This window comes from Bizionia argentinensis JUB59 (genome assembly GCF_000224335.1).
Taxonomy (GTDB): domain Bacteria; phylum Bacteroidota; class Bacteroidia; order Flavobacteriales; family Flavobacteriaceae; genus Algorimicrobium; species Algorimicrobium argentinense.
Genome location: NZ_AFXZ01000002.1, coordinates 115,344 through 230,686, shown reverse-complemented (window position 1 = coordinate 230,686; position 115,343 = coordinate 115,344). Strand labels below are relative to the sequence as shown.

Genomic DNA, 115,343 nt, shown 5'->3' with positions numbered 1-115,343 from the left:
GTTTGGCTAAAAACTTTGAGGAAACCATAGCATTGGTTAAAGAAATCATTTTAGAACCTCGTTGGGATGAATCAGAATTTGCTAGACTTAAGCAAGGCTTGGAAACGGGTTTAAAGGACCGTGAATCCAACCCAAACGCTATTGCAAGCATTGCTTACAGCCGATTGTTATATGGGCAAAACCATCCTTTTGCCATTCCTGGAAGTGGTACACTGGAAACAGTTAAGGATATAAGTATGGCCGATTTAAAAGCGTATTACACGAATTTAGTTCCTAAAAACGCTAATTTCCATATAGCAGGTGCTATGTCTAAATCTCAAACTTTAGGCGTTCTAGAAAACTTAAATGCATGGAAAGGAGAAGCACCGCAACTTCCTGAATTTAAATTACCTTTAGAAGTTAAAAAGAATACCGTTTACTTTATTGATGTTCCTGATTCTAAACAATCAGTTTTTAACATTGGTAAATTGGCTTTATCAGCAAAAAATGAAGAGGCTGAAAATTTATATTTTGCCAACGAAATTTTAGGTGGTGGTTCTAGTGGTCGTTTATTCCAAACCTTACGTATTGAAAAAGGTTATACCTATGGTGCTTATTCTAGTATAGGAAATAGTCTAGAAGTTTCACCGTTTACCGTAAGTTCTAGTGTTCGTGCCAATGCAACCTTGAAATCTTTAGAGATTATTAAAGACATGGTAAGCAACTATGCTGATGACTTTACAGAAGAAGACGTAGCGTTAACCAAAAATAAATTATTAAAAGCAAGTACTCGTGCTTACGAAAGTTTGGGAGCCAAATTAGGTATCCTTCGTAACATTAGTAAATATGGCTATTCTAATGATTTTATAGAACAAAATCAAGCTGAATTAATAGCGATGACTTTAGAAGATTATAAAACCATCATCAATAGCTATTTACAGGAGCCAGATATGATTTATGTAATTGTTGGCGATAAAGCGTCACAATGGGGAGAAGTTAAGAAATTAGGCAAACCTGTAGTAGAATTGGATATTTTCGGTAATCCTATGTAAACCTAAAAGTAAAAAATCAATTAAATTTTAAATGCATAGTAGCTCGTTTGCTGCTGTGCATTTTCTATTTTTGCACAAACTGAAAGTAACATGTCTCATTTAAATATTCCCGAGTTTCATAAAACCCCAAAACGTTTAGCTGTTAAACTTAATTCTAATGGCGAACGATCTGTTTTACAAGGGCATCCTTGGATTTTTGAAAACAGTATAGAGAAAATAAATAAAGAAGGACACACGGGCGATGTTGTAGTTATTTTTAATAAACGTGATAATGCTTTTATTGGTGTTGGTTTGTTTGATGCCTCATCACCTATTCGTATTAAAATGTTACATCACGGTGAACCTAAAAATATAAATACCGATTTTTTTAAATCTAAAATTGAGGAAGCTTTTAAAAAGAGAGAATCTTTATTAAAAACAAAAACTACGGGTTATCGTTTAATATTTGGTGAAAACGATGGCTTTCCAGGGTTAATAGCTGATGTCTATGACCATGTTTTAGTTATCAAATTATATTCGGAAATTTGGTTACCATACCTCCATAATATCATTGAAATGCTTATTACTGTTTCTAAAGTAAAAACAGTTGTTATGCGGTTAAGTCGAAACTTACAACAACCCGATTTCGGTTTAACAGATGGTTCCGTAATTTATGGTACTTTAGATAATGAAGTCGTAAAATTTGTTGAACATGGCGTAAATTTTTCGGCTAATGTAATTAAAGGTCATAAAACAGGTTACTTTCTAGATCACAGACATAATAGAAAGCGCGTAGGAGAATTAAGCCAAGATAAAACTGTTTTAGATGTGTTTTCCTATGCAGGTGGTTTTTCAGTTCATGCATTGGCAAATCAAGCGAAAGAAGTAACGAGTTTAGACATTAGTAAACAAGCGTTAGAAATTGCTTTGGAAAATGGCAAACTGAATACCTATTCAGGTAAACATAACATTATTGCTGGCGATGCTTTTACTGAAATGGAACAACTCATCCAATCCGGTGAAACTTTTGATGTCGTCGTGATTGATCCACCGAGTTTTGCCAAGCAACAATCGGAAATAAGTTTAGCTAAAAAGAAATACGCGCAATTAGCACAACTAGGAGAGAGGCTAACAGCAAGAAATGGCATGTTAATCTTGGCTTCCTGTTCGTCTAGAATTGTTGCGGATACATTCTTCGATATCAACAAAGCTACCTTATCGCAATCCAAAAGAAAATTTAAATTGGTTTTAAAAACACAACATGATTCGGATCATCCCATAAGTTTTCCTGAAGGTGCTTATTTAAAGTGTGGTTATTATCAGTTGGATTAATCATGAAAATGCCAGGCTAAAATCCGTGAAATTTTCTGACCTTGTCCCATATCAATAATACGATGTGTAGCTTTAAGCTTATTTAATTGTTTGGTAAGTTTGGGCAGATTTTCTGCTTTAGAAACTAGTGTAGTAAACCAATTTACTTGATTTTCAAACTTTTTACTTTCCTTAATCATCCGTTTAATAAATAAAGCTTCCCCGCCATTGCACCATAATTCGTGAGCTTGGCCACCGAAATTTAAAGTCGATTTTGGTTCTAAATTCAAATTCTTCAATTTGCGCTGCGTACCTTTTAATGCATCTTTTTCCGAAGCATGAAAAGGTGGATTACATATTGTAAAATGATAGTGTTCATCTTCTTTAATAATACCTTCAAATATATGAGCTGGATTCTCTTGAAACCTAATATCAATAAAATCTTTTAGTTGCGGATTTAATTCAATTGTATTCTTTGCAATTTCAACAGATTCCGCGTTTATATCGGTACCAACCATATACCACTGGTAAATTTGCGCTCCTAAAATGGGGTAAATGGCATTGGCGCCAACACCAATATCCAAGCCTTTAATGGGAGTAGGGTCTGAATCTATTAAATCATGAATGTGATGAATGTAGTCGGCACGTCCTGGAATTGGAGGACATAAATAACCAACTGGCAATTGGTAATGGGCTAAACCATAATCTGATAGTAAAAGCGCTTTATTTAATTGAAATACAGCTTCAGCCTGCGCAAAATCTATCGTTTTTGTACCGTATTCATTCCTAAAAACAAAAGTCTTTAAATCTGGATTCGAAATAATTAATCTATCAAAATTATAGGATTTGTTATGGATATTATTGGGATGCATGCATTTTTGCTTAAAATTCTTCAAGAACAAATATAAACTTAATGAACCACTTACCACTTTAGCCTACATATTATATAAATATGCCTAAAATAAATCTACCTTTGCCGCTCAATAATAATTGTTATGAAATCATTTTCCGATTTAGGCCTACGTAAAGAATATATTAAAGCCTTAAAAGAACTCAACATTGTAAATCCTACTGAAATTCAGGCGCAAACGCTACCTATTTTACTGAAAACTGAAACCGATTTAATTGGTTTAGCACAAACAGGAACAGGTAAAACTGCGGCTTACGGCTTACCTATTTTACATCATATAGATCCATCCAAACCTGAAATTCAAGCCCTAATTTTGGCGCCTACGCGTGAGTTAGTGCAGCAAATACAGAAGCAGCTTTTTAGATTCACCAAGTATTGCGATGCTAAAATATTTGCAGAAGGTGTATATGGAGGCGAAAAAATAGATAAACAAATTAAAGCTTTGCAACGTACAACACATATTGTTGTTGCAACGCCTGGACGCTTGTTAGATTTGATTGAACGCGGTGATATTGATATAAAAAACATAAATACTTTAGTGCTCGATGAAGCTGATGAAATGTTAAGCATGGGTTTTAAACAAGATTTAAATCGCATTTTAAAATATACATCTGGTAAACGATTTACGTGGTTATTTTCGGCGACTATGCCAGAGGAAATTCAGAAAATCGTAAAAACATATATGTCACCTAAAGCTGTTCATATTGAAGTAAATAAAAATGCATTAGTTAATGCCAACATTACTCATCAATATATTACGACAGCTATAAAAAATAAAGTTTCCGTATTAGAGAAATTACTGGAAGGCTTTAAAAAACAACGTGGTATTATTTTTTGTAGAACCAAAGCTGGTACCAAAAATTTAGCAGAAGCTTTATTGAATGAAGGTTTTTCAGTTGGTGCTTTAGAAGGTGATATGCAACAAAAGGAGCGTGATAAGGTTATGCGTGCTTTTAAAAATGAATCGGTGCAAATATTAGTTTCTACCGATGTTTCTGCGCGTGGAATTGATGTTAGTGGATTAGCATTTGTTATTCATCATCAGTTGCCAGAGCATATGGAGTACTATACACATCGTAGTGGAAGAACAGCCAGAGCTGGTAAAGCAGGTCGTTCTATTGCATTAATTTTAGATAACGAACGTCAAAGAATTCAAGATATAGAGAAAGCTTTAGGCATACAATTCACAGAATTTCATGTGTAGTTTTTAAAAAGGAAATAAAACCTTATCTTTGCACCCATTGGAGTATAACCTAAAAATAGATTTTAGGCTAGTAATACGATCATTGTTCTTTAAATACATGTAAATATTATTTTATTTCTTCAATTTAACTCTTAAAAATTACTACAAAATAAAAAATGGCAAAATCGCAACAGACATTTAATAAAAGTGAAAAGGAAAAAAAACGCCTAAAAAAACGTGAAGAAAAGCGTAAGAAAATGGAAGCCAGAAAAATGGATAAAGAAGAAGGTGGAAGTGATGGTATCCAATTTGCTTATGTCGATTTTAATGGAAACTTAACAGATACGCCTCCAGATCCTTCTATGCGTGTTAAAGTAGATGCAGAAAGCATTGAAGTAAGTATTCCGAAACGTGATGATAGCGAGATTGAAGAATTCGATCCAGTAAGAAAAGGTAAAGTTTCTTTCTACGATAACTCCAAAGGTTTTGGATTTATAATCGATTCAGAAACTCAAGAAAAACATTTCTGTCACGTTAGTGGATTAATTGACGAGATCGCGGAAAACGACACCGTGTCTTTTGAACTAGAAAAAGGAATGAAAGGCTTAAATGCTGTAAAAGTAACAGTTATTTAATCAGATATTTTTCTCTTTTGATGGTTTAACTTATTTTTGAATCTATTCTTAATTATTTTCCAAAACAAGTTATGCCATTTAAAGCGATTTCTTCTTTTTTGATTATTGTGTTTCAGGTTTTTGCTGTTAATTCATTAATAGCACAAACCGACACCATATCTTCGAAAAAAATACAAGCTGATTACACCAAAAAAGGCTTTGAATTTAGTACACCGGATAGAAAATATGTTTTTCATATAGAATCGCGTTTTCAATTTCGATTTTCTACACCCAACAACCAGAATCCGATTACGTTTGACGATTTTAGTACCGATAATAAAACCGGTTTTAATATTAATAGAGCGCGTTTAAAAATTGGTGGAAATGCTTACCAAACTTGGCTAAAGTATAATGTACAATACGATTTAGCAAAAGGTAGATTATTGGATTTCCGTGTTATGATTGAACGATGGGAATTTTTTAAGATTCAAATCGGTCAGTTTAAAACACATTTTGGTCGCGAACGTTATATTTCTTCTGGAAAGCAGCAAATGATGGATCGTTCCATTATTAATAGACCGTTTACCTTGGATATGCAACAAGGAATTGAATTCTACGGAAGAGTATTTCCTGAAACTTTGGCTGATTTAACTTACCATATGGCTGTACTCACTGGTACAGGACTGGGCGCAAGCACAAATGACGATAATCATTTAATGTATATTGGTCGTTTGCAATGGAATATGTTTGGACGCGAATTAAAAATGAGCGGATCAGATATAGATTTTCATGAAAAACCTACAGGTTTACTGGCTTTTGCCGCATCGACTAATAGAGGTTCTTATACAAGATTTTCATCTTCAGGTGGCGGTCAATTAGAAGGATTCGACAACACAGAATCAAGCCAATTTCGTACAAATCAAGCTCTTTTTGAAACTGCTTTTAAATATCGTGGATTCTCTTGGCAGCAGGAAGCGCATTTTAAAGAAATTAACGATTATGTTAGTAATAGCGCAACCACTATGACAGGTTTTTATTTGCAGGCTGGTTACTTTTTATCTAATATTATAGATTTCGTACCAAAACCTTTAGAGGTAGCAGGTGTTTTTGCCAATTACAATCCCGATGTGAATATTAAAAATAATCTACAAAAAGAGTATGGTTTAGCTTTTAATTGGTTTTTTCCGGAACACCGAAATAAGTTAACTATGGAATTCACCCGTTTTTCTTATGATTATATGGATAATTCAGGTCAAAATGAATGGCGCTTTCGACTTCAATGGGATATTTCATTTTAATACCCATAATTTTAATAAAATTTATATTTAGCAGTACATGGATTCTTTAACACAAATAGTTTTAGGTGCTGCCGTTGGGGAAGCAGTTTTAGGGAAAAAAGTTGGTAATAAAGCTATGTTATATGGCGCTATAGCTGGAACTATTCCAGATTTAGATATTTTTGCTTCCTTTTTTACAGATACGGTTACGGCTTTAGAAATTCATAGAGGTTTTACACATTCTATCGTGTTTTCGGTTATTTTTGCCTTTGTTTTTGGATGGCTTGTTTCACGCTATGAAACCTATAAAGAATTTAAAGGTTGGGCTTGGCTATTTTTTTGGGCATTTGTAACGCATCCAATTCTTGATGCTCATACTACTTGGGGGACACAGTTATTTTGGCCTTTGGACTTACGATTAGCCTTTAAAACCATATTTGTTATAGATCCGCTTTATACCGTACCATTTCTTGTGTTTTTGTTATTGGCTATGTTTCAAAAACGAACGTCTAAAAAGCGACAATTGTACAACCGCATGGGATTAATTTTAAGTACGAGTTATTTAGCCTGCACCATTCTTTTAAAATGGTTAGCGTTTAATCAATTTGAAAAAGCGCTGGAAAGTCAGAATATTTCATATAATAAATTAGATACACGACCATCGCCATTAAATACTATTTTATGGAATGCAAACGTAGAAACCGATGATGCTTTTCTATTAGGAAGCTATTCCTTTTTTGATACACAACCAATTACTTTTGAAACGTACCAAAAAAATCATGATGTAATTGATAAATATCGTAGTCTGGATAAAATGCAGCGTATGATTTATATATCACAGGGATGGTTTACTATAACAGAAAAAGATGACCAAATTTATTTTAATGATTTACGCTTTGGTTTGTTGAATACGGAACCAAATTCAGAAAATTTTGTTTTTAAGTATGAAATTCAAGAAAAACCGAATACAAAGGAAATTTACTTTATAGAAAGTCCCAAAGGTAGTCGCGATGCCAAAAAACTTATGTCAGATCTTTGGGTACGCGTGAAAGGAAATTAATTTATAGTCTAAATAATATGAGTTGATTACCGCTGTAGTTATTTTGCAAAATAGCCTCCTATTCCTTAATATTATTCTAAATCATTTTTAAACACTTAATACGAGATCAATAATTTTTTCTAATTTAATAGATTATGATGGTTTTTAAAGCATTTTGATAGTTATTTATAAATCTGCGTAATCGTGTCTCTCTAATTTTTATTGATTTAATCTAAAACAAAAGTAATTTTTGTTAGAACTTTAATTTTCACATAATTGTTTCACTTCATCTAAAATACGCTGTATCCTAACTTCTGAAATTCCAATATTTTTCATTTTTTCTTTTGCATTTATAAGTTCTTTAACCAAAATAACGTTTTTATCTATAAGCTGATGCTTTTCTTTTTTATTTAAAGTTGTTAATGTGGTCACAGGATACAAAGCCAAGGTATCAATATTTGCTTTTAACCCATTATTTTTGGGGTAATCCCAACTTAATAAAGTTAAGCCAACACATTTACCATAATTTAGTGCATCTTCCGTAAATCTAGTGTTAGTTACTAACCAACCTTGTTTTAAATGTGTTTTATTTTTTGAATTTGAGTTCCATTCTTTTTGAATATCTAAAAATCTCGAATTAATATATAAAGGTATTTTAACGTTACTTGCAGCTCTCTTATCTGAATGAAATTTACATTCAATAGCATATACATTTTTATCTTTTTCTGCCAAGACATCAATTTCATGCGTTACGCATTCACCATTTAAAATAACACTTACTTTTGTTTTAAATCCTTTTTCATTTAATAGAGCGCCAACCAATCTCTCAAATGGATAACCTGTAGGACCCAAATCAAAAATAGCGCGCTTTAAACTGTATCTTGATGCTGCAATGCGATTATGCTTTTTAAGTAGGGCATAAGCTTTTTTATAAATTTCATTAGATGAAATACCATCATAAACCTCCAATTTTAATTTAGTAATGATAGTAGCAATATCGTTTTCATTTGCACCAGAATTACGAAGAGAATTTGTTAATTTTTCAAATGAAAATAGCTCAACTTCATCATTACTTTTTTTAATAAATAACTGTTGATTGTTCATAGTCATATTTTTTAGAATTTTAAAATTTCTGTCATGATACCAAATCGAATAACAGATATTTGGTGTTCAAAATAAATATTGTAGTAATCCATACCATGATAAAACTGAATAAATAACCCAATATCTTCAAGGAACTTGGGATGGTAATAAAAGGTTAGAGCTGCCGTAAACCTATCAAAATCAAATAAATTAAGATTGTTATAAGTATCTAACATGATTGTTGTTTCTACCTTTAAAGAAAAATTAGCTCTATCAGTATTATTAGAGTTGTTAAGTGGAAATTTAAACGAGCTAAAGTCGTTGTGCCACCTTAAACCACTATATGAGCCTTGTAACTCATCTACCATCCAAGATTTAGGATGCATTTCAAAAGAACTTTTCCATGTCTTTATAGCTTTCAGACGCTGGCTGTAGTTTGTTTTTAATATTCCTAATTCTAAAAAATTTGTTGAAAAATTACCTGTTTTTAAGTTTATCGTGCCATCACTATTATAAAAATTTTCATCTTGGCCGTTGGAATGGTGAGCCAATTTTCCAAATAAAACGGTGTAATCAAGCATTTCCCTTTTATTTAAAAGGTAAAACACAGAAATTTGAGGTATATAACTAGGTGTTCTAACAGGATACGAGTCCTCGTTATACATTCTAATAATAATTTGGGCCGTTAATAAGGCCATAAGCCTAGAATCCTTTCGTTTTCTTATTACAAAAGAGGGACTTACGTTAGCTTCAAACAATAAGGGTTCTATATTTCCAATAACTGTTGGGAACGTTATATAACTATCGGTTTGGTTGATTAGAGCTATCTTGTACAAATCAAGACGTGGCAATGTATCAACATCTTTTTGCGAAAAAACAAAATATGATGAACACAAATACAGTAACAAGGTGCAAGTTTTCATTTTCATTGCGTACATTTTCAATATGTTTTTTTGGTACTTTCCAGCCTTTAATCTTTGTCTTTAGAACCACTTATTATTCTTGAAATAATTCCTTTTTGATTTGTGAATTCTGCTATTAATATACCTGCCAAATGGATTACTATAAATGCTATCAAGTAGTAAATACCAAGCACGTGGATTTCTTCCATTGATTTTTTAAATTCTTTTGGTCCTAATACTATAATTAATCCAGTTATAAGTGAAACAATAACACATAGATAAAAAATGATATAAATCCATTTCTGAAATTTCATTTTTGTGGATAGCGTTTTACCAAATGGACTTTGAAACTTCATGTGTCCAAATGCCGGGAGTATAAAACGAATACTAAATAATCCTACCAATACATAGCCCATGTAAATATGCCAATCCCACATAGGTTGTCTTATCTTTTTAGCTAAAGTAATAAGTTGATTTTCAGATAAATTCTGCCCAGTAGTACTCAAATAATCCTGAATAATAGCTGCCACATTATACTTATTCATCCACGTTAATCGCAGAAAAATCGTAATTAGCAATAGCATAAATGAAATAGCTATAGCCCAATGAATAATTCGATATACTTTAGAATACGTTGTATTTTTCATAATATTTGTTTTTTATTCTGATGAATAACTTTGGTTTTATTTATAGATTACTTTTACTATCACAGTTGTGTTTTTACTCAAATTAAAGCTTGCTTTTTTAAAATTTGGTCGGTTGCTTAATCCGAAATCATCATAATTTGAAAATCCAACACCTTCATCTGGTAATGGTACCATAAATTTTGTGTCTATTTTTCCATTTTTATTTTCATCATGTAAAACGGTTACAGTGTATAATCCTTTCGGTAAATTATTAAAAGTTATTTCAGATTTATTATTAACAATAAGCGCATTTTCCTTTTTAAAATAGTTTTTAAATTTTTGATCTGGAATAGAACCGTCTTTATTATATATAGCAAATACTATTGTGCCGTCAGAGTTTTCTAAACCATTAGTTTTTATGGTTAATGAATACGTTTCTGTTTTAATATTGCTTATTAATGTGCTAAACACCAGCAAACTTAATATGAGTGTTTTCTCCATAATGATTTATTAAATTTAATTAAAGCTACAAGCGAAAACGTTAATGTGATTGACATTCTAAAAATCATAGCTCCAATGGTTTTTTCTTCGTGAATTCCACCATTATTAATATGTATTAGCAATGCAGCAAAAGCAATAATTAGTATTATCAAAGCTATTATTAATACCCAAAAAGTCCACTTTGCTCTTTTTATAAATCCATAAGCCGCAAACAGGTATAAAATGCTACAAATAAAATTTGCCCAAACTATAAGCAGAACATAGTTTCCTTCTTTGGCTCTAACACCAAACCAATTAAAAATTACAGAGCTGCTTAAAAATAGAGTAAGCAATGCAAAGAGACCTAAAATAATAGCACTTCCGGTATTGATAATCTTTGTAGCTTTCATTTGATATTTATTTGTTAATTGATTCGCCAAGCCACCATTTTGGTTTGTCGTGTTTTTTAATAAGTCCGAATTTTTTAATGGAATGTGTTTCAATATGCCTAATTAACTCTTCCACAGAATCCGTTACAAATAGTAGTTTCATATCTTCTGGACTAATACTTTCATTTTCTGCCATTACTTCAATATGTTGAATTAATTCCTTATGATATTTTGAATCAAAAATAACAACTGGAAAATCATGAATTATTTTAGTTTGAATAAGTGTTAATGCTTCAAATAACTCATCTAAAGTTCCGATACCGCCAGGCATGACCACAAAAGCATAGGAATATTTTACTAGAATAACTTTGCGTAAAAAGAAATATGGAATATTAATCCATTTGTGTAAATACGGATTTGGCTTTTGCTCAAAAGGCAGAATAATATTACACCCAACCGAGTATCCACCAGCTTCAAAAGCACCTTTATTCGCAGCTTCCATAATGCCTGGACCACCTCCAGTCATTACTGTAAATCCTGTTTTTGCTAAAGCAGAGCCAATTTTTTCTGCATTTTCATAATGTTCAGAATCTGGTGTAAATCTTGCGGAGCCAAAAACCGTTACGCATGGTCCAATAAAATGCATTTTACGAAAGGCATTTATAAAATTGAAAAATACATTAAAAGCAAAACTCAATTCTTTAAAACGCGATAAAGGACCTTTGACAAATAGAGATTCGCCTGTAGATAATTTATTCTTGTTTTGTGTTTTCATGAGCAAACTATTTAAGTTGTTTTCTTATAACTCCATACAGCCAAACCATTCATAATAATAGCATAAATAAGCGTTTTTATGAGTTGTGGTAGAATATCCATAAATCCGGAACCCTTAAGCATAACCATACGCATGACTTCCACAAAGTATTTTATAGGATTGAATTCGGTAATGTTTTGAGCCCATTTTGGCATGCTTTCAATAGGTGTGAATAAACCACTCATTAAAATAAAAATCACGACAAAGAACCATGCTATAAACATGGCTTGTTGTTGCGTATCCGTGAAATTAGAAATGAATAAGCCCATACCAAGAATAACAAGAATAAATATAGATGTGTAACTATACATCAATATTACACTTCCTACCATAGGAACATCAAAAATTAGCCTTGCTAATATTAAGCCAATGGTTAATAAACCCATCCCAATAGCCCAAAATGGGAATAGTTTTCCAATAATAAACTGACTTTTCTTGATTGGCGTGACATTAATCTGCTCCAGAGTTCCAATTTCCTTTTCTCTTACTATGTTCATTCCTGAAAGAAATAACGTAATCATGGTTACCAAAAGCACCAAAATGCCTGGCACCATAAATGTTTTATAATTTAAAGTTTCGTTATACCAAAAAAGCGGAATAGTTTCAATATTAACAGGACGGATTTGCATGTCTGAAAACTGCATCAAATCTGTTTGAATATTCTTGTTATAACTCTGGATTATTTGCGAAATATAAACGTTTGTAACACCTGCGGCAGCACCATCAATGGCGTTTATTGTGATGCCTAACTTTGCTTTTTTTTCTTTTTGTAAATCGCGCTCAAAATGTGCGGGAATGTTTAAAACCACATCTACCTCGCCTTTAAGCATGGCTGAACTGGCCAGAACTTCAGAAGGAAAATCAGTTAAAACATTAAAATAAGTTGATGCTTGAAATTTTTCAATTAAAGCTCTGGATGACATACTGTGATTAGAATCAATATAGGAGAATTTGATGTTTTTGACTTCAAAAGTGGCTGCATTGGAAAGAATTACCAGTTGGAGTAGTGGTAAAACAAATATAATAGGTAGCATACCTTTATTTCTAAAGATTTGCTTGAATTCTTTCTGTATGATAAATAGTATTGTTCTCATAATTTTAAAAGAATAAGGAGAATAAAACAAAGAATATAGATTCTTGTAATAGTCTTTTCTCATTCATCTGTTTTCTGTTTCTATTCTAATCTAATTTTATACATTTTCACACTTAATCCAATAAAAAACACGGTCATTCCGATTAAAATCAATGTCTCTTTCCAAATAAATGCTAAACCAACGCCCTTCAGCATAATGCCTTTTAGAATGATGATAAACCATTTAGCGGGAATAGTATTACTAATAATTTGAAGCGGTAATGGCATGCTAGATATAGGGAAAATAAAACCAGATAATAGAATTACAGGTAGCATAAGTCCCATTAAAGAAATCATCATCGCCGTTTGCTGTGTTTTAGATATGGTTGAAATTAAAATTCCCAATGCTAATGCAGAAATAATAAACAATATACTTTCTAATCCTAATAGGAACAAACTGCCTTGAACTGGCATTTTGAAGATAAAAATGCTCAATAGAACAATGACTGCAGCATTTATTATTGAAAGAAATATGTATGGAAAAACCTTTCCTACAATAACTTGAAAGGGTTTTATAGGCGAGACCAATAAAATTTCCATGGTTCCAAGTTCTTTTTCTCTTGTAATGGAAATAGAAGTCATCATGGCGGAAACGAGCATTAAAATAATAGTCATAACGCCAGGCACAAACATATAAACACTTTTTAGTTCTGGGTTGTATGCCATTCGTGGCTCGGGAATAATTATATATTTAATTTCTATGCCTTTATTTTGATCTTGTTGGTATTTCTGTAGAATAGAGTTTACGAAATTACTAATGGTGTTGGCCGTATTCGGGTCGGTGGCATCTGTAATTATTTGAATTGTTGCCTGATTTTCTTTAATAAGATTTTTACTAAAATCGTTTTCAAAATTTAAAACAGCTTTTACTTTTCCTTTTCTAAAAACAGACTCCAATTCATTTTCCTGCTGAATAATCTGTTTTATATTGAAATATTTGGAGGCTGATATTTTATTGATAATTTCTTGAGTAGTGGCATCTTTTGAATTATCTAGAATAGCTATATCTACATTGTTGATTTCATTGGTAATAGCAAAACCAAAAAGCAGAATTTGGACAATAGGCATTCCGAAAAGTATAAACAAGGAGCGTCTATCTCTGAAAATATGGTAAAACTCTTTTGTAACGAATCCTATAAATCTTTTCATGCCTTCATTCCTGCGAAACCAGGAATCTATTTTTAATTAGTACTATTTTTTCTCCAATAGATTTCAATAGTTATCACAGGTTTATTTATTGTTACGCCGAGTTGCACAGAGAAATCACAGAGATCCACAGCGTTTTAAAACTGTTCTTGCGACAACAAACTGTTTCACCCACGAGCCAATTTTAAAAACACATCATTCATACTTTGCACCCCAAACTGTTCTTTGAGCTTTTTAGGTGTATTTAAAGCTTCAATTTTACCATTCACCATAATAGAAACCCGATCGCAATATTCGGCTTCATCCATATAATGCGTGGTAACAAATATGGTAGTTCCTTGGTGAGATGCGCGATAAATCATTTCCCAAAATTGTCTTCTAGTTATGGGATCTACACCGCCAGTAGGTTCATCTAAAAACACAATTTTCGGTTCGTGAATGAGTGCTACCGAAAACGACAATTTCTGCTTCCAACCCAATGGTAAGGAGCCTACTAACTGATTTGCGACTTCCTCCAAACCTAAATCGGCAATCAACTCTTTGGTTTTTTCTTTAATTCTCACCCGTGATAAACCATATATTCCACCAAAAAAAGTAATATTCTCTTTAACTGTTAAATCATCATATAAAGCGAATTTTTGGCTCATATAACCAATATTTCTCTTAATATCTTCGGCTTGTGTAAACACATCAAAACCGGCTACTTTGGCCGTTCCTGAAGTAGGAGTCGAAATGCCAATTAGCATTTTCATCGCAGTTGTTTTTCCAGCACCATTGGCACCAAGAAATCCAAAGATTTCGCCTTTTTTCACTTCAAATGTAATGGCATTTACAGCTGTAAAATCGCCAAACATTTTGGTTAGGCCTTCGGCTTGTATGACGTTGTTTTTGTTCATATTTACTTCCCACGGAAGTGGGAATCTCATTGTTATATTAATTAAAGAAATTTCAGAATTTATACCTAACAGTGTTTATAATCCTTATTTTGCCAATTCCATAAAGCTATCTTCAATAGTAGCTTCAGTTTTTTCAATCCTAATATTTAATAGGTTTTGTACTTCTAAATACTGTTCTAATTCTTCTGGATTAAATCCTTCTCGCGTATCTGTATAATGTACAAATTCACCAAATGGATACACGCTATGTTGATGTGGATATGCCTTCAAGCTGTTTATTAATAAATACATGTTATTAGCACTAACATTATAAATAGTTTTGGGATATTGATTTACAATGGCTTCGGGTGTATCAATCTGTAAAATTTTTCCATCTTGAATCAATGCAATTCTATCGCATAAAGCAGCTTCATCCATATAAGGTGTGGACACTAAAATGGTAATTCCTTTTTGCTGTAAACGTTTTAGCATTTCCCAAAATTCTTTTCTAGAAACTGGATCTACGCCTGTTGTGGGTTCATCCAGAAATAAAACTTTTGGTTTGTGAATTAACGCACAGCACAAAGCCAGTTTTTGTTTCATACCTCCAGATAATTTCCCTGCTCTACGATCTTTAAAAGGTTCAATTTGAACATAAATGTCTTTTATCAATTCGTAGTTTTCTTCTATCGTTGTTCCGAAAATAGTTGCAAAAAACGTCAGATTTTCTTCAATCGTTAAATCTTGATATAAAGAAAATCTGCCAGGCATATACCCAACATGTTTTCGTATCTCTTTAAAATCTTTTAACACATCTAAATCTGCAACTGTGGCTTGACCTTCATTAGCGATTAATAACGTTGTTAGGATTCTGAAAAGCGTTGTTTTACCGGCGCCATCGGGTCCAATAAGCCCAAACAATTCATTTGGTTTTACATCAAACGATATGTTTTGTAGGGCTTTTACGTCTTTATATGATTTTGATATGTTAGAAACAGTAATACCCATTTTTTATTGAAAATAAGTTTTATATGCGTTTAAATTATCTGTAATACTTTTTAAGATTTCTGAACCTTCTTCCGTTGTTTTTGTCTCTAGTAACGCATCTGTTTTTTCAATTAGTGGATGTAAAAACACATGAAGATTGTCGTGAGATGGTCCTGTCATGGTACATTCTTTAACCAATGTGTTTTTTCTTTCGTTTAGTTTATTGGCTAAACCTAAATAGTCTTCAACTGTTTCTGTTTTGCTTTCAGAAATTAGTTCTAGCATATCATTTACACCATCAGTCGTTTCAATATTGGCCAACCATTTGCTGCCATTATCCATTTGAATTTCATTCATCCAATTGTTATTTAAAGCGCGATGTTCCTGATGTTGTTCATGCTTTTCATGAGAAACAGCGTCAACTTTTTCTTCGGTATTTTGTTCTGCAACAGGTTCTTCCTTTTTGTTGTTATTGCAACTTGAAAAAATAAGTGCCATCATTGCGATTGTAAGAATTGTTTTTTTCATAATATTTAATTTAAAAAATTGATTATAATTATTAGTTACTTTTTTCTTTGGAATTGTTCGCGGAAGAAATCCACATTTCTGCTGGCATACCTATTTTTAAACTGCCATCATTTTTTACCGTTATTTTTACGGCATATACTAAAGCGACGCGTTCTTCTCTTGTTTGGATTATTTTAGGGGTAAATTCAGCTTCCGAAGCAATCCATGTAATGGTTCCAGAATAATCCTTCATTGTATCATGGCTGTCTATTTTAACAGTTACTTCTTCACCAATTTTTATATTAGCTAATTGCGTTTCGCTTATAAAAACTCGTAACTCCATGTTGTTTAAATCTGCAATTTTGTATAGTGGCTTGCCAAAAGCTGTAATTTCATTTGGTTCGGCATATTTAGTTAAAACAGTTCCATTAATAGGATTGATAATTTTGCATTTTTCAATTTGATCGTCGATTTGTTTAATTTGGACATCTATACTTTTTAATTCATTCACAACTGGTGCGTTTTGAATTTCTACACTGCGAATTTGTTGTTTTATTACATCTATTTCACCTTGAACATCGTCCAATTGTTTTTGGGTTCCAGCCTTATCTTTAATCAGATTCTCAACTCTGGTTTTGTTTAAATTACCAGTTTTTAATTGGGCTTGCAATACAGCTATTTGAGACAATACGCCTTTGGATTTGCTACCAATTACATCCTTTGAAACTAAAAGTTGTTCCCGTTTTAAGGATAATGGAATGGTATCTATATAACCTATAAAAGCTTCTTTTTTAAGCTCGTCGCCTTCCTTTAAGCTAAAAGCCATGAGTTTACCATTGTTTTCGGCTGAAACTGTAATTTCTGTCGCTTCAAAATTCCCATATCCGTTGGCTTTACCATTGGAATCGCTACATGAAACCAAACTTACTATGGCCGCAATAATTCCTATTAAAAATGTATTTGTATGCTTCATTTTATTGTCCTTGTGTAATATTATAATTTGCTTTTGCTAATTCTAATTGTATGTTGTGTGTAGCGAAAATATTCTCTGCTTCATACAAATTGGTTAATTCGGTAATATAGGTGGATGTCGTAATTACACCATTTCGCAACTGGGATTCCGTTGCTAATAATACTTCTTTTCGCAGATTGATAATTTCTGAATCTATGAGTATCGTTTCAGATATTTTAGTGATTTCCGACTCGTATTTATTCAATTCAATATTGGTGTTCAGTTGGAAAATTTCTGCTTCATTATCAACAATATCTTTATTAATAATTAAGGATTCGCGCTTCTTTTTGTTAGCATTCCAATCAAATACATTCCAATTTAATTTTGCGCCAACAGTATAAAATGTTTGAAACGAATTGTCCAACATATTTAATCCAGGATTTCCATAACCACCAGAAGCAAAACCAAACAATTTAGGCATATTATCTTTTTGAATCAGTAACTTTTGACTTTCAATTTCTTCTTTTTTCAACTGAAATAATTCAAGCTCTGGACGTTGAAGTGTAGGAGAGATGTTTGTAGCAATATCAGGCTTTTGAAATGTAGTAGATGCATTTAAAGGTTTACCAATTAAGGAAGACAAGGTTTCTGTTAAAACTTTTTTATTATTAAGAATTTCGGTTAATTGTTGCTTAATTTTTAATAGTTCAGCCTCAATAACCTTGTCGGATGCTGGTAACATGGTACCGTATTCGATGCCCGATTTAACCTCTTTAATTTTAGTTTCTAATTGGTTTTTTTTAGAATCTAGTAAAGCAATGGATTCGTTTTGAAGTAATATGGAAAAATAGTACTGATTAACACGCTGTTTAAGTTGATATAGGCTGACTTCCAGCTGTTTTTGTTGTGTTTTTAATTGCGCCAATTTTAAGTTTGAAGTCGCATTGATAGCGCCACCGTTATAAATTAACTGGTTTACCGAAAGTGTTGCACGATATTGATCGTTATTAGGAGGTTCAATGCCAGAATTAGGAATAGGAATATCTATAACATCCGATAAATAAGAAGCTTGAGCGTCGAAGGATATTTGTGGTAATTTTCCTGTATCTACAGCATCTATATCTAAAGTGTTCTGACTTTCTAATAAGGCATATTGCTTGACTAACGGGTAATTTTCAGATAACGATTGGTAACAACTTTCCAACGTAACAAGTTCTTGAGACCAACTTTGTACGCCTATAAAAAGGAGAAACACGATGCTAAACATTTTTTTCATATTACTATTTTTTTATGGCATGAATGATAAATTCCGAAACTTCTGTTCGGCGATCTTTCATAAGCTTTTTAAAACCAGCATCATCCTCTTTTGTAAAAGCTTTTATTAATGGTTTAGCAACAAAAGGGAAAATGTTTAACGCGAGAATATTAATAAATAGCTGTTCGCCAGAAATAGGTTTTAAAATATCTTGACTTATTTCTAATTCTACACGTTTTTTAAATTTATCAATATTTAATAAAGTAGAGTTCTCTTGAATTTTTTGAAGAAAAGCTGGGTTTCTATTTAATTCCTGAATGATAAAGTTCGGGAGATATGGATGCTTTATTATAAAAGAAATATAACTAGATGTGAAATTTTTAACCTTATCCTCAATAGAAGATTCATCATTCAAAATAATATTTAATTGAGGAGCCAACATGGCAAATGCATTTTTAAATACCGCTTCAAAGAGTAATTGCTTGCTGCGAAAGTAGTAGTGAAGCATGGCTTTATTTATACTAGCGGCATCGGCAATTTCTTGCATTCTAGCACCATCCATTCCTTTAGCCTGAAACACGTTTTTTGCGGCCTCTAATATTTGTAATTCCGTGTTTTCATCTTTCTTTTTAGCCATAACAAACTGCTTGGTTTAACCATTTGGTTAACAAATGTACAAAAAACAATTCATTACGAGAATGAATTGTTTTAAAATTTATAAGTTAGTGGTGGTATCGTCTTGATCTTGAAGCTCTTCTTTAGGTTTTCCGCTCATTAGAAATTTAATTAAAATGGCGACTAAAGCGACACAAACGAATGCAAATATAGCAATCATTATAACACCATTATTCCAGTTGTACAGTGCAAGGGTTTGAGTAATCATAATTATAAGTTTTGGTTTTCAATAAGTAAAAATATAGATTAGACCTGAGTCTAACTATGATATATATCACAATTTATAAAATTAAAAGCTAATTAGCATGATTTTGAATAATTTCTAACACCAACTCTTTAGTTAGTTTCTTTCCATTGGCTCGATCACGAAGTGTTTCAAAGGGCAGTAAAAAATCACAACCCTTATTGTATTTGGTGCAACCATAAGCGGTCTGGCCTTTGACTATCGTACCTTTTTTACATTTAGGACATATAATCTTGTATGATGCGGCAGCTGCAGCTGCTGGCTTTTTCATTTTTGGTTCTAGAACCAATTTAAAATCATCATTAAAACGCAATAAACCTTCAACTGTGCCCGAATCGGTTTTAAAGCCTTTTAAATTAACTGTTGATCCTTTTTGTAGTAGACGTATAAATTGCTTTTCCGAAATCTTCTTGTCGTGAACCTGAAAAGGTAAAACAAACTTACACCCCGATTTATAGCCAGAACAGCCATAAGCCGATTTTCCCGTAATAATAGTGCCTTGTTTACATTTCGGACAACTTTCAGTTGAAATACCTTTTACAGTATTTGTTTTTTTAACTTTGGGTTTGTCCGTTTTTTGTTTCGTGATTGATGCATGAGATATATTAGCACGTTTAGTTTCACTACGTACTTCATATACCAATTCATCCACCATGCGTTTCATATTATTGATAAACGTACTCGCTTTAAAAGTACCTTTTTCAATATCTTTCAATTGCTTTTCCCAAGTTCCAGTCAGTTCAGCAGACTTTAAAATATCATTTTGTATCGTATCAATTAATTGAATACCTGTAGAAGTGGGAAGAACCTGCTTTTTGTTTCGGTAAATGTATTTACGTTTAAAAAGCGTTTCTATAATATTTGCACGAGTGGACGGTCTACCAATACCATTATCTTTCATTAATTCACGCAACTCATCATCATCCACCTGTTTTCCGGCTGTTTCCATAGCGCGTAGGAGGGAAGCCTCCGTAAACTGATTGGGTGGTTTGGTTTGTTTCTCTAAAAAAGAGGGTTCATGTGGTCCTTTTTCACCTTTTACAAATGCAGGCAATGTATCCGATGTTTTTGATTCTTTTTCAGGGTTTTCAAAAACCACACGCCAGCCTTTCTTTAAAATTTCTTTTCCAGTGGTTTTAAAATTCACATCGGCTGCTTGACCAATTACGGTGGTGTTAGACACATCGCAATCATCATAAAAAGCAGCAATAAAGCGTCTTACAATACTATCATAAACTTGTTGTTGATTGTATTGCAACCTACTTTCAACACCTGTAGGAATAATGGCATGGTGATCGGTTACTTTTTTATCATTAAATACTTTCGATGATTTTTTAATCTTTTTCCCTAAAAGGGGCGTCGCTAAATCTGCATAATTTGTCAGATTTTTTAAAATACCCGCAATTTTAGGATATACATCATTAGGTAAAAAAGTAGTATCAACTCTTGGGTACGTCACTACTTTTTGTTCATATAAACTTTGTATGAGTTTTAAAGTTTCATCTGCAGTAAAACCAAATCGTTTGTTACAATGAACTTGTAAACCCGTTAAATCGAAAAGTTTCGGTGCATATTCCTTACCTTTTTTCTTGGTAGTAGAAATAATTTCGAAATCAGATTCTTTGACTTTATTAGCTAGAATTTCACCATCTTCCATTTTCAGAAAGCGCCCTTCTTCATAACTAAAAAGCGTTTCACGATATAAAGTTTGCAGTTCCCAATAAGGTTGTGGCTTAAAATTCTCAATTTCTTTAAACCGATTTACCACCATAGCCAAAGTAGGTGTTTGCACACGACCTACCGATAGAACTTGCTTATAACCACCATGTTTTAAAGTATATAATCGCGTAGCATTCATACCTAAAAGCCAATCGCCAATAGCGCGAGAAAAGCCAGCATAATAAAGATTATCATAATCTGCCGAAGGTTTTAAGTTTTGAAAACCTTCTTTTATGGCTTCGGAAGTTAGGGATGAAATCCATAAACGTTGAATCGGACCTTTATAATTAGCCTGATCCATTACCCAGCGTTGAATAAGTTCTCCTTCTTGTCCAGCATCCCCGCAATTAATGACTAACTCGGCTTTATCGAATAAGCTCTTTACAATTTTAAATTGCTTTTGAATCCCCGAGTTTGAAACTACTTTGGTTTTAAACTTTTCAGGAAGCATGGGTAAGTTATTTAAATCCCAACTTTTCCAATAGGGTTTATAATCGTTGGGTTCCATTAACGTACATAAATGTCCAAAGGTATAGGTAACATAATAACCATTGCCTTCAAAATAGCCATCATGCCGGGTATTGGCACCTAATACAGATGCAATTTCACGGGCAACACTTGGTTTTTCGGCAATACAAACTTTCACGATTATCTGATTTTTTATGAACGATGCAAAGTACAGAATTTTATCAAAATAAGACAGCCTTTAAATTTAAGAGAATCATTATTTTTCAACAAACTAATAATTAATAGTTGTGGGTTAAATCTATTCATCGTAATATTGGAATATAACCTTACAGATATTATGGGAATTACAAAAAGTGATAAGTTTACAGAGGCTCAAAATAGATTAGCAAATATTGCCAAAGTACTCGGTCATCCAGCGCGAATTGCTATTATTCAGCATTTATTTAAAATAGATAGTTGTATTTGTGGCGATTTAGTAAACGAAATCGGCTTGGCGCAACCAACCATTTCTCAACATTTAAAAGTACTGAAAAGCGTAGGTATTATTCAAGGAAGTATCTCCGGGACTAGCGTTTGTTATTGTATTGACCAAGATGAATGGAATAATCTTTCCGAAATTATTGGGCAATTTTTAAGTCAGAAAGCAAACACCGTAGACGACGTGTGTTGTTAAAATGAATTTATAATTGAAGGAGACTATTAATTAACCACCAATTTCTGCCCAATTTTTAAAGTCGCGTTTTTATTTATAGAATTAAGCTTACACAAATGAGCGATACTCATGTGGGTTCTGGAAGATATGCGCGATAAAGTATCACCACTTCTTACAATATAAACCTTTTTCGGTCTTTTAGCCAATGCAATAGCTTCTGCTTCGGTAGTTGGTGTATTTATATCGGTTTGACGTTTACTGCTATGAATTTCCGGACGCGTCATATCTTTGGTGATCCATATTTCATTAGAAAGAACAGAATTAGAATCGTTAAATTGAAGTAAGCATTCTGGATTAATTTGAATACCCATGTAACTCATTTCCAAATGTAAATGGCTGCCTCGAGCATTTCCAGAATTTCCGCCTTTACCTAAATAATCGCCAGCACGAACCGAATCGTTTTCTTTAACGCCATGACTAGATAAATGCGCATAGGCGGTTTCCAAACCGTTAAAATGACGTACTACTACCGAGTGACCGTGACCATTACTGTAATTAGCAAAACGTACAACACCATCAAACATGGCATACAAGCTATCGCCGGTTACTAAATCGATATCAATGCCTCGGTGGGCACGACCCCAACGCCAACCGTATCGCGATGTAATTACTTTATTTTTTGAAATAGGAGAAACATAGTTAGAGTCTTTAAATTGGAGACGTATTGGAAACTTTATTTCCTTATTATACGATATTTTCATATTACTAGTATCCCAGTAATCTGTTGTTATGTCTATTACATTTTCTAATTCTTCAGCTTCCGGGATCGCATAGGTTTCTAATAGTTCGTGACTACTATCTAAAAATTTCTGTAAATTAGGAGTTACACGACCTGGTGTAATATTCTGCCCGAAACTATTAAAAGCTAGACAGAAACAAATTAGGGCAACAAATGATTTCATAAAATATATTTGCTATTCAAAACCAAATAACGTTATTAATATTATAATATTACTTTTTAACTGACCGAAAATATAAAAAATATGTATTGCCGTATCTTAAAGTTATGTTAGTATTTCAATTTCGATTGGAACTATTATAAAATACTGCTATTTAGTGTCTTGAATTGTATCATCACTTGCCGGGGCTTTCTCAAATTTAGTAATAATAGTTCGGTATGGATATGGAATTTCAATACCTTCAGTATCAAATCTATTCTTAATAGATTCTAGCAAATCACACTTCATAGCAAAGGATAATCCAAATTGACTCGTCCAAACCCAAGCCCGCAACGCTACATGAGAATCCTCTAAACTAATAACACGAACTTGCACTTTTGGAACTTTATTATGCTCATCAACTTTAGTTCTTACATCAATATTACTTGGATGATTTTCACATTCCTCTTGCATGATTCTTTTGGCTAACTCGATATCACTATCATAAGATATCGAAAACTCGACATATTGACAATATTTTTGATCACCCAGGTTATAATTAACTATTTTTTCTTTGTTGATAATAGCATTAGGAACCACAATCATTTTATTGTGATAATCTCTAATTAGGGTATGGCGCAATGTAATATCGGTAACGGTTCCTACCATTTCGCCTGAAATTTTAATAGTATCATACACCTGAAACGGTTTAAACATAATAATAAAAAAGCCACCAATAATATTAGCAAGTGCTTCTTGAGATGCCAAACCTATTATGGCCGCAATAATTCCCGCACCACCAAGTGCTGTAGATGCGATGCTTTTAAGCGATGGAAATGCCATTGCTGCAAAAGCAATTCCGATTACAATAATGATAAAGGCAGCAACATATTTCAAAAACTTATAAGTGGTAGGATTATCTTTTCGTTCGATTATGCGATTAAATAATCCATTAGAAATTGTGTACGCAATGCTTGTAAGTACAAAAACAAAAATTAAATAAGTAGTCTTTTTAATGTTGTTTGCAATAATATTGTATTCACTTTTGTCGGCTAGGAGGTAAGCGACGGCGAAAAGATAAAAAAGGACAATACAGGTTTTAATTATTTTACGAACAATCTTGATTGTCGTAAAATCGCTATAACCTTTCTCTATTGCCTTTATTTTTAGCGTTCTAGAAATCTTATTGACAGCTATATAAAGTACAATACTTAATGCCGTAAGGCCAAGCAGGATATATATGTTTTGGGAATTTTCTTTAAAAAAGTCGATCATAATTTTCACCGTCAAAATTGTTCTGAAAAACACAAATATAATCATTTTACAGAGGTTTATTAGCTTCTTTATTGTCTAGACACGGCCTAAAGTTTTGTAGCCCTTTAATTTCTTTAAAATTTAATTCCATAAGCGATTAAACAGTCGTTATCTTTGTCACATAAAAATCAATAAACACTATGGCCAATTCCATAAAAGGACAGCAAGATATATTAGCAAAACTTCAAATTACATCTTTAAACGACATGCAAGAAGAAGCATTGTTAGCTATAACAAATGCTGAAAACACCGTCGTTCTATCGCCAACAGGAACAGGTAAAACTTTGGCTTTTTTACTGCCAACTTTAGCTGCGTTAGATATTGATTGCCCTAATGTTCAATTATTGATTTTAGTGCCATCGCGTGAATTAGCTATTCAGATTGAACAGGTAATTCGCGAAATGGGAACGGGTTTTAAAGCCAATGCCGTTTATGGTGGGCGTCCTTTTTCAAAAGATAAAATAGAATTAGCGCATGCACCAGCTATTCTTATTGGTACACCAGGTCGTGTGGCCGATCATTTACGTCGCGAAACATTTTCTGTTGCCGATATAAAAACACTGATTTTAGATGAGTTTGATAAATCGCTAGAAATTGGTTTTGAAGGCGAAATGCGTGATATTATTGAAAGTCTTCCGCATATTGAAAAGCGTGTATTAACATCTGCAACTCAAGACATGGAAATCCCCAGTTTTGTAGGCCTTCAAAATGAAGTGTTAATTGACTATTTACATACTAAAACATCCAATATTCAGATAAAAAAAGTATTGTCTGCAGAAAAAGATAAACTTCAAACTTTGGCGGATTTACTGTATGATATTGGTAATAAACCTGGGATTATTTTTTGTAATTTTAAAGATACGATTCAATATGTGAGCGACTTTTTAAATACTAAAAACATTCCACATGGTTGTTTTTATGGTGGTATGGAACAAATAGATCGCGAACGCGCGCTGATTAAATTTCGAAACGGAACTCATCAAATTATTATTGCTACCGATTTGGCAGCTCGCGGTTTAGACATTCCAGAATTGAATTATATTATTCATTATCAATTACCATTAAAAGCCGAAGAATTCACCCACAGAAACGGTAGAACAGCCCGAATGAATGCAGAAGGAACAGCTTATGTATTGCAATGGACCGAAGAATATTTGCCAGAATTTATTGATACCAACCAAATTGTTAAGTTAGATGGGAAACCTAAAAAGCTAGAATCTGAATGGTGTACTTTATTTATTTCGGGCGGAAGAAAAGATAAAATTTCTAAAGGGGATGTTGCAGGATTATTCTTCAAACAAGGTAATTTAGAAAAGCAAGAACTCGGCATTATAGAACTCAAGCAAGATTGTGCTTTTGTGGCTGTTCCCAAGAAAAAAGCGCAGGCTATTGTGGATAAAACAAATAATTCGCGATTGAAAAAGAAGAAAGTCAGAATTACTATTTTATAAGACTTTTTTAAAAACATTAAGGAAAGTTTAACCAGCTTCTCGTTGGTCTTTAAGTGAATTGCTTTGTATTTTTACAGAACATTCAATTAAAAGATACCAATGACTAAAAAGCAAGCCTTATTAAAACCTTATAAACTAAATAATCACATCACTTTAAAAAACCGCGTAGTAATGGCTCCCATGACGCGTAGTCGAGCGGTTAATGCGGATAAAATCCCAACAGAAGATTTACAAGCAACATACTACGCACAACGTGCTTCGGCAGGTTTAATTATTACAGAAGGCTCACAAGTTTCAGAAGAAGCTGTGGGTTATGTAAATACTCCCGGAATTCATACCAAAAAGCAAGTGGAAGGGTGGAAGCTCGTTACAAAAGCGGTCCATAAAAAAGACGGGAAAATATTTATGCAATTATGGCATGTAGGTCGGATTTCACATCCCGATTTTCATAATGGTAATTTACCGGTTGCACCTTCGGCAATAAATCCAAATACGCAATCCTTTACACCAACTGGTTTTAAAGATACGGTTACGCCAAAAGCGATGACCCAGGAAGATATTGATAGAACTATAAGTGATTTTAAAAATGCGGCTAAAAATGCTATGGAAGCAGGATTTGATGGCGTAGAAATTCACTCGTCCAATGGGTATTTATTTCATCAGTTTTTTAGTCGAAATTCTAATAGTAGAACCGATAAATATGGTGGAAGCAAAGAGAATCGTTCGCGTTTTTTCTTTGAAGTTTTAGATGCTATAAAATCCGTAATGCCAGAAAACCGTATTGGTGTACGTTTTAACCCGTCTGCACATGGCATTTTTGGTATTACTATTGATGAAGAAACCATGCCAACTTTCGATTATATTATTGATAAGTTGAATGCCTACGATTTGGCATATGTGCATTTATCGGAACCTTTTAACGATGTTTCTGAAGTGCCACATGCGGAAACTCAAATCGCCAAACGTTATAGACCAATTTATAAAGGAACACTGATGATTAATACCAACTTTAAGCAGGCGAGTGGTAACGCAGTTTTAGAAGCTGGTGATGCAGATTTAGTCGCTATTGGAAAACCTTTTATATCTAATCCGGATTTGGTAGAGCGTTTTGCGCAAAACCTAGAATTAACAGATTGGAATAGCGATACGTTTTACGTGCCAGGAAAAGAAGGTTTTACCGATTACGAAAAAATAATATAATTTTAATAAAGGAAATTGCTTATTTCTTTAGTTGAACAGTAACTTATACAATCACTAGAAGCAATTTTAAAAAAGCATAATATATATGAACGATACAGTAAAAGCTTATGGCGCTTCAAATGCCACAGCCGATTTAGAACCTATATCTATTGAACGTCGCGACTTACAAGCTGCCGATGTTAAGATTGATATATTATATAGTGGTGTGTGCCATTCGGATATTCACACGGTACGAAACGATTGGAAAGGGACCCAATATCCTGTAGTTCCAGGCCATGAAATTATTGGTCGCGTAACAGACGTTGGGAGTGATGTGAAAAATTTTAAAGTTGGGGAATTAGTAGGTGTTGGTTGTATGGTAGATTCCTGCCAGACTTGCCATAGTTGCGAACAAGATTTAGAGCAATTTTGTGAAAAAGGCGCGACATTCACATATAACAGTCCAGACCCTCATATGGGTGGACAAACCTATGGTGGTTATTCGACAACTGTGGTTTGCGATAAAGAATTTGTACTGCGCGTACCAGAAAATATTGATCCAAAAGGTGCCGCGCCATTGTTATGTGCAGGAATTACAACCTGGTCACCATTACGTCATTGGGATGTGAAAAAAGGTGATAAAGTGGGTGTTATTGGACTCGGTGGACTCGGACATATGGGTGTGAAATTTGCCAATGCCTTGGGTGCTCATGTGGTTATGATTACCACGTCACCAGAAAAAGCCGTAGATGCTGAACGTTTAGGCGCTCATGACGTGTTGATTTCCAAAGATAAAGATGCTATGAAACAACATGCGAATAGTTTCGATTTTATTCTAAATACCATTCCTGTAGGTCATGAAATGGATCCCTATTTGAGATTATTAAAAATTGATTCGACTATGGTATTAGTTGGTGCTATTGAACCTATGAAGGAATTTCATGGCGGTAGTTTAGTTTCTGGTCGTAAACGCGTTGCGGGATCATTAATAGGCGGTATTAAAGAAACCCAAGAAATGTTGGATTTCTGTGGCGAACATAATATAGTTTCGGATATTGAAGTTATCGACATGAAAGATATTAATCATGCTTATGAACGTGTACTTAAAAACGATGTGAAATACCGTTTTGTAATTGATATGGCCAGTTTGAAATAGAAACTATAAAAAGAGAATCTAGACCGTTGCACTTTTAGAAACTATACTTAAAAGACTAGAAAAGACTAAATGCGTAAAAGAATAAAGGTAAGTACATATTAAGAAAAGAGGGGTGTTTTAAATGCATCCCTTAATTCTAGAATATTCTATTTTACATAATATAAATTATAGAACACTTTTAGTGTGTGATTATCCTGTGGATGATTACATATTAAAACAATCCTTTTTATTAATAGCGCTTTTCGCGGTATTTGACATAATCATAGATATAACGTCTTTAGACTTATATCGGACATGATTATGTACAAGCTAATTGTGGTGAAGTTTTAACGAGTTAGAATTTATTAGCGAAATAACGCTTTTCGCTATATTTCAAATGATCAAAGTTATGATGTTTTTAGACTTATATCGGAAATGATTATGTACAAGCTAATTGTGCTATAGTTATAACGAGGTCGAATTGAAAGTTTCAGTTAAGGTTTTATAAATTCTTATATTCCGAACAACGTTATATAAATTTTCGAATACGCGATTCTCGTGGATTACCATATGAGCATAAAGTTTAAGAAAATAAATGTCTATGCACTTTGTAATATTTAGAGTATCAATTACATTTTTTGTGTTTTCATTGTAGTATTTTCATCCATATCTTTGTCATGAGACACCGCATAGTCAATGGCCTTCTTTACAAAATCATTTAAAGAAATACTTTTCTGATTCGCAATCATAGCTGCTCTTTTATGCAACTCCATGCTTACCCTGACATTAAAACTTCCCTTAAATGTCTTATTTGGTTCTTTATTTAGCGCTTTACATGTCTCTAAATAATCATCTAAAGATTCCTCAAAAGACTCTTTTAATTCTTTTACAGACGATCCTTCGAAATTTATTAAATCACTAATTCCAAAAATCTTTCCATAAAATACGTCATCGTCTGAATTAAAATTTACAGTTCCAAAATATCCTTTGTATGTCAAATAATCACTCATAATTATAAATTTAAATGTTCTATAATCTGCTTAATCGCATAAGATTTTACTATTTTCTTTGGGTGTGGCTCATGTAAGCTAATCACATCCTTTTGTTTATTTATAAACTTTCTTCTTGAACCTCCAGTTTTTCCTTTTTGAGGCATTTCTTCAAAACCGAAATGTGATAAAACTTTTTTTAATTCATCCCAAGTAAAGTCTTTCGGGTTGGATTGAATTTTTGAAATAAGTTTATCAATTTTTGACACTTTTATAGTATAAGACGTTGCAACTATTATTTAGTTACAAATATATGTATTTTTTTTTAAAATGACCTTACTCCTATCATTTTTATGCATTTGTAATATTGCTGTTGTTTTAATTTGAGGACTTACGTTGTGGTAGATTGTATTTTACCAGGAAATTAACACGGAACTTTATGAGCTTGCGCAAAGCAATATTATTGTGTGTTAAGAATTATTCTTCCCATATAACACTAATAACACTATTATATGCTGGTGTTATTATACAAAATTCATAAAAATTGAAGTCATTATCATTTTCCCAATTTTTTAATTCTAACCAAGTAGATTTCCATATAGGTTGTCTAGACTTTTCTTTATTGTAGATTTTTCCCTTTTCAAAAAACTCCATAGCTACAGAGTCCTCTGGTGGTTGAAGTTTAGTGTAGTCAGTAATGTAGTGTGGGAAATCGATATTTCTCATCCAATATTTCACTGTTTTATTATATGAATGAAACAAGCAAATTGGATGATCGCCTAATTCTAAATATTTAAAAGCAACAGAAGTTAAACTTGTTTTAAAATAACTTGATAAATCTCTCAACAATTGTGGTGAAAACTTTATACCTTTTTGTTTTTCTTGAAAAATCAAACTTGGCATTAAAAGTTCTGATGCAAATTGATTTGCCTCATACTCTACTCTACCACTTTTAGCTTGTTTCTCTTTATTATTGAACCATGACATAGTTGATTCATTATCATTATGTATATCGATTCCTTTGTGCATGATTAAATGACCAATCTCATGAGCAATTGTAAATCGTTTTTTTTCCTCAAAAGGGATATTATTATTAATCTCAATAATTGTATTTTTCTTGCCAAAAATAATGCGTCCATCAGAGTTAATCATTGGTTTGTGAATAATTGTAGCTCCAAAACCACTAGCAAATAACTCTAAAGGAAAATCTATTAAATCATCAAAACCATTATCAAGTAATAAATCTCTAGCACATCCAGAGCCTTTGGTATATTTAATCAATTTCTCCATCTAATTCATCCATCAAATCAACTAAATTTTTACCTTTAATAATTTCCTTTATTTCCTCTTCTGTCAACTTATCCAAATTTCTAAATTGAACAGAAAGCTCCTTATCTTCAATTAATCTTTTCAAAGAAGCGATTGGTTTATCAATATTTTTATCAATAGCTTCTTGAAATTTAGAGACTATTTTTTCTAGCAAACTATCTGTTTTTTCTTTTAGTATGATGGCTTTATTCATAAACTTAATTCTCTTGGAGAATTTAGATATTTTTTCATCTTCATTAAATACATCTACTCCCTCATTTTTTAAAGATTCTTTAATAATATTGACATCAAGATTTAAAAAAAACTCTGTTATGCCCTTATCTATATTATGCTTTAACTTACCCATGATTATTTTCGTAAAATGTTTTTTTGTCTTTTTTGCAAACGCTTTAAGGCATTGTAAATAGTAGTAACATCTAGCTCAAGAAAATCAGCGATTTCTTGAGGTTTGAATATTTCATCACACCAACACTCAAAGATTAATATTTCGAGGTCAGTTGCTTCAGCAGCTTTAAGTTTATCTAAAAAATTCTGTTTTTCAATCTTAAAATCTATCTTATGAGTAGTTGTATCATCAAAGCCAATTTCGTTAGAAATTACGTGAATATCTAAAATGTAAGATTCATCAATATCTTCATCGTCTTCCACTACTTTGCGTCTTTTCCGTTTCTCAATAGCTGCATAAATATCACTTTTAAGTGAACCAAAAACGAAACCTTCAAAATCTATTTTATTTTTATCCCAATTTCTTACACCTGAAAGAGCTTTCTCAAATACTGCGAACACAAAATCCAATGGTTCTAAACCATCATAGTTTTTTTTGTTGTATCCTAATTTGCTAATAGTAAATGCTTGCATTCTTCTTATCAAGCTCTCTATATCACAATTATTTAGGACTTCTGATATTTCATTGTTCATTTTTGACATAGAAGCGCTTTCTATTTAGTTGTATGCTCACAGATTTTATTTTTTTTCCATGCACATGGCAAATTATGAAATATTATGAGCATAGTACTTATAGATAACATTAATAATTTTAAAAAAAAAGAAAATGGCAACAAACAAACCTGTCGGAGACAACGCAAGAAAAGGAGCAGTAAAACAACGCTCACAAGTACTTAACACGAAAACAAATCTTTATGTAAAACGTGACACAGAAACTGGAAAGTTTATGGACGTTAAAACATCAGGAGTTAAATTTAAAGGCGTGCGGAAAGAAAAATAATGGAAAAAGAAAGATTAATATATACGATAAGTAGGTTTGATCACTATTTTGATAGTGTAAACAACAAGACTGCTGTTTACATAGCCATTAACACATTTGTTGTTGGCTCTCTTATAACATCATATGTAACTTTATTAGATGATATTAGTTGTTATTCTGAAATATTTCAAGCTTTAATTTCTATTTCATTTCTGATAGGATTATCAACATTAATAATTCTAGTAAACGCAAGCATCCCTTTTTTTTCTAAAGATTCCAAATCTATGTATTATTTCGGCGGAATTGGAGCGATGAAAAAAGATGATTTTGAATTATGTTCAAAAACACTCACAACAAAAAAAGAAATTAAAGATTTAAGAAATCAGGTACATACTCTTTCTACAGGTTTAACAACAAAATTCACAAAATTGAAATTAGCAGGCAGATTATTAATAATACAATTCATCTTGCTAATACCAATTTTTACAATAATAATTTATAATAAATAATAATATGAAAATATACGATGACTATCTCCAAATAATTAAAGATGCTGTTGAAAGTGATACTTCCAACCAATCTTCTAAAGGATTAGGTTCTCCAATTTATGGTAGGACAAATGAGCAATTTAAAGCTATATTAAACAGAATAGAGGATAAAGAAATAGCATCAGAAATGAAAATGTTTTCTGAAGGTTTAGGCAGACCAGTTAATTATAATCAACAATTAGGTCTTCACCCTAGTTTTGCACATTTAAAAAATACAGACAATGTTGAAGAACATTATATTGTATCAGTATTTATTGATATTAAAGGAAGTACAAACCTTTTCAGAAAATTTGATAAAGAAACTAATTTTTTAATTACAAATGCAATTATCAAAGCAGGAATACATACAGCTCTAATATTTGGAGGATATGTTCATAGACTTCAAGGAGATGGTATGTTTTTATATTTTGGAGATAAAAATACTGAACAAGAGAAAGCAGTCGAACTTGCATTACAAATGGTAAGTGTTTACACCCATTTTGTGAAAAATGATCTTAAAGAATATTTATTATCGCAAGGAATTGAAAATATTGGTGTGAGAACAGGAATTGATCTCGGAAAAAAGGAGGATGTATTATGGGGTAAATCGGGTATTGGTGAGATTAGTGAAGTTACGACTTGTAGCTTGCATACAAGTTTAGCCAGTAAAATGCAATCTTCAGCTTTACGAAATGGTGTAGTTGTTGGGCAATACATAAAGGATGAAGTATTGTCCGATGATTTTTTTAGTCCAGTCTGTCATCGTTCTGATAAGACCGAAAGCGACAGATACATTTATAGAATTGATGATAGAAATTTCTATTATACCCAGTACGACTTTAATTGGGAAAAATATTTAAAGCAACAGAGTTTTGTAGCAAATGATATTTACGGAAATCCAATTATTAAGCTTCCTTCAAATGTGAATTCAATTGCCGCACTTAGACCTATTGCTGAAATTAATAAACCTTATTTTAATGAAGGAAAAAACGATACTGGAAAGGGATATTGATAAATTTTGTGAAGTTTATCCATCATTTAAGTACTTCAAAAATTTTAATAAAAAATTTTGTTATTTAATTGGAGATTTGGACGTATGTGATTTAAAAGGGAACTATTATCAAACATTTAAAATAAAAATTTATTTAAATAAAGATGAGTATCCATACTCTATCCCTAAAATTCAAGAAATCACAAAAAACATTAAACGTATCGATGATAATCATATAGATGATGATGGTTATTGTTGTTTAGATATAGAACACATTCTGGAAAAAGATTCAAGAAGAGGAATTAAACTTATTGATTTTTATAGAAATAAGATTTATCCATTTTTTACCAATTATATTTTCAAGAAAGAAACTGGAACTTATGCAAACGGAGAATATGCACATTTTTTTGATGGAGTTGTAGAATATTATATTGAAGAGCTAGGCATTGATAATCTTAATATTATTACTACTATTATTTATTCTGTTGCTTCCAATACTATTCCAAGCCGCAATGAATTATGTTTGTGCGGAAGTGATTTAAAAATAAAACAATGCCATTTAAGAAAGATTGAATCATTGAAAAGTTTATCAAAGAATAGATTGGTTTCAGATTTAATAAATTTTGAAAAAACTGCAACCACAAACTTCTCAAAATACATTATTTCTAAATTTAATAAACAAACTCTTTAACTTAAGTCTATTAATTCCCATTTCCCACCCAAGCCATTTACCTTGCAACAAATACCCTGAAATTAAAAAACGCATCCATGATTATACCAAAACTCCATTATATATCTCAAGGGAATATGGCAGCAGAGTTTTATAGGTCAAATTGTGATATGCAAAAATACCAACTAGAATCATTTCGGGTTCTATTTTACATACTTTTCAAATAACAGTATCTTAAAGATAGTCTTGTTTGGATACAATAGAATTCAATCATCAAAAATATAATCTAACAACAGGTCATTATTTTCTAATAGGTTCCCTAATGTCATCGGAATCATTTTATCTGGAAGTATACCTTGGTCTAGTGCTAATTCAGGCACATGAACAGATTCCCGTTCTGTGCCTATTTGTAAAGCTAGTTTTGTGTTTTTAGTTGATGGGACAGCTCTACCAGGATGTGTGCTGTAGATGCCTCCTGATTCTTCGCCTAGTATAGTGGCTAACTGATTGTGTTTTACAACGGCTAACATTTGTGCGGTTGCCGAGGCCGAACGACCATCTGTAAGCATATATATTTTACGATTACTACTGTTATTCGTGGTTTGGGGTTTAACGGTTATGGGTCTGTTTCGGCTTTTGTTGAGCTGATTATCTTCATAAAAATTAATTTCTTTATCAATCATATAGGAAAGTATATATGTGGTGCATTCTGGGTTTCCACCTCTATTTCCTCTTAAATCAAAAACCACTTTTGTTATGTTTTCATCGTTTATTTGTTTCATATAGGTATCTATGGTCTCCTTAAAATAATCGATGTTTTCTCTACCTGTTGGGAAATAATTGAAATTCTTAATCTTGATGATGGCGGTTTTGTTTTCGTTGTTCATCACGATGCCTAATCTTGGGGTTTTGATGATGTCTACTTTATAGTTAGGAGCCGGCTCGTCAATTAGAAAGGTTGTTGTAATGTCATTTTCAGCATTATAGGGCTTAAATTTTATGGTGTATTCTGAAGCAAAACCAAAATAACTGTGGTAGTAGTATAAAAAATTCACATTTAAATCGCCTCGGTAAAAATTTTGATTAAAGGCATCTGCCGAGATGGTTGTTTTTAGTGTTTTATATATGTTACTGGATGCGATTCCGTTAATTTCTAAAATTTCAGAACCGGCATTCATTTCTGTATTTTCGACACAATTGTTTAGGGCATACATTTTTTCATCTTTAAACCATACGATTAGTGGTAACCAATACTTTTGTGGTGTTCTGAAAAAGCGCGTATCCACTATGCGCGTATGTAAACAGCCTAAACTTGTAACTATAGGCGCTGTTACTTGATAAAATTCGGTAACCGTCATGGAATCTTTTAATTTACCGCGTTGCCTGTTTACCAGGTTTTCATAGGATGCTTTATCCGTGAATTGAAATTGTGAGGGATGGTCTTTTAAGGTTTCTAATACGTGATTAAAATCTTCGACTAGCTTTTCTTTTTCAATCTTGGTATTTAACTTGTTAAGAATAGAATCTTTAACGGTTTCATTGGGTGTTGTATGGTATAATTCGGTTTTTAAAAGCTGTACGGGATTATCTTGATCATAGATGTATTTTACGTTTGTAACGCCTCTCTTATTCTGTATTTTGTTATCAATATCATAACTACTATACGCGATTAGATTGCCTATACTGTCAAACTTATATTTTGAGTACGCATCATTACTTCGTATATCCACTTTGTAGTTTCCGTCTAAACCAACGGTGGCGTATTTTAAACAATTTCCATTGGTATCATAGGTTGCGAAACCGCCAGCTGTTTCTAAAAAGGAACCAACAGCTGGTTTGTTTTCGGCATTGAAAAATTTAAAACGCACGAGGTTCTTATTTTTATCATATATGGCTTGATCAATGGCGATTCCTGTTTCATCATTTATGAGCTTCATATTTTCATTGACGTTGTTCATGGATTGTAACATGCCGTTTTCATTGAATTTGTATAGCACGTTATAGAATTTATAATACGGACGCATAGTTACATGTACGCCAGTAACATCTTTTCTGGTTTCTAATACAGAATTGTTGTTGATTTGTTTCCAGGTATATTCAAAAATATTCCAGCTGTTATTTATAGGTTCCTCATTTTTGTTGAAATACTTTAAACCTATTCGTTTTCCGTTTTTACTATAGGCATATACTTCTTTAAATACACCCATGCCATTGGTTGTTGGTTGATTATCAGCATCAAAAAACAAGCGTGTTTCTGTATTTTCGGAATATATTATTTGCGTTTTTGGAGCCAATGCTCTTTTACCATCCAGAATACCGCTTCTGTTTAAGTCGATTAGATTTTGGGCGTATTTATATTCAACTAATACTAATCTATTAGATGAATCATAGTCTAGTTTAAAATGATTGACTTTTTGGGCTTCCGTTTCTGTTAGTGGGATTCTTCCTTCGGTTGTGGAAAATGGTGTTTCACGAAAAATTAGGTGCTTATAATAGGTTGTGCTTTGAGCTACTGCACCTAAACTACAGCATAGAAAAACAAGTGTTAGGAGAAAATTTTTCATAGAATTAGAAATAAGATGAAAACAAATATAACTAATTATTTAGTTTAAACTAATGTTTTAGTTCATAGAGAATAATTATTCATTAAGCTAGAAACAGAAAATTTGATTCTTATGTTCTCATTCTTCTAACAAAACATAAATCCTAAAAAGCATTTTTAATTCCCATTTCCCACCCAAAGTATTTATCTTGTACCACATATTGATAAGCGAATAACGCATCCATTTAGGCCATTAGAAATTTAATCCTCTTTTGTATCCTTATACCCTAAAACAATGGTTTTCATCTTATCTAACATTTTAAAAATTTGGAATAAAAATTGTACATTTGTTATGCTACAAAATTACTAATTATGGATTTGGAAGCACGGAAATATCAATTTATACAGGAACTGTTTAATATTCACAGTGAAAGCATTATCGATACTTTGGAACGCGTAATGAAGCGTGAAAAAGAAGCTTACCAAGCTTTGTCTGCGGAACATAAAATGGAATTAGATAATCGTTTAAAAACATACAAAAACAATCCTAATGATGTTTTGGATTGGAATGATGTAAAGAACGATTGGTAATGCGCTATAAAATTAAGTTGCTGCCCATTGTATAAGTAGACTTACGGAATGCAAAAGCATGGTATCTCAATAAAAACAAATTATTAGCTTAAGAATTTAAGGCAGAGATCAATAAAGAAATCAATTATATTGGCGCGTATCCAGAACATTATCAATTGAAATATAAGGAGATTCGGCAATCTTTGGTTATCCGTTTTCCTTATGCGATTTACTATTTATTTGAAGAAAATCAGAAACAAATTATAGTTATTGGCATTTTTCATACAAGTAGAGACCCTGAAATAATTAGAAAAAGGATAAAGAAATAGAATTTTCCATAAATTTTTAAAAATGATCATACCAAAACTACATTATATATCTCAAGGAAATTCGCCAAAAGAACATTTGGAAAACATCCAAAAGGCCTGTTCATCTGGTGCAGAATTAGTACAATTACGGTTGAAAAATATTTCAGAAAAAAAACATATAAAAATAGCTCTAGAAGCTCGAGAAATTACCATGCATTTCCAGACGCGGTTAATTATAAACGATAATTACAAGATAGCCAAAGAAGTTAAAGCCGATGGTGTGCATTTAGGTCAAACTGACGTCTGCCCTACTGTTGCTAGAAAACATTTACATAGCTGGCAAATGATTGGCGGAACAGCCAACACTTTGGAAGATTGTGAAAGATTATTAGATAAAGCAATCGATTATATAAGTTTGGGCCCTTTTAGAGAAACAACCACGAAAGAAAACTTGCCTCCATTATTAGGTTTAAAAGGTTTTATGGCAATTACAGATGTTTTAAAAACGCCAATACCCATTATTGGTGTCGGTGGCATAAACACAGATGATGTTAAAGACATTTTAGAAACCGGAATTTCAGGAATTGCAGTTTCTGGAGAAATCACCCGCGATTTTAATAGCATAAAACTATTTAATGAATTATTAAATGCTTCTTCAACTGCGGAACAACGACATACGTTTGAGTAGGCTTTTTCAATCTAATCTAAGTCATAATTAACCGTCTTAAACTTTTGATTTTTTCCTTTTTTGCATTGCCCAAAAAAGAAACAAAAAAGTCTAGGCTTACGAACCCATATCTAAATTTATCATTCGATGCCTAAATTTTAGGAACTCGCTTGATACAAAGTGATTAATTAACAATTTAGCATGCTCGAACCTTTCGACTGCGCTCAAGACAGGCTATCTAAAATTTTACGCCATCTTCATTTCAAATTTTACGATAAATCTTCGATAGGCCAGATTTGGGAGTCTTTAAAATAAATACATAGTTATTAATCTTAATTCTTTTTTCCTTTCTTCATTTCCTGAAACAACTCTTTAAACAAGCCGCGAGCAATGAGTAATTTCATTATTTCATTGGTTCCAGCATAAATTCTAGCGACTCTATTATCGGCATACATTCTGGCAATGGGGTAATCCCACATATAACCATAACCGCCAAAAAATTGCAGACATTCATCCACTACTTTACTATGCATTTCTGTTGCTGAATATTTAGCCATAGAAGCACTTTCAGCCGTTAGCTGATGTTCCGATAATAATTTAGTACAACGATCTAAAAACGCTTGATGCATTTGTAATTCTGTTGCACATTCTGCTAATTTAAATTGGGTATTTTGGAATCCGGCAATAGGTTGATTAAAAGCAGTTCTTGTGGAAGTATAAGCAATCGTTTTTTCTATGGCGCCTTCTGCCCCACCAATAGCATTTAAACCTACGGTTAAACGTTCGCGAGCCAATTCCGTCATCATAATTTTGAATCCTAATCCTTCTTCTCCTAATAAATTTTCTTTAGGAACTTTCACGTTATCAAAAAATAACTCGCAGGTGTCTTGGGATTTCATACCGATTTTTTTGAAAGGAACGCCTTTCTCAAAACCTTCCAAAGCGCTTTCCATGATTAATAAAGACACGCCTTCTTTCTCGGTTCCAACGTTAGTTTTTACAGCAACTATGGACATGTCGCACATATAACCATTGGTAATAAAAGTTTTCTGTCCGTTTACCAAATAATGATCGCCTTTATCTACGGCGTTTGTTGTAATAGCTTTAAGATCGCTACCACAGCTGGGCTCGGTCATACCAATGGAAGTTATCATTTTTCCGGAAGCCATTATTGGGAGATATTTTTGTTTTTGAGCCTCGGTACCGTATTTTAAAAGATAGGGTGCCACAATATCGGAGTGTAATGAAAAACCGACGCCAGTAATACCTTCTTTCCCCAATTCTTCAATAAATAAAGCACTAAAACTAAAGTCTAAACCACTTCCGCCATATTCTTCAGGCATATCAATACATAGTAAGCCTAATTCTCCAGCGCGCTCCCAGATTTCTCGGCTAACCATGCCCTTTTTTTCCCATTCGTCTATATGATCCATTATTTCATTGTGAATGAAATCTTGAATCATTTCTTGCATCATCTTATGTTCTTCTGATGCGTATATTTCGCGTTCTAATAAAATAGTGTGTAACATAGTGCCTCGTTTTCTGATAAATTAACTCCTTTAGATAGTTTGTGACCTATAAAACCACAACATTATCTTTGTTTTGCTTACAAAAAAGAACCACTCATAACGACCACAAAAATCACTTGCGAAATAGCTGTTCTTCTTTAATCCAATACAATCACCTCGCTCTTTAAAACCCACTTTCCGTCAACTTGAGCACTTCGCGTAACGGTAATTTTATTTGGACCTGTTTTTTTAAAAACATCAATAAGTTTAAGGTTTTTATGTACGGTTGTATTAATGATAATAGGTTCGGTAAGCAACATACTATTGGTTGCATTAAAAACATATAAGCTCTTGCTGGTGGGTTTTATATCCCAAAAACCAATCTCGTCTGCGCCGTCACCATTAAGGTCTTTAAGGTTTTCTAATTTTGATTGATACGCTCCTTTAATTGTAATGGGTTCTAAATCCTGATTACTAAAGGAGATTACGCTGTTGCAGCCGTCTTCACATTCTACAACATCACTATTTTGAGACTCTGGATTAGTTTTAGTGCTTATTTCTGGAGAAATAACCGTTGCAAAGTCTGAAAGTCCGTCGCCATTAAAATCACCGTAGAGTTTCCTTGTATTAGCTAGAATTACACTATTTGCGCTAAAACTTGGAAAAATAGGCGCATCGCGGTCTTTAAAATTTTCATCGATGCCTTCTCGTAGTATTCTAAAATCACCATTTCTATTAATCACAGAAAGAAACGATGGATACTCTGCTTCTATACCGTCATATTTGACATGTTTGATGAAGGTTACTAAATAATTTGAAGCCTCTTTCGTGATAACAAGTTCGTTGTTTAAAATAGCCTGGGTGTAATCTGGAAATTGCTGAAAAAGTGATTTCTTATCCTGCTGCACTTGGATTCTAGTGCGCTTTTTTCCGTAATACGTAACTACATCCATATAGTCATCTTGTAGGTAAGGATACTTTAGTTGCGTATGGTCTACATTCCACTGTTTTACAAACTCACGCACCTGCTTTTCACCTTTAGGATTAAGCTCATTACAACCAAATAATAGTACGACAAGCAGGCAGGATAAAAGTGAAAGGTTCTTCATAGATTTAAAGGGATTTTAGCTTAAAAAGTGAATGCTAAATATACGTGATTTTTGACGAACTGTTCCTGTTTTTTAAAGTTATACTATGGATTTTTAAATAGGAGAATTGTTTGTTGGTTTTTGGTTTTTGCATTTTAATGCTATCAAAGGATGAAATGCATTTCACCTAAAATTCTCATATTTATCTAATTAAAAACAGATACTATATAAAATCATTATGTTGCTTTAAATAGTTACAGCTTTATTATAATCTTGTTGTAAATTGTAACTTTAAATAAAACGCATTGGATTTACTTACCGCACTAACTTGGTTTTCTTGTTTGGCATTTATTTTCTTCGGAATTAATTGCTTTTACTCCAAATTTATTGCGTCAGAATTTATGCGATATGGCTTACCAAAATTTAGAAACCTTACTGGATATCTTCAATTAATAGGCGCAGTAGGTTTAATAGTTGGTCTCTCTTTTAGTCCTATTCTGCTAATAATATCTTCATTAGGATTGTGTTTGCTTATGCTTGCGGGATTTGCGGTAAGAATTAAAATTAAAGATAATTTTTTCAAATCTTCTCCCTCTTTCGGCTTTGCGGTTTTAAATTTATTTATTGCTTTAAAAGCCTTTTCAATTTACTTTTAAATAGAAAAAAAGATAATTACCAGGTTAAATACAATAAATAAAAAGGCTGGAAAAGATTTAAATAAGGGATCTTTAACTTTTAAATGCATGATTATCGATCCTAATAATAAAACGGCTAAACCAATACTTCCAATTAAAGTTAAAGAATCGAATTGAATCGATGCCAATAATATCAAAGCTAAACTAACTTTTAAAAATCCAATTACATAGCAAAAGGTCTTTGATAAGCCATAAACTTTAAATTCTTCAATAATAGTTGTAGCATCACCACCTCGCCATTTCGTTGGTTTTGTGGGCTGAATTAACCAAACATTTAAAATACTTAAGCCAACAATTACTTTTAAGCCAATAATTATATAGTCGATTGGATTCATTAATTTCTATTTTAGTTATTTTTCAGTTTCAACTAATTTATAATTTTTTTTCTGATAATAGCAATTAAAAGAACACTCAAATTTATTTTTTCAGATCCCTATAAAAAGCCAAGCAGGTTTTAAAATGCATTATTTATTAATTTAGAGCTGATAATTCCCATTTTGAATTATACTTTTAAATAACAAATTTTAAAAATAATAAATAAAAAGGCTTTAAAGCGCAATGGAAAATTTAACTTTACGTAACATGAAATAACAACTGCAATAAATTCTTACTTAAAAATATAGTTTATGAGTGATAACAAAATACAAATTTCAGGTAGTTATTTAATTAAAACGCTCCTAATTTTAGGAGGTATTTTGTCGCTACTGTATTTTGGATCGAGTCTCTTATTACCATTAGTAGTTGCTACCATTGTTGCTGTTTTATTAAATAAATTAACGGTAAAACTTAAACATTGGGGATTGCCAAATTGGTTAGCTATTACAACGTCTATTTTAGTAATGGTGGTGACATTTTCATTACTATCGTGGCTTGTAGGTTCGCAAATAAATAATATGGCTGAAGATTGGCCGACCATAAAAGAAAAGGGAACGGAGAAATTGAACGGCTTAAGTGAATGGGCTAACCAAAACTTAAACTGGGATTATAAAGATTATATAGACAATAATAAACGGTTGGTTGATAAGGTAGAAAGTGTAGCAGGTGCAGTTTTATCGTCTTTTATGAATGTCCTTTCACAATCACTTATCATCTTTGTTTACATCGTTCTGTTATTAATGCAGAAAAGTCGATTTATTAATTTCTTTAAAAAATTGAGTTCTAATTCTTCTGGAATGACGGCTCTTTTAAGTGATTCATCAAACATTGTTAGTAGTTATTTTTTTGGGAAAAGTAAGATTATGATTTTCTTGTTCGTAATCTATTATCTTGGCTTTTTACTTGGTTCTGTACCTTATGCATTGTTTTTAGCCTTATTTGGTGCACTTTTTTCAATTATTCCTTATGTTGGAAATATTATAGGTGGTGGTATCGCTCTAGTTTTATCGTATTTATATGGAGGTACTACTCCTGCAATTATTGTGCTTGCTGTGATTTCCGTAGCTCAATTGGTCGAAAATTATATTCTTACGCCATGGATTATAGGTGATGAAACGGATTTGAATCCCTTTTTTACTGTATTTGGTATTATTCTATTTTCCACGCTTTGGGGTACTGTAGGCGCAATTATTGCCCTTCCTATTGTTGGAGTAATAAAAGTTATTTTTGCACACACAAAAGGAATGGAAGCTTATGAACATTTACTCAAAAAGAGTGATTAATGATTTGGTTTTTATAATCTAGTGAAGATAATTACCTGCCGAAATAAGTTTATAATTACACCTCGAATTTCCAATTAATTTTTTTCTGTAAGGTTGAAAAGTAATACTTTAATATTTTCGTTTGAGACGAAATATTAAATATCTTCTGTAATCTACAATCTATTTAATAATATCTTTTATGTATCACCATCTCGTTTCTTATTCCGTTTCCATATAAAATAAAGGATGACAATTATTATAGGCAGAATAATAAAAACAATTAAATCGAATGGCTTTGTTAAATCTACAGTACCACTGTCTCCTGGATTTGGAGCGTTAGTGGGTATTTGTAATAATAGAGTGTTTATCATTGTTTTTATTTAAAATTTGTAAATCAATTTACGCAATTTTTAGCTCAAAACTTATTAATACACAACAAAAGTGTCAGCAGGGTATCTAAACCTCTCGGCGTAAAACCTCTAGCGGAGAGCTTCGTAAAACGGTTTGAATATTGCTTAATCCTATCGTTAAAACTAAAATTGTAATTCCGGGTAAAAAAACCAGAAAAGGAATTATTGACGGTGAAAATGGTTCTTTAAAAACAAATACGGCCAAACATAAACTGCTTATTAGTGCTAAAATAATTCCAACTAAACTTCCTAGAAGTCCTAGGAACAGATATTCAAAAGCCGAAATCTTTAAAATCTGTGCGTTTTTCGCGCCCAGCGTTCTTAACAAGACACTTTCTTTGATTCGCTGATATTTACTGGTTCTAACGGAACCAATTAAAACGATAATGCCTGTAAGAATACTAAAGAATGCCATGAAATTGATAATCCATGATACTTTTTCTAATATATCTTCTACTAGGGTAAAAATTTGTCGCAAATCAATAATAGAAACGTTTGGATATTTAGCTACAACATCCCGTTGCAAAGCCGCGGAACTCGTCTCATCTGGTACATTGGTGGTTAGAACATTAAATTGTGGTGCTTGCTCTAAAACGCCAGCTGGAAAAACTATGGTAAAATTGAGTTGCATTTGCGACCAATCCACTTTACGAATGCTGCCCACTGTAGTTTCCATCAATACGCCTTGCACATTAAATACCACGGCATCACCGACCGCTAAATTCGCATCGGCTGCCAGGTTATCAGAAATGGAAATTATTACAGGATCATCAGACTTTAATCTAGCTAACCACTCCCCTTCTAATATTTCTTCTGAAGCTGTAAGCGAATCGCGATACGTGGTTCTAAATTCATGATTTAATAGCCAGCTGCGCACTTGCCGCGTACTGTCTTGACGAAGTGCATTCACCAAATTTCCTTTAATGCTATGCATGCGCATGGTGACTAATGGAATATTATTAAGAACTGGCAAATCTTTCCCAATAAGATTTTTTGCTAATGCATCCCGTTGATCAGGCTGAACATCCAAAATAATAATATTGGCATTTTGACTGGTCTGTCCTACTTCCGTCTTGGATAGTAGTATATCTTTAGTAAAATACAACGTGCTGATTAAAAACGTGCCTAAACCAATAGCCACAACCAATACAACGGTTTGATTATTAGGCCGGAAAAGATTTAGTAAACTTTGGCGAGCCGTAAAACTCCAGTGTTTGGGAAAAAACCGTTTAATGAGATTTATAAAACCTAAAGCCACAATGGCTAACAAGGTAAAAGTAACAACGGTTGCACCTACAAATACCAAGGCGTATAAAGCATTTTTAATCAGCCAAAATGAAAATATAAATAGGAATACTAAAATAGAAGCAAAAACTAAATAGCGTATTTTTCTAGGTTCTTGTGATGCTTTTTCATCCACACGCAAAACATCTAATGGAGACACATACCAGGTGCGAAGCAACGGCAAAAGCGCAAATAAAACGGACATAAACAAACCAAGTAACACGCCTATTAAAATTGGTTGAGCCGAGATGCTAATTTCTAAAGTAAATGGTAGAAAGTCTTTTAACAGATATGGAAATACGGTTTGAAGTCCGATGCCAATTAACGAGCCAATTATGCCTCCAATCATTCCAATGCCTGCAATTTGAATCAGAAAAATTAGAAAACTTTGAAGTCTTGATGCGCCCATGCATTTTAAAATAGCGATGGCTTTTAACTTCTCTTTAATATAAATATGTACCGAACTGGCAATACCAATGCAACCCAATAGCAAGGCTATAAAAGCCGCCAAATTCAGAAACTTGCCAACATTATCAAAGCTTTTTCCTAAACGTTCGGTGGCGCTTGTATGCGTGTTTATATCTGAATTTTCAAAATCCAGTTTCGGACCTATTTCATCTTTAAGTTGTTTTAAATCTAAAGTTGGTGGCGCCTTATAAAAATATTGATATTCCTTACGACTACCAAATTGCAACAATTCGGTAGCTTCAATAAAGCGATAGGGAATTATTACTGGCGGTGCCACCGAACTAGAAATAGCCGAACTTCCTGGAATCGATTTTAAAGCGCCAGAAATTGGAAGTGTTAATTCTCCGATTTTTATAGAATCACCTGGCTTTAAATTGAACTGTAACAATAAAGTAGCATCAACTAATGCTCCAGATGACTCTTGGTAAGCACTTGAGGCAGAGAGTGGTTCTGTTTTTATTTTTCCATAAAACGGAAAGCTGCCTTCCAATCCGCGAACCTTAACTAATTTCGTCCCGCCGTTTTTTGGAAAGGCCACCATGGACACAAAATTGACTTCGGTTGCATCTGGTTTTAAGGAGTCTATTATGGCTTGTGCACGTTTTGTAGGTGCTTGTTTGGAGTCGATTATATAATCAGCACCCATCATGGTTTTGGATTGGCTCTGAATATTATCCTTTAAATTAGAACTGAATAATTGTATGGATACCACGGCTGCAATACCCATGATAATGGATGCCATAAATAACAGCAAACGTACTTTGCTCGCTTTAGCATCGCGCAAAGCCATTTTAAACAGCCAGGCTATTTGTAGATTCTTGTTGGAGTTATTCACAGTACAGATGTAGGTTCGTTCGTTACTATTTTTCCACCTTTAAGTTTTAATATTTGCTGCGTCCTGTTGGCTAATTCCAAATCGTGGGTAATAATAACTAAAGTGGTCCCGTTTTCGGTATTCAAATCCAGTAATAGCTGAATTACCTTTTCACCAGTTTCTTCGTCCAAATTTCCAGTTGGTTCGTCGGCAAATAATATAGAAGGTGAATTCGCAAAAGCGCGAGCTAGAGCTACCCGTTGTTGCTCGCCTCCAGAAAGTTGGGATGGATAATGATGCACCCGATCGCCTAAACCTACTTTTTCTAATAAAGCCAAGCTTTTAGTTGTAGCGGCTTTAGAACCTTGCAATTCTAAAGGAACACTCACATTTTCGAGAGCTGTTAATGTTGGTAGCAATTGGAAATTCTGAAAAATAAAACCAACTTCTTTGTTACGCAATTGAGCGCGTTGATCTTCATTTAAATTATTTAAATCTTGTCCGCATAATTCCACAGTACCAGCATTTGGCTGATCTAATCCGGCGCAAAGCCCCAGCAAGGTGGTTTTTCCACTTCCGGATGGCCCAACAATGGAGAAGGTTTGTCCTTTTTCAACATCAAAGGTAATATCGTGTAAAACTGTTAATTGTTTATTACCGCTGGTATATGTCTTTTCCAACCCAGTAATCTTTAATATCTTTGACATATAAATTTCAATTTAAATACGACTCATGTTCAAGGCTCAAAATAACCAATTCTATTCATATCTGGCAACCTCTAGAGCCGCTAAACTCATAAAGTTTTGTTATTTTATTTTGGCGCTACTACTCTACGCTTGTGGCGATGCTAAAAGTGAAAAAACTACAGAAAACATTCCTTCTGTTGAACAAACTGAAACCACTACTGAAGCAGAAACTGAAACCAAAACGATTCTGTGCTTTGGTGATAGTATCACGGCTGGCTATGGCCTGGACGATAGCAATGATGGTTATCCTGAAGTTTTGCAACAACAAATAGATTCTCTAAAATTGGATTATACGGTGATCAATTCAGGCGTTAGTGGTGAAACGACTGCTGGAGGGAAAAGCAGAATTGATTGGGTTATTAAACAAACACCAAATATCTTTTTATTGGAACTTGGCGCCAACGATGGTTTACGAGGGGTTCAGTTAACAGAAACACGATCCAATTTGCAAGCTATTATAGATGTGGTTCGTGAAAAAAGCCCAGAAACCATCATTATTCTTGCCGGTATGGAATTACCACCAAATATGGGTCAAGCTTATACTACAGAATTCAGACAGCTTTATGCTGATTTAGCTCAAAAAAATAAGTTAGAATTCATTCCTTTTATTTTGAAGGATGTTGGCGGTATCGCATCACTTAATCAAATTGATGGCATTCATCCGAATGTGAAGGGTCATAAAATAGTAGCAAATAATGTTTGGGAGGTTTTGGAACCTTTATTATTACCTTGAGATTATATTGATAAAATTATTTGTATCTCCATTTTTTGTCATACTAGCAAAAAAATCTGAAAACATCTGTGCAATCAACTGGAAATAAATATAATCGCAGGGAAAAGTTCTCCTGCATATTTCGCGGATTTACGCAGAACAGAATAAACATTTGCTATTTTGTGATGCCCAAAAATTATGTCATTACAATAATGATAATTTATAGCGATATGATATTTTGCGGACAATCAATAAATTATTTTTTAGGATTCTTTTTAACCTTCTTATCGCCTGTAACTTTCAAGTTTTCAGAACCCGATTCCGCCAAATAATTCGCTAAAATCTTATCGACTAATTCCTCTTTTGTTAAATGATGGAAAATTGTTTTTATTTTCGCTTTAAAATCTTCAGAAACATCACGATTGGGCTTAATCTTGAATATTTTTTTCGCCCAAATTAAACCGTTATTTTCTTCAATACTTTGTGCATCTGCTTTTTTAAATTCACTAAAACTAATGCCTAATTCTTTTTCGAAATCGGCAATATCCTGAACTTCTTCTTGCTGTAAAATAGTTAAAGAAAGACCTGTTGCTCCTGCCCTAGCCGTTCGGCCGCTTCTATGCACATACGCATCATAGGTGTCTGGTAAATGGTAATTAACCACATAAGAAATTTCTTTGACATCAATGCCTCGTGCTGCTAAATCGGTAGCCACTAAAATATCAATATGACCTTCCCTAAACTGACCCATTATCCGGTCGCGAATGCCTTGGGTTAAACTTCCATGAATAGCACCAGAAGAGAATTTATTTATCGCTAAATTTTTAGCTAATTTATTAACCGCTGCTTTGGTTTTACAAAATATAATCCCACGCTCGCCTTCTTTAGAATTTAAAAAGTGAAGTAAAACCTCTAATTTTTCAATGGGCTCTACAACCACATATTGATGATCGATACCTTGATGCCCAACGGTTGCCATATCGTCTTCAATTTGCACCACATGTTTAGACATATAGTTTTGAACCAATTGCTTGATCGTTCCAGGCATAGTAGCCGTAAACAATAAGGTTCTTCTCGTTTTAGGCGTGTCTTTTAATATAGAATCCACTTCGTCCTTTAAAGCGCTAATCATTTCATCGGCCTCATCTAGCACTAAATAGTCTAGATTTTTAATAGAAATGGCGCCACGTTTTATTAAATCTACCAAACGTCCAGGTGTTGCTACAACAATCTGTGTAGGCATTTTCAAACGTTCTATTTGAGGTTTTATAGGAATCCCTCCACAAACAGAAGCAATGGAAATTTTTGGATTATTTTTGGAAAAAGATTCTAAATTGGCAAAAATTTGCTGGCCCAACTCTCTGGTTGGTGCTAATATTAATGCTTGTACATTGGTGTTCTCAACATCCATTAACTGCAATAAAGGCAAACCAAAAGCAGCTGTTTTTCCAGTTCCTGTTTTTGCCAAAACAACCACATCTTCTTTTTGATTAAGAATTACAGGAATCGATTTCTCCTGAACATCTGTAGGAACCGAAATCCCTAAAGCGATTAAACTTTTCTGTAATGGTGCATTAATTCCTAGATCTGAAAACTGTTTTGACATAACTCTATTTTTGTACAAAGATAATCACACTTTTATAAGATTACCTTCAATTGAATTCTTATTCGTTTAATTCTTTCATAATTTCCGCAAACAGTTCATAAGATCTAATTCTTTCCTTTCCATCATAAATGTTCGTCACGGCAATTAGTTCATCTGCTTGCGTTTGCTCTATAAAATCTTTGACTTGCGCTTTTACGCTAGCTTTACTGCCTATAAAAGAATATTTTAGCATTTGATGAATTTGCGGATGTTCTAGAATTTCCTTGTATTCATCAGTCATTGCGGTTGGTGGATGGACAAAATCGCGTTTGCCCGTAAATATCCCTAAAATCATACGGATTAATGAGGTTGATAAACGCTGTGCTTCTTCATCTGTATCGGCTATAACAATATTAACACCAGCCATAACATAAGGTTTTTCTAAATGTTCTGACGGTTGAAACTCCTTTCTATAAATATCTATAGCGTTCGATAAATGTGTCGTTGCAAAGTGACTAGCAAATGCATAAGGCAAACCTTTTTTCGCGGCTAAATGCGCACTATCCGTACTAGAACCCAAAATATAAAGAGGCACATCCACACCTTCTGCCACTGTGGCACGTACTTTCGATTTTGCATTATCTACAGAAAAGTAATTTTGAATTTTATCCAATTCATTCGGAAAAGACTGTGCGGCTTGCATAAAATCCGAGCGGATGGCTTGTGCGGTTTCTCTGTCTGTTCCTGGCGCTCTTCCTAAACCTAAATCAATGCGGTTGGGATATAAAGATCCTAAAGTTCCAAACTGTTCGGCGACGATTAATGGCGAATGATTGGGTAGCATAATGCCACCAGAGCCTACGCGAATTGTATTTGTACCACTAGCTACATAGCCAATTAATACTGATGTAGCGCTACTTCCAATATTAGGTGCGTTATGATGTTCGGCCAACCAATAACGGGTGTAACCAAAAGTTTCAGCATTCTGCGCTAATTCAAGGGCGTTATTATACGTTTGTTTAAGTGAATGACCTTCAGAAACTAAAGCGAGGTCTAATATAGAATAAGCTGTATGTTGAGTTTTCATAGAATTATAATTTTTTGGCAATCTTTAGATAGAAATAATCAAATAACATACCAGCATAAAACCGCGCCTTTATGTCACTTTTTGGTATTGATATTTGCTGATTTTGGCTGGTTTTTTAACGAAATGATCCAAATACCATAATAATTGAAAGTATTTCTTCAGAAGAAATAATTCCTTTAAATTAAACCTTCTGGTCTTTTCCAACACCTATACCCATAGTAAGTTTGATAAGTGCCACCACCAACAATAAAACTAAAGCGTAATTCCAAACATGGGTTAAATCATAAATCACACCCACAATAAATGGTCCAGTTGCGGCAATAAAATAACCTATAGATTGTACAATACCAGATAATTCAGCCGCTGTTTCGGCATCATCAGATCTTAAAACAATTAGTAAAAGAGCCAACCCAAAAGTGCCTCCCAATACCATTCCAATCATTCCAACCCAGAGTTCAGTTAAACCCATTCCAGGAATCATTAATCCGATTAATGCTATAACTTCAACAATAACTAAAGAGAGAATTACTAATCGCTGATCTTTTCGAGATCCTGCCCAAATAGGAATAAATATAGCGCCAATGATTCCCGTAGCTTGTGATAGTGAAAGCATCCATCCCGCATACGAAGCATCAAAGCCGCGGTCGAATAGAATAGCCGGTAACCAAGCTAAAATAACATAAAAAGCCATAGATTGAAGTCCCATGTACAAGGCCAGTTTCCAGACTAATTTAGAGCCACTCAATTTTTTCATGGCCTCTTTAAAACTTCGTCGTGGCGGCGTGCGATTAATACGTTTGATGTTCGGAATCCATATAATTATAGCTAAAATAGCCAAAACGGCCCAAATTCCTAATGATCCCCGCCAACCTAAATTGAGTTCCATAGCCAAAGGCACACTCAATCCAGCAGCAAACGACGCACCAAGTGACATGATTCCCGAGTATAAACTAGTAACCAATCCAGCTTTATGTGGAAAATTTCTTTTAATTAATGCTGGGATTAATACATTTCCGAAAGCAATAGCAATTCCTAATAAAATAGTTCCTAAATACAATTCGAAAATCCCTCCCGACGATCGAATTAGTATTCCAGAAGCCAGTAAAATCAATGCGCCTAAAAGCGTATTTCCTATTCCAAAGCGTTTAGTAAACAATGGCGTAATGGTTGAAACGACACCAAATGCTATTAAAGGCAAGGTCGTGAGTAAACCTAATAAAGTGTCTGAAAGGCCAATATCTTGACGAATCATATCTATTAACGGACCAATGCTGGAAAGTGCTGGTCGTAAATTTATCGCAACAAATAAAATCCCCGCGAGCAATAATGTTCGTGATGTTTTATTTAATCCGTTAGCGTCTTTTTGTTCCATATATTATATAAATAATGGCTATTAAAAAACCCATTCTTATTAAGAATACAAAAGTAGTTTTTTGCTTTGAGATCTGTTGGCTTTCATTTCTTAATGTGGCGTTAAATGTCAAGTTTAAATAATTAGAATTCTTATTTTTGTTAATAAGATTACTTTAAAAATTGGCTGTTATTTGGCTAATAATTTACCTCAAAAATTAATCATGAAAATACTCGAACCTATCACCATCGGCGGAAAAACCTTTAAAAACCGCATCATGTTTCCACCGTTAACTACTGGATATGAAGCGAAGGACGGCAGCATCAGTCCGCAGAGTCGTGCTTTTTACACCCGACTTGCCAAAGGAGGCGTTGGTTATATTGTTTTGGGTGATGTGGCGCCTATACGAAGCTTTGCGCCTACGCCAAAGTTGTTTGATGACAGCCAAATTGAAAGTTTCCGCTTGTTAGCCAATAGTGTTCATTTGTACGGTGCCAAATTGGGTGTTCAAATTTTTCATCCTGAATATGACTGCGACGCTATCAATATTTTATTTGATAATGGTCAGTTTGATGAAGTTCGCGCCAAAGTACATCATGATATGGAGTTTTTCGTGAATGAAGTGACTGAAGAAACGTTGAAAGAAATTATTATAAAAATGTGCGATTGTGCCATACGCGCTGAAAAAGCTGGTGTAGATGTAATCCAAGTGCACGGCGATAGATTGGTTGGTGCTTTATGTAGTACGAAAATGAATATGAGAACCGATAAGTTTGGAGGTTCTCTGGAAAACCGAACCCGCTTTGCATTGATGTTGGTGCATGCTTTGAAAAAAGCGGTTCCAAATATGATTCTTGAATACAAATTCCCGGTAGTAACGCCTGAACGTGGCCGTGGTGGAATTGATGAAGTGGATGCACCACAGTTTGCCAAGTGGTTGGAAGAAGCTGGCGTGGATATGTTGCACGTAGCGCAAGCCAATCATACCGGGAATTTGGCAGATACTATTCCGCCAATGGGAGTTCAGCCGTATTGTTTTTTTGTTGATATAACGGGAACAGTAAAACAGGCAGTTTCTATTCCTGTGAGTGCTGTTGGACGAATAATTGATCCTGAAATGGCAGAAAGCGTTCTTGAAAGTGGTAAAGCTGATATGATTGGTCTCGGCCGACCGCTATTAGCCGATCCTGATTGGATTAATAAAACGGCTGCTGGTAATGCTTGCGATATTCGACGTTGTATTTCTTGTAATAGAGGTTGCACCGATAATATCCAGAATCGCGCTTTTGTAGCCTGTGTTCTAAATGCTGAAAACGGTTTTGAAGAAACCCGCATCATAACACCTGCAGAAGTTAAGAAAAACGTTGTGGTTATCGGTGGTGGTCCTTCAGGACTTGAAGCGGCCCGCGTGGCAGCTAAAAAAGGACATTGGGTTACTTTATTTGAAAAAGAAACTAGATTGGGTGGTCAATTAAACATTGCGGATGTACCGCCCCGAAAACGAGAAATGCATCGTGCCGTTCAAGACTTGGTTCATGCCACAGAAATAGAAGGGGTGATATTAAGATTGGGAGAAACTGCCACTATTCAAAATATTCTAGATTTGGCGCCCGACGCCGTAATTGTAGCGGTCGGCGCCTTAAGTTTTACACCACCAATTCCAGGAGTAAATAGTCCTAACGTTTGCGACGCTTGGAAAGTGCTTTCTGGAAAACAAAAAGTATCTGGTCGTGTGGTTGTTATAGGTGGTGGTTTGGTTGGTTGTGAAACCGCTGAATTTCTCGCCGAACAAGGTTGTAAAGTTTCCATTGTAGAAAAACAAGACACCATTGCAAACGGCATTAGCAACACCGTACTACCAACTTTACTCGAAAACTTTAGGACTTATGGCGTTGAACAGTTTACGGGTCACGAAGTTAAAAATATTACAATAGATGTCTTACACTGTGTTGACACCAATGGCCAAGCGAAACAAATTCCTTGCGACTTTGTCGTTATGGCAAGTGGTGCCCGACCTGTTGCTTTTAATGCAGTCGCTTTAACCAATGCTGGAATAGATGTTGTTAAAGTTGGCGATTGTAGTGAAGTTGCGGATATTTCACACGCCATAAAAACCGGTTATGATGCCGCTAACGCGCTTTAATTTCATAAAAAACACCCTTAAATAATTATCTAAAAACACGTTGTTGCCTGTCTGTTTTTTGTTATACTGAAAATAAATCGGCGAGCATCTGCGTAATCAACGGGAAATAAACATAAGCGCTTGGGATATTTATCCTACAGATTTCAAGGATTTAAGCAGGAAAAAATTAAACGAGTTAGTATAGTATGCAAATTTATAGCGATGTGAGATTTTATGGCAAATCCAACACGTTAAAAGTGAGACGTATTTTCCGATAAAATTAACATAAAACTTTCTTAAAATAATAAAGGATAATATTGTCCTCTATTATTTTTTGCTTTACTTTTGCCGTCTAAATCTGCAGTATGTTTTCAAAATCTTGTGAATATGGATTAAGAGCCGTTATTTTTATAGCGCAACAATCTCGTTTAGGAAAAAAAGTAAGTTTAATTACTATTTCAGAAGCTATCGATTCTCCTCAAGCTTTTACGGCCAAAATATTACAGCAGTTAACAAAAAATCAGATTGTAAATTCCGCTAAAGGTCCTAAAGGCGGGTTTTATATTGAAACCGAAAACATGCAGCTATTAAACTTAAGTGCTATTGTAAAAGTTCTTGATGGCGATTCTATTTACACCGGTTGCGGTTTAGGACTCAAACAGTGCAACGATCAGAAACCCTGCCCACTCCACTATCGCTTTGTTGCTATTCGAGAAGAACTTAAAAATATGCTTGAAAAAACTACTCTTTTAATGTTAGTCAACGATATGGATTTAGATATTTTTCATCTAAAAACCTAACTAATTTAACTATAAATAGGACAAAAAGACCTTTTACTATTATTAATAAATTCAATCTAAATATATATATGAAAACAGCATCCATTACAGATAATTTAATCTACAACACCGAAAAGCCAGCCATTAGCGTGCTTCTTGATTCGGATCATTCTAAAGAAATTAGAATCGCTATGCGTAAAGGTCAAAGCATGAAAGAACACAAAGCCCCATCACCTATTGTAGTCGCTATTTTTGAAGGTGAAATAGAATTCGGTGTTAATGGCGAAAAACTCAATCTTAAAAAAGGCGACTTAATCGCTTTAGAGGCTAACGTGCCTCACGATTTATTATGTACGGCAGATTGTATTGTACGTCTATCATTATCCAAAACGGATAGTATAGACCGTGTTAAACGTGTAATAAACTAGATAAAATCCCCACAAAATCTAAAGAAACTATGAGAAAAATTTGGATCGCTTTTATTAGCGTAGTCGTACTATCGTTTATAGTATTAATATGGATTGGGACCGAGGTATACCAAACCCAACCCCCTATTCCAGAGCAAGTAATAATTAAGGAAACCAACGAAGTCGTTTACACGAAAGCCGATATACAAATCGGACAGAATGTTTGGGAATCTATTGGTGGTATGGAAGTAGGCTCCATTTGGGGTCACGGAAGTTATGTGGCTCCCGATTGGACAGCCGATTGGATACACAAAGAAGCTGTGTTTATGTTAGAACATTGGGCACAAACTGATTTTAAAACTGCTTATAACGACTTGGATGTCGAGAATATGGCTGCCTTAAAAGCGCGTTTAATTAAAGATATTAAAACCAACACGTTTAATCCAGACAACCAAACCATTACTATTTCACAAATTCGTTGGAATGCTATTTCAGCAAACATTAAACATTACAGTTCTATTTTTTCTGACGGTCACGAGCAATATGCCATTCCCGTTGGCGCTTTAACCGATGCCGTTAAGCTAGAACAGTTGAATGCCTTTTTGTTTTGGACCTCTTGGGCCGCAAGTACCAACCGCCCAGAAAAGGATTATACCTACACTTCCAACTGGCCACACGAACCGTTAATTGATAACTTAATTACCGACGATTCGTTAATGTGGTCCGGGTTATCCATCGTTTTACTGTTGCTATTTATTGGACTATTGGCATATTATTATTTAAGAAATCATGAAAAAGGTGAGGTTTTAGAGAAACCAAACATCGATCCCTTGTCGAAGTTACAATTAGTAGGATCGCAGAGAGCGGTATTAAAGTACTTCATAGTTATTTCGCTGTTAATCGCTTTACAAGTTATTTTAGGTGTTATCACTGTACATTATACTGTGGAAGGTCAGGCCTTTTTTGGTTTCGATTTATCTAGTGTTTTACCGTATTCCATTACACGAACCTGGCATACGCAATTAGCCATTTTCTGGATTGCTGCCACTTGGTTAGCAACGGGGCTATTTTTAGCACCTATGATTTCTGGTAAAGAAATGAAATACCAGATTTTTGGCATCAATTTTCTATTTGTCGCCTTAATTGTTATCGTTTTGGGCTCTATGCTTGGTGAATGGCTTGGTGTACATCAGTTTTTAGACTTAACAACTAACTTCTTCTTTGGTCACCAAGGTTATGAGTATATGGATTTAGGTCGTTTCTGGCAAATATTCCTGGGTATCGGATTGGTATTATGGGTAATTATGGTGGGTCGTCATTTAGTATTTGCTATTCGCAAAAATGACGAATCAAAACACCTCATTATTATCTTATTAATTTCCGTTATGGCTATTGGAATGTTCTTTTTCTCCGGATTAATGTATGGTGAAAACAGTACGCTACCCGTTATTAATTACTGGAGATGGTGGCTAGTTCATTTATGGGTTGAAGGTTTCTTCGAAGTATTTGCAACCGTTGTTATCGCATTTATTTTTTCTAGAATGAAGATTCTTTCACCTAAAACAGCTGGCCGCCTATCGGTAGCTTCTGCAGCTATATTTTTAGCTGGTGGAATTATAGGAACATTACACCATTTATACTATTCGGGAACGCCAGTACAAGCTATTGCTCTTGGAGCTACATTTAGTGCTTTAGAGGTCGTACCATTAACTTTAATGGGCTTCGAGATTCGTGAAAATTGGAATTTACTAAAAAGTAAAGATTGGATTCAGAAATACAAATGGCCTATATTTTTCTTTATTGCCGTAGCTTTCTGGAATTTCATTGGCGCTGGGGTCTTCGGATTCATTATAAATCCACCAATTGCATTATACTATATTCAAGGTTTAAATACCACTGCTGTGCACTCCCATACTGCCTTATTTGGTGTTTATGGCATGTTAGGAATGGGCTTTATTATTATCTGTCTCCGTTTTTATTCAGATCGAGTATGGCAGAACACCAAACTAAAACGTGCTTTTTGGTTATTAAATATTGGTTTAATAGCTATGGTCGTTTTAAGTTTACTACCCATTGGGATTATTCAGGCGTACACGTCTATTACCAAAGGGTATTCTTATGCTAGAGAAGCAGAATTATTGTATTCGCCCGTAGTTCAAACCCTGAAGTGGATGCGAATGATTGGTGATATCATCTTCTCCGCAGGAATCTTCTATTTCTGTTGGTTTACTATTGATGAAACTTGGTACAATTTTAAACGTAAAAATGTAACATAGTGTTTTTAATAGTGAGGTTGTTTAAGGAGGTCGATGTTTTTATGTCGACCTCTTTTTTTGTGGTATTTTCTTTGGGAATATTTTAGATTCACGGGCTATAATGGCGATAGGTTTTTTAAGTATTTTTAGATTTTACTTAATAATAATAATAGAATTTTAAGTTTTGATAATAGGAAAAATCTGTTAATTTCGCAAACTAATTATCGAGAATCTCAAAAAGAGATAGCAACCTGCAATAACGAGCAAGGTGCTAAAATGATAAGCCAATACTTTGGAAAAAACGTTAAACCTATTCCCAACTACTTGCTTGTTATGCTCTAATTGCGATTCTGTTAAAACAGACTCATGACATCAAATACAGCCATTATCCCTAGTTTTAAAGCCTTATTACCATTATTTGTATTTATTGCCTCGTTTTTAAGTGTCGGTATAATTCAAAATGATTTCTATGCACTACCCGCACCTATTGCCGTAATTGCTGGTATTTTGGTAGCATTCCTAATGTTTAAGCAATCTATAAACTCCAAAATTAGCACGTTTTTAAAAGGCTGTGGTGATACTAAAATCTTAACCATGTGTTTAATTTATTTACTGGCTGGCGCTTTTGCCGCTGTCACCAAAGCTACAGGAAGTGTGGATGCTATCGTTAATCTCGGTTTAGATGTTATAAACATACAGCATATTTATTTTGGCGTGTTTATTATTGCTGCCTTTTTATCGCTTTCAACCGGAACCTCCGTTGGTGCTATTGTGGCTTTAGCGCCCATTGTGATTGGTTTTTCCGATACTGGCGCTTTCTCACTAGCCATTTTATCTGGCGCTTTATTAGGTGGCGCCATGTTTGGCGATAACTTATCCATGATTTCCGATACAACCATTGCCGCAACCCAATCCCTAGGCGTGAAAATGAGTGATAAATTTAAGCAGAATATTAAAATAGCTTTGCCCGCCGCACTTATTACCATTGGAATCCTAATTTATCAAGGTTTAATTCTGGAAACAAATAGTATTGAAACGGTAGAATATTTCTATTCCATACTTAAAATTGCGCCGTATCTGATTGTGATTATTTTATCTATAATCGGGATTAACGTGTTTGTAACCTTGGTTTTAGGGGTTGTTTCTGCAGGAATTTTGGGTGTTATTTCTGGTGATTTCTCAATACTAGAATTCACCAGAATATGCTATACCGGTTTTACAAATATGACTGAAATATTCCTGCTTTCCCTATTAACCGGAGGTTTAGCAGCCTTGGTTGCCTATAATGGTGGGATAGAATTTATTTTACAGAAAATAAAAACAGGAATCAAAAATAAGAAATCCGCGCAATTTGGTATTGCTGCCTTGGTGTCTAGTATTAATCTGGCGATTGCCAATAACACCGTTTCTATTATTATTTCCGGATCTATAGCTAAAACCATTACCGATGAATACGAATTAGACCTTAAAAAAACAGCTTCTATTCTAGATGTTTTCGCCTGTATTTCACAAGGCTTCTTGCCATATGGTGCCCAAGTATTAATGGTTTTAAGTTTCGCCAATGGAAACATTACCTATCTGGATTTGGTTTCGAATACTTGGTATTTGGTGTTGTTGCTAGGTTCTACTGTAGGATTTATTGGGTTTGGACGGGGTAATAAAAACCGTGGGTTTTGGGATTAATATAAATTTTAAAACTTCTTATCATTTTATAAGGATAGCCATGAACGATTTTAATAAAATGTATTTAAATACTTATCAATGTGGGCTAGTTATTTCATTACGCATTAAATTAGTTTATAAATAGTTATCACCAATTTCAACCAAGCCATTCCCAAACCTTTGTTAAAAAAAGAATGAACGTTCATTTTTATCATATCTTTGCATCAGAATTAAAACTAATATGGCAAAACTTCAAAAAAGCATAGACAAACGCAACGCTCTTATAAGCGCCACTATCGATTTGGTGAATAATAATGGGTTTCACGCCACGCCTATGAGTAAAATAGCGAAAATGGCAAACGTTTCGCCTGCTACTATTTACCTGTATTTTGAGAATAAACAGGATTTGGTAAACAAAACCTATATAGAAGTGAAAGCCAAATACACGGATTATGCATTTGCTACGTATAGCCAAGACATGACGGTCCAAATGGGCTTTGAAACTATTTGGAAACGTATTGCCGATTTTAAACTGAACGAGTCTGAAAACGCGCTTTTTTTAGCTCAATGCGATAATACACCTATTATAGACGAACCGAGTTTGCAGGAAGGTATTAAGCACTTACAACCCCTACTCGACCTATGGGAACGCGGGAGACAGGAAGGTGTTATTAAACTAGTTTCCGACTATTTGCTATATGCTTATGCTATTAATCCGTTGTCTTTTTTAATGATTGCCCAAAAACGTGGCGCCTTTCAGTTGGATGCCTCACAAATAGAGGACGCTTACCATTCGGCGTGGAGCAGTATTAAAACATGTGACACTAAAAATTAAATCGCTTTGAAACAAATCACGTTTAATACAAAATAGCACGGCTTATTTCGTTAAAAGCATCAAAAATAGATTACAAGCATAAAGATATAAAGTTTAGAATAAAAATATATGGAATTATTAGATAAATTAAATTGGAGATACGCAGCAAAAGCCATGAATGGTGAACAAGTCGCTGAAGAAAAAATACAACGCATTTTAGAAGCGGCTCGTTTATCTCCTACGTCTAGCGGCTTACAACCTTTTGAGATTTTCGTGATTAAAAATCAAGAATTAAAAGAAAAAATTCGACCAGTAGCATGGAACCAATCCGTTATTACCGATTGCTCCCACCTACTCGTTTTTGCGGCTTGGGATACCTATACGGCAGATCGTATTAATTATATGTTCGATTTAACCAACGACATCCGGGGTTTTAAAAACGAAGGTTGGGAAAATTACCGCCAAATGTTATTAAGCTCGTATCCACAAAAAGATGCTGAAGAAAACTTTAATCACGCCGCAAAACAGGCCTATATAGCATTTTCTCAAGCCATTGTTGCCGCCGCTTTTGAAGGTGTAGATACCACGCCGTTAGAAGGCTTTGAACCAGATGCTGTAGATCATATTTTAGGCCTTCGTGAAAAAGGACTGCGTTCAGCTGTTTTATTGCCAATAGGTTACAGACAATCGGATGAAGATTGGTTAGTAAATCTAGTAAAAGTTAGAAAACCAATGACCGATTTAGTGACTGTAATTAACTAAAAAACAACACACATGAAAACACAAACCATTTTATTAAAAAATAGACCAGAAGGAAAACCGACACTTTCGGATTTCGAATTTATAACTGAAGATGCTGATTTAAATATCCATTCTGACGAAATGCTTTTAGAAACTATTTATGTTTCTGTAGATCCGTATTTACGTGGTCGTATGAGCGATGCCAAATCTTATGTAGCTCCTTTTGAGCTCAATAAACCTATCCATTCTGGTGTTATTGCTAAAGTACTGAAATCTAAAAACGACCAGTTTTCAGCTGGAGATTATGTTTCCGGTATGTTAGATTGGAAAACAAAGCAAGTTTCTAAAGGGGACGGTTTACTAAAAGTCGACAAAAACAAAGCGCCATTAAGTGCCTATTTAGGAATTTTAGGAATGACGGGCGTAACCGCTTATTGTGGTTTAACGCAAATAGGAAAACCTAAAGCAGGTGAAACACTTATTGTTTCGGGTGCTGCTGGTGCTGTTGGATCGGTAGTTGGACAAATTGGAAAAATTCTAGGACTAACGGTGATTGGTATTGCTGGAACGGATGAGAAAGTTGCAATGCTAAAATCTAAATTCGGATTTGATGCGGGAATTAATTACAACACCACAAAAGACATGAAAGCTGCTATTGCTAAAGCAGCTCCAAATGGCGTTGATATTTATTATGATAATGTTGGTGGCCCAATTTCGGATGCCGTATTATTCAGTATTAATAAATTTGCCCGTATTATTAATTGCGGTGCTATTTCGGTTTATAACAATACAGAAACACCTACAGGAATAAGCGTTCAACCATTTCTAGTTAAAAATAGCGCGCTCATGCAAGGTTTTATAGTTTCTAATTTCGAAGAGAAATTTCCTGAAGCAATTAAACACTTATCAGAGTGGTTAGCAGAAGAAAAATTGACCTATACAGAAACAATTGTACACGGTTTCGACAATATACCTAAAGCATTTATCGATTTATTTGACGGTAAAAATAAAGGTAAAATGGTTGTTGAAATTTAAATTATAAAAAAACAAAAACAAGATGAACAATTTTGAATTTAAAAACCCAACCAAAATTATTTTTGGAAAGGACAGTATCGCTAAATTAGAAAACGAAATACCAAAAGATGCCAAAGTTCTTATGCTTTATGGCGGCGGAAGTATTAAGAAAAATGGCATTTACGACCAGGTTAAAAAAGCTTTGGCCAATTTTACGGTAATTGAGTTTGGAGGCATTCCTGCAAATCCAGAATACTCTGTGTTAACAGAAGCTTTAGAAGTTATTAAAACTGAAAACATTACCTATTTACTTGCCGTTGGTGGTGGTTCTGTAATTGATGGCACTAAATTCTTATCGGCTGCAGCATTATACGAAGGACAATCGTCTTGGGATATTTTAGCTAACAAAATAAGAACGGACGTAGGTTTGCCTTTTGGTACCGTATTAACACTGCCAGCAACGGGTTCTGAAATGAATTCGGGTGCTGTTATTACCAGAAAAGAAACGCAAGAAAAATTAGGAATGGGCGGTCCAGGCTTGTTTCCGCAGTTTTCTATATTAGATCCGCAAGTTATCACCTCTATTCCAGAGCGTCAATTAGCAAATGGTTTAACCGATGCTTTTACACACGTTTTAGAGCAATATATGACCTATCCGGATGGTGCTTTATTGCAAGACCGCTTTGCAGAAAGTATCATGCAAACTTTAATTGAGGTGGCACCACGCATAATAAAAGATCCTACAGATTATAAAGCGGCTTCCAATTTTATGTGGAGTTGTACAATGGCTTTAAATGGATTAATACAAAAAGGTGTTCCAACGGACTGGGCAATTCACGCAATCGGACATGAATTGACAGCTTTATTTGGCATCGATCACGCACGAACTTTAGCTGTTATTACACCAAGTCATTACAAATATAATTTTGAAGCGAAGAAAGAAAAATTAGCGCAATATGCTGAACGCGTTTGGAATATAACTGAAGGCAGCACAGATGATAAAGCTTATGCAGCTATTGAGAAAACTGTCGCGTTTTTCCATGAATTAGGAATTGATACCAAATTATCAGATTACACTAAAGACTACGAAGGAACAGCAGAAACAATTGCGCAACGTTTTACCGATCGTGGTTGGTTAGGATTGGGTGAGCATAAAGATGTATCGCCAGATAAGGTTGCGGAAATTGTAAAAATGGCTTATTAATCTGTATGAAAGCAATTAAGTTATTAACCATAGCATTAACTATTATTACAGCAACGAGTTGTAAAAACAGTAAAAATGAGACTTCTGAAAACGTTTCAGAAAACATAAAAGACATTAAAAAAGAAAAAGACATGAATATATTATTTGTATTAACATCTCACGATAAATTAGGAGACACAGGAAACAAAACAGGATTTTGGGTAGAAGAATTTGCAAGCCCATACTACACGTTATTAGATAAAGGCGCTCATATTACCATTGCTACGCCAAAAGGAGGCGCTGCGCCCATAGATCCAAGTAGCGCGGCACCAGATGCTGCAACCGCTTCTACGGACCGTTTTAATAAAGATGATGAAGCTAAAAGTCGTATTGCCAACACCAAAGTATTGGCTGATATGAATCCAGACGATTTTGATGCGGTATTTTATCCTGGTGGTCACGGACCGTTATGGGATTTAGCAAACGACGCTGCTTCTATTGCTTTAATCGAAAAATTTAATAGTCAACAGAAACCTATTGCTTTTGTGTGTCACGCACCAGCTGCTTTAAAAGCGGTTAAAGGTACGGACGGAAATCCATTAGTGAAAGGTAAAAAAGTGACAGGCTTCACAAATACAGAAGAAGCTGCTGTGCAATTAACAGACATTGTTCCGTTTTTAGTGGAAGATATGTTGAAAGAAAATGGCGGAATCTATTCTAAAAAAGACGATTGGGCTGCTTATGCTATTCAAGATGGCAATTTAATTACAGGTCAAAACCCAGCTTCATCCGAGTTGGTTGCTGAAAAATTATTAGAAAGTTTAAAATAGTTTAATGTTTAGTAAGTTTGAAAAAAGGTTATCTGTTGTGGATAACCTTTTTTGTTTCTATTTATAAATACTTTTTTCTTCTTATTTATTTCATCACAAAAAAGAAATGTTTGATGTTACTCTACGTGACTCTGCGAAATCTACGCGATAATTATTCTAAACAGCGCTTATGTTTATTTCCCGCTGATTACGCAAATAATCGCAGATTTATTTAACAGAATTTAAAAATGGATATACACGTTTATTATTGAGACATTTCAATTGAATACCTATCAGAGATAGGCGCTTCATGTGACATGTAAAATCAGAATTATGAGACGTTTTTATCTTTATTAAGATCTTTTAGTAAGTTGAAAGCAAAAAACGAAATCATTAGTGATGCCATGATAATACACGCCCACATAAACCATTTTTGCTGCCAAAACGAAGTGCTTTCATGCTTTACTTTAGCTGGTTTTCCAAAAACAATATTGCTGATTTTAGCTAAAGGCAATTCAGTTTTGGTTGTATTAGTGACTTTGGCAATATCGTAGTCAGGGAAATCTAATTTCTCAAAACCGGCTGTAATGGTATACTTATCATTTTCTTTTAAAGACGCTACCAAATAAACAGGTTCTTGCATAAACTGGATAGCATCGATTTGTAATTTGGGATTGTCCTTATTATCAATTTCTAAATAAACCTCTTTTTCTAGGCTATTAGGAATATCAAAAATGAGTGCTTTATCGGAGCGAATGGTAAATGCTGCAATGGGCTCACGATATGATTCCATACTGCGTTTAACTTCGCGTTCTTTTATGGTATATAAAACAGCATTTCTGCTATAAAGATCGGGAGCAGAAATTTTTATTCGAATTTGATTGAGAACCTCCCGTCCATCAAAATTAATATGAATTTGGGTTTTTGAATCTTCTTCTACAAAACCCCTGCTTTTTACAGGAATTTCCTCCATACTAACAGGTACAATATTCACTGTTTCCGTATTTGCCATGCCTATCTTTAATAGATTTATAGGTAAAGATTGGCGATCGTTAAAAACAATTTTAAGAAATTTATATTTTCCTAATGGGAAGCTAATAGCTTTATAAACATTCGTTTCCGTAGGGTGATTTAGTTGGTGTAATTCACCTTTATTTACAATACCAAACCACGCTTCTTGATTGTTACTTCCTTCTAGCTTATAGCTTTTGCTTCCTTGATAATTAGCTATTAAAAGTACGGCTTTATCAATGGACTCATTTATATTTTCAAATATATACGTGGAACTCGTATCTACTATTTTGGTGTTAGAAATAATAGGAAATTGCTTGAAATCTGAAAACTGGGTTTTCTTATAATCAGTAACAGGCTGCACAAAATAAGGCACCTGATTTCCTTTGGCATCCCATATTCTAAAATCACGTAAATCATGACTAGCCAACGAACGCATATTTTGAGGAATACGAATGCGATGCAAACCATCTTCATTAACAAGATTTATTGTTCCACTTACTTCGGAAGTTTGGGCAAATGTTATGCTCGAAAAAAGTAGTGTGAAAAGTTTAATCGATTTTATCATCTTCATCAGTTTTGTTTTCATCAATTACCAGAAATTTAATTTTTTGGTATACAAATGAAATAATTAATATAAGCACGCCCAGTAAGATAAAGGCAATAATTTTTCCTGTTTCAGACACGTTACTAATATCGTAAACAAACAGTTTTACAATGGTTAAACCCAATAAACTTAAAGCTATGATGCGCAGTTGTTTTACTTGTTTCTTTATGCCAATAATTAAAAACACAAAAGCTAGAACGCCCCATAAAACAGGGAGTGCCGTTTTTACTATTTTGTGTTTTGCAGCCGAAACCATTTCCGAGACTAAATAAAACTGATCTACCAAAGGGTCTTTTTCTATGGTAAAACTCATTGTATGAAGACCTTGTAAAATAACTTCGTTACTCAAAATATAAACACTAATAAAAGCAGCTATCCAAATCATCCATTTTTTACTAAACAGCCCCAAAACCTTCTCTTTTATGTTTGTTTTATATAGTAAATAGCAGAAATAAACTATCAAAACGAATGATATAATATGCAGATAATAAGCCATTAGGTTATTGGTATTGTAGAAAATATTGTTTTCAAGTTCTGCGAAAGGAATTTTGAAAAACAAGAAAGTAAATAAGAGAATGTTGAAAATAGACAAAACAGATATTATCTTATAATTAACGATGCTTTTCTTTAAAGCAAAAGCAAAAACAGCAGAAAACAACAAGTGATATACTACAATAATAGCCAAGAAATCATTCCTAGTAAAATGTGAAATGGCTTGGTATGCTACTTCAATAAAACCAACCAGATAACCGGTGATAACGGCAAGAGCAACTGCTATTTTATTATAAGTTTTGGGGTTAAAAGTAAAACCAAACTTTGATAATTTTTCTGATTCCTTTTGTAATAACAAAGCAACACTTACAAAGGATGCCACTACAAAAACACCTGCAATAAAGATTGGGTTAAGTGCAATATAAAAGTCAGGGTTTTTATCCAAATAACTTGGCCAATCTAAAAACAAACTAATCACCATTAAAATCTGAACTAAAACGGCAGCAAAACGATAACTTTTTATTTGAGATTTCTGTGCTAACCACATTAACAAAACAGCTTCTATTGCCCAGAAAATAGTGATGTTGTTTCCTGAAAACTGCACAGGTATTGCCAAGGTTATAAAGGTTAACGTTAAACCTATCAGCAAATATACAGCAATCTTGTCCAACCCGAATTTCTTATATAAAAACGAGGCATAAGCTAAATTCAATAAGGCTAAAAAAGTAGTAAATAGTCCGGAGAATTCTGGTTTAAATTCAGATAACACAAGCATTCCAATGCCATAAAACACAAAGTTATTCAAGGTAAGCATCACTAATTGTGTTTTTGAAAAGCTATCTTTTGTCCGTAAATTATTTATGATATTGGTAATAATAAAGATGAGATAAAAAACGAATCCGAAAATTAAAGCACCTAAATAATGAGGCTTATTTTCATCCATTTCATTAAGTATCCATCCTGAAAATAAGAGTGAGGTAAATACAAAAGCAAGAATGTGCACCAAATGCCATTTTTTAAAATAAGCTAGGACTAATATGCCGATATCTAAAATGGCGATATATGTAAATAACACGATATAGTTCCCGCTTCCACTACTAACCATAAAAGGCACTAAAAAGCCACCAATTAAGGATAGAACGGCGAGCTCCATACGATTATAAGATAATGAAATCAAGCAACTGAAAGCCGTAATAATAACCATAATGGCAAAAGCTACTTCTTTACCAAATAACTGATATTCATGGTAAGCGATAGCAATAGTGAAATAAAAAATGGCAATCGATCCCGCAACAAGAACAGAACTGAATGGCGCGTATTTTTTACGTAATCTATGTGCTATAAATAACACCAAACTACCAGCTAAAATACCAATACCCACACGTGCAGGCTCATTAATCCAGTTTTTATCAATCGCGAATTTTACAAAATAGCTAATACCTAAAACCAAAATTAGTATTCCGATTTTGTTGATTAAGTTTTCACCAATAAACTTCTCCAAATCTGGATTTCTTTGTTTAAAGCGTTCCCAAATGCCAGGTTGAGGTTCTATTTTAACTTTTTCGGTAGGCGCTGTAGTCATCACTGTTTTTGTTGCAGCTGCAACTTTTATGGATTCTTCTGGTTTTTCTTCTGGTTCTTCTTTATCATCATTATTAAATAATGGAACTGATGGTGTTACCACTATTGGTGGCGTTTTAAAAGGATCTTCGGGTGGCGGTTGAATTGTTTCTTTAACAGACTCTTTTTCAGCGGATTTATTTGTCTTTTTATAAAGCACCAAAAGGCTGTTTAGTTTTTCATTTAGAAGATAGATTTCATTTCTTAAGTTAAGTCTTTCCTTACTATATTTAGTATTCTGAACTATCAATAAAATTATAATGATAATTAAAAGGACGTATTCCATAGGTTATTTTTAGGTAGCTAGAAATCTTCTGCTTATAGTAGAGCAATGATAAGATTTTATTTCAAAAGCATCTATAAAAAAATAATTGAAATCATTAAAAGAATCATTTATAGCAAATTTAATCACGGACAAAAACTATAAAAAGTAGTAGATTCTTGGTTAGGCTTCAAACTTTGAAATTTCCTATAGCTTGCTAGAAAATTATATAAAAACGGACTCCTAATTGATTTGATTTTAAAGCAAAAGAACAATATCTTTACATGACAATAATAGCACTATAAGACTTGCAACAAATCAAAATTTTTTTAGAACACATAGCCCGTATATCGGATGACGACTGGGCATTTTTCACGTCTAAACTGGAGCGTCGCGAGTTTCCTAAAAAAAGTATTTTTTTAAAACTTAATGATGTTGAGAACCATATTTCATTTATAGAATCCGGAGTGGTTCGTTTGTTTATTCCGAAAGAAGATCCAGACAAGGAAATTACGTTTGGGTTTAGTTTTAAAAACCAGTTTATTAGTGCTTACGATTCTTTTTTAACACAATCACCGTCGGCTTATCAACTTCAGGCCCTAACAGACACGATTCTTTTAAGCATTAATTACAAAGATTTGCAGGAGGTTTATGAAAAAACTCAAATTGGTAATCTTATTGGCCGACTCACGGCCGAGCGCTTGTTTTTACTCAAATCCAGACGAGAACAACATTTATTAAACTTGACGGCTGAAGAGCGCTATTTAAAATTATTTAAAGAACGTCCAGAATTATTAAAAGAAATTCCATTAAAATATATCAGTTCCTACATTGGAGTTACGCCACAAGCCTTGAGTAGAATCCGGAAACGCCTATAAAACGGGGATAAATCGCGTTTAATTGATTTAGGTTCATTGTTTGATGCCTAAAGAGAAATTATCTTTGTAAAAAAAAGATATGGCAGTCATTATTTTCGTTTTAGTACTTTGGTATGGAGGGTTGTTTTTCCAATCCTTTTTCCTGCATCGCTATGCCGCTCATCAAGTGTTCACTATGTCTAAAACCATGGAACGCATTACGTTTATACTAACATGGATTTTTCAAGGTTCTAGTTATTTAAGTGCTTATGGATACGGAATTATGCACCGTATGCACCACGCTTATACAGATACGGAACAAGATCCCCACTCCCCGTCTTACGATGCAAATATGTTTGCTATGATGTGGAAAACAAAAACTATTTATCAAGATATTAATTTAGAACGTGTTGATGTTGATCCGCGTTTTACGAAAAACGTTCCACAATGGAAAGCTTTCGATAAATTTGCCGGTTCTCGTTTTTCTAGAATACTGTGGATTACTTTATATACACTATTTTTTGTGTTTTTTGCAACTGCTTGGTGGCAATGGCTTTTACTCCCAGTTACTTTTTTAATGGCGCCTATTCACGGTGTAATTATTAACTGGTTTGGACACATTTATGGTTATGTGAATTTTAAAATGAAGAACACAAGTAAGAATCTCTTCCGTTTTGACTTTTTAATGATGGGTGAAGGTTATCATAATAATCATCATAAATTTGCAAGTCGTGCCAATTTTGGTGTTAAATGGTATGAAGTGGATATGACCTATGTAATTATTAGAGTATTAAACGCCGTTGGAGTTATTCAATTAAAGCCTGTTGCGATTAAGAAGTAAGATGCTTTTTAAACGGACTTTTAATAAAATACAACTAAATTCCTATGTACGAAAGTTGGGCTAAAGGTTTTTTAAACAGATTTAAAGGCTTTTGCATTCGTACAATTATATAAAGTGATTTACGCCAATAGTTTTAACTTAATTTGAAACCAATAAACCAAATCAGATAATCTAAAACATTATTCTGATTTGGTTTTTTTTTGAAGAATTCTTTGAGTTATTTTTGATGCTTATCACTTTTTAAAACAGGAAGATAGCAAGTGATAAAATTTAGGTTTCACGTATTCTAAACCTTGCTGACTTAAAGTTTCCTGAAACAAATTCAGTCTAAAAGATATCCTTTAAATACGTTTTTAAATACATTAAATAGGTGTAATACAAAAAACCACGCATTAGCGTGGTTTCTTACAATTAATACACTCCAATTACTTATTTTTTAAACCGGCGTACTTTTACAGCCGTTAGACCTCTGTCTCCTTTTTCAACTTCAAATATAACTTTGTCTGATTCCCTAATTTTATCAATTAAGTTTGTTGCGTGAACAAAAATTTCTTCATCAGAATCATTAACAGTAATAAAGCCAAACTTTTTGGATCTATTAAAAAATTTCACTGTACCTTCTTTAGTTGTTGGTTCATTTTTACCGAACAATTTATTCATCAATTTTTTTAACATGAGGTCTGTTATTTAATATTATAATTTTTAATAGTTTTATGCCGCTTTACTTATAATTTCATTTCTTCCAAGCGATCGAAGCATTTTAGTGTGATCTACAATAGCATGAAAAACACTTTTTTTAACATGGTATGACATTCCAAATTCCTTTGCAGTTTGAGCCACAATAGGACTTAATTTTTTATAATGCACATGGCATATATCTGGAAGCACATGGTGCTCTACCTGATAGTTTAATCCACCTATAAGCCAGAATAACAGTTTGCTTTTTGGAGCAAAATTACTCGATGTTGCAAACTGATGACGATACCATTCGTTGGTCATCACGCCATCTTCATTCGGTAATGGAAAATCGGTAGTTGGCATAATATGCGCTATTTGAAACACCACACTTACCAAAAACCCGGTAACAATATGCATGCTTAAAAAGCCTAATAAAATTACCCACCACGACAAAGGTACCATAATCATTGGAAGTATTAAAGCGTATGAATAGTAAAATAGCTTCCATGCAGTCATCTTAACTAATTCTCTGCTATAAACTTGATTCTCATCTAAAAGACCCATGTTTTTATAGCGTTTTAAACGTACAAAATCTTTAGCCGTTATCCAAAATATGGTAGAAATGCCGTAAAAGAACCAGATATAAATATGTTGAAATCGTTGAGATTTATGATGTTTCCCATTTGGTGAAAATCGCAGAAAAAAAGGTGTATTAATATCATCATCTGCATCATCAATATTTGTATAAGTATGATGCAAAACATTATGCTGAATTTTCCAGATAGTGGCATTAGCTCCAATAAGATTAAAAGTATAACCCAATAATCTATTTATAGTTCTATTGTTAGAATAAGCACCGTGTATGGCATCGTGCATAACGCCCATTCCAATTCCAGACATGCCTAAACCACAGATAATATAGAGAGTAAAAAGCATCCAAGTGGTTGTAACCATGCCTGTGGAAAGCAAAATTAAAGGCATAAAAAATAAGGATAACATGAGAATGGTTTTTAAAACCATCGTGGTATTTGCTTTTTTACTTAAATTATTTGTTTTGAAATATTGATTAACTCTGCGACGTAACGTTTTAGAAAAATCATTATCAGCTACTCTTGAAAACTTTGGGTTTTCCATTATGAAACTAGGTGTTTTAAAATTTGGTGCTATATTAACTTCGAAAGCGTGCATAATGCTTCTCTCTCGATTTGTAAATATATGAAGAAGGCAGAGGATTGATTAAAATTTCGGAAGTTTTAAAAAAGTAAAGCAGTCTCAATTATTAGGGTAAAAATAGACTAACTAAACGAAAACTACTATAATTGAGGGATAAACTTTTAGTGAAGAATTATTTATAAACAGGAATTCAATCTATAAATTATTATATTTCAATCAGAATCAATAAAACCCATTGTAATGATTGTTCATAAAAGGAAATACCGCACACCCACTATTCTCTTAATTCTTGGATTAATATTCTGCTTGGCATCTGCTTATTTTACAATGAATTCCACAGAGACATGGTTCGCACGCTCGGGGGCAGTTTTGAGTTTTGTTTCTGTTGTTGTCCAGTTTATTTTATCGGATTTAAAGAAATCTGAAATTGAAAACTTATTCGATTCAGAAATACGTTTACGTGAGAAATTTAAAAAAGTTAGAGAAAAAGATCTGTATCATGATGTGCTTTCAACAGCTTCAACAGTAACAGGCTTAATTGGTACTATTATTTGGGGTTATGGCGATTTGTTTCTTTAAATGAAAGCGTCTTTCAAGTATGTAACTTTTTTAAAGACGATCTTTAACATATTCAACTTTGGTTTTACCATGTGCTTTTGGTTTCCCATCATCACCTAAATTAACCATTATTATATTTTCAACGGTTAAAATGGTCTCTCGTGTCATTTTATTTCGTGCTTCACACTTTAATGTAATAGAACTTTTACCAAATTTGGCTACTTCCATCCCTACTTCTACAATATCACCCTGTTTGGCTGAACTCATAAAATTAATTTCAGAAATATACTTGGTAACAATTTTCGGGTTTTCCAACTGAACAACTGTATAAAGTGCCGCTTCTTCATCTATCCAAGCTAATAAACGACCACCGAATAAGGTACCATTTGGATTTAAATCTTCGGGTTTTACCCATTTTCGTGAATGAAATCTCATATTGTATAATTATAAATTTGTATACTCAAAGATAGTAATAATTGGAATTTTCGGACAGAAAACTACGAATAAACATACTATCCAAGTATAGTTTTTTCTTATTTGTTAACAAAGCTGTTGATATCCATTTTTTAGGACAGATTTTAAGTCTGGAGGATTCCTTAAATTTATTAAAACTTATATTATGAATCGATCTGAAAATCTTTTAGCCTGTCGTCCAAATATTCCATCAGCAAAATTTAATGATGCTATGAGTGCTGAAGAACATTTTCAAAATGCGACATTACGTCCTGTTATAAAACTTCAAAATGATCTATTGATTTCAATTTTTGAAAATTATGCCAACAAACATAAACGTGTTTTTTATGAATTATCTGTAGAAAAGCAGATGGATTATATTGGAAATGCCATTCAAAAAGATTTAAAATTTAGAAATGCAATAAAAGGAATTGTTATCGGTTTATTTACCGTTGATGAGTATAAATTATACATTGAAAATTCATCAGCTTTAAATAAACGCATGATGAATCTTGTTAAAGAGCGATTAATTAGTAATATTCAACTGTTTGAAAATCAGCTTTCTTAACTATGAATGAAAAAGAAGCGCTTTTACAAGCTTGTTTTAGCTATGTAAACAAACGTATAGCCACTTATAAAGACGAGATAGTAACGATACAAGAATCCATTGACGCTAATAATAAATGTGATGATATAGATGATGACTCTGGCCGAGGAAAGCTATATAAGGATTTAGATAAAAATACCCAGCATTTATCTGAGGCCACTAAAACATTAGAGATTTTAAAACTTATTAATCCAAAAAAAAATTAGAAACTATTGCGCTAGGAAGCATTGTTAAAACAACAAAAAAAATCTATTTTATAAGCCTTAGTATCGGTGCTATAAAAACGACAAAAAATTCCTATTTCGGAATTTCATTACTGTCACCAATAGGTCAACTATTAAACAGCAAAACAATTGGCGATTCCATTGCCTTTAATAATAATACCGAAACAATTTTAGAAATTAAATAATTTTTTCACCATTTAAATTAGTGGTAAGAACATCACTCATAAAATTAAAAAATGGTTTAACTTCTTTAAAAGCAGTATTTACTGTTTCTAAAAAATTAGATTGAAGTACTTCCGCATCACTGATTTTTTTTGTGAATACGTATTGCTTTTTTCTTATTAAATCAATATTTGGATGTTCTTTGTCAAAATTTCGTGGAGCTGTAATAAGTTCATCTCCTTCAAGCTTACCCCAAGCGGATTTAAAAGGTTTTGCATCCATAATATCACGCATTTCAGATGCATCCATTTCAAACTCCTTGCGGATTCGTAATAAATCTTCCTTACTAGGATCCCAAAAACCAATAGCTATAAACGATCCGTTATTAGGTGCTAAATGCATGTAATAACCACCACGAAGTTCTGGTTTGCGTCTTTGAAAGGAACCACTTAAATGAATTTTATAAGGTAGTTTATTCTTGGAAAAACGAACGTCTCTATAAATCCGGAACACTTTAAATTGATCGACATCATCATGAACTTTTAAAGCTTCGAAAACCGTTTTAAAAACATTTTTAATATCTGCCTCAACAGCTTTAAACTCGGGTTTATTATCAGCAAACCATTCACGATTATTATTTTTCTCAAGTTTTTTAAAAAAATTGAATGCATTCGGATCAATAACGGTCATAATCTTAATTTTGCTTAAAAATAAAAAAAGACTGTCTTAAGTAGACAGTCTTTAACATATAAATATGTATTATTTGGGACTAATAAATTCTTTGTTTACAAATTGATCTAATTCCTTATCATAATATTCAATAATAAAATTCCCATCACTATTGAAATAACCTGTTCCAGAAAAATCAGCTGTTTTTATAACGTACTCATTGGAGTTGCTAGATTTAATTGCACTACCAAAAGTAGTTTCCTCATTTGCCATTAAAATATCAAATCCGTTTGTGTTTTTTAAAAATTTGTAAATCTTGCCGTCTTGATGGTAATTAACTGTTTTAGTTTCCGAATCGTAAAACGGATCCATGTCGTTATCAATTTCTATTGTTTGCGTTATCATTTTATCGCTATCATTAATAATACGCTCCTGGTCAACTTTACCTGCGTCCTCTTCCGATAGTTTTATCTCATTTTCCTTTTTAGTCGTTACTTTAACCTTCTTTTCAACAACTTTACGACCGTCGTCAATACGTACAGTTTTTGTTTCAGTTTCTTCAGACATATCACGTGATTTCACTTGAGCACACAACGTACCGGAAATCAGAAATAAACCTACATATACTATAGTTTTCATAATTTTCTGCTTTTAAGATTAATAATTAGTAATTCACTTAACAATTAAATTTGTTTCGTTAGAGTTTTTCTCCAATTAAAAATACTACTTATTCATGATATTTCTATTAAAAATATGATATGAATTAAACTTCAAATACATTCTCTTTTAAGTGATTGGTGGTGTCTTTGTTCCAGTAATCTTTTATGTTCGCTTAAAGCATAGCTTGTTGAACTCTTTAACTGCTGATTACTAATACTAGCTGTATACTCAAGAAACTCCTATTAATTGTTACTATATTGATTCTTAAATTAAGCCTTAACGCAAAAGGGAAAACACCATAAGTTTTAACAGGATTTAAAGGCTGTGACTTTGTGTTAACTTAAATTATGTTAACAGAGATGAGTTTCGCCAATTTTTTATGGATTTTTAAAGGTTTACTAAAGACTCAAATTCCACCTTATTAAGTATTAATCCGGATGCTGGCGCTATATAATGAACAGGAATGGTGTTATTCGGTTCCAGGCTATCGGTAATGTCTTGAAGTGATTTTTCGCCTCTACCCAGCTCAATTAGTGCGCCCATCATTAATCGAATTTGGTTACGCATAAATCCTTTTCCACGAACTCGGAGTATAAACGATTCTTCTGGGAAAAAATTAGCTGTAAAGAGCGTGTTTTCTACGATTTCACAAGTTAGAATTTCTCGATCGTAAATACCGTTATCGGTTGGTTTATAGCAATAGGATTTAAAATGATGTTGGCCTTCAAAAAGCTTCGCACCAACTTTCATGAGTTTGGTGTCTAATACATCTAAAATGGTTGTAATAACAGGAGCGCAAAAGGGATGAAACTTGTTTCCGTGCGCAAAAACATACAGATATTCTTTGACTTTGGAATCTTGGATTACATTAAAATCTGCAGTTACTTCTTTAACTGTTAAAGCGCGAATATCTTGCGGAAGGTTGTGATTGAACAGATTTAAAAACCCATCTAAATCATCAATTTTATGGTATGTAAATAATTCAAACGCAGCTTCAGTAGCAGAAACCATGGCATCTGTTCTTCCAGATCCTAATGTTTTAAAGCGCTTTCCTTCTAGAATAAAGTTCAGCGTTTTATCGATCATAAGATGCACCGTTTTTAAATTCGGTTGCTTTTGCCAGCCATGAAATCGGTAGCCTAAATATTGACAGCTAATCAAGTAATAATAGCGTTTTTCGAACACTTAAATTTATTTTTTAGAGTTTCGAAAATTACTGATTTTTAAAATGGTTTGCCAGTAATTTGCCTCTTGTTTTAGTTCTAATTTTAGTGATTATTTGATTAAAAGGGGAATAAATTTGAAATAAATCCAACATATGCCTTTCTTTTTTATATCTTTAGTAAGTAACTAACAAATTCTAAAACAACAGTTTATGAAAAATCTACTTTTAGTTTTAGCGCTTTCTATATGTAGCGCTACAACAATCTTAGCCCAAGAAAAGACATCCGATATTTTACAGAAAGCAGCTGAAATTGCTAAAACTGAAAACAAAGCTGTTTTCGTTAAATTTGAAGCGTCCTGGTGTACTTGGTGTAAACGCATGAAAGAAAGCATGCAATCAGGAGCCACTAAATCACTTTTTGATAAACACTATGTAAGTGTTGATTTAGTAGTTCAGGAGTCGGAAAACAAAAAAAACCTTGAAAACCCAGGCGCTCAAGAATTATTAGAAAAACATGGTGGCACCCAAGCCGGTATTCCATATTGGTTGATTTTTGATGCTGACTTAAATATACTAAAAACTAGTTTAAATGCTGATAATGAAAACATTGGTTGCCCCGTAATACCTGGAGAAGTCAGTGCGTTTGTTGAAAAACTTCGGACTACCTCAAATTTATCAGAAAGCGATTTAGCTATTATAACAGAACAATTTGTTGTGAAAAAATAAGATTAGCTGTTTCTGGATATCAAAATAGACTCTACATCCTTAAGGGTAAATCCTTTAGCTTGTAACAGTATTAAATAATGAAATAATAAATCGGCACTTTCGTTAAGGAACAAGGTGTCGTTTTCATCTTTAGCTTCAATAACAACTTCTATAGCCTCCTCTCCTACTTTCTGGGCTATTTTGTTCATTCCTTCTTTGAATAATGATGCAACATAAGAGTCGGAATCAGACGCATCATTTTTTCTTTGTGTAATAATTGTTTCTAATTCTGTTAGAAAACCGAAACTAGATTCATTTTTTTCATCCCAACATGTATCAGATCCTGTATGGCAGGTTGGACCAACCGGTTTTGCCGAAATTAGCAATGCATCTTGATCGCAATCCACTTTTATATCCACTAGCTCTAAATAGTTTCCACTGCTCTCACCTTTAGTCCATAGACGATTTTTTGAGCGACTAAAAAATGTGACATGTTTGGAGGTTTGGGTTTTCTGCAAAGCTTCCTGATTCATGTAGCCCAACATTAAAACAGTTTTAGTGTTTGAATCTTGAATAATGGCTGGTACTAAATTGTTTTGGTACTTATTAAAATTTACGGTCATGATAAACGTATTGGAATATTATTTTCTTGTAATTTTTTTTTTAAATCTAAAATTTCGATGGTTCCAAAGTGAAATACGCTAGCAGCCAAAGCCGCATCCGCATAACCTTTTTGAAAAGCATCTATAAAGTGGTCTATAGTTCCAGCGCCGCCAGAAGCTATAATAGGTATGTTTAACTCACTTGATAATCGTGCTAAAGCTGTATTGGCAAAACCTTGCTTGGTGCCATCGTGATCCATAGAAGTGAATAATATTTCACCAGCGCCTAAATTTTCAACTGTTTTGGCCCAAGTAAACAAATCAAGTTCTGTAGGAATGGTTCCGCCAGCGGAATGCACTTTCCAACTACCATCAATTTGTTTCGCATCAATAGCAACAACGACACATTGACTCCCAAATTTGTCTGATAATTCTTTAATCAGCTCTGGTCGTTTTAAGGCTGCGGAATTTACGGCTACTTTATCAGCACCAGACTGCAATAAAAGATCAACATCTTCAACCGAACTTACACCGCCACCAACTGTAAACGGAATGTTTATTTCTTTGGCCACTTGAAGAACCATGTCGATTAATGTTTTACGACCTTCTAAAGTTGCTGAAATATCTAAAAACACTAATTCGTCTGCACCCGATTGCGCATATTTTTTTGCGAGTATAACAGGATCACCTGCATCTTTTAAATCTATAAAATTGACGCCTTTTACAGTTCTACCGTTTTTAATATCCAAACAAGGAATAATTCGTTTTGTTAGCATAGCATCTTAAATATAACGTTCTAAATCCTTTAATTGAATCTTGTTTTCATAAAGAGCTTTACCTATAATAACACCATCACAGCCCAATTCTTTTAAGGCAATAACATCGTCTATACTTGACACACCACCAGAGGCAATCAATTTTATGGATTGTCTAGCGCTGCTATTTGTACAAGATTCGAGTATTTTGTTATAAAGCTTTAAAGAAGGACCCTCGAGCATGCCATCTTTGGAAATATCCGTACAGATAACGTAACAAATACCTTTTTTCTGATATCCTTGAATAAACGGAATAACCTCCTGATTGCTTCGCTCTTGCCAGCCACTTACAGCAATGGTTCCTCCAGCTTCCGTAGGATGACAATCAGCACCGAGAATTATTTTTTCCGATCCATAGGTTGAAAGCCATCCTTTAAACGTAAGTGAGTCCTTAACGGCAATACTACCACCCGTAATTTGCCGCGCGCCGGAATTAAAAGCAATATGTAAATCGTCATCTGTTTTTAATCCACCGCCAAAATCTATTTTCAAATTTGTTTTGGATGCTAATAATTCCAATACTCGATAATTAACCACTTGGCTAGCCTTGGCTCCATCTAAATCTACCAAATGTAAATATTCGATCCCTGAATCTTCAAACTGCTTGGCAACTTCTAATGGATTTTCATTGTATATTTTTTTTGTGTTATAATCGCCCTTAGTAAGTCGGACACACTTCCCCCCAATAATATCTATTGCTGGTATAATTCTCATAGTTTTATCTTTTTTCTAGCGATTTTCAGCCATTTTTTTATTGTTTTCTTTTGAAGTAATATAGCTAACTACAAATTCAGAAAATTTTTCAATATTTGTTCACCTGCTTTGCTACTTTTTTCAGGGTGAAATTGAACCCCATAAAAATTGTCTTTTTTAAGTGCTGAAGCATACAATAAATCATACTCTGTTACTGCAATAGCTTGGGAACAATTCTCTGCGTAATAACTATGAACAAGGTACATGTATTCAGGCATTTTTACGTTAAAAAATAAATCTGTTTTTAAGTTATTTATTGTGTTCCATCCCATTTGGGGTACTTTTACAGACTTGGTAAAGCGTTTAACTTGAGTATCAAAAATTTGTAGCCCATTTGTATGCCCTTCTTCAGAATAATTACACATAAGTTGCATACCCAAACAAATGCCTAAAACGGGTTGTTTTAAAGTCGGAATCAGTTCATCCAACCTTGTTTCTTTCAATTTAATCATAGCTGAACTGGCCTCGCCCACGCCTGGTAAAATTACTCTGTCTGCTTGTTTTATAAGATCAGTATCCTGACTTAATTGTGCAGTAATACCAAGCCGCTCAAAAGCGAATTGAATATTCTTTATATTTCCAACACCATAATCAATTATTACAACTTTCATTATAGAACACCTTTTGTTGTTGGTAAAATCATATTATTTACATCACGTTTTACCGCCATTTTTATAGCTTTAGCAAAAGCTTTGAAAATAGCTTCAATTTTATGGTGTTCATTGGTGCCGTCTGCTTGAATATTTAAATTGCATTTAGCGCCATCGGTAAAAGATTTAAAGAAGTGCATAAACATTTCAGTGGGCATCTTCCCAATCATTTCGCGTTTAAAATCTACTTCCCAAACAAGCCAGTTTCTACCACCGAAATCAATAGCAACTTGTGCCAAACAATCGTCCATGGGCAAACAGAAACCGTAGCGCTCCATACCCAGTTTATTACCTAAAACTGTATTGAATAACTCACCTAAAGCAATTGCTGTATCTTCAATGGTGTGGTGCTCGTCTACTTCCAAATCGCCTTCTACCTGAATTTTTAAATCCAATTGGCCATGTCTGGCAATCTGATCCAGCATATGATCGAAAAAAGCAATACCAGTATAGATTTCACTCTTTCCAGTACCATCTAAATTTAGTTCGATTTTTATAGCAGTTTCATTTGTGTTGCGTTCCATAGAACCAGAACGCTCTTTAATTTTTAAATGATTATAAATAGCTTCCCAACTATCCGTTTCCAAAGCAATAAAAGGTTTTAATGCTTCAGCTTTTAGGGAAATTTCATTTGCTCCTAAATTAGCTTGTCCGTTAATTAAAATACCTTTCGAATTTAAGTTTTTAGCAAGCTCGATATCGGTTAAACGATCGCCAATAACATAAGAATTTTCCAAATCATAATTTTCCGAAAAATACTTGGTTAGTAAACCTGTATTCGGTTTTCTCGTTGGAGCGTTATCTTTTGCAAAGTTTCTGTCAATATATTCAGCTTCAAAATTAATACCTTCATTTTTAAACGTATCGATAATTAAATTGTGAACTGGCCAAAACGTGTTTTCAGGAAACACATCTGTTCCCAACCCGTCTTGGTTGGTTATTAGTACTAATTCGAAGTCCAATTCTTTTGCAATTCGACCTAAATATTGAAATACTTTTGGATAAAATTCGAGTTTTTCAAAGCCGTCAATTTGTTCATCTTGTGGTTCTTTAATTAAAGTACCATCACGATCTATAAATAATAATTTTTTCATGTGTATGTTTTTATTGTTTTTTAATGGTCACTGGCTGTTCGCTAACTGACTGCCGGCAGGTTTATCATTCCCTTAAGGATAATAGTTTTACCCTGCTCGTTTCATATTAAAGATTTTAAAACGGTTAATAGTTTGGTGTTTTCTTCCGGTGTTCCTATAGTTAAGCGTAAGCAGTTTTCACATAAAGGCTCTTTATTTCTATTACGTACCACTATTTCTTGGTTAATTAATTGCTGATAGCGCTTATTAGCATCATCCACTTTTACCAAAATGAAATTGGCATCACTTGGATATATCTTATGAATAATTTTAATTGATTTTATTTCCGAAATTACTCGGAAACGTTCTTGTTTAATTACGTTGATTTGATTTTTCACCAAATCTAAATTTGCCAACCGCTTTAAAGCCGTTTCTTGAGTTAATTGATTGATATTGTATGGTGGTTTTATACTGTTTAAAACCGTAATAATTTCTTCGGAAGCTATTGCCAAACCTAAACGAACACCTGCTAAACCATAAGCTTTTGATAATGTTTGAATCACGATAAGATTAGGGAATTCATCTAAACGACTCACCCAACTTTCAAATTCCGAAAAATCAATATAAGCTTCATCAATAACAACGATACCTTTAAAGTTTTCAATCAAAACCTCTATGGATTCCTTTTTAATACTATTCGCTGTTGGATTATTCGGCGAGCATAAAAACAGGATTTTACTTTGGCTATTTATTACCTCTAGAATGCTAGAAATATCGGGTTGAAAATCGGTAGTTAACGGTACTTTTATAATTTCTACATTGTTTAAATTAGCCAAAACCTCATACATTCCATAAGTAGGCGGCAGCAAAATGACATTTTCCTTTTCAGGTTCACAAAAAGTTCTAAAAATTAAATCTAGAATTTCGTCACTTCCATTTCCTAATATTAATTGGTTATAATTACAGCCTTTTATTTCTGCTAACCTAGTTTTTAATAATACTTGTTGTGGGTCGGGATAGCGATTTAAACCTGTCTCGAATGGATTTTCATTAGCATCTAAAAAAGTTAGTGCTGCAGTAAATTCTTTATATTCATCTCGCGCCGATGCGTAAGGTTTCAACTTAAGAATATTAGGCCTTATTAATTTTTGAATATTCATGATTGTAAATCTTTTAGTCTAATAGATACTGCATTTTTATGAGCTTGTAAACCTTCTGCTTCTGCCATGATTTCAATGGTTTTTCCGATGTTTTGAATACCAGTTTCTGTTATTTTTTGAAAGGTTATGGCTTTACTAAAGCTATCCAAATTGACACCAGAATAGGATTTGCTAAAACCATTCGTTGGCAAGGTGTGATTAGTTCCCGATGCATAATCGCCAGCACTTTCAGGGGTGAAATTCCCAATAAAAACCGAGCCTGCATTTTGAATTCCGTCTACGAAAAAATCGGCATTTTCGGTACAAACTATAAAGTGTTCTGGTGCATATGCGTTAATAAACTTTAACGCTTCTTGATTAGTAGGTACTAAAATGATTTTGGAATTGACAATTGCTCGTTGAACTATATCTTTTCGCGGTAAGTCTGCCATTTGCATTTCAACTTCTTCCAAAACTGCATCAATGAGTTTTTCAGAGGTTGAAACTAAAATAACTTGACTGTCTGCGCCATGTTCAGCTTGACTTAACAAGTCAGAAGCTACATATTTTGGTACAGCTGTATCATCTGCCATAACTAATAATTCACTTGGTCCAGCAGGCATATCAATAGCCACGCCATATTTTGTAGCTAACTGTTTAGCAACTGTAACAAATTGGTTTCCTGGTCCAAAAATTTTATAAACAGGTTTAATCGTTTCTGTTCCAAAGGTCATAGCAGCAATGGCCTGAATTCCACCAATTTTATAGAGTTTTGTTACGCCACATAAATCGGCTGCGTACAGAATCTCATCAGCTATTTGACCAGTTTTATTGGGCGGTGAGCATAAAATAATTTCAGTACAACCCGCTATTTGAGCCGGGATGGCCAACATTAAAACTGTTGAAAATAATGGCGCTGTACCTCCAGGTATATATAACCCTATTTTCTGGATAGCGCGTTTTTCCTGCCAACACAATACACCTGTTTCTGTTTCAATTTCTACACGTTCAGTTTTCTGCGCTTGGTGAAATCGGGTAATATTTCGTTTAGCTAGCAAAATAGCTTCTTTTAATTCAGAGCTGACTTTACTTTTTGCAACCTCTATTTCTTCGGAAGTAACACACATTTCATCTAATTTTACTCCATCAAAAATATCTGTGTATTTTAAAACGGCTTTATCGCCTTTTAGTTGAATGTCTTTAAAAATATCGGTTACGGTTGTTTCAATATCTGTAACTGTAGATGTGGGACGTTTTAATAAGTCAAACCAGACATCATTTTTAGGATTTTTTATAATTTTCATAGTACCATATTTTCAATTGGACATACCAGAATACCTTCGGCACCTGTTTCTTTTAAGGCATCAATAATTCCCCAAAAATCATTTTTATCAATTACAGAATGTAAGGAACTCCAGCCTGTTTTAGCCAATGGTAAAACGGTAGGACTTTTCATGCCCGGCAAAATTCGAATAATTTCATCTAGCTTTTCGTTTGGAGCGTTAAGCAAAACATATCGTGAGTTTCTTGCCTTTAAAACAGACTGTAAACGGAATTGCAACTTATTAAGGATTGTTTGCTCCTCGACTCCTATTTTTGGTGAAACAGCTAAAACAGCTTCAGATTGAAGTAAAACTTCCACCTCCTCCAAATTATTTTTAAACAAGGTGCTACCACTAGAAACAATATCCACAATAGCATCGGCTAGCCCAATATTAGGTGCTATTTCTACCGACCCGTTAATAATATGTAATTGCGCTTTTAGATTGTTTTTAGCTAAAAAAGCATTAACCGTATTCGGGTAAGATGTTGCTATACGTTTACCATTTAAGCTTTGAATCCCAGAATAAGCATCGGATTTTGGTATTGCTAAAGAAACACGACAAGAGGAAAAACCTAATTTCTCCACAATGCCAATATTGTTTCCATTTTCAATGAGGACATTTTCACCTATAATTGCGGCATCTATTATACCGTCCTTTAAATATTGTGGAATGTCGCCATTTCGGAGATAAAAAACTTCTAAAGGAAAGTTTTTGGCGGATGCTTTAAGTTGGTCACGACCATTATCAATGGAAATACCAACTTCTTTGAGAATTTTCATCGAATCGTCATGTAAACGACCTGATTTTTGAACTGCAATTTTTAATTTACTCATAACAATTTCCCGTTTCGGGCGTTTTTTAGTTAAACGTTAATTCTGTTTGAGTAAATCTTTTTAAGGTAGATTCCAAAAGTATGGAAAAACAAAACCCCGTTTGAGAAATACTCAAACGGGGTTTTTAATATGTTGAATTTATTCAATACATTTTCAGCCTGCTTGAGTGCACGTATGAAAATGATGATGATGTGATTGAATAAATGTCATGTCTATTTTTGTTCTGTACAAATGTATTTAAAATTGTATATTAAATCCAAATAAATTGCACATTTATTTTAAAATAATTATTGATTACCCAAAATAATTGGTAACCCAGAATCACCAGAACCAATTACAATAACCTTACTGTTAGGAGATTCTGATAGTTTTACAGTTGCTTCAATACCTTTGTCTCGAAGAATCTGATCATTAAGAGACGCACTTAATATACGGTTGGCATCTGCCTTACCTTGCGCATCAATAATACGTTTCTCGGCTTCTTTAGCTGCTGTTACTAATCTAAATTCGTATTCTAACGACTCTTGTTCCTGTCTTAATTTGCGCTCAATAGCTTCTTTAATTGTAGGAGGTAAGGTTACATCACGTACTAAAATTTCGTTTAATTGAATGTATTGATCAACAACAAACTTTTGAGTTTCCTCAAATATTTCTTGTTGAATAGCATCACGCTTACTAGAATATAATTGCTCTGGTGTATAACGACCTACAACGCTTCTTGCTGCCGAACGAATAGCTGGTAACAACACGCGTTCTTTATACATTTCACTTTTTTCTTGATGTAATTTACCTAAACTTTCATAAGCTGGTTGAAACCAAATAGATGCTTCTAATTTAATATCTAATCCGTTAGAAGATAATACATTCATACGCTCTACAAGTTCTTGTTGACGTACTTCATAAACGAAAACCTTATTCCAAGGTGCAACGATATGAAAACCTTCATTTAAAGGCGGTTCATCTGTAACAACACCGTTATCGAAAGTTCTGTATAATACACCTGCCTCACCTGAACCAATGGTAACAGCCGATTTGGCGATTATAACAATTAAAATAACAACTCCAATAATAATAGGTAATCCAATTTTAGGAAATTTCTCCATAGTTTAATTTTTATCTTTATATAATTTAAATAAGACCTTTGTATTTGCGATAAAACCATTCTGCCGAAAGGCTTAAAACTAATAGTCCTAGCAAATATTTCCAGTCGATCAAAGATACTGTTTTTTTAGTGGCTCGCTGTATAGAAGTATAACGATTATCAGTAAGCAAATGGTTTGTTAAATCTGTAATTTGGATATTAAAATAAGTCTGTCCTTGACTATCGGTAGCCAGTTTTTGTAATTTAGACGCATTAGCGTTACTGAATTGTTCTTCAATATTATAAGCCAATATTTTAAAACGTCCCGATTTAGAAATATTATTAGAATTAGCTTTAACTGTAAACTGATAATCGGATGCGGGAAGACTGCTTAAATCGACTTCATAATTAGCGTTTTTTAATACCAATGGAATCGTTTTCGTTTCTTTTGAAACTTCATCCGTAACCATTATTGTTAATGTTTCACGATTATCAAATTCATAGTTCTTATTGAAGTATTGTGCTTGTAACAATATATTGGTGTTTCCATCATAAAAAGATTCGTACTCTAAACTCAAACGCTCTCTCCGCTTTTTAGATGCCAGATATTGAACCATTTTCCCGAAGAAATCATCAAAATTATTAAAGGAATTAGTACCTATATAACTTTGAGCGCGCCACTTCCAGATATTTTCACCTAAAAGCAGAGCCTCTCTCCTATTGTTGTTGTCAAGTGTTAATAATAAGGGTTTATCAGTGGTAATACTTCCTATTTGTTTGTAGAGTAAGATTTGAAAAGATACTTTTACATTAATGTTTCCAAACTGACCAGATAAGGGCGGAAAGTCGTCAAAATTAATATCTGGAATAATAAACTCCGTATAATTATTATTTTCTTCAGCCAGATAGTTTTCGGTTTGTGAAATTAAATCATGCTGATAATTGGTGCTTACGCTATTTAAAAAATTCCAACTAGTTTGTGTACCCGCAATAACAAATCGGTTTAGGTTATCCGTGTTTAATTTATCAATTACAGATTTAAAGCTCGCGTTTGGCTGATATAAAATCGCTAATTGAAAGTCATTTATTTTTGCTAAATATTCACTTGGTTTTAAAATACTAATGCTGCACTGCTCATTGCTTTCAATACTTTTTTTAAGAGTTCCTAAATCTGGATGTAAAATATCGCTAACTATGGCAATATTGGTTTGTTCATCAATAACTTCTATGGCGAAGTTTTTATAATTATTAATTATATTTTTTTCGTTGGCAAGTGGCTGAATTGATGCTTTGTAAGTAAATAGACCAATTTGATTGGCGCTTAATGTTACCTGAATAATTTTGGAGTTATTCGATTTACTTAAGGATACCCTTTCAGAATAAACTGTCGAATTACCGCTTGTAATTTTAAACTCGGAGGTTACAGCCGCTTCGCCATTATATACCAAAATAACCTCTACAGGGAACTTATTCTTATAGAAAGCATATTTATTAACATTTAATTGATTGATTTTTAAATCAATATGATTTGTTGTATCACCCAAAACAATTGGATAAATTGGTTGTTTATAGCTTTTAGCAGCATATTCGTAATCGTTTCCATAGGTTTGATTACCATCTGTAATTAAAATAGTTGGCGCCACCGTATTTTTATAAATAGCCTGTAAACCTTTTAGCGCTTTGTCAATATTAGTTTGTTTGGTGCTGAATTCTAAACTATCATACAGCGAGATATCATCACTGAATTTATAAAAATCTATGTTGAATTTTTTGTTTAAATCTGAATTATTTTTAAGCGCATTAACCAGAATTCGGACGCTATCGGACTGTTCTAGAAAATCCAAAGAATTTGAATCATCAATAGCGACAACCAGATTCGGCTTTTCATTGTAAAATGTTTCCGAATCTAACTTCGGGTTTATTAAAAGCAATAATATAGAAAAGATGGTAATAAATCGCAAACCGGCTAAAACAGCATTAGTTTTAGTATATTTTGATTTATATGCATACTGAAAAAGCGCTAAAAATAGCGCTATAATTCCAGATAGGATTATATAAATAATCGTTATGCTCGTCATAAATTATGTTAGCATACCGCCATCCACATTAAGTGTTTGTCCTGTAATATACGCCGACATATCACTTGCTAAAAACACACAAGCATTAGCAATATCTTCAGGAGTTCCTCCACGTTTTAAGGGAATAGTATCTCTCCAACCTTTCACAGTTGCTTCGTCTAATTTTGCTGTCATTTCAGTTTCAATAAAGCCAGGTGCGATAACATTACTTCTAATGTTTCTAGAACCAAGCTCTAAAGCAACCGATTTTGAAAAACCAATTATACCGGCTTTTGAAGCTGCATAATTAGTTTGCCCCGCATTACCCTTAACCCCTACTACCGAACTCATATTAATAATTGAGCCTTTTCGTTGTTTAAGCATGGTACGTTGAACTGCTTTAGTCATATTAAAAACAGACTTTAAATTGACTTCAATAACTTTATCGAAATCGGCTTCAGTTAAACGCATCAACAAATTATCTTTTGTAATACCGGCGTTATTTACTAATATATCAATACTACCAAATTCCTGAACCACGTCTTCGGCAAGTTGTTGTGCTTCATCAAAACTAGCGGCATTACTTTTATAACCTTTAGCTTTTACACCAAGGGCATTTAATTCCTTTTCAAGCTCATTAGCAGCTTCTACCGAAGAACTATAAGTAAACGCAACGTTTGCACCATGTTGTGCAAAAACCTGTGCAATACCTCTTCCTATTCCACGGCTTGCACCAGTAATAATAGCTGTTTTTCCTTTTAATAATGTCATTTATATAAATTTATTTACGTTGGTATTTCTTAAAATCAAAGATAACTTTTTGTACATAATTAATCCAAGATTCCTCTAAGATAAAAAATAATTCATTTCTATACAGGATATTGGTTACAATACTGAATTCAAGCGTTCAAGCGTGGATGAATTGTGACACGTAGTAGATGTGTAGAGTAGATAAAAACGTATTTCATAATCTCCCATACTTTAACTAATCATTTTAGTTTAAATATAAAACAAAAAAAAGGCCATCCTTAAAAAGATAGCCTTCATTTAAATTATTTTATAATTATAAAGAAGCCATAACTTCAGCAACTTTTTTACCTATTTCAGCTGGCGATTCAACAACGTGAATACCACATTCTCTCATAATCTTCTTTTTAGCTTGCGCCGTATCATCACTACCACCAACAATGGCACCAGCATGACCCATAGTACGACCTGCAGGAGCAGTTTCACCAGCAATAAAACCAATAACTGGTTTCTTGCTACCACTAGCTTTATACCAATGTGCAGCATCCGCTTCTAATTGACCTCCAATTTCACCAATCATAACCACAGCTTCTGTTTCTGGATCGTTAATTAGTAATTCGATAGCTTCTTTAGTAGTTGTTCCAATAATTGGATCACCACCAATACCGATAGCTGTTGTAATACCTAAACCTTGTTTTACAACTTGATCTGCAGCTTCATAGGTTAATGTTCCAGATTTAGAAACAATACCAATTGTACCTTTTTTGAAAACAAAACCTGGCATGATACCAACTTTAGCTTCACCTGGCGTAATAACACCCGGACAGTTAGGGCCAATTAAACGGCAATCTCTGTTTTTTATATAATGAGCAGCTTTAATCATATCTGCTACAGGAATACCTTCAGTAATTGTAATAATTACTTTAATACCAGCATCAGCAGCTTCCATAATAGCATCGGCAGCAAATGCAGGCGGTACAAAAATAATGGATGTATCAGCACCAACTTTTTCTACAGCTTCTTGAACTGTATTAAAAACAGGTCTGTCTAAATGTGTTTGACCTCCTTTACCCGGTGTAACACCTCCAACAACGTTGGTTCCGTATTCAATCATTTGGCCAGCGTGAAATGTTCCTTCACTTCCTGTAAACCCTTGAACTATTATCTTTGAATTCTTATTAACTAAAACGCTCATTTAAGTTTGATTTTTTATGTTTTTAAAACGAGACAAAAGTAGTGCTTTGCCCGCTATTTGTAAAGTCTTTTTAAAGTTTTATTTAAGAATATGCTTCTGACGCAATTGTATCCTTATCTGCTGGCTGACTAATCTCGTATGCACGATGTATTTTATTGTCTTTTAAATGAAAAATCGAAATATAATGTGCAATAGGAATTTCATCGGCATTCGATTCTATCGTACTCGCATACAATGTATAACGAGCAGTTATTATTTTATCTTCTTTTAATAAATGTGTAAGGTCAAAACGTAAACTCTCATAAGATTCTCTAACGCCTTCAAAGAAATTAGAAATGTCTTCAAAATTTCTTTCCGAAAGACCTTTACTACTATTCCAGTAAATTAAACAATCTTTATGATAAAACTGTTCTATTAGTGCTGGATCATTTGCTAAATCAGATTCGAAAAATGATTTAATAAGTGCTTTTGAAGTCATTTACTTATTTTTTAATTCCTCAATTATTTTTGGAATCTGTTTTATAGATGCCATTTCTTTTAATACGGAACGTGCTTCTTGAGCGGGTGTTCCCCAATACGTTTTATGTCCGGCTAACGATTTACTTATACCAGATTGTGCATGTACTACCGCTTTTGTACCAATAGTAATACCGCTAGCACAACCTACTTGTCCCCAAATAGTAACTTCATCTTCAATAATAACACAACCCGCAATACCAGTTTGCGAGGCTATTAAGCATTTTTTTCCAACTACGGTATCATGCCCTATTTGAATTTGATTATCTAGTTTAGAACCTTCGCCAATGGTTGTGTCGCCTGTTACACCTCTATCAATAGTGCAGAGTGCACCAATATCTACATGGTCCTTTATAACAACGCGTCCTCCAGAAATTAAAGGATCAAAACCATCTGGTCTATTTTTATAATAAAAAGCACTAGCTCCCAAAACCGTTCCAGCGTGTATGGATACGTTATTTCCGATTACAGTATCATCATAAATGCAAACATTAGCATGGATGACACAGTTATCGCCTATAACGACATTGTTTCCTATAAAGCAATTTGGTTGAATGATGGTGTTTTTTCCAATTCTAGTCGATTCTGAAATCGCGGACGATGCCGGTTGAAAAGGTTTGAAGTGTTTGGTTAATTTATTAAAATCACGAAACGGATCATCACTAACCAACAATGCTTTCCCTTCAGGACAAGCCACTTCTTTATTAATTAATATAATGGTCGCTGCAGAGTTTAACGCTTTGTCGTAATATTTAGGATGATCTACAAATACAATGTCGCCAGTTTCTACCACATGAATTTCGTTCATGCCTAAAACTGGGAAATTAGGATCGCCTATAAATGGTACATTAATTAATGTAGCAATTTCTTGAAGTGTATGTTGTTTTGGAAATTTCACGATTACTCTTTTACACGCTCTTTATAAGTACCTTTTTCTGTTTCAATACGTATTTTATCACCTTCATTAATAAAAAGTGGCACGTTAACTTCTGCACCAGTTTCCACTGTTGCAGGTTTTGTAGCGTTAGTAGCTGTATTTCCTTTTACACCAGGTTCTGTTGATGAAACTTCTAAAATTACACTTGCAGGCATTTCAACTGAAAGTGGCATGTTATCTTCTGTATTAATTAAAACGGTTACCACTTCACCTTCCTTCATTAAATCTGATCTATCCAAGCCAGCTTCTAATAAACGAATTTGCGTATAATCTTCCGTATTCATAAAGTGATAAAACTCGCCTTCCTGATACAAGAATTGGAATTTATGTGTTTCCACACGGACATCATCAATTTTATGACCGGCAGAAAAAGTGTTTTCCAATGTTTTACCAGTTGTAACACTTTTCATCTTTGTTCTTACAAAAGCAGGTCCTTTACCAGGCTTCACATGTAAAAACTCCGTGATTTTATAAATATCATGGTTAAATCGGATACATAATCCGTTTCTAATATCTGACGTATTTGCCATAGTGTTATTTGTTGTAAAGTTGTTAATTGAAAAATTGTTTTCTTACTTATTTATCTTTTTGAAGGATAAATTAATTTGATTTGAAATATCCCTTCATAATCCCACGTTGCGAATCTTTTATAAATTGTAAAATTTCGTCACGTTCATGAGTGGCTTCCATTTCAGCTTCAATAATTTCAGCTGCTTGAGTATTATTATAATTTTTCTGATATAATATTCTGTAAATATCTTGAATTTCTCTAATTTTTTCTGTCGAAAAACCTCTGCGTCTTAATCCTACAGAGTTAATTCCTACATAAGATAATGGTTCACGTGCCGCTTTTACAAATGGCGGAACATCTTTACGTACTAAAGATCCACCCGTTACAAAAGCATGATTTCCAATAGAACAAAACTGATGAACAGCTGTCATCCCTGCTAAAACTACATAATTTCCAACCGTTATATGTCCAGCTAATGTACTATTATTTGAAAAGATACAGTTATTTCCAATCACACAGTCGTGTGCAATATGGCAATACGCCATAATTAAGCAATTATCGCCAATTACAGTCTTCATTCGGTCCGTTGTACCACGATTTATGGTTACACATTCACGAATGGTAACGTTATCGCCAATTTCGACAGTTGTATCTTCATCTTTATACTTTAAATCCTGTGGTGTTGCTGAAATAACAGCACCAGGGAAAATATTACAGTTCTTACCAATTCGGGCGCCTTCCATAATGGTTACGTTACTTCCAATCCAAGTTCCTTCACCAATAATAACATTATTATGAATAGTTGTAAAAGGATCAATAACGACATTTTTAGCAATTTTTGCTCCTGGATGTACGTATGCTAGTGGTTGATTCATTTTGTACTAAAATTATTTATTGGTAAAATTGTCAGCAATTTTTTAAAATTGCCAATCCTTTTATATTTATTTAACTTTCGAAATTTGCGCCATTAATTCTGCCTCTGCACACAGTTTCCCATTAGCATACGCATAACCTTGCATATGACAGATGCCACGGCGTATTGGCGTAATTAAATCGCATTTAAAAATAAGCGTATCGCCAGGAACTACTTTTTGCTTGAATTTGACATTGTCTATTTTCATAAAGAATGTCAAATAATTTTCTGGATCTGGAACGGTACTCAACACCAAAATCCCTCCTGTTTGTGCCATAGCTTCTACAATTAATACGCCTGGCATAACTGGAGCACCTGGAAAATGTCCTGCAAAAAATGGTTCGTTCATCGTAACGTTTTTCATTCCGATAACACCTGAATCCGTTAGTTCAAATATTTTATCAATCAATAAAAACGGTTGTCTATGTGGCAACATGTTCATAATTTGATTCACATCCATTAAAGGTTCTTGATTTAAATCAATATTAGGCACATTATTACGACGCTCATTTTTTATAAGTTTACACATTTTTTTAGCAAACTGTGTATTAACAAAATGGCCAGGTTTGTTAGCTATAACTTTACCTTTGATTCGCGTTCTAATTAGAGCTAAATCGCCAATAACATCTAATAACTTATGCCTTGCTGCTTCATTAGGATGGTGCAAAGTTAAATTATCTAGAATACCGTTTGGTTTTACAGAAATAGAGTCCTTTTTGAATGCAATTTTCAATTTCGCCATGGTTTCCGGCGATAATTCTTTATCTACATAAACAATGGCATTATTTAAATCGCCTCCTTTTATAAGATCGTGCTCTAAAAGTGTTTCAATTTCATGAAGAAAACTAAAGGTTCTGGAATCAGAGATTTCATCTTTAAATTCCGACATGTTTTTAATAGACGCATTTTGTGTACCCAAAACTTTGGTGCCAAAGTCCACCATTGTGGTTACTTGATATTCTTTTGCTGGCATGATTAAAATTTCACTTCCAGTCTCTTCGTCTGTATAAGAAATAACATTAGTAACCTCGTAAACTTGACGAAAAGCATCTTGTTCAACAATACCTGCTTTTTCAATAGCTTCCACAAAAAACTTGGAAGAACCATCCATAATTGGTGGCTCGGAAGCATCTAATTCTAAAATTGCGTTATCTATATCCATACCAACTAAAGCCGCTAAAACGTGCTCGCAAGTTTGGATTATGACACCATTTTTTTCCAAACGCGTTCCACGTTGGGTATTGGAAACATAGGCAGCATCAGCTTCAATAATGGGACTACCTTCTAAATCAATTCGTCTAAACGCAAAGCCAGAATTCTCTGGGCCTGGCTTAAATGTTAAGGTCACATCGTTACCAGTATGTAAACCTACACCTTTGAGAGATACTTCACTCCCTATGGTTTTCTGCTTGATATCAGTATTAATTATTCCCATCTAGTTTTCTTTCTATTTCGTTTATTGATTTAACCAATTTCGGTAAATTTTTAAAATGCACATACGATTTATTAAAATCGCCATAACTCAAGGCTGGTGAGCCTTGTAAAACTTCATTATCTGCTACATTCCTACCAATTCCAGATTGGGCTTGAATTTTAACATTGTTACCTATAGTAATATGACCAACAATACCTACTTGTCCGCCTATTATGCAGTTTTCACCAATTTTAGTAGACCCTGCAACACCAGTTTGCGCTGCAATTACGGTATTTTTTCCTATTTCTACATTATGGGCTATTTGAATCTGATTATCTAATTTAACACCTTTTCTTATAATAGTCGACCCTAATGTGGCGCGATCTATAGTTGTGGCAGCGCCAATATCTACAAAATCTTCCAAAATAACATTACCAATTTGTGGCACTTTGCTGTATTCACCTTGTTCATTTGGCGAAAAACCAAAACCATCAGCACCAATTATAGCGCCCGAATTAATAAAACAGTTTCTGCCCACTTGACAATCTGAATAAACCTTAACACCTGCAAAAATAATAGTATTTTCTTTTATGTTTACGTTATCACCAATATAACAATTTGGATAAATTTTTACGTTATCACCAATTACTACATTATTACCAATGTATGAAAAGGCACCTACATATACCTTCTCTCCTATTTTGGCAGATTCAGAAATATGTGACGGCTGTTCAATTCCAGACATATTCATTTTTACTTGATTATAATATTCAAGTAATTTTGAAAATGCTTTGTAAGCGTCGTCTACCTTAATTAAAGTAGTATGTATAGCCTTTTCTGGCGAAAAGCTTTTATTAACAATTGTAATAGACGCTTTCGTTGTGTATATATGTGGTGTATATTTTGGATTAGAAAGAAACGTTATGTCACCTTCTGCTCCTTCCTCGATCTTGGATAATTTGGAAACCTTGATGCTAGAGTCGCCAAAAACTTCTCCTTCTAATATACCTGCTATTTGTTCTGCTGTAAAATTCATGGAAAGCAAAAATAGAAAAAATGTATTACATTTTATCTTTAGGATAACATATATAATATTTTGTTACCGGTTTAGACAATGCTTTTAGACTTAATTGATCGGATGCTTTAACTACATTTTGGATTTTTCCGCTTTGGAACAGCACATTAATAGGCTGACTGTTTTGTTCGTAGGCCTGATTTGAAATAGATCCGGTAAACACAAAATAGTCGGCTTCTTTTTTTGAAATATTATATTCTGCCATAAGTTTTTCACTATGTTCCTGCAGTTTTTCGACTTTTATTGGATTCTTTTTCAATTTTACCTTTAATAATTGCCTATTGATTAACATTTCACATAGATTTTTTAAAACGAAATCGTCGTGATATTGCCAAGTTTTCATAGCGATAACAATATCATAATCATCGAGCTTGGAAAATGTATCCAATTTTTCATTAGTAAAATTATCTATTTGAATATCATTTTCTAAAAAAAACTTTAAAGGTTTTGTTGCCTCCAAATAGACACCTTGTAGTGTTAGCTCTTTAGCCCGTTGTAAAACACGCATCAATAATTGTTCAGCAACGATACCTGTTTTATGTAAATATACCTGCCAATACATAAGACGTCTGGCCATTAAAAACTTCTCAATACTATATATACCCTTCTCTTCCACTACCAACTCATCGTTAACAACGTTTAGCATGGTAATTAAACGATCACTATTAATGTTACCTTCAGCAACACCAGTATAAAAGCTATCGCGTTTTAAATAATCGGCGCGATCCATATCAAATTGACTAGAAATTAAAGCGCACATAAATGGTCTTGGATATTCACCTTTAAACATCTGAATGGCCCGCGTTAAACTTCCGTTAAATTCAGTGTTTAAAACCTCCATAAATTTGAGCGAAATATGCTCATGGGACACCCCGTTTACAATGCTATGCTCCATGGCGTGAGAAAAAGGTCCATGCCCAATATCATGTAAAAGAATGGCTATATATAGAGCGTTTTCTTCATCAAACGATATATCAACACCCTTAAAACGAAGCACTTGTACAGCCTTCTGCATTAAGTGCATACAACCTAAAGCATGATGAAATCGGGTGTGATTTGCACCTGGATATACCAAATATGCTAAACCCATTTGTGAAATTCGGCGTAGGCGTTGAAAATATTTATGCTCGATTAAATCGAAGATCAGCGCATTCGGAATGGTAATAAAACCGTAGATTGGATCGTTAAATATTTTGAGTTTGTTTTTTGTCTGCAAGCTTGGCATCATATTAATAATAATATAAACAAATATACATGAACCATATAAATATTCTTTGGGTTGACGATGAAATTGATTTACTTAAACCACATATTCTCTTTTTAGAACAAAAAAACTATAAGGTTACACCTTGTACGAGCGGAACAGAAGCTTTAGAAATTTTAGACGATAAAAACTTTGATATAGTTTTTCTAGATGAAAACATGCCAGGTTTAACCGGTTTGGAGACGTTACATGAAATTAAAGAAAAACGCGACACACTTCCTGTGGTTATGATTACTAAAAGTGAAGAGGAATATATTATGGAGGAAGCTATTGGCAATAAAATAGCTGATTACCTTATAAAACCAGTGAATCCGAATCAGATTTTGTTGAGTTTGAAGAAAAATTTAGATCATTCGCGATTAGTTTCAGAAAAAACGACCTCTAATTATCAGCAGGAATTTAGAAAAATTGCTATGGATTTATCTATGGTAAACAGTTATGAAGAATGGGTTTCCCTATATCAAAAGCTAATATACTGGGAAATGCAGTTGGAAAACATTGAAGATACCGGAATGTTTGAAATATTAGAATCGCAAAAATCCGAGGCAAATACACTGTTTGGGAAATTTATAGATAAAAATTACCCGAGGTGGTTTGAGCCAAATACGGACGCTCCAACCCTATCTCACAATTTATTTAAAGATAAAGTAGTACCTGAAATAAGTAAAGAACAGCCAACGCTTTTGGTAGTAATTGATAATTTGCGCTACGATCAATGGAAAGCTTTTGAACCGATTGTAAACACTTATTACAAGAAAAAGAAAGAAGAGGCCTTCTTTAGTATTTTACCAACCGCCACCCAATATGCCAGAAATGCTATTTTTTCAGGTTTAATGCCTGCCGATATGGAAAAGATGCATCCTAATTTATGGAAAAATGATACAGATGACGGTGGAAAAAACTTGTATGAAGAAGAGTTTTTGGAAGCACAGCTTAAACGTTTGGGCTTAAAAAACATCACGTCTAAATATTTTAAGATCACTAATTTAAGAAGTGGTAAGCAGCTTGTAGACAACTTTAAAACATTAAAAGAAAACGATTTAACCGTTGTAGTCTATAATTTTGTTGATATGCTTTCGCATTCTAAAACCGAAATGGATGTTGTGAAGGAATTAGCGTCTACTGACAAGGCCTATCGCTCATTAACCCAAAGTTGGTTTAAAAACTCACCATTATTAGAAATGATTCAACAAGCCCAACAAATGGGTTTTAAATTAATTATAACAACGGATCACGGTACTATTAACGTGAAGAATCCTTCAAAAGTAATAGGTGATAAAGACACGTCTTTGAATTTACGCTATAAAACAGGCCGAAGCTTAACGTATGAAGATAAAGACGTGCTGGTTGCTAAAGATCCAAAATCCATTCATTTACCGGCACTGAATATGAGCAGCTCCTTTATTTTCGCTAAAAACGATTTGTTTTTTGCTTATCCAAACAATTACAACCATTATGTAGGTTATTACAGGAATACTTATCAACATGGTGGGGTGTCTCTGGAGGAAATGATTATTCCATTTGTAGTACTGGAACCCAAGTAGATAATCTTTAAAGTGTACGATAAGTCCGACGAAGAGCGATTTTAATTAGTTTTAGTTATAAATTTTACTTATCATTGACCTTTCTAAAAATGACACTTTGGTTATAGAATATAGTTTAAACGATCTTGATATAATAGCGCAAACAATCTTAAGTGTTATAACTCATAAAGTCATCATATTTAATGGCGACATGGGAACTGGTAAAACAACTTTAATCAAAGCTTTGGTTAAACAATTAGGCAGTAAAGATGATGTTAGCAGTCCAACATTTTCTCTAGTTAATACTTATGAAACAAGTAATTGGGATATTTATCATTTCGATTTATATCGATTAAACTCTATAGAAGAAGCATATGACTTTGGGATAGAAGATTATTTTATAAGTGATAATTGGCTGTTTATTGAATGGCCCGAAATTATAAAAGAACTTCTTCCAAATGACTATCATATTATATCATTAGAGACATTGGGAGTTGAAAAAAGGCAATTAACCCTAAAATAGGTACTTTATTATTAAACTGACAAAATGACAAAGTCACCAAACTGAGGCGTTTTACGGTAAAACCGTAATCGAAATTCCCAAAATCATCGTTTTTAACATGACTTTAACATTTCGAGCTGCTTTGAAACATATTACTCATATACATTTGGAGTATTAACTAATCTAATCCCTTAATATTATGAGAACAAAAAAGTATGTATTAGCAGTTGCAATTTTTGGTGGAATGTTGTTTACAGCACAAGCTGCCGAAAGCATAATCGATTTAAATGAGCAGACAACTAGTAAAATTGAAAGATCCAAAATCGTGGTTCCGTCGCACGGATAATAAGAGCGTTGTTGTAGGTACTATTATAGCTACTTTTATTGCAGCAACTCCTTATTTATTTTATTTATACGAAAGTGTTCCTGACCAAAAGGTTTGGAACACTTTGTTATTTACGTATGATAGTAGGTATTATGGAAGTGTACTTACTGTAGCTTGGACTCTAACAGGAAAGATAATTCCTTTAATGCTGATTTTAATTTGGTTTTATACCTGTCGTCACTGGTGGTATCATGTTCTTATAGTACCAATTGCTATGTATTCTTTTCAAATATTTACTATCTTGAATGATGATTTAATTTATGTAGATAGTAATCAGATATTATTTTTAATTCCTATAATGGTTATAGTAATCCCTTCTATATACCTTATTCGTGCCAAAATGTTTGACAAATTAAATACGGCTAATAAATCCTTGCAGCAGCTAGAAGATGAGTTTAGGATAAGACCAATTTCATTTTGGAATAAGCTTAAGCAGTATTTTTAGAAAACTCTTTATTCTTTCAAAAATTAATTCGTAATTTGACTTGCACTATAAATGCGTTAAATTATGTCTAAATCATTTTCACCTTTCACGAAACAGCAATTACTTCCACAAGAGGAAACTCTGGAAATCTACAAGAAAAAAGGTGAGCTTTTTATTGGTATCCCTAAAGAAACAGCATTTCAAGAAAAACGCGTTTGCCTAACACCTGATGCTGTATCTGCAATAACTAGTAACGGGCACCGAATTTTAATGGAGTCAGGCGCAGGAAAAGGCGCCAATTTTAGTGATAAGGATTATAGTGAAGCTGGTGCAGAAATAACAAAAGATACCGCAAAAGTTTATGCGTGTCCCATGATTTTAAAAGTAGAACCTCCTACTCTGGATCAAATAAAATTAATTAATCCACAAACCATTCTTATTTCGGCATTACAACTGAAAACTCAAAGCAAAAAATATTTTGAAACATTGGCTTCCAAGCGTATTACTGCTTTGGCATTCGAGTTTATACGAGATGAAGACGGAGCATATCCAGCGGTACGTAGTTTAAGTGAAATTGCTGGAACGGCTTCTGTATTAATTGCTTCTGAACTTTTAAGCAACGTTAACAATGGTAACGGTCTTTTATTTGGAAACATTAGCGGTGTACCACCGATTGAAGTTGTTATTCTAGGGGCAGGAACGGTTGGCGAATATGCTGCAAGAAGCGCTATTGGACTTGGCGCTAACATTAAAGTTTTTGACAACTCTATAACTAAATTACGCTGCATTCAAACCAATTTAGGTCGAACTGTTTTTACATCTACACTTCAACCCAAAAACTTATCTAAGGCTTTAAAACGCTGCGATGTGGTTATTGGTGCAGTACGCGGAAAAAACAGAGCACCTATAATTGTTACAGAATCAATGGTACAAAATATGAAAACAGGTTCAGTGATTATTGATGTTAGTATTGATATGGGTGGTTGTTTTGAATCTAGCGAAGTTACAACTCATAAAAATCCAACCTTTATAAAGCATGGTGTAACACATTATTGTGTGCCTAATATTCCCGCCCGATATTCCCGATCGGCATCTATTTCAATAAGTAATATTTGTACACCTTACCTTTTAAAAATTGCTGAAGATGGCGGTTTAGAAAATTCCTTGCGTTTTGATCGCGGTTTAAAAAATGGGTTGTATTTTTACCACGGCATTTTAACCAGCAAATCCGTTGGCGAATGGTTCGACTTAAAATACAGCGATGTTAATTTGTTGATTTTTTAGTCATTTTTTTTGCTTAATTTTTTAAATAGTATACTGTGAAATTATTACATCGTATTGGGTATTACCTAGGCGGATTTTCTATTGGTTTAATACTTTTAGCTTTTTTTCTAAAAGGTAAAAATACATCCTGTGATTATGGACCAGAATCACGAGTTTTAAAAAACATCAACTCAAAAACACTTCATATTAGTCCTAGTGCTGAAAAAGAATTTCAAGCTCATGCTATTGATAGTGCTACAATTCGTCAAGTTTTAAAATATGGCGATATTCATTTCTCTAAAAGTGACACGCGTAAGAAACCTTGTGGTATTTATTTTTTAGAAGGTAGAACAAAAGAAGCGGAATTAGATTTGAAAATTGAAAATTGCGATAGTATCGCTACAATAACTGAAGTTATTTGGAAATAAAAAAGCTACCTAAAATAAAGTTAGATAGCTTTTTTAATGTTTTAAATTAAAGTGCTAATTCAAAATGACTTTTTTAGTAAATACTTTACCATTTTGAAATAAAGAAACTAAAACCATACCTCTTGGTAAATTAGAAACATTTATTTTTTTAGTGATAGCATTGTTAGATGTTTCACCAATTATTTGCGTTTGCAATAACCGTCCTAACATATCATATAATCGGATAGTTGTATTATTCGCTATACCAGATACTTTCACAGTAATATCACTTGTTGCAGGATTAGGATAAACGGACAACTCTATCTCCCCCAGTATTGGCAAATCTGTATTTAAACAAGAATTTACAACTACCTCTACAACATCTGTATCTGTATCTGTATTAGAGCCATTAGAAACAGTTACTTCGTACTGCGTAGATTTCTCTGGACTAACAGTAATACTTTGTGTTGTTTCACCTGTACTCCAAACATAATCTGATCCTCCCGATGCAGTTAATATGACCTTTTCTCCGTAACAAATAGCTACATCGTCACCAGCATCGGCACCTATGGGCAAGGGCGCTACTGATACCATTACTGTATCTTCAGCTGAACAACCATTTTTTATAACTTGAACCGTATACGTTGTTGTTTCCGTAGGATTAACTTCTATACTAGCCGTGGTTTCATTGGTATTCCACAAATAAGTAGTTCCACCAGAGGCTGTTAAGGTAACCAATTCGCCCTCAACGATACTAACATTATTACCAGCATTGGCAACTGGAATAACATTTACAGTAACTACTACTTGATCTGTTACGCTAGCTCCTGAAGCATTGGTTAAGGTAACCGTATAGGTTGTTGTTTTTTTTGGGTTAACTTCTATATTTTTGGTTGTTTCTCCTGTACTCCAAGAGAAATTAGTCCCACCTTTTCCGTAAGCGGTTAAGTTGGTAAATTCACCTTGACATACTTCAACATCATTCCCAGCATTAACGCTCAAATCTTGTTTGCCTTGTGGATATTCAAGAACAAACGCGGGCGGCGCATTTTGGTTCATAACAGTTGCATTACCCCAATTACTAGCAAATATCATTTTTGTACCATCTCTATTTGGTACTATTTGTGTTTCATGTAAATAGGTTGATGGCCATGCATTATGTTTTCCATAACGCTCAATTGTGCCTGAACCATCTAATTTAATGGCAAAAATTTCTGCTGGAGCAACAGGATTATCTGGACAACATTGTTCAGTGATATAAGCCCATCCTGGCCTATTTGTATTCCTAGTTGAAATATGTCCACCCCAAATACCTTTGTTGTTTATATAAGGAAACAATAAAGTGGATCCACCTCCATCTAGTCTAGCCATATATAAACTATGCTTTGCGTCCCATTCTGGTTTATTACCATATTCTACAATAACTTCGTTACCATAAGCATCGACACCTAAATCACCATGCTGAGTAGTAGCATATACATTGATTTCATTTTGCATCTTAACGTTATAGGATTTTATACCTTCCCTGGAGCCAAGACCATTATCACGATACTGCACAACAGCAAAACCTCCTAATTGAGAGACTGAAAACCAATCTAGCACCCCTGACGAACCAATGTTTTTTGTTCCCGTAACAACATTGTTCTTAATATCATAAACTATAAGTGTCCGATCACTTCCATTACGACCAATTAATCCAACATACCTATCAAATTTGTCTTGATTACCTTCACCAAAGCCAAAGTCAACTGATGCGTATTTCGAGAATGTGTGCAAAACTGTTCGTTTATTAGTTTTTACATTATGAGAAACAAAGGTTTTCCCAGCAGTTCCGTAAATAATATTTGGTTGAAGGTTAGACCAACGTCCATAACTAGGAATACTACTCCAGTATAAAAACTCGTAGGTTTTAGCATCTAAAATTGCAGCTGGATATCCAGCCATTTTAATTAGGGTTTCATCACTGTTCCAAGTTTGGTCTTTACTGTAGTTATGTCTTAAACGTTGATTTTTAACACCAAACACTTCACTATCTGTAATTCTAGTAATAGAACTTCCTGAAAGTGGTTCGTTAAATGTTTCTAAATACCCTGGAAATGGTGTATTGGGTTTCTTGTAATCTTTATATTTAACATTCGGTAATTGTTCTCGGTCAGGATAAGATTGACCATTCATACTATTTGAGGTAAATAATACTGATAAAATACATACTAAAATTCCTTTTACAAGAAACCTCCTTCTATTTTCTGTCTTCATTAAATGTAATTTGCTATTAATCAGTGCGAAACTATGGATTCGGCCTAGTAATAAAACACTTTTTCATCAAATATTCGATGAAATGCATCATTTGTGTAAGAAACAAATTACTCAAAATGCATTTTGTAGTACTTTTTGTACTTTTAATCGATGAAATAGTAAATATTTTGAATTTTAGTTAATATGGGAGAATACTAAATATACGTTCTAAATTTAAGTTTAGATGTTCTTACTCAAAACTATGTATCAACAGTTTATCTACAAAAAACGGACTATAATCATGCTGTTAATATTGTAAATCTGTCGTTAATCTAATTAATGCCCACTCCCCGTAGTTTAATTAAAAAAATCTCTACTTTTATTGGGCTATTAATTTATCTCTATGCCAATTAAGAAATCTAAAAAAATTGCCCCATTTTTAGCAAAACCTAAAATTGCCTTTATTATTTCCAGTTTAACACCTGGAGGTGCAGAGCGCGTTGTTAGCACATTGGCCAATGCGTTTGTAGAAGATTATCATGTTTTAATAATTACGCTTTATAATAATAAACCATTTTACTCATTGGATGAGCGTGTGCAACTTGTGTCTTGTAAACTGACATATAGTAATAAAAAACACATCTTACACTCACTTGCAATCAACTATAAATTGATCAGGCGTATTTATATTATTCTTAAAAAAGAAAAAGCTGATTTAGCTATTGGTTTTATGACTACCACAAACATTTACACCATTATTGCTAGTCAATTATTAAATATACCAAATATTATAAGTGAGCGTACACATCCAGAATATAGTAGTTTAACTAATTTATGGTCTAAAATAAGACGTCAAGTTTATCCCTACTGTGGAAAGTTAATTGTTCAAACCCGAGTGATAAAAACGTATTTTGAAGAATTTCTGGGCCCTTCTAAAATTAATATTATAAGAAATCCGCTATCTGAATCCATGCTGAATTTTCAGGATAGTAATATTAAGGGAGAGCACATTGTTTTGAGTGTTGGTCGCTTAACAGCTGTAAAAAATCATAAAATGTTAATTGAAGCTTTTTGTGAATTAGATATTGACCATTGGAAACTAATTATAATTGGTGAAGGTCGTCTACGCAATGAACTGGAGTTACTTATTAAAAAATACCAAGCTGAAGATCGCATTGACTTAATAGGCACCGTTAACAATGTACAAGATTTCTACAATCGTGCCGGTATATTTGCCTTCACCTCTAATTATGAAGGATTCCCAAATACACTTACCGAAGCTATGGCTTTTGGTTTACCTTGCGTGTCAACAAACTGTCCTTCAGGCCCATCTGAAATAATAGATTCTGGTAAAAATGGTTTACTTATTCCTGTAGGTGATAAAAATGCTTTAAAAGTAGAACTAAAGCGTCTTATAGAAAATCCAAATTTGAGAAAAAACCTAGGTATAGATGCTAAAGAGTCAACTAGAAATTACGAAATCGCTATTATTAAATCACAATGGAAACTAATAATAGATACAGCTTTAAAAATCTAACATGGAGTTACGAACATTTATTCCCACATATTCGCCCTCTGAAAAATTAAGTTTTCAGTATCGCTTTACAATATTCACGCCGGTTTATAATCGAACAGATACTTTAGATCGTGTTTTTAAATCATTGGAAAGTCAGACATTTAGAGATTTTGAAATGATTATTATAAACGACGGATCTACAGATCATTCTCATGAAAAAATTAACGAATTACGAGAAAAAGCAAGTTTTCCAGTAACCTATATTAATAACAAACAAAACAGGCATAAAATGGCTTGTTTTATACAGGCAATTCAAGTAGCTAAAGGAGAATTTATACTACCATTTGATTCTGATGACGCCTGTGTTCCAAGTGCTTTAGAGCAATTCAATACAGCATATGAAAGTATTCCAGATACTTTAAAATCAAAAATAAGTGGTGTAACATGCTTGTGTCAAGACCAAAACGGACAATTAGTAGGTAAAGAGTTTGAAAAACAACCTTATTATAGTTCCACATTCAAACGTCAACTGGAACATCATGAAGCCACAGAAAAATGGGGTTTTACTAAAACTGAAATTTTAAGAGGCATCACTGTAAACGATGCTATTTTTTCCAAAGGTTATATTCCTGAAGGAATTATATGGGAACTGATTGGTAAACAAGGCTTTGAAACTAAATATATAAACGACATTTTAAGAATTTATTATTTAGATACAGAAAATGCAATTTCAATTCAAAATCATAAAAAAGATGCATTTGGAATGGCCTTATACTCAATATGTATTCTTAACTGGCATTATATGGACTACATTACCAAAGAACCCAAACTGTTTATAAAACGTATTCTTACCTTATCTAGAGCTGCTTATTATTTAGAATTACAATTATCAGCTTATTTGAAATCTATAGATTCATTACTACTGAAACTCTTATTTATAATGGTTTGGCCATTTAAATCACTTTTAAAAAACACCTGATTTTGAAAGCGAAACAATTTATTATTTCCTTATTAAAAAGGATTAAGAACAATGCAATAGCAACCAATATAATTATCGTTGGTGTTATTTCTATTGTTGTAAAAGTTTTTGGTTTCTATAAAGAAGTTGTTATAGCTGGTGAGTTTGGTTTGTCAGAAATGCTTGACACCTTTTTTATAGCTTTACTTGTTCCAGGCTTTATTAATTCCGTTTTTTTAAGCGCCTTTAAATCGGTTTTTATACCCAATTATATTACCGAGGAGAAGACAAATAAAAATATTGGAGCATTTCAATCTGCCAGTTTTGCAATAACAATAATCACCTCCGTGGTATTTATGGTTATAGCGTATCTATTTACCGATGTTTTTTTAGAACTGTTCTTTTTCGGTCACACATCTAGTTATTACGATCTAATTATTGTCCAGTTTTATTATTTATTACCCTGTATTTTACTTTGGGGTTTAACTTCTTTAGTAAGCGGCTTATTAAATATTTATGGCGAATTCACCTACTCTTCTCTATACCCAATTATAACATCCATCGTAATGATTATTTGCGTTGTTTTTTATAAAAAGGAACTTGGCACGAGTGTTCTAGCTATTGGCATGCTAATAGGAAGCATTCTGCAATTATTCTTTTTAGTGTTAATTTCATTACGAAAACGTATTTTGAAATTAGAAAAACCAGATTTTAAAAGTCCAAATGCAATTTTGATGTTCAAGCAAGTTCCAGCAAAAGTATCATCAGGATTTTTAACAGGATTAATTCCTGTAACGGACCAATATTTTGCAGCTCAACTTATTGTAGGTTCTATTGCGGCTTTGAATTACGGTATGAAAATTCCAGCATTCTTCACCACTATATTTATTATTGCGTTGGGAAATGTTCTCTTGCCCTATTTCTCTAAATTAACCATAGATGACCCCAAAAAATCATTTAAAACTTTGTTTTTACTCAATAAATGGATTTTTATTGTACTCATGATTATAATGATAATTGTCAGTATATTTTCAACAGAAATAGTAGCGCTGTTGTTTGAAAGGAACAGTTTCACTGCTAATGATACCGCTATCGTATCCAAAATTCAAATTATATATTTAGTTGGCGTGCCGTTTATTATATGCGGAAATTTATTTGTCAAATTTCTTACAAGCATTAATAAAAATGCTTTTATGGCTTATGTCTCTTTAGGTAGTATGCTCTTAAATATTATATTAGATTTTATTTTAATGAATTGGATTGGACTGATTGGCATTGCCTTATGTACTACGATTATTCAAGTTTTAAAAATATTTGTATTTTATAAATATACTAACAAACAAAAACAACTTTTAACGAGTTAAGCTTTAATATATGAAAATATTAAAATACATAGCATTAACTTTAATACTCCTAAACATCCCCACGTTTAGTTTACATTATCTTGGACCGTTATTCGGTTCCATTACTAATTTACTGTTATTTGTTTCGGTAATTATTTACTTCTTTTTTGCTGAAAAATCTAAACCTGTTTGGCCATTTATTGTTTTGGGAATTTGCTTTTTTATATTTTCTGGACTACAGTATTCTGGAGATACAACAGAACTAATAAAGGATGCCGTTCGATATTTTATATTTATAATATGTGTTAATCAAATTACAAAAAAAACAACAGATACAGAATTACTTATATTTCTGCTCATTGGTGCTTTAAGCATTGCCGTGAATGCTATAGTTTTCCCAGATTCTTTTGGGCGATATGGCGGTTTTTATCTCAATGCGAATAAAGCCGGATTTATATGCTTATTTGGATTTACTTTATCTTATATCATTAAAAATTATAAACTAAAACTACTTATTCAGTTTACGCTAATTGTTTGTGGTATTTTTACACTTTCGCGTTCTTTTCTATTATTTTTAGTTGTCATTAATTTAGTTTCTATTTTTGCAAATAAAAAAAACATTCAAACTCTTGCTATTGGCTCTATCGCGTTAGTTTTTATTTTTACAGCCTCCACTCTCCAGCTAAATAAAGCACGCTTTTCTGCCTTAAAAAGTGTGTTTAGCAGCAGCGAAGAAATAGAGACACAAACCATAACGGAAGGTTCTCGGGACGAAACTTGGTTCTATTTTTCCGATCTTATAACAAATAATATTATTGCAGGTGCTGGTTATAAATCTATGCGTGGTGCATCAAGTTTAGTAACGGTGGAATACGGCGTGCACAATACATTTTTAATGGTTTTAGGAGAGGCTGGTATTATAGCCTTTTTATTAATTGTTATTATCTATTTGGCTATGACTATTAGAAGTTTTAAATATTTACGAAAAAACCAGGAATACGCTTACTTAGCCATAGCCATAGTTGGTTACCTGATGGTAGCCCACAACTATTTTGAAAAATACGATGTCCTTTTTGTGTCCATTTGGTTGTATCATAAAGTACGACAAGAAATACCTTTAGAGGTCGAAAATATAGAAGAATAATTATGTGCGGAATTTACGGATCAACAATAATATACACTAAAAGTCAGCTTCAAGATAAGCTAGAACGCACCAAATTTCGCGGTCCAGATAAACAGGGTTTTAAATTTCTGGGAGACGCTTATAGACCCATCATTTTTGGACATAACCGATTAGCAATTATTGATGTTGATGAACGATCCAATCAGCCATTCACCTATAATAACAACATTCATATTGTTTTTAATGGCGAGATTTATAATTTCAAAATCCTGAAAAAACAATTAGAAGCTAAAAACTACGAATTCCATACAACAAGTGACACTGAAGTAATCTGTGCTACATATTTAGAATATGGAGAAGATTGCTTAAAATACCTAGATGGTATGTTTGCTTTTGTAATTTATGATGAAACAAAACAAAAACTCTTCGGCGCTCGTGACCGTTTGGGCAAAAAACCATTTTATTATTATATAAATGACAAACACTTTGAATTTGCAAGTCAGTTGTCGTCCATTCAACTGCATCATAATAATTTAACGATATCGAATAAAGCGATTAGTTATTATTTAGCTTGGGATGCTATTCCTGATCCGTATTCTATTTTTAATGAAATTAAAAAGCTACAAGCTGGTCATTGCTTTTCATTCGATTTAATTAATTATAAGTTTAAAGATCGTGTTTATTGGGATATTGACACTACAATAAGAAACCCTTATCAAGGGAGCTATCAAGCTGCTGTTAAGGATTTAGACGGATTAATTCGTAACGCTGTTTCAACACGTTTATTTGCCGATGTTCCTGTGGGTGTTTTTCTTTCTGGTGGTGTAGATTCTTCTGTGGTTGCAGCATTAGCCACAAAAACAACGAATAGTAAGGTGAAAACGTTTTCCGTTAAATTTAATGAGAAAGGTTTTGATGAAAGCATTTACGCTCAAAAAGTAGCTAATCATTTACAAACAGATCATCATATTATTGATTGTAATTATAATGAAGGTTTAGATTTAATTAAAAATTTTAGTCATTATTATGATGAACCGTTTGCGGATTCTTCTGCCATTCCATCCATGCTGCTTGCCAAGCACGCAAGTGAAAAAGTGACAGTCGCTTTATCTGGTGATGGTGGCGATGAAAGTTTTATTGGTTACGAACGCTACAAATGGATGAAACAAGTAAGTATATTATATAAATTGCCTAATTGTTTAAGACATGCGATTGCAAAAACCGCTGGTTTAATGCCGTATTATAAATTGAAAATGATTGGTAAAGGCTTGCAGCAAAATGATATCAATTCACTTTATTTAGCATCGGTTACAGGTGTAAATATGTCTTGGCTAAAATCGGATTTCGATTACACAGATGTTACTGAAAAAAAGTATCTATTTCATACCAATAAAAACCTCTATGAACGTTTAACCGATTTTGATATCAAAACCTATCTGAATTGGGACATAAATACTAAAGTAGATCGCGCAACTATGGCATATTCTCTTGAAGCTCGTGCACCTCTTATGGATCATAAGATTGTGGAGTTTGCACAATCTCTCCCTACACATTTTAAATTTAAAGCTAAAAACCAAAAGCGGATTTTAAAAGACGTTCTTTATCAATATGTCCCGAAAGAAATATTTGATAGACCCAAAGCAGGATTCACCATGCCTTTTAAGGAATGGTTTAAAAATGAATTACAGGATTATGTTTTGTCGGAATTAGATATAACAAGTTTGCGGCAAATACCCAATATTGATGCGGATGAAGTTCATAAAATGATTGAACAACACATGGATGGTAGTTGGAATCATTATCCCTTAATCTGGAAATTACTCGTTTTAAAACAATGGTTAAATACGACCGGAAAAGGTTATATCATAAAATAATGAATCACTCTAAAACTCATATTTTCTTTGTTTTACCATCTTTAGCTGCTGGTGGCGCGGAGCGTATATTATCATATGTGGCGCAAAATTTAGATTCTAATCAATTTTCGGTTACTTTACTTATTACAGGCTATGAAAAAGATACAGTTTATCATTTAGAAAACCTTCATATAGTATATTTGAATAAACCACGTGTTCTGAAGGCTTTTAGGAGCTTATTTCTGTATTTCAGAAAACACAAACCGGATATTGTCGTCAGTTCTATTGTACATCTGAATACGATGATTGCTTTTATGTCGCCCTTTTTCAGAAAAATAAAATTTGTAGCGCGAGAAGCCAATGTTTTAACGGTTTTAAATAAACATAATCCATATACTAATAAAGCATTTCCGAAAGCTATGATTGTGTTGGCATACAAACTAGTGGATTGTATTATTTGCCAATCCAAAGACATGCAAAAGGATATGATTGCCAATTATAATGTACCGAAATCCAAGACTATTTTAATCAATAACCCTATTACTAAAAGCTTTAATATTAAAACAAACGGTCGTGACACTTCTAAACCCTTACAATTTATTACCATTGGACGCTTAAGTAAAGAGAAAGGCCATGAACGTATTATTGAAGCGCTTTCACAACTTAAATACCCTTTTGAATATATCATCATAGGTTCTGGTAATGAAAAAGAAAAAATTTTTGAATTACTTGATAGTAAAGGCTTAACAAAAAATATAAAGTATATTAGCTATACAAATAAAGTAGAAGTCTATTTGGCGGCTGCTGATTTATTCCTACAAGGGTCTTATGTGGAAGGTTTTCCAAACGTGCTTATTGAGAGTTGCGTTGTAGGAACACCGATCCTAGCTTTTAACGCACCGGGAGGTTTGGATGAGATTATTGAACCAGGTAAAAACGGTTATGTTGCAGATACAATTAAAGACTATGTAGTCTATTTAAATAAAATGAGGGTTACTTTTCCGTTTAAACCTGAAACTGTAAGCGAAGTGGTTAAAAGTAGGTTTAGCAGCATTAAAATTATCAACGAATACAAAAATCTATTTTTAAAATTATCAACGAAAAACCTGGATGTCTGAAAAAAGAAAAATAGGACTATTTATTTCTGCTATTGGTTATGGCGGCGCTGAAAAGGTGGTTAGCTTGTTACTTTATGAGCTTACTAAATATTACGATGTGACTTTAATTCTTCTTTATAATGAAATTAAACTACCCATTCATAAAGATACAAATGTCAGAATTCTATCTAAACCTAACGAAACTTTTAAAACCTCTTTATTTGCAAAAATGATAGATAATGTAAAATTCATTTTCGCGTATCGAAAGGTTTTAAAGGATGAAAAAATTGAAGTCGCTATATCGTTTCTAGTGCGTCAAAATATTATAAACGGTATTGCGAAAATGCTTAATACAAATTTAAAAACTATTATTAGTGAACGCTGCTTTCCCTCTATTATGTACAAAGAGGACAAGGCAACATCATTTCTTACCAGCCTGCTTATACCCTATTTTTATAATAAAAATGATAAGCTGTTTTCAAATTCTATTTATATAAACAATGATTTAATCGCTAATTATAATTTAAAGATTAATACATCCGTAATTTACAACCCTATTTTAACCATACCTGAAAAGCCTAAATTAAAAGAATATACAGACTTAAACGCTATATTTAAAGTAGTAACGGTTGGAAGATTAATTCCTGTTAAAAATCAGAAAAGTATTATTAAGGCTATCAGTAAATTGACGAATAATTTTTATCTCGAAATTTATGGTGATGGCTCCTTACAAACTAATCTTTTAGCATTAACAAAAATATTAAATATTTCAGATCAAATTCATTTTAACGGCAATGTAAATAATGTTAAATTCCATATTGTAAATGGTCATTGCTTTGTTTTAAGCTCTTTAACAGAAGGGTTTCCTAATGTCGTTTTAGAAGCCATGTCAGTAGGTTTGCCCATAATTAGCACCAATTGCATGTCTGGACCGTTGGAGTTACTTAACAATAACGAAACAGTTGAAATTTTAACAGGATCCTTTGCGAAAGCAAAATACGGTTTATTAGTCCATGTGGATGATGCAGAAGGACTATCTAAAGCTATAAAGTATTTTCAACAAAACCCAGAAATGAGAGAAATGTATAGCGACTTAAGTTTTGAGCGTGCTAAAAATTATGATGTCAAAAATATTGGTCTACAAGTGAAGCGTTTAATTGATAGTATTTAGTTTATGTGCGGAATAAATGGTTTTATAAAATCGTCACATCTCCTTTCAGAAGATACCTTAAGTATTCTTAATGAAATGAATCAGGTTATCATTCATCGTGGCCCTGACGATTCAGGGTTTTATTATAATAATTCTGATACATTTACAGTGGCAATGGCTATGCGTAGACTTTCAATTATAGATTTAACCACAGGTCATCAACCTATTTCTAATGAGAGTGATAGTATTACTATTGTTTTTAATGGTGAAATTTATAATTATAGAAAATTACGCGCAGATTTAGAAACACAAGGACATACTTTTAAAACGAAAAGTGACACGGAGGTTGTCTTAAAGTTATATGAAATTGAAGGTGAAAAATCCTTTAAAAAACTAGACGGGATGTTTGCTTTTAGCATTCACGACAGTCTAAAAAAGAAACTAATTATTGCTCGCGATTTCTTTGGCGAAAAACCACTTTATTACACCAAAACTGATAACTCATTTTTTTACGCTTCCGAATTAAAGTCAATTATTAACGTTTTACAGCATAAACCTAAAATTTCTAAAATAGGATTGAATTTATTTTTTAAACTGACATATATTCCAGCGCCTTTCTCTATATATGAGAATATTTACAAGTTAGAAGCCAATCATTATATAACTTACAATTTAGAGGATCATTCAACTATTATAACCGAAATCAATTCACTTAAAGCGGAAAAAAGTAATTTATCATTTAATACTGCTAAAGCAAAACTAAACGACTTAATGATGACTAGTATTGAAAGTCGCAGCATTAGCGATGTACCCATTGGAACGTTTCTATCTGGTGGTGTAGACTCATCCATTGTAAGCCTAGGACTATCGCAATTATCAAGTACTAAAATAGATACATTCTCAATTGGTTTTGACAAAGCAGTTTTTGATGAAACTGACAAATCAAAACTCGTAGCCAAACTTATTAATAGCAATCATCACGAATTTATTATTTCAGAAAACGACATAAAAGAACATATAAATGCCATTTTATTGAATTTTGATGAACCTTTTGCCGACTCATCAGCTTTGCCAACTTATTTGGTTTCAAAAAAGACATCAGATTTCGTGAAAGTCGCACTTACTGGCGATGGTGGCGATGAAGTTTTTGGGGGTTACAACAAGTATTATATGGGAAACTTAAACAACCGCTATATCAAAACAGTACCAGAGTTTCTGCATAATAGCACAAAACCGATACTTTTAAGCTTATTATCAACTAAAGACGATAATCGAGGAAAACGCTTTAAGCTAAAAAAAATCCTTCAAGCAATCGATTATTCTGGTGATAATTACTGGAATATTATTTCATTAGGTTTCGCAAACGATAGTGGACAGTTATTAAATCTAGAACACAGCATTGATAATCCATTTACTCACTACAAAGCACATATTAGCAAGCCAAATTCCTTGCACGATTATCGCGAAATAGACAGACTAGTAAGTCTTGAGGGCGACATGCTTGTTAAAGTGGACAGAACAAGCATGATGAACTCCTTAGAGTGTCGCGCGCCATTTTTAAACAAAACGCTTTGGGATTTTGCCAATAGTTTACCGGAAAATTATTTATTAAAAGGCTGGAGTAAAAAACATATTTTAAAAGAAGCTTTTAAACATAAATTTCCGCAAGGGTTTTTAGAAAAATCTAAAAAAGGCTTTATCGTTCCCGTCGGAGATTGGCTTCGAAGTAGTTTAAAAAGTGAATTGAAAAGCTATATTGATAGTAAACTATTAAGCAAACAGAACATATTTAACAGTAACTATATCAGGCCTTTAGTTTTAAATCATTTATCAGGAAAAGAAGATAACAGTTATAAGGTTTGGGCATTTTATACATTTCAAAAATGGTATTTTAATATCTATAACAGCTAAATTTTTGCTACGTGAAGCTTAAGTTTTTCCCCGAATTTTTTATCGTACTCCCTTGGATTAAATTTACAATGCCCTGATGAAGGATGAAAGGTTAATTCTCCAAAGTAAATCTTCCCATCATAACAATAAAAATCAACGCGCACAAAACAAAATGGCGCTGCTAATTTTTCACCAAGCAAAACCAATTCATCGTAACGTTCAGGCTGGGCTAATGGTTTTCCATTAGGGATTTTCATAACAAAATCCAACAATTCCCAGTCTTTAGAATAGAAATTCCTGCCTCGCTCTCCTTCAAAACGCCCGATATCAACTTGTGAAAACTCAAGTTTGCCATTAAAAAAATACATTTTATAGTCCATAGGAATTTGTCCATGATCATCAATCAATAACTCTTCAACAATAACACGGGATTCAATGTTTTTATATTGCCATTCCTTAAAGCGATAATAGTAATTTATCGTTTTATTTTTGCCCAGTGTATTTTGAACTTGAGTCCAGTTAATTCCAATTTTATCTTTTATAATTAGTCCTCCCGAACTATCATGATTCGTTTTAATAATTATTGGGTAATCAGGTAGGTTTTCAGGTACAATATCCCGAACATTTTTCGTTTGAAACACTAAAGGCACTAAATAATCTTCTCCTATACGCTCTTTCACATACGCTCTAACTTTATATTTGTCAGCGCATTGTGTATGTAAAGACGTTCTATCATTTAGTTTTAACCATTGAATTTTTTCGTTGAGTGTTTCAGGTTTTTCAAAATTCGGTATAAAGCCAAGGTTTTTTATAAATTCACGCTTCATTTTAACCGCATCTGGTGTTAATCCAAATTTCAAAAACTCATAACACTTAGCGAAGGGCGCTATAAGTTCGTGACCTAGAACCGTATTATAATATAGTTTTGATATAAAATTAGCCATTTGAATTAAAAATTATATTGTAAATCTATGAATATCAATTGTTAATTACATAATTTTATAAAAAAATTACAGCAAATAATCAATCTAAAAAAATTAAACTGACTGATACAACAGTGAGTTTTCAAAAAGAATAGTTTTTTTAATATTAAAAAAAACTCGTAGACCTTAAATTCACCCAAATATTTCAAGCATGGCATTTAGATCAAAAAAAATATGTTTAGTAGGTGGTGAAGATGTGCATAAACGTATTAATCTATCGCAATATTTAAATGATGCGGGTTTTGAGGTAACCATTTTAGGAACAAGTGTTGTAAGTTTCCCTGATAATATCACCTATTACAACTATCCCTTAAATAGAAGCTTATCATTAATTTCCGATTACAAAACTATAAAATGGTACCGTACTTTTTTCACAGAAAATAGGTTTGATGTTATTCATACTTTCGACACGAAACCTGCTTTCCTAACACCTTTAGCATTACTTAAAACAAAAACACCTATAACGCGAACAATCACAGGGTTAGGAACGGTTTTTATTTCACAATCTCTACTTAATAAAAGCTTACGACTCGTTTATAATACTTTACATTTAAAAGTAAGAAACCGGGTATTTAAAACGGTGTTTCAAAATAACGACGACAAGGATTTATTTCTAAAAAACCGACTTGTTAGCCAACATAATTTTGAATTAATTTACAGTAGCGGTATTGAACTAAAGGACTATAATCGATTGGCAAAACGAAGCAACAAAAGATTTACTTTTATATGTGTGGCGCGTTTGGTCTATGAAAAAGGAATCACATACTTATTAGAAGCTGCTAAAATATGTCATGAAAAAGGTCATGACTTCAAATTTTTAATAGTTGGCCCTTTAGAAGAGAATTCCAAACGACTAAATGCTGAAATCCTTAATAATTACAAGAATTATGTTGAATTTCTAGGCGAACGAAGTGATGTAGAAAAACTACTATTAAGTGCAGATGCCTTTGTACTACCCACGTTTCGGGAGGGATTTGCCCGCGTATTACTAGAAGCAGCTGCGGTTGGCTTACCAATCATCTCAACAAACGTCACGGGCGTTCGGGAGTTCGCTAAACATAATCAAGAAGCACTTTTAGTCTCTTCAAAAAATACCGAAGAATTAGTGAATGCTTGTATAAAATTAGCTTCATGTACCGAATTAGCCAATAAATTAGTTGAAAATGCCTTAAAAAGAGTTGAAAGGTTTAGTTTAAAAAATGTATCTAAACAATATATAGGTATATTTGAAGAAGCTATTAATCAACAAACTATATGAAAATCCCATTTTCACCACCTTACATAAGTCAAGCTGTAATTAACGAGGTTACCGATGCATTAAAATCTGGATGGATAACTACAGGCCCGAAAGTAAAAAAATTAGAAGATCTCGTTTGCCAGCATGTTGGCGCACCAAACACACTATGTGTTAATTCGGCAACATCAGGGCTGATGCTAGCATTAAAATGGTATGATATCGGACCAGGCGATGAAGTTATTATTCCCGCTTACACTTATGCAGCAACCGCATTGGCGGTTATGCATGTTGGCGCCACACCCATAATGGTTGATGTTAATGACGATTTCAATATTTCGGTTTCAGCAATTGAAAAAGCTATAACAAATAAAACAAAAGCCATCATACCAGTTGATATTGCTGGTTGGCCTTGCGATTACGATGAAATCCTAGAGCTTACTCATAAAAAAAAGTCGCATTTCAATCCCGAATCAGATAAGCAGCAACTTTTAAACAGAATCATCACAATTGCCGATTCCGCACATGCCATTGGCGCCAAATATAAAAATCGTCATATTGGGTTAACCGCTGATATT

114 protein-coding genes and 1 riboswitch (2 of these 115 cut by a window edge) are annotated in these 115,343 nt (G+C 33.4%); of the genes, 51 read left to right on the top strand and 63 right to left on the bottom strand.

Translation table 11 applies throughout. The features are described from left to right. Positions 1-1,031, top strand: the final stretch of a protein-coding gene (locus tag BZARG_RS01195) for a M16 family metallopeptidase (RefSeq protein ID WP_040287874.1). 1,801 nt of this gene lie to the left of the window's left edge; 1,031 of the gene's 2,832 nt are visible here — the last part of the coding sequence; its start codon lies off the left edge, out of view; it ends in the stop codon at positions 1,029-1,031. Between the two features lie 90 nt (positions 1,032-1,121). After that, positions 1,122-2,342, top strand: a complete 1,221-nt coding sequence (locus BZARG_RS01190; protein WP_008634544.1) for a class I SAM-dependent rRNA methyltransferase — start codon at positions 1,122-1,124, stop codon at positions 2,340-2,342. On the opposite strand, the gene rlmF is transcribed toward BZARG_RS01190, so the two are convergent. Further along, complete coding sequence (gene rlmF, locus BZARG_RS01185) at positions 2,339-3,193, bottom strand: 23S rRNA (adenine(1618)-N(6))-methyltransferase RlmF (protein ID WP_008634752.1); 855 nt, start codon at positions 3,191-3,193, stop codon at positions 2,339-2,341. The genes BZARG_RS01190 and rlmF overlap by 4 nt on opposite strands. Positions 3,194-3,316: 123 nt before the next feature. Here rlmF and BZARG_RS01180 point away from each other — a divergent pair, with 123 nt between their 5' ends. From BZARG_RS01180 to BZARG_RS01165, 4 genes are all read left to right on the top strand, one after another. Further along, entirely contained in the window at positions 3,317-4,435 is a 1,119-nt protein-coding gene (locus BZARG_RS01180; protein WP_008634780.1) for a DEAD/DEAH box helicase, read from the top strand. 155 nt (positions 4,436-4,590) lie between these two features. Further along, on the top strand, positions 4,591-5,049 hold the full coding sequence (locus BZARG_RS01175) for a cold-shock protein (protein WP_008634691.1): 459 nt from the start codon (positions 4,591-4,593) through the stop codon (positions 5,047-5,049). 71 nt (positions 5,050-5,120) lie between these two features. Next, positions 5,121-6,326, top strand: a complete 1,206-nt coding sequence (locus BZARG_RS01170; RefSeq protein WP_008634281.1) for a porin — start codon at positions 5,121-5,123, stop codon at positions 6,324-6,326. A gap of 37 nt (positions 6,327-6,363) precedes the next feature. After that, positions 6,364-7,365: a metal-dependent hydrolase gene (locus tag BZARG_RS01165; RefSeq protein WP_008634356.1), complete on the top strand. Its 1,002-nt coding sequence runs from the start codon at positions 6,364-6,366 to the stop codon at positions 7,363-7,365. A 240-nt stretch (positions 7,366-7,605) separates the two neighbouring features. Here the strand turns inward: BZARG_RS01165 and BZARG_RS01160 are convergent, their stop codons facing one another. The 16 genes from BZARG_RS01160 to BZARG_RS01090 form a co-directional block, all read right to left on the bottom strand. Then, the gene (locus BZARG_RS01160) at positions 7,606-8,448 is read right to left on the bottom strand and encodes a restriction endonuclease (protein WP_008634173.1); all 843 of its coding nucleotides are present in this window, start codon (positions 8,446-8,448) and stop codon (positions 7,606-7,608) included. A gap of 11 nt (positions 8,449-8,459) precedes the next feature. Further along, a complete protein-coding gene (locus tag BZARG_RS01155; protein ID WP_237702554.1) occupies positions 8,460-9,356 on the bottom strand; it encodes a hypothetical protein in 897 nt (298 codons plus the stop codon). 41 nt (positions 9,357-9,397) lie between these two features. Continuing rightward, complete coding sequence (locus BZARG_RS01150) at positions 9,398-9,976, bottom strand: cytochrome b/b6 domain-containing protein (protein ID WP_008634413.1); 579 nt, start codon at positions 9,974-9,976, stop codon at positions 9,398-9,400. Between the two features lie 36 nt (positions 9,977-10,012). Beyond that, positions 10,013-10,456 (bottom strand): DUF2141 domain-containing protein, encoded by a 444-nt coding sequence (locus BZARG_RS01145; protein ID WP_008634652.1) that lies wholly within the window; start codon positions 10,454-10,456, stop codon positions 10,013-10,015. Continuing rightward, positions 10,435-10,875: a hypothetical protein gene (locus BZARG_RS01140; protein WP_237702552.1), complete on the bottom strand. Its 441-nt coding sequence runs from the start codon at positions 10,873-10,875 to the stop codon at positions 10,435-10,437. The genes BZARG_RS01145 and BZARG_RS01140 overlap by 22 nt, the downstream gene beginning before the upstream one ends. Next, positions 10,853-11,599, bottom strand: a complete 747-nt coding sequence (locus tag BZARG_RS01135; protein WP_008634258.1) for an LOG family protein — start codon at positions 11,597-11,599, stop codon at positions 10,853-10,855. The genes BZARG_RS01140 and BZARG_RS01135 overlap by 23 nt, the downstream gene beginning before the upstream one ends. Before the next feature lie 11 nt (positions 11,600-11,610). Further along, entirely contained in the window at positions 11,611-12,732 is a 1,122-nt protein-coding gene (locus tag BZARG_RS01130; RefSeq protein ID WP_040287873.1) for an ABC transporter permease, read from the bottom strand. A gap of 80 nt (positions 12,733-12,812) precedes the next feature. Further along, positions 12,813-13,919, bottom strand: a complete 1,107-nt coding sequence (locus tag BZARG_RS01125) for an ABC transporter permease (protein ID WP_008634644.1) — start codon at positions 13,917-13,919, stop codon at positions 12,813-12,815. Positions 13,920-14,083: 164 nt separating this feature from the next. Then, the gene (locus BZARG_RS01120) at positions 14,084-14,812 is read right to left on the bottom strand and encodes an ABC transporter ATP-binding protein (RefSeq protein ID WP_008634635.1); all 729 of its coding nucleotides are present in this window, start codon (positions 14,810-14,812) and stop codon (positions 14,084-14,086) included. An 84-nt stretch (positions 14,813-14,896) separates the two neighbouring features. After that, positions 14,897-15,799, bottom strand: a complete 903-nt coding sequence (locus BZARG_RS01115; protein ID WP_008634315.1) for an ABC transporter ATP-binding protein — start codon at positions 15,797-15,799, stop codon at positions 14,897-14,899. 3 nt (positions 15,800-15,802) lie between these two features. Next, positions 15,803-16,306: a hypothetical protein gene (locus tag BZARG_RS01110; protein WP_008634260.1), complete on the bottom strand. Its 504-nt coding sequence runs from the start codon at positions 16,304-16,306 to the stop codon at positions 15,803-15,805. Positions 16,307-16,337: 31 nt separating this feature from the next. Continuing rightward, complete coding sequence (locus BZARG_RS01105) at positions 16,338-17,258, bottom strand: HlyD family secretion protein (RefSeq protein WP_008634684.1); 921 nt, start codon at positions 17,256-17,258, stop codon at positions 16,338-16,340. A gap of 1 nt (position 17,259) precedes the next feature. Next, complete coding sequence (locus BZARG_RS01100; RefSeq protein ID WP_008634646.1) at positions 17,260-18,513, bottom strand: TolC family protein; 1,254 nt, start codon at positions 18,511-18,513, stop codon at positions 17,260-17,262. 4 nt (positions 18,514-18,517) lie between these two features. After that, positions 18,518-19,129 (bottom strand): TetR/AcrR family transcriptional regulator, encoded by a 612-nt coding sequence (locus BZARG_RS01095; RefSeq protein ID WP_008634792.1) that lies wholly within the window; start codon positions 19,127-19,129, stop codon positions 18,518-18,520. 78 nt (positions 19,130-19,207) lie between these two features. Beyond that, complete coding sequence (locus BZARG_RS15830; protein ID WP_008634397.1) at positions 19,208-19,375, bottom strand: hypothetical protein; 168 nt, start codon at positions 19,373-19,375, stop codon at positions 19,208-19,210. 88 nt (positions 19,376-19,463) lie between these two features. Then, a complete protein-coding gene (locus BZARG_RS01090; protein ID WP_008634317.1) occupies positions 19,464-21,776 on the bottom strand; it encodes a type IA DNA topoisomerase in 2,313 nt (770 codons plus the stop codon). A 159-nt stretch (positions 21,777-21,935) separates the two neighbouring features. Here BZARG_RS01090 and BZARG_RS01085 point away from each other — a divergent pair, with 159 nt between their 5' ends. Further along, entirely contained in the window at positions 21,936-22,271 is a 336-nt protein-coding gene (locus BZARG_RS01085) for an ArsR/SmtB family transcription factor (RefSeq protein ID WP_008634406.1), read from the top strand. Between the two features lie 26 nt (positions 22,272-22,297). On the opposite strand, the gene BZARG_RS01080 is transcribed toward BZARG_RS01085, so the two are convergent. Both BZARG_RS01080 and BZARG_RS01075 read right to left on the bottom strand, forming a co-directional pair. Then, on the bottom strand, positions 22,298-23,212 hold the full coding sequence (locus BZARG_RS01080; RefSeq protein ID WP_008634673.1) for a M23 family metallopeptidase: 915 nt from the start codon (positions 23,210-23,212) through the stop codon (positions 22,298-22,300). Between the two features lie 147 nt (positions 23,213-23,359). Then, a complete protein-coding gene (locus BZARG_RS01075) occupies positions 23,360-24,463 on the bottom strand; it encodes a mechanosensitive ion channel family protein (protein WP_040287872.1) in 1,104 nt (367 codons plus the stop codon). Between the two features lie 179 nt (positions 24,464-24,642). Here BZARG_RS01075 and BZARG_RS01070 point away from each other — a divergent pair, with 179 nt between their 5' ends. From BZARG_RS01070 to BZARG_RS01060, 3 genes are all read left to right on the top strand, one after another. Next, positions 24,643-25,953 carry a DEAD/DEAH box helicase gene (locus BZARG_RS01070; RefSeq protein ID WP_008634460.1) on the top strand — a complete coding sequence of 437 codons (1,311 nt, stop codon included), beginning with the start codon at positions 24,643-24,645 and terminating at the stop codon, positions 25,951-25,953. A gap of 99 nt (positions 25,954-26,052) precedes the next feature. Then, positions 26,053-27,153 carry an alkene reductase gene (locus BZARG_RS01065; RefSeq protein WP_008634342.1) on the top strand — a complete coding sequence of 367 codons (1,101 nt, stop codon included), beginning with the start codon at positions 26,053-26,055 and terminating at the stop codon, positions 27,151-27,153. 85 nt (positions 27,154-27,238) lie between these two features. Next, positions 27,239-28,288, top strand: a complete 1,050-nt coding sequence (locus tag BZARG_RS01060) for an NAD(P)-dependent alcohol dehydrogenase (RefSeq protein ID WP_008634797.1) — start codon at positions 27,239-27,241, stop codon at positions 28,286-28,288. Positions 28,289-28,896: 608 nt separating this feature from the next. Here BZARG_RS01060 and BZARG_RS01055 read toward each other — a convergent pair. From BZARG_RS01055 to BZARG_RS01035, 5 genes are all read right to left on the bottom strand, one after another. Beyond that, entirely contained in the window at positions 28,897-29,277 is a 381-nt protein-coding gene (locus tag BZARG_RS01055) for a type II toxin-antitoxin system HicB family antitoxin (RefSeq protein ID WP_008634627.1), read from the bottom strand. Positions 29,278-29,279: 2 nt separating this feature from the next. Then, a complete protein-coding gene (locus BZARG_RS01050) occupies positions 29,280-29,525 on the bottom strand; it encodes a type II toxin-antitoxin system HicA family toxin (RefSeq protein ID WP_008634705.1) in 246 nt (81 codons plus the stop codon). Positions 29,526-29,733: 208 nt separating this feature from the next. Next, complete coding sequence (locus BZARG_RS01045) at positions 29,734-30,546, bottom strand: ImmA/IrrE family metallo-endopeptidase (protein ID WP_040287871.1); 813 nt, start codon at positions 30,544-30,546, stop codon at positions 29,734-29,736. Continuing rightward, the gene (locus tag BZARG_RS01040) at positions 30,530-30,931 is read right to left on the bottom strand and encodes a hypothetical protein (protein ID WP_008634740.1); all 402 of its coding nucleotides are present in this window, start codon (positions 30,929-30,931) and stop codon (positions 30,530-30,532) included. The genes BZARG_RS01045 and BZARG_RS01040 overlap by 17 nt, the downstream gene beginning before the upstream one ends. Before the next feature lie 2 nt (positions 30,932-30,933). Continuing rightward, positions 30,934-31,512, bottom strand: coding sequence for a hypothetical protein (locus BZARG_RS01035; RefSeq protein WP_123766844.1), 579 nt, complete (start codon positions 31,510-31,512; stop codon positions 30,934-30,936). 124 nt (positions 31,513-31,636) lie between these two features. Here BZARG_RS01035 and BZARG_RS15825 point away from each other — a divergent pair, with 124 nt between their 5' ends. The 4 genes from BZARG_RS15825 to BZARG_RS01020 are packed head-to-tail and all read left to right on the top strand — an operon-like array spanning position 31,637 to position 33,998. Continuing rightward, positions 31,637-31,810: a hypothetical protein gene (locus tag BZARG_RS15825; RefSeq protein ID WP_008634449.1), complete on the top strand. Its 174-nt coding sequence runs from the start codon at positions 31,637-31,639 to the stop codon at positions 31,808-31,810. Continuing rightward, on the top strand, positions 31,810-32,298 hold the full coding sequence (locus BZARG_RS01030) for a hypothetical protein (protein ID WP_008634385.1): 489 nt from the start codon (positions 31,810-31,812) through the stop codon (positions 32,296-32,298). Before BZARG_RS15825 ends, BZARG_RS01030 begins: the two co-directional genes overlap by 1 nt. A 4-nt stretch (positions 32,299-32,302) precedes the next feature. Beyond that, a complete protein-coding gene (locus BZARG_RS15140) occupies positions 32,303-33,328 on the top strand; it encodes a hypothetical protein (protein ID WP_008634165.1) in 1,026 nt (341 codons plus the stop codon). After that, entirely contained in the window at positions 33,294-33,998 is a 705-nt protein-coding gene (locus BZARG_RS01020; RefSeq protein WP_008634280.1) for an SEC-C metal-binding domain-containing protein, read from the top strand. The genes BZARG_RS15140 and BZARG_RS01020 overlap by 35 nt, the downstream gene beginning before the upstream one ends. A 245-nt stretch (positions 33,999-34,243) precedes the next feature. Here the strand turns inward: BZARG_RS01020 and BZARG_RS01015 are convergent, their stop codons facing one another. Continuing rightward, the gene (locus BZARG_RS01015) at positions 34,244-36,541 is read right to left on the bottom strand and encodes a S41 family peptidase (protein WP_008634499.1); all 2,298 of its coding nucleotides are present in this window, start codon (positions 36,539-36,541) and stop codon (positions 34,244-34,246) included. 350 nt (positions 36,542-36,891) lie between these two features. On the opposite strand from BZARG_RS01015, the gene BZARG_RS01010 reads away from it, so the two are divergent. Together BZARG_RS01010 and thiE are read left to right on the top strand one after the other, a co-directional pair. Then, on the top strand, positions 36,892-37,110 hold the full coding sequence (locus tag BZARG_RS01010) for an addiction module protein (RefSeq protein ID WP_008634396.1): 219 nt from the start codon (positions 36,892-36,894) through the stop codon (positions 37,108-37,110). 330 nt (positions 37,111-37,440) lie between these two features. Then, positions 37,441-38,085: a thiamine phosphate synthase gene (gene thiE / locus BZARG_RS01005; RefSeq protein ID WP_008634225.1), complete on the top strand. Its 645-nt coding sequence runs from the start codon at positions 37,441-37,443 to the stop codon at positions 38,083-38,085. A gap of 311 nt (positions 38,086-38,396) precedes the next feature. Here thiE and BZARG_RS01000 read toward each other — a convergent pair whose 3' ends face one another. Then, positions 38,397-39,593, bottom strand: a complete 1,197-nt coding sequence (locus BZARG_RS01000) for an acyl-CoA dehydrogenase family protein (RefSeq protein WP_008634762.1) — start codon at positions 39,591-39,593, stop codon at positions 38,397-38,399. A gap of 137 nt (positions 39,594-39,730) precedes the next feature. Next, entirely contained in the window at positions 39,731-40,681 is a 951-nt protein-coding gene (locus BZARG_RS15135) for a hypothetical protein (protein ID WP_008634654.1), read from the bottom strand. A 284-nt stretch (positions 40,682-40,965) separates the two neighbouring features. On the opposite strand from BZARG_RS15135, the gene BZARG_RS00990 reads away from it, so the two are divergent. Further along, positions 40,966-41,316: a DoxX family protein gene (locus tag BZARG_RS00990; protein ID WP_008634243.1), complete on the top strand. Its 351-nt coding sequence runs from the start codon at positions 40,966-40,968 to the stop codon at positions 41,314-41,316. On the opposite strand, the gene BZARG_RS00985 is transcribed toward BZARG_RS00990, so the two are convergent. Next, on the bottom strand, positions 41,313-41,690 hold the full coding sequence (locus BZARG_RS00985; protein WP_008634634.1) for a DoxX family protein: 378 nt from the start codon (positions 41,688-41,690) through the stop codon (positions 41,313-41,315). The genes BZARG_RS00990 and BZARG_RS00985 overlap by 4 nt on opposite strands. Before the next feature lie 291 nt (positions 41,691-41,981). Between BZARG_RS00985 and BZARG_RS00980 the strand changes: the two genes are divergently transcribed. Then, positions 41,982-43,013: an AI-2E family transporter gene (locus tag BZARG_RS00980; RefSeq protein ID WP_008634725.1), complete on the top strand. Its 1,032-nt coding sequence runs from the start codon at positions 41,982-41,984 to the stop codon at positions 43,011-43,013. 176 nt (positions 43,014-43,189) lie between these two features. Here the strand turns inward: BZARG_RS00980 and BZARG_RS00975 are convergent, their stop codons facing one another. The 3 genes from BZARG_RS00975 to BZARG_RS00965 form a co-directional block, all read right to left on the bottom strand. Further along, positions 43,190-43,363, bottom strand: a complete 174-nt coding sequence (locus tag BZARG_RS00975) for a hypothetical protein (protein WP_008634278.1) — start codon at positions 43,361-43,363, stop codon at positions 43,190-43,192. Between the two features lie 85 nt (positions 43,364-43,448). Further along, positions 43,449-45,944, bottom strand: coding sequence for an ABC transporter permease (locus BZARG_RS00970; protein WP_008634455.1), 2,496 nt, complete (start codon positions 45,942-45,944; stop codon positions 43,449-43,451). A gap of 41 nt (positions 45,945-45,985) precedes the next feature. After that, a complete protein-coding gene (locus BZARG_RS00965; RefSeq protein ID WP_040287870.1) occupies positions 45,986-46,675 on the bottom strand; it encodes an ABC transporter ATP-binding protein in 690 nt (229 codons plus the stop codon). A gap of 25 nt (positions 46,676-46,700) precedes the next feature. Here BZARG_RS00965 and BZARG_RS00960 point away from each other — a divergent pair, with 25 nt between their 5' ends. Next, positions 46,701-47,447 carry an arylesterase gene (locus BZARG_RS00960; protein ID WP_008634423.1) on the top strand — a complete coding sequence of 249 codons (747 nt, stop codon included), beginning with the start codon at positions 46,701-46,703 and terminating at the stop codon, positions 47,445-47,447. Between the two features lie 235 nt (positions 47,448-47,682). Here the strand turns inward: BZARG_RS00960 and BZARG_RS00955 are convergent, their stop codons facing one another. The 3 genes from BZARG_RS00955 to BZARG_RS00945 form a co-directional block, all read right to left on the bottom strand. Continuing rightward, positions 47,683-49,032, bottom strand: coding sequence for a DEAD/DEAH box helicase (locus BZARG_RS00955; RefSeq protein WP_008634639.1), 1,350 nt, complete (start codon positions 49,030-49,032; stop codon positions 47,683-47,685). A 58-nt stretch (positions 49,033-49,090) separates the two neighbouring features. After that, positions 49,091-50,098 (bottom strand): LLM class flavin-dependent oxidoreductase, encoded by a 1,008-nt coding sequence (locus BZARG_RS00950; protein ID WP_008634341.1) that lies wholly within the window; start codon positions 50,096-50,098, stop codon positions 49,091-49,093. A gap of 181 nt (positions 50,099-50,279) precedes the next feature. After that, the gene (locus BZARG_RS00945; protein ID WP_040287869.1) at positions 50,280-51,470 is read right to left on the bottom strand and encodes a CynX/NimT family MFS transporter; all 1,191 of its coding nucleotides are present in this window, start codon (positions 51,468-51,470) and stop codon (positions 50,280-50,282) included. Positions 51,471-51,672: 202 nt separating this feature from the next. On the opposite strand from BZARG_RS00945, the gene bilR reads away from it, so the two are divergent. The 10 genes from bilR (at position 51,673) to BZARG_RS00895 (ending at position 63,256) form a co-directional block, all read left to right on the top strand. Then, complete coding sequence (gene bilR / locus BZARG_RS00940) at positions 51,673-53,592, top strand: bilirubin reductase, long form (RefSeq protein WP_008634439.1); 1,920 nt, start codon at positions 51,673-51,675, stop codon at positions 53,590-53,592. Between the two features lie 344 nt (positions 53,593-53,936). Beyond that, positions 53,937-54,371 carry an RrF2 family transcriptional regulator gene (locus BZARG_RS00935; RefSeq protein ID WP_008634735.1) on the top strand — a complete coding sequence of 145 codons (435 nt, stop codon included), beginning with the start codon at positions 53,937-53,939 and terminating at the stop codon, positions 54,369-54,371. Between the two features lie 68 nt (positions 54,372-54,439). Beyond that, positions 54,440-54,778 carry a cupin domain-containing protein gene (locus BZARG_RS00930; RefSeq protein ID WP_008634189.1) on the top strand — a complete coding sequence of 113 codons (339 nt, stop codon included), beginning with the start codon at positions 54,440-54,442 and terminating at the stop codon, positions 54,776-54,778. A 29-nt stretch (positions 54,779-54,807) separates the two neighbouring features. Beyond that, positions 54,808-57,033 (top strand): nitric-oxide reductase large subunit, encoded by a 2,226-nt coding sequence (locus BZARG_RS00925; protein WP_008634369.1) that lies wholly within the window; start codon positions 54,808-54,810, stop codon positions 57,031-57,033. 195 nt (positions 57,034-57,228) lie between these two features. After that, positions 57,229-57,324, top strand: a riboswitch (SAM-I-IV-variant riboswitch). Positions 57,325-57,378: 54 nt separating this feature from the next. Further along, the gene (locus BZARG_RS00920; protein WP_008634610.1) at positions 57,379-58,695 is read left to right on the top strand and encodes a Na+/H+ antiporter NhaC family protein; all 1,317 of its coding nucleotides are present in this window, start codon (positions 57,379-57,381) and stop codon (positions 58,693-58,695) included. Between the two features lie 220 nt (positions 58,696-58,915). Then, a complete protein-coding gene (locus BZARG_RS00915) occupies positions 58,916-59,509 on the top strand; it encodes a TetR/AcrR family transcriptional regulator (protein ID WP_008634782.1) in 594 nt (197 codons plus the stop codon). Positions 59,510-59,617: 108 nt separating this feature from the next. Next, positions 59,618-60,250 carry an NAD(P)H-dependent oxidoreductase gene (locus BZARG_RS00910; protein ID WP_008634759.1) on the top strand — a complete coding sequence of 211 codons (633 nt, stop codon included), beginning with the start codon at positions 59,618-59,620 and terminating at the stop codon, positions 60,248-60,250. Positions 60,251-60,262: 12 nt separating this feature from the next. After that, positions 60,263-61,264, top strand: coding sequence for an NADP-dependent oxidoreductase (locus tag BZARG_RS00905; protein WP_008634203.1), 1,002 nt, complete (start codon positions 60,263-60,265; stop codon positions 61,262-61,264). A gap of 22 nt (positions 61,265-61,286) precedes the next feature. Beyond that, entirely contained in the window at positions 61,287-62,447 is a 1,161-nt protein-coding gene (locus tag BZARG_RS00900; RefSeq protein WP_008634202.1) for an iron-containing alcohol dehydrogenase, read from the top strand. Positions 62,448-62,452: 5 nt separating this feature from the next. Then, positions 62,453-63,256, top strand: a complete 804-nt coding sequence (locus BZARG_RS00895) for a type 1 glutamine amidotransferase domain-containing protein (protein ID WP_192807227.1) — start codon at positions 62,453-62,455, stop codon at positions 63,254-63,256. A 310-nt stretch (positions 63,257-63,566) separates the two neighbouring features. On the opposite strand, the gene BZARG_RS00890 is transcribed toward BZARG_RS00895, so the two are convergent. Both BZARG_RS00890 and BZARG_RS00885 read right to left on the bottom strand, forming a co-directional pair. After that, on the bottom strand, positions 63,567-64,814 hold the full coding sequence (locus BZARG_RS00890; RefSeq protein WP_008634669.1) for a hypothetical protein: 1,248 nt from the start codon (positions 64,812-64,814) through the stop codon (positions 63,567-63,569). Further along, entirely contained in the window at positions 64,798-67,251 is a 2,454-nt protein-coding gene (locus BZARG_RS00885) for a DUF2339 domain-containing protein (RefSeq protein ID WP_040287867.1), read from the bottom strand. Before BZARG_RS00885 ends, BZARG_RS00890 begins: the two co-directional genes overlap by 17 nt. 284 nt (positions 67,252-67,535) lie before the next feature. Here BZARG_RS00885 and BZARG_RS00880 point away from each other — a divergent pair, with 284 nt between their 5' ends. Together BZARG_RS00880 and BZARG_RS00875 are read left to right on the top strand one after the other, a co-directional pair. After that, positions 67,536-68,105, top strand: coding sequence for a Crp/Fnr family transcriptional regulator (locus BZARG_RS00880; RefSeq protein ID WP_008634344.1), 570 nt, complete (start codon positions 67,536-67,538; stop codon positions 68,103-68,105). Positions 68,106-68,184: 79 nt separating this feature from the next. Beyond that, positions 68,185-68,925, top strand: a complete 741-nt coding sequence (locus BZARG_RS00875) for an acyl-CoA desaturase (RefSeq protein WP_008634608.1) — start codon at positions 68,185-68,187, stop codon at positions 68,923-68,925. Between the two features lie 429 nt (positions 68,926-69,354). Here the strand turns inward: BZARG_RS00875 and BZARG_RS00870 are convergent, their stop codons facing one another. Together BZARG_RS00870 and BZARG_RS00865 are read right to left on the bottom strand one after the other, a co-directional pair. Continuing rightward, positions 69,355-69,600 carry a cold-shock protein gene (locus BZARG_RS00870; RefSeq protein WP_008634226.1) on the bottom strand — a complete coding sequence of 82 codons (246 nt, stop codon included), beginning with the start codon at positions 69,598-69,600 and terminating at the stop codon, positions 69,355-69,357. Positions 69,601-69,636: 36 nt separating this feature from the next. Further along, positions 69,637-70,737, bottom strand: coding sequence for a fatty acid desaturase family protein (locus BZARG_RS00865; RefSeq protein WP_008634483.1), 1,101 nt, complete (start codon positions 70,735-70,737; stop codon positions 69,637-69,639). Positions 70,738-71,016: 279 nt separating this feature from the next. Here BZARG_RS00865 and BZARG_RS00860 point away from each other — a divergent pair, with 279 nt between their 5' ends. Further along, positions 71,017-71,355: a hypothetical protein gene (locus tag BZARG_RS00860; RefSeq protein ID WP_008634512.1), complete on the top strand. Its 339-nt coding sequence runs from the start codon at positions 71,017-71,019 to the stop codon at positions 71,353-71,355. A gap of 30 nt (positions 71,356-71,385) precedes the next feature. Here the strand turns inward: BZARG_RS00860 and BZARG_RS00855 are convergent, their stop codons facing one another. After that, the gene (locus tag BZARG_RS00855) at positions 71,386-71,769 is read right to left on the bottom strand and encodes an acyl-CoA thioesterase (RefSeq protein ID WP_008634657.1); all 384 of its coding nucleotides are present in this window, start codon (positions 71,767-71,769) and stop codon (positions 71,386-71,388) included. 184 nt (positions 71,770-71,953) lie between these two features. Here BZARG_RS00855 and BZARG_RS00850 point away from each other — a divergent pair, with 184 nt between their 5' ends. Then, the gene (locus BZARG_RS00850; protein WP_008634605.1) at positions 71,954-72,355 is read left to right on the top strand and encodes a hypothetical protein; all 402 of its coding nucleotides are present in this window, start codon (positions 71,954-71,956) and stop codon (positions 72,353-72,355) included. 2 nt (positions 72,356-72,357) lie between these two features. Further along, positions 72,358-72,600, top strand: coding sequence for a hypothetical protein (locus tag BZARG_RS00845; protein ID WP_008634283.1), 243 nt, complete (start codon positions 72,358-72,360; stop codon positions 72,598-72,600). A gap of 195 nt (positions 72,601-72,795) precedes the next feature. On the opposite strand, the gene BZARG_RS00840 is transcribed toward BZARG_RS00845, so the two are convergent. The 3 genes from BZARG_RS00840 to BZARG_RS00830 all read right to left on the bottom strand — a co-directional run bounded on the left by BZARG_RS00840 (position 72,796) and on the right by BZARG_RS00830 (position 75,294). Beyond that, positions 72,796-73,470 carry a DUF2461 domain-containing protein gene (locus tag BZARG_RS00840; protein WP_008634508.1) on the bottom strand — a complete coding sequence of 225 codons (675 nt, stop codon included), beginning with the start codon at positions 73,468-73,470 and terminating at the stop codon, positions 72,796-72,798. A 69-nt stretch (positions 73,471-73,539) separates the two neighbouring features. After that, positions 73,540-74,088, bottom strand: a complete 549-nt coding sequence (locus BZARG_RS00835) for a hypothetical protein (RefSeq protein ID WP_008634162.1) — start codon at positions 74,086-74,088, stop codon at positions 73,540-73,542. Between the two features lie 408 nt (positions 74,089-74,496). Next, positions 74,497-75,294 (bottom strand): tRNA pseudouridine synthase A, encoded by a 798-nt coding sequence (locus BZARG_RS00830; RefSeq protein ID WP_008634567.1) that lies wholly within the window; start codon positions 75,292-75,294, stop codon positions 74,497-74,499. Positions 75,295-75,484: 190 nt separating this feature from the next. Here BZARG_RS00830 and BZARG_RS00825 point away from each other — a divergent pair, with 190 nt between their 5' ends. Then, positions 75,485-76,000, top strand: coding sequence for a thioredoxin family protein (locus BZARG_RS00825; RefSeq protein WP_008634577.1), 516 nt, complete (start codon positions 75,485-75,487; stop codon positions 75,998-76,000). Positions 76,001-76,002: 2 nt separating this feature from the next. Here the strand turns inward: BZARG_RS00825 and hisIE are convergent, their stop codons facing one another. From hisIE to BZARG_RS00730, 19 genes are all read right to left on the bottom strand, one after another. Further along, on the bottom strand, positions 76,003-76,602 hold the full coding sequence (gene hisIE / locus BZARG_RS00820) for a bifunctional phosphoribosyl-AMP cyclohydrolase/phosphoribosyl-ATP diphosphatase HisIE (protein WP_008634650.1): 600 nt from the start codon (positions 76,600-76,602) through the stop codon (positions 76,003-76,005). After that, positions 76,599-77,357 (bottom strand): imidazole glycerol phosphate synthase subunit HisF, encoded by a 759-nt coding sequence (gene hisF / locus BZARG_RS00815; protein ID WP_008634169.1) that lies wholly within the window; start codon positions 77,355-77,357, stop codon positions 76,599-76,601. Before hisF ends, hisIE begins: the two co-directional genes overlap by 4 nt. 6 nt (positions 77,358-77,363) lie before the next feature. Continuing rightward, entirely contained in the window at positions 77,364-78,110 is a 747-nt protein-coding gene (hisA, locus tag BZARG_RS00810; RefSeq protein ID WP_008634229.1) for a 1-(5-phosphoribosyl)-5-[(5-phosphoribosylamino)methylideneamino]imidazole-4-carboxamide isomerase, read from the bottom strand. Between the two features lie 68 nt (positions 78,111-78,178). Next, positions 78,179-78,760 carry an imidazole glycerol phosphate synthase subunit HisH gene (hisH, locus tag BZARG_RS00805; protein ID WP_008634209.1) on the bottom strand — a complete coding sequence of 194 codons (582 nt, stop codon included), beginning with the start codon at positions 78,758-78,760 and terminating at the stop codon, positions 78,179-78,181. After that, a complete protein-coding gene (gene hisB / locus BZARG_RS00800; protein ID WP_008634219.1) occupies positions 78,760-79,893 on the bottom strand; it encodes a bifunctional histidinol-phosphatase/imidazoleglycerol-phosphate dehydratase HisB in 1,134 nt (377 codons plus the stop codon). The genes hisH and hisB overlap by 1 nt, the downstream gene beginning before the upstream one ends. A gap of 101 nt (positions 79,894-79,994) precedes the next feature. After that, positions 79,995-81,032, bottom strand: coding sequence for a histidinol-phosphate transaminase (gene hisC, locus BZARG_RS00795; protein WP_008634541.1), 1,038 nt, complete (start codon positions 81,030-81,032; stop codon positions 79,995-79,997). Further along, positions 81,029-82,315 carry a histidinol dehydrogenase gene (gene hisD, locus BZARG_RS00790; RefSeq protein WP_008634698.1) on the bottom strand — a complete coding sequence of 429 codons (1,287 nt, stop codon included), beginning with the start codon at positions 82,313-82,315 and terminating at the stop codon, positions 81,029-81,031. The genes hisC and hisD overlap by 4 nt, the downstream gene beginning before the upstream one ends. Further along, a complete protein-coding gene (hisG, locus tag BZARG_RS00785; RefSeq protein ID WP_008634694.1) occupies positions 82,312-83,169 on the bottom strand; it encodes an ATP phosphoribosyltransferase in 858 nt (285 codons plus the stop codon). Before hisG ends, hisD begins: the two co-directional genes overlap by 4 nt. Before the next feature lie 287 nt (positions 83,170-83,456). Further along, complete coding sequence (locus tag BZARG_RS00780) at positions 83,457-84,272, bottom strand: prohibitin family protein (protein ID WP_008634286.1); 816 nt, start codon at positions 84,270-84,272, stop codon at positions 83,457-83,459. 25 nt (positions 84,273-84,297) lie between these two features. Further along, positions 84,298-86,328: a vWA domain-containing protein gene (locus BZARG_RS00775; protein ID WP_008634715.1), complete on the bottom strand. Its 2,031-nt coding sequence runs from the start codon at positions 86,326-86,328 to the stop codon at positions 84,298-84,300. 3 nt (positions 86,329-86,331) lie between these two features. Further along, entirely contained in the window at positions 86,332-87,078 is a 747-nt protein-coding gene (gene fabG / locus BZARG_RS00770) for a 3-oxoacyl-[acyl-carrier-protein] reductase (protein WP_008634251.1), read from the bottom strand. Between the two features lie 292 nt (positions 87,079-87,370). Beyond that, on the bottom strand, positions 87,371-88,249 hold the full coding sequence (gene sucD / locus BZARG_RS00765) for a succinate--CoA ligase subunit alpha (RefSeq protein ID WP_008634313.1): 879 nt from the start codon (positions 88,247-88,249) through the stop codon (positions 87,371-87,373). An 82-nt stretch (positions 88,250-88,331) separates the two neighbouring features. Then, the gene (locus BZARG_RS00760) at positions 88,332-88,727 is read right to left on the bottom strand and encodes a nuclear transport factor 2 family protein (protein WP_008634231.1); all 396 of its coding nucleotides are present in this window, start codon (positions 88,725-88,727) and stop codon (positions 88,332-88,334) included. Beyond that, positions 88,728-89,663 carry a UDP-3-O-(3-hydroxymyristoyl)glucosamine N-acyltransferase gene (locus tag BZARG_RS00755; protein WP_008634314.1) on the bottom strand — a complete coding sequence of 312 codons (936 nt, stop codon included), beginning with the start codon at positions 89,661-89,663 and terminating at the stop codon, positions 88,728-88,730. A gap of 2 nt (positions 89,664-89,665) precedes the next feature. Next, positions 89,666-90,232 carry an elongation factor P gene (gene efp, locus BZARG_RS00750; protein ID WP_008634697.1) on the bottom strand — a complete coding sequence of 189 codons (567 nt, stop codon included), beginning with the start codon at positions 90,230-90,232 and terminating at the stop codon, positions 89,666-89,668. A 70-nt stretch (positions 90,233-90,302) separates the two neighbouring features. Next, positions 90,303-91,088, bottom strand: a complete 786-nt coding sequence (lpxA, locus tag BZARG_RS00745; RefSeq protein ID WP_008634802.1) for an acyl-ACP--UDP-N-acetylglucosamine O-acyltransferase — start codon at positions 91,086-91,088, stop codon at positions 90,303-90,305. Positions 91,089-91,154: 66 nt separating this feature from the next. Further along, complete coding sequence (locus BZARG_RS00740; protein WP_008634339.1) at positions 91,155-92,561, bottom strand: bifunctional UDP-3-O-[3-hydroxymyristoyl] N-acetylglucosamine deacetylase/3-hydroxyacyl-ACP dehydratase; 1,407 nt, start codon at positions 92,559-92,561, stop codon at positions 91,155-91,157. Further along, positions 92,548-93,576, bottom strand: a complete 1,029-nt coding sequence (gene lpxD, locus BZARG_RS00735; protein ID WP_008634647.1) for a UDP-3-O-(3-hydroxymyristoyl)glucosamine N-acyltransferase — start codon at positions 93,574-93,576, stop codon at positions 92,548-92,550. Before lpxD ends, BZARG_RS00740 begins: the two co-directional genes overlap by 14 nt. Before the next feature lie 25 nt (positions 93,577-93,601). Then, entirely contained in the window at positions 93,602-94,831 is a 1,230-nt protein-coding gene (locus BZARG_RS00730; protein WP_008634671.1) for an HD domain-containing protein, read from the bottom strand. A gap of 38 nt (positions 94,832-94,869) precedes the next feature. On the opposite strand from BZARG_RS00730, the gene porX reads away from it, so the two are divergent. The 6 genes from porX (at position 94,870) to BZARG_RS00705 (ending at position 99,404) form a co-directional block, all read left to right on the top strand. Next, the gene (gene porX, locus BZARG_RS00725) at positions 94,870-96,423 is read left to right on the top strand and encodes a T9SS response regulator signal transducer PorX (protein ID WP_008634774.1); all 1,554 of its coding nucleotides are present in this window, start codon (positions 94,870-94,872) and stop codon (positions 96,421-96,423) included. 97 nt (positions 96,424-96,520) lie between these two features. Continuing rightward, positions 96,521-96,925 carry a tRNA (adenosine(37)-N6)-threonylcarbamoyltransferase complex ATPase subunit type 1 TsaE gene (gene tsaE / locus BZARG_RS00720; protein ID WP_008634472.1) on the top strand — a complete coding sequence of 135 codons (405 nt, stop codon included), beginning with the start codon at positions 96,521-96,523 and terminating at the stop codon, positions 96,923-96,925. Positions 96,926-97,103: 178 nt separating this feature from the next. Next, entirely contained in the window at positions 97,104-97,250 is a 147-nt protein-coding gene (locus BZARG_RS15820; protein WP_008634235.1) for a hypothetical protein, read from the top strand. Further along, the gene (locus BZARG_RS00715) at positions 97,192-97,734 is read left to right on the top strand and encodes a hypothetical protein (RefSeq protein WP_040287865.1); all 543 of its coding nucleotides are present in this window, start codon (positions 97,192-97,194) and stop codon (positions 97,732-97,734) included. The genes BZARG_RS15820 and BZARG_RS00715 overlap by 59 nt, the downstream gene beginning before the upstream one ends. Positions 97,735-97,797: 63 nt before the next feature. Next, positions 97,798-98,997 (top strand): alanine dehydrogenase, encoded by a 1,200-nt coding sequence (locus tag BZARG_RS00710; protein ID WP_008634536.1) that lies wholly within the window; start codon positions 97,798-97,800, stop codon positions 98,995-98,997. Between the two features lie 35 nt (positions 98,998-99,032). Further along, a complete protein-coding gene (locus tag BZARG_RS00705) occupies positions 99,033-99,404 on the top strand; it encodes a DUF4258 domain-containing protein (protein WP_008634530.1) in 372 nt (123 codons plus the stop codon). Positions 99,405-99,458: 54 nt separating this feature from the next. On the opposite strand, the gene BZARG_RS00700 is transcribed toward BZARG_RS00705, so the two are convergent. Further along, positions 99,459-101,639 (bottom strand): T9SS type A sorting domain-containing protein, encoded by a 2,181-nt coding sequence (locus BZARG_RS00700; RefSeq protein ID WP_083823818.1) that lies wholly within the window; start codon positions 101,637-101,639, stop codon positions 99,459-99,461. Between the two features lie 382 nt (positions 101,640-102,021). Between BZARG_RS00700 and BZARG_RS00695 the strand changes: the two genes are divergently transcribed. Genes BZARG_RS00695 through asnB (BZARG_RS00660) form a run of 8 tightly spaced genes read left to right on the top strand, consistent with a single transcriptional unit; the run spans position 102,022 to position 112,569 of the window. Continuing rightward, entirely contained in the window at positions 102,022-103,155 is a 1,134-nt protein-coding gene (locus BZARG_RS00695; RefSeq protein ID WP_008634284.1) for a glycosyltransferase family 4 protein, read from the top strand. A 1-nt stretch (position 103,156) separates the two neighbouring features. Further along, positions 103,157-104,113, top strand: coding sequence for a glycosyltransferase family 2 protein (locus BZARG_RS00690; RefSeq protein ID WP_008634749.1), 957 nt, complete (start codon positions 103,157-103,159; stop codon positions 104,111-104,113). 2 nt (positions 104,114-104,115) lie between these two features. Next, positions 104,116-105,456 (top strand): murein biosynthesis integral membrane protein MurJ, encoded by a 1,341-nt coding sequence (gene murJ, locus BZARG_RS00685; protein WP_008634187.1) that lies wholly within the window; start codon positions 104,116-104,118, stop codon positions 105,454-105,456. 10 nt (positions 105,457-105,466) lie between these two features. Next, positions 105,467-106,579, top strand: coding sequence for an O-antigen ligase family protein (locus tag BZARG_RS00680; protein WP_008634208.1), 1,113 nt, complete (start codon positions 105,467-105,469; stop codon positions 106,577-106,579). A 2-nt stretch (positions 106,580-106,581) separates the two neighbouring features. Continuing rightward, positions 106,582-108,432 (top strand): asparagine synthase (glutamine-hydrolyzing), encoded by a 1,851-nt coding sequence (gene asnB, locus BZARG_RS00675; RefSeq protein WP_008634337.1) that lies wholly within the window; start codon positions 106,582-106,584, stop codon positions 108,430-108,432. After that, positions 108,432-109,529, top strand: a complete 1,098-nt coding sequence (locus tag BZARG_RS00670) for a glycosyltransferase (RefSeq protein WP_008634182.1) — start codon at positions 108,432-108,434, stop codon at positions 109,527-109,529. The genes asnB (BZARG_RS00675) and BZARG_RS00670 overlap by 1 nt, the downstream gene beginning before the upstream one ends. After that, complete coding sequence (locus BZARG_RS00665; RefSeq protein WP_008634744.1) at positions 109,522-110,679, top strand: glycosyltransferase; 1,158 nt, start codon at positions 109,522-109,524, stop codon at positions 110,677-110,679. The genes BZARG_RS00670 and BZARG_RS00665 overlap by 8 nt, the downstream gene beginning before the upstream one ends. Before the next feature lie 3 nt (positions 110,680-110,682). Beyond that, positions 110,683-112,569: an asparagine synthase (glutamine-hydrolyzing) gene (gene asnB, locus BZARG_RS00660; protein WP_008634728.1), complete on the top strand. Its 1,887-nt coding sequence runs from the start codon at positions 110,683-110,685 to the stop codon at positions 112,567-112,569. On the opposite strand, the gene BZARG_RS00655 is transcribed toward asnB (BZARG_RS00660), so the two are convergent. After that, positions 112,566-113,492 carry an ATP-grasp fold amidoligase family protein gene (locus BZARG_RS00655; protein ID WP_008634332.1) on the bottom strand — a complete coding sequence of 309 codons (927 nt, stop codon included), beginning with the start codon at positions 113,490-113,492 and terminating at the stop codon, positions 112,566-112,568. The genes asnB (BZARG_RS00660) and BZARG_RS00655 overlap by 4 nt on opposite strands. Before the next feature lie 190 nt (positions 113,493-113,682). On the opposite strand from BZARG_RS00655, the gene BZARG_RS00650 reads away from it, so the two are divergent. After that, positions 113,683-114,789 (top strand): glycosyltransferase family 4 protein, encoded by a 1,107-nt coding sequence (locus BZARG_RS00650; RefSeq protein ID WP_008634636.1) that lies wholly within the window; start codon positions 113,683-113,685, stop codon positions 114,787-114,789. Then, a protein-coding gene (locus tag BZARG_RS00645) for a DegT/DnrJ/EryC1/StrS family aminotransferase (RefSeq protein ID WP_008634370.1) crosses the window boundary here: on the top strand, positions 114,786-115,343 show its start. The gene runs 651 nt beyond the window's last position; the window shows 558 of its 1,209 coding nt (coding positions 1-558); the start codon lies at positions 114,786-114,788; the stop codon falls past the right edge of the window. The genes BZARG_RS00650 and BZARG_RS00645 overlap by 4 nt, the downstream gene beginning before the upstream one ends.

Bases quoted from the DNA above. Each gene is read 5' to 3' on its own strand.
- asnB (WP_008634337.1), top strand. From the start codon at position 106,582: ATGTGCGGAATTTACGGATCAACAATAATATACACTAAAAGTCAGCTT.
- rlmF (WP_008634752.1), bottom strand. From the start codon at position 3,193: ATGCATCCCAATAATATCCATAACAAATCCTATAATTTTGATAGATTA.
- BZARG_RS01070 (WP_008634460.1), top strand. From the start codon at position 24,643: ATGGCCAATTCCATAAAAGGACAGCAAGATATATTAGCAAAACTTCAA.
- BZARG_RS00835 (WP_008634162.1), bottom strand. From the start codon at position 74,088: ATGAAAACTATAGTATATGTAGGTTTATTTCTGATTTCCGGTACGTTG.
- lpxD (WP_008634647.1), bottom strand. From the start codon at position 93,576: ATGAATTTTACAGCAGAACAAATAGCAGGTATATTAGAAGGAGAAGTT.
- BZARG_RS01060 (WP_008634797.1), top strand. From the start codon at position 27,239: ATGAACGATACAGTAAAAGCTTATGGCGCTTCAAATGCCACAGCCGAT.
- BZARG_RS15135 (WP_008634654.1), bottom strand. From the start codon at position 40,681: ATGAAGAACCTTTCACTTTTATCCTGCCTGCTTGTCGTACTATTATTT.
- BZARG_RS01100 (WP_008634646.1), bottom strand. From the start codon at position 18,513: ATGAAAAAAATGTTTAGCATCGTGTTTCTCCTTTTTATAGGCGTACAA.
- BZARG_RS00680 (WP_008634208.1), top strand. From the start codon at position 105,467: ATGAAAATATTAAAATACATAGCATTAACTTTAATACTCCTAAACATC.
- BZARG_RS00690 (WP_008634749.1), top strand. From the start codon at position 103,157: ATGGAGTTACGAACATTTATTCCCACATATTCGCCCTCTGAAAAATTA.
- BZARG_RS01130 (WP_040287873.1), bottom strand. From the start codon at position 12,732: ATGAGAACAATACTATTTATCATACAGAAAGAATTCAAGCAAATCTTT.
- BZARG_RS00865 (WP_008634483.1), bottom strand. From the start codon at position 70,737: ATGGAAAACCCAAAGTTTTCAAGAGTAGCTGATAATGATTTTTCTAAA.
- BZARG_RS00650 (WP_008634636.1), top strand. From the start codon at position 113,683: ATGGCATTTAGATCAAAAAAAATATGTTTAGTAGGTGGTGAAGATGTG.
- BZARG_RS01095 (WP_008634792.1), bottom strand. From the start codon at position 19,129: ATGGCTAAAAAGAAAGATGAAAACACGGAATTACAAATATTAGAGGCC.
- lpxA (WP_008634802.1), bottom strand. From the start codon at position 91,088: ATGAATCAACCACTAGCATACGTACATCCAGGAGCAAAAATTGCTAAA.
- BZARG_RS01000 (WP_008634762.1), bottom strand. From the start codon at position 39,593: ATGTTACACACTATTTTATTAGAACGCGAAATATACGCATCAGAAGAA.
- BZARG_RS01085 (WP_008634406.1), top strand. From the start codon at position 21,936: ATGGGAATTACAAAAAGTGATAAGTTTACAGAGGCTCAAAATAGATTA.
- BZARG_RS01045 (WP_040287871.1), bottom strand. From the start codon at position 30,546: ATGGAGAAATTGATTAAATATACCAAAGGCTCTGGATGTGCTAGAGAT.
- BZARG_RS01180 (WP_008634780.1), top strand. From the start codon at position 3,317: ATGAAATCATTTTCCGATTTAGGCCTACGTAAAGAATATATTAAAGCC.
- hisC (WP_008634541.1), bottom strand. From the start codon at position 81,032: ATGAATATTCAAAAATTAATAAGGCCTAATATTCTTAAGTTGAAACCT.
- sucD (WP_008634313.1), bottom strand. From the start codon at position 88,249: ATGAGCGTTTTAGTTAATAAGAATTCAAAGATAATAGTTCAAGGGTTT.
- hisIE (WP_008634650.1), bottom strand. From the start codon at position 76,602: ATGACCGTAAATTTTAATAAGTACCAAAACAATTTAGTACCAGCCATT.
- BZARG_RS01135 (WP_008634258.1), bottom strand. From the start codon at position 11,599: ATGAAAACACAAAACAAGAATAAATTATCTACAGGCGAATCTCTATTT.
- thiE (WP_008634225.1), top strand. From the start codon at position 37,441: ATGATCATACCAAAACTACATTATATATCTCAAGGAAATTCGCCAAAA.
- BZARG_RS00655 (WP_008634332.1), bottom strand. From the start codon at position 113,492: ATGGCTAATTTTATATCAAAACTATATTATAATACGGTTCTAGGTCAC.
- BZARG_RS01020 (WP_008634280.1), top strand. From the start codon at position 33,294: ATGAAGGAAAAAACGATACTGGAAAGGGATATTGATAAATTTTGTGAA.
- hisH (WP_008634209.1), bottom strand. From the start codon at position 78,760: ATGAAAGTTGTAATAATTGATTATGGTGTTGGAAATATAAAGAATATT.
- BZARG_RS00695 (WP_008634284.1), top strand. From the start codon at position 102,022: ATGCCAATTAAGAAATCTAAAAAAATTGCCCCATTTTTAGCAAAACCT.
- BZARG_RS00870 (WP_008634226.1), bottom strand. From the start codon at position 69,600: ATGTTAAAAAAATTGATGAATAAATTGTTCGGTAAAAATGAACCAACA.
- BZARG_RS00900 (WP_008634202.1), top strand. From the start codon at position 61,287: ATGAACAATTTTGAATTTAAAAACCCAACCAAAATTATTTTTGGAAAG.
- BZARG_RS15830 (WP_008634397.1), bottom strand. From the start codon at position 19,375: ATGATTACTCAAACCCTTGCACTGTACAACTGGAATAATGGTGTTATA.
- BZARG_RS00860 (WP_008634512.1), top strand. From the start codon at position 71,017: ATGATTGTTCATAAAAGGAAATACCGCACACCCACTATTCTCTTAATT.
- BZARG_RS01120 (WP_008634635.1), bottom strand. From the start codon at position 14,812: ATGAACAAAAACAACGTCATACAAGCCGAAGGCCTAACCAAAATGTTT.
- BZARG_RS00945 (WP_040287869.1), bottom strand. From the start codon at position 51,470: ATGGAACAAAAAGACGCTAACGGATTAAATAAAACATCACGAACATTA.
- BZARG_RS01105 (WP_008634684.1), bottom strand. From the start codon at position 17,258: ATGAAGCATACAAATACATTTTTAATAGGAATTATTGCGGCCATAGTA.
- BZARG_RS00780 (WP_008634286.1), bottom strand. From the start codon at position 84,272: ATGGAGAAATTTCCTAAAATTGGATTACCTATTATTATTGGAGTTGTT.
- BZARG_RS01015 (WP_008634499.1), bottom strand. From the start codon at position 36,541: ATGAAAAATTTTCTCCTAACACTTGTTTTTCTATGCTGTAGTTTAGGT.
- efp (WP_008634697.1), bottom strand. From the start codon at position 90,232: ATGGCAAATACGTCAGATATTAGAAACGGATTATGTATCCGATTTAAC.
- BZARG_RS00710 (WP_008634536.1), top strand. From the start codon at position 97,798: ATGTCTAAATCATTTTCACCTTTCACGAAACAGCAATTACTTCCACAA.
- BZARG_RS01010 (WP_008634396.1), top strand. From the start codon at position 36,892: ATGGATTTGGAAGCACGGAAATATCAATTTATACAGGAACTGTTTAAT.
- BZARG_RS00825 (WP_008634577.1), top strand. From the start codon at position 75,485: ATGAAAAATCTACTTTTAGTTTTAGCGCTTTCTATATGTAGCGCTACA.
- BZARG_RS00890 (WP_008634669.1), bottom strand. From the start codon at position 64,814: ATGATAAAATCGATTAAACTTTTCACACTACTTTTTTCGAGCATAACA.
- BZARG_RS01115 (WP_008634315.1), bottom strand. From the start codon at position 15,799: ATGGGTATTACTGTTTCTAACATATCAAAATCATATAAAGACGTAAAA.
- BZARG_RS15140 (WP_008634165.1), top strand. From the start codon at position 32,303: ATGAAAATATACGATGACTATCTCCAAATAATTAAAGATGCTGTTGAA.
- hisG (WP_008634694.1), bottom strand. From the start codon at position 83,169: ATGAGTAAATTAAAAATTGCAGTTCAAAAATCAGGTCGTTTACATGAC.
- BZARG_RS01170 (WP_008634281.1), top strand. From the start codon at position 5,121: ATGCCATTTAAAGCGATTTCTTCTTTTTTGATTATTGTGTTTCAGGTT.
- BZARG_RS00965 (WP_040287870.1), bottom strand. From the start codon at position 46,675: ATGTCAAAGATATTAAAGATTACTGGGTTGGAAAAGACATATACCAGC.
- asnB (WP_008634728.1), top strand. From the start codon at position 110,683: ATGTGCGGAATAAATGGTTTTATAAAATCGTCACATCTCCTTTCAGAA.
- BZARG_RS01075 (WP_040287872.1), bottom strand. From the start codon at position 24,463: ATGATCGACTTTTTTAAAGAAAATTCCCAAAACATATATATCCTGCTT.
- BZARG_RS00715 (WP_040287865.1), top strand. From the start codon at position 97,192: ATGAGCAGACAACTAGTAAAATTGAAAGATCCAAAATCGTGGTTCCGT.
- BZARG_RS00930 (WP_008634189.1), top strand. From the start codon at position 54,440: ATGAAAACAGCATCCATTACAGATAATTTAATCTACAACACCGAAAAG.
- BZARG_RS00895 (WP_192807227.1), top strand. From the start codon at position 62,453: ATGAAAGCAATTAAGTTATTAACCATAGCATTAACTATTATTACAGCA.
- BZARG_RS00970 (WP_008634455.1), bottom strand. From the start codon at position 45,944: ATGGCTTTGCGCGATGCTAAAGCGAGCAAAGTACGTTTGCTGTTATTT.
- fabG (WP_008634251.1), bottom strand. From the start codon at position 87,078: ATGACATTATTAAAAGGAAAAACAGCTATTATTACTGGTGCAAGCCGT.
- BZARG_RS00850 (WP_008634605.1), top strand. From the start codon at position 71,954: ATGAATCGATCTGAAAATCTTTTAGCCTGTCGTCCAAATATTCCATCA.
- BZARG_RS00670 (WP_008634182.1), top strand. From the start codon at position 108,432: ATGAATCACTCTAAAACTCATATTTTCTTTGTTTTACCATCTTTAGCT.
- BZARG_RS00985 (WP_008634634.1), bottom strand. From the start codon at position 41,690: ATGAATCCAATCGACTATATAATTATTGGCTTAAAAGTAATTGTTGGC.
- BZARG_RS01150 (WP_008634413.1), bottom strand. From the start codon at position 9,976: ATGAAAAATACAACGTATTCTAAAGTATATCGAATTATTCATTGGGCT.
- BZARG_RS01040 (WP_008634740.1), bottom strand. From the start codon at position 30,931: ATGGGTAAGTTAAAGCATAATATAGATAAGGGCATAACAGAGTTTTTT.
- BZARG_RS00975 (WP_008634278.1), bottom strand. From the start codon at position 43,363: ATGATAAACACTCTATTATTACAAATACCCACTAACGCTCCAAATCCA.
- hisF (WP_008634169.1), bottom strand. From the start codon at position 77,357: ATGCTAACAAAACGAATTATTCCTTGTTTGGATATTAAAAACGGTAGA.
- BZARG_RS00950 (WP_008634341.1), bottom strand. From the start codon at position 50,098: ATGAAAACTCAACATACAGCTTATTCTATATTAGACCTCGCTTTAGTT.
- BZARG_RS00885 (WP_040287867.1), bottom strand. From the start codon at position 67,251: ATGGAATACGTCCTTTTAATTATCATTATAATTTTATTGATAGTTCAG.
- BZARG_RS01155 (WP_237702554.1), bottom strand. From the start codon at position 9,356: ATGAAAATGAAAACTTGCACCTTGTTACTGTATTTGTGTTCATCATAT.
- BZARG_RS15825 (WP_008634449.1), top strand. From the start codon at position 31,637: ATGGCAACAAACAAACCTGTCGGAGACAACGCAAGAAAAGGAGCAGTA.
- BZARG_RS00845 (WP_008634283.1), top strand. From the start codon at position 72,358: ATGAATGAAAAAGAAGCGCTTTTACAAGCTTGTTTTAGCTATGTAAAC.
- BZARG_RS00925 (WP_008634369.1), top strand. From the start codon at position 54,808: ATGAGAAAAATTTGGATCGCTTTTATTAGCGTAGTCGTACTATCGTTT.
- bilR (WP_008634439.1), top strand. From the start codon at position 51,673: ATGAAAATACTCGAACCTATCACCATCGGCGGAAAAACCTTTAAAAAC.
- hisB (WP_008634219.1), bottom strand. From the start codon at position 79,893: ATGAAAAAATTATTATTTATAGATCGTGATGGTACTTTAATTAAAGAA.
- BZARG_RS00760 (WP_008634231.1), bottom strand. From the start codon at position 88,727: ATGACTTCAAAAGCACTTATTAAATCATTTTTCGAATCTGATTTAGCA.
- porX (WP_008634774.1), top strand. From the start codon at position 94,870: ATGAACCATATAAATATTCTTTGGGTTGACGATGAAATTGATTTACTT.
- hisD (WP_008634698.1), bottom strand. From the start codon at position 82,315: ATGAAAATTATAAAAAATCCTAAAAATGATGTCTGGTTTGACTTATTA.
- BZARG_RS00910 (WP_008634759.1), top strand. From the start codon at position 59,618: ATGGAATTATTAGATAAATTAAATTGGAGATACGCAGCAAAAGCCATG.
- BZARG_RS01190 (WP_008634544.1), top strand. From the start codon at position 1,122: ATGTCTCATTTAAATATTCCCGAGTTTCATAAAACCCCAAAACGTTTA.
- BZARG_RS01110 (WP_008634260.1), bottom strand. From the start codon at position 16,306: ATGAAAAAAACAATTCTTACAATCGCAATGATGGCACTTATTTTTTCA.
- BZARG_RS00960 (WP_008634423.1), top strand. From the start codon at position 46,701: ATGTTCAAGGCTCAAAATAACCAATTCTATTCATATCTGGCAACCTCT.
- BZARG_RS00915 (WP_008634782.1), top strand. From the start codon at position 58,916: ATGGCAAAACTTCAAAAAAGCATAGACAAACGCAACGCTCTTATAAGC.
- BZARG_RS00740 (WP_008634339.1), bottom strand. From the start codon at position 92,561: ATGGGAATAATTAATACTGATATCAAGCAGAAAACCATAGGGAGTGAA.
- hisA (WP_008634229.1), bottom strand. From the start codon at position 78,110: ATGAGAATTATACCAGCAATAGATATTATTGGGGGGAAGTGTGTCCGA.
- BZARG_RS01055 (WP_008634627.1), bottom strand. From the start codon at position 29,277: ATGAGTGATTATTTGACATACAAAGGATATTTTGGAACTGTAAATTTT.
- BZARG_RS01125 (WP_008634644.1), bottom strand. From the start codon at position 13,919: ATGAAAAGATTTATAGGATTCGTTACAAAAGAGTTTTACCATATTTTC.
- BZARG_RS00935 (WP_008634735.1), top strand. From the start codon at position 53,937: ATGTTTTCAAAATCTTGTGAATATGGATTAAGAGCCGTTATTTTTATA.
- BZARG_RS00920 (WP_008634610.1), top strand. From the start codon at position 57,379: ATGACATCAAATACAGCCATTATCCCTAGTTTTAAAGCCTTATTACCA.
- BZARG_RS00775 (WP_008634715.1), bottom strand. From the start codon at position 86,328: ATGACGAGCATAACGATTATTTATATAATCCTATCTGGAATTATAGCG.
- BZARG_RS01160 (WP_008634173.1), bottom strand. From the start codon at position 8,448: ATGAACAATCAACAGTTATTTATTAAAAAAAGTAATGATGAAGTTGAG.
- BZARG_RS01065 (WP_008634342.1), top strand. From the start codon at position 26,053: ATGACTAAAAAGCAAGCCTTATTAAAACCTTATAAACTAAATAATCAC.
- BZARG_RS00875 (WP_008634608.1), top strand. From the start codon at position 68,185: ATGGCAGTCATTATTTTCGTTTTAGTACTTTGGTATGGAGGGTTGTTT.
- BZARG_RS00840 (WP_008634508.1), bottom strand. From the start codon at position 73,470: ATGACCGTTATTGATCCGAATGCATTCAATTTTTTTAAAAAACTTGAG.
- BZARG_RS00700 (WP_083823818.1), bottom strand. From the start codon at position 101,639: ATGAAGACAGAAAATAGAAGGAGGTTTCTTGTAAAAGGAATTTTAGTA.
- BZARG_RS01030 (WP_008634385.1), top strand. From the start codon at position 31,810: ATGGAAAAAGAAAGATTAATATATACGATAAGTAGGTTTGATCACTAT.
- BZARG_RS00855 (WP_008634657.1), bottom strand. From the start codon at position 71,769: ATGAGATTTCATTCACGAAAATGGGTAAAACCCGAAGATTTAAATCCA.
- BZARG_RS01175 (WP_008634691.1), top strand. From the start codon at position 4,591: ATGGCAAAATCGCAACAGACATTTAATAAAAGTGAAAAGGAAAAAAAA.
- BZARG_RS01035 (WP_123766844.1), bottom strand. From the start codon at position 31,512: ATGTCAAAAATGAACAATGAAATATCAGAAGTCCTAAATAATTGTGAT.
- BZARG_RS01165 (WP_008634356.1), top strand. From the start codon at position 6,364: ATGGATTCTTTAACACAAATAGTTTTAGGTGCTGCCGTTGGGGAAGCA.
- BZARG_RS00665 (WP_008634744.1), top strand. From the start codon at position 109,522: ATGTCTGAAAAAAGAAAAATAGGACTATTTATTTCTGCTATTGGTTAT.
- BZARG_RS01145 (WP_008634652.1), bottom strand. From the start codon at position 10,456: ATGGAGAAAACACTCATATTAAGTTTGCTGGTGTTTAGCACATTAATA.
- BZARG_RS00955 (WP_008634639.1), bottom strand. From the start codon at position 49,032: ATGTCAAAACAGTTTTCAGATCTAGGAATTAATGCACCATTACAGAAA.
- BZARG_RS00980 (WP_008634725.1), top strand. From the start codon at position 41,982: ATGAGTGATAACAAAATACAAATTTCAGGTAGTTATTTAATTAAAACG.
- BZARG_RS00905 (WP_008634203.1), top strand. From the start codon at position 60,263: ATGAAAACACAAACCATTTTATTAAAAAATAGACCAGAAGGAAAACCG.
- BZARG_RS15820 (WP_008634235.1), top strand. From the start codon at position 97,104: ATGAGAACAAAAAAGTATGTATTAGCAGTTGCAATTTTTGGTGGAATG.
- BZARG_RS01080 (WP_008634673.1), bottom strand. From the start codon at position 23,212: ATGAAATCATTTGTTGCCCTAATTTGTTTCTGTCTAGCTTTTAATAGT.